Here is a 114,231-nt window from a genome sequence, read left to right as displayed (position 1 = left end):
TCTATGAACAGTGCAACGAGTTCGTTAAAGTCGCGTGAAACGGAGTAATCAGCCTCCGGGAAAACCGGGGCGGTTCAAAGTGAGCAGTAATGTAAATGAAAACAGTCGCATGGATGCGACATTGGTCGGAGTGAGAGGATTCGAACCTCCGACCCCTGCCTCCCGAAGACAGTGCTCTACCAGGCTGAGCTACACTCCGACCGTGACGCGCGGGATAATTCACTCGGTGGGCTTTGGCAAGCCCAATCGGTGCGAATTTATGGGTCGGCTTGCCGGTGCATCGCTTGTGAAACGCGCAGGCCACCCGGCGAAAGACCGCGCGAGCGTGTGCGCAGAACAGGGGTTTGCCGCGACGTTCCGCCGACGGCCTCGCGGGCGATGATGAACAGGCCGCTGGCCATAATGATCACCGCCCCCAGCAACGTCGCGCCGTCTGGGATTTCGCCGAACAGGACATAGCCCAATCCCAGAGCCCAAAGGATCTGGGAATACTGCATGGGCGCCACCATCGCGGCCTCGCCAATGGTGTAGGCGCGCACCAGCAGGAAGGTGGCGGTAAAGCCGAACAGCGCGACAAAGGCGAGCGCGCCAAGGTCCGGCAAGCTGACCGGCACATAGACAAACACCTGTACGAGCCCCATCACGCCAACGCTGACCAGAAGCGGGTACAGCATCAGCACCACGCGGCGTTCCTTGCGCCCGATCTTGCGCACGATCACCGATTGCAGTGCGCCAGCACAGGCAGTCAGGAACGCGGCGCCATGGCCCAGACCAAAATCGCTGGCGCCGGGGCGCACCACCACCAGAACACCGATCAGCCCGAACACCACGGCCAGCAATCGCCAGATCCCCACCTTTTCGCCCAGGATCGGGATCGACAAAAGCGTGATCAGCAGCGGCGTGGCAAAGATGATCGCGTATACCTGTGCCAGCGGTAGCAGCGTAAAGGCGAAAAAGGCCGAGGTCGGGGCTACCACCACGCAGACCGAGCGCAGCGCAACCCACCACGGGTGCACCGGGCGCAGATTGCCCGGTGTTGGGTCGCGCACCAGAAGGATCGTGATCAGAGGAAAGCTGAGCAGGCTGGCAAAGAACATGATCTGAAGTGGCGAATAGATCGTGCCCAGATACTTGATCGCCACGTCATGGGTGGAAAACAGCGCAAAGGCCAGCAGGGCCAGAAAAGTTGCCTGAAGGTTCATGAAATCATCTCCGCCGCAGGAATCGCGCCCGGGGCACTGCCCCTATATACCGGTCCCGCGAAAATGAAAAAGGCCCCGGCAAGAACCGGGGCCGGAAATGGCTACGAAACAGACGTTACAGGCTGGCGTCAAGCGCCGCCAGAATCGCATCGCCCATTTCGCCGGTCGACACCGGGGTGCCGCCATCGGCCTGCATCAGGTCCGCGGTGCGCACGCCATCCGCCAGCACCTTTTGCACCGCGCCTTCAAGGCGATCGGCCTCGGCGCCGGCGTCAAAGGAATAGCGCAGCGCCATGGCAAAGCTCAGCACGCAGGCGCTTGGGTTGGCGATGCCCTTGCCGGCGATGTCAGGGGCCGAGCCGTGCACCGGTTCATAAAGCGCCTTGGGGCGGCCATTCTCCATCGGGGCACCCAGCGAGGCCGAGGGCAACATGCCCAGGCTGCCGGTCAGCATGGCGGCGCAATCCGACAGGATGTCGCCAAACAGGTTGTCGGTATAGATCACATCAAACTGTTTGGGCGCGCGCACCAGCTGCATCGCGCCATTGTCGGCATACATGTGGCTGAGTTCCACCTCGGGATAGTCCCTGGACACTTCGGTCACAACTTCGCGCCACAGGATGCCCGATTCCATCACGTTGGCCTTTTCCATCGAGCACAGCTTCTTGTTGCGGCGCGTGGCCAGTTCGAACGAGGCCCGTGCGCCGCGTTCGATCTCGCTTTCGGTGTATCGCTGGGTGTTGATGCCGACGCGTTCGTTACCTTCCTCGAAGATGCCGCGCGGCTCGCCGAAATAGACGCCGCCGGTCAGTTCGCGCACGATCATGATGTCCAGGCCCGACACGATTTCGGTTTTCAGCGAGGAGAATTCCGCCAGCGCGTCAAAACACTGGGCCGGGCGCAGGTTGGCGTAAAGGTCCATCTCCTTGCGCAGGCGCAGCAATCCGCGTTCGGGTTTGACGCTGAAATCCAGATCGTCGTATTTCGGGCCGCCCACGGCGCCCAGCAGGACCGCGTCAACCTCTTGCGCCCGGGCCATGGTTTCGTCGGTCAGCGGCACGCCGTGCGCGTCATAGGCACAACCCCCCACAAGGTCCTCGCTGACATCGAATTTCAGGCCGCGCTTGTCGCCGAACCAGTCGATGATCCGGCGCACCTGGGCCATGACTTCGGGGCCAATGCCGTCACCGGCAAGAATGAGAAGCGAGGGGTTGCTCATGGGGCTGTCCGTCCTTGAAAAAATTCGTCGAACCTGCCCTAGCGGGACGCGGGGGAAAGATCAAGAAACGAAGGGGCGCAGGCCCGCTTCCAGCAGGTGCCAGACGCGGGAAATGCGAGGCGTTTGGCGCAGGCTTTCATGCGCGGTAAGCCAGACCGGCAGGACAGGAAGGGGGAACTCCAGCACAACCTCTTCCAGACCGGGCGTGGCGCGGGCGATGTTGCTCTGGCAAAATCCAAGCCCACAGCCCGCCCGGATCAGTTCCCAGTAGGCGCTCTGGTTGTCACAGCGCACCGCGAACCAATCGCGCCGGGCCGGAATGCCCATGGCGCGCATCTCGCGCAGGATGTCGTCATTGGCGTCATATCCGACCATATCATGGTGGCGCAGATCGTCGGCGCTGCGCGGCCGACCCTTGCGGTTGAGGTACCCGGTGGTGGCAAACATCCCGAGCGTGATATCGCCCAGATGTTTCGTGACCATGTCGAGCTGCTGGGGGCGGTACATGCGCACCGCGATATCCGCCTCGCGGAACAACAGGTTTTCCGACGCATCCGAGGGCACAAGATCGATATGAATATCCGGTTCCCGGCGGCGAATATCGGCGATGATGGCGGGCATGGCGTGGTGGGCCATGAACACACTTGTGGCAATGCGCACATCTCCGGCCAGCCGGGTTTCACCGCCCGCCGCCGTCAGTGCCAGTGCAGCCATGGCATGTTCCATGCGGCGGGCGTGCGCCTGTATTTCCGCGCCCAGCCGGGTCAGATCGAACCCGCGCGCATGGCGGTGGAACAGTTCGACCCCAAGCCTGTCTTCCAGCGTTCGGATGTGGCGGCCCAGGGTGGGTTGCGATGTGTTCAGTTTGCGCGCCGCGCCGGAGAGCGAGCCGGTCTCTGCGACGGCCAGAAAGGACTGGATCAGCGACCAGTCAAGATCTGTCAGGCGAATATCCATTCAATTTTGAATAACACAGTTTCGATTTTTGCCAATTCATATTTGCATCTGAATAGGTGATCTTTGCGGTATCACAGCAAAACAGGAGCCGCTCTTTATGGTCCAGACCGTTCTTATCCTTGGCGCGACAGGGCGTTTTGGCCGCAACGCCGCCGCCGCGTTCGCTGCTGCGGGCTGGCAGGTGCGCCGCTTTGAGCGCAAGGCCGATACATTGTCATCCGCCGTGCAAGGCGTGGACGTGATCGTCAATGCCTGGAACCCGGCCTATCCCGATTGGGCCGCCCAGGTGCCGGGCCTGCACACCGGGGTGATCGCCGCCGCCAGATCGGTGGACGCGACGGTGATCGTGCCCGGGAACGTCTATGTCTTTGGCGCTGGCACGCCTGCGCCATGGTCGGTCGCGTCGCCCCACGCCGCCGCAAACCCGCTGGGGCGTATCCGGCGGGACATGGAGCGCGCCTATCGCGACAGCGGCGTACGCACGATCCTGTTGCGCGCCGGGGATTTCATCGACACGGCCGCCTCGGGCAACTGGTTTGACCAGATCATGATCGCGCGTTTGGCCAGGGGCGTGTTCACCTATCCCGGCCAGCCCGATATCGCCCACGCCTGGGCTTATCTGCCCGATCTGGCCCGCGCTGCCGTGGCGCTGGCCGAACGGCGCGACACGCTCGACCGGTTCGAGGATATCGCCTTTCCCGGTTACACCCTGACCGGGCAGGAGATCGCGGCGCATCTGGCGCAGATCACCGGCCGGTCCGTGCGTCTGAAAAAGATGAACTGGCTGCCGATCCGGTTGGCGCAACCGGTGTGGAAACTGGCCCGGTCGCTGTGCGAGATGCGCTATCTGTGGAACACGCCGCACAGCCTTGACGGCGAGCGGTTCGAGGCCCTGCTGCCCGGTTTCGAGGCTACGGCCGTCGCCCGCGCGTTGGCCACGGCCTTAGGGTCAGGACCCATTAATCCTGCACCACTGGCGCCAAATCCACGAAATATTGGGGGTTTGGTGCGCGCCGGACATAGTGGCTCTATTTCCAAGCGTGCCAAGCCGCCGGGATGAAGTGGATTTGGCGTCCTGCGGATTTGACGGATTTGCCGCCTGACGTCCTTTCAATGCCTTGAAATAGAACCACTATTCCTGCGGCATTGTACGTAGTCAGACAGCAAATCTGTCAAACCAGTGGCGCAGGATTAATGGGTCCTGACCCTAGCGTGCGAAACCCTGCGCCCCGTTCTGAACCCTCAGAAGTCCAGATCGGCCCAAACCATCCGGTGACGGCTGGCGGCGGCGACCATCTTCCCCGGCACCGAACCGGTGCCAGGCGACATCACACCGGCATCCCGCACCGTCAGATCCGCCGACGGCAGGACGTAATCCACCCGCAAATCCCCCGGAACCGGCTCGGGCCAGTCAACGGTTGGCCCCATGCCGCGATGGGGGTCTTGCAGGCGGCTGTCGGCCAGCAGGTCTCGGATCGCCTCGCGCCGCCCATCACCCTTGTCGGGATCCAGATTGGCGTTGCCCATGATCACGAAAGGCCCCAGCGGCGGCCTGCCCAAAGCACCGTCCAGCACCACCTGCCACAGCCGAATCTCGTCGGCGTTGCGCAGGCCGTTGCGGTCCTCCGGCCCGTCAAACACCGGCGGTCCGGCGGCAAACAGCATCAGCGTGACCCGCTGCCCGCCGGGGCCGACAACCGGCACCATCCAGTGCCCCGCAGAGGACAGCCGCTGCGCGGCTTGCGCCTCTTGGGAGGGAAAGGGGCGCCCGTTCACCTTCGGCAATCGCGCCTCCGGCAAATCGCGCCAAAACAGTCCGGTAAAATCCTGAACACCTTGGGCATCCACCGGCCAGCGCGAGAACAGAACCATGCCGCCTTCGCCGCGAAATCGCCCGAACCCCTGTGCATCGGCAGGGCCATGCGCCCTGCCATCACCGTCCAGGTCCAGCCCGGACGGAACCCCGGCGTTCTGGGGCAGGGCAAAGATATGCGGATACCGTATCCCCGCATCCGCCAGAACATCCCGCAAGGCCCGCGCGCCCAGCTGCCGATAATCGTAATCCACCCCTTGCAGGAAAAGCACGTCCGGCGCGGTATCGGCCACGACCTGCGCAATCGCGCGCACCTGTGCATCGCCTTTCAGGATATCGCGCAGCATCAGCCCCGGCCCCTTGCGCGACAGTTCCACGTCATAGGTTGCCACGCGCAACGTGCCGGCCCCCGAGGCGACCGGGAACAACAAGGCAAGACAAAGGATCAGGCGGTTTGCAAGGCCCGCGCGGCGGCATAGGCGCGGCGGCGGTTGTCGCGGATCATCTCGGCCACGCGGGTCATCGCCATGCCACGCATGATCAGGCTTGCCGGAATGAAGGCCCATGCACTTATCGTCCAGATCATTGTCATCGGATCGTCCAGATAGATCGGGTCAATCAGATCCGACATCATCTGTACAATCGCCGGGATCAGGAATGGCATGAGAAACCCTAACGCAATGTTAAGACGCCCGTCCCTTTGCAGCCGGGGCAGCACGTCGCCCCCCGCCGTGGGATCGAACAGCGGCAGGTTGACCCAGACGTTGAAGGCCCCGTTGCGGGCGGGCCAGCCCAGGATGCGCACATAGAAATAGAACACCGCCAGCGCCATCATCGAGATCAGGTAGCTTAGCCCGGACGAGGTGCGCACTGCCTCGACCAGTTCGGGCGAGGCGTTCTGCGGCAACATGATCACCATCAGGCGCACGGGCGAATAGGGGAAATCGATCGCATCGCCCACCACAATACCCAGCGTGTGCAGGAAGGACGTGAGCGCATTGGGCGCATATTCGCCGCGCGCGATCACCGACAGGCAGAAGACGGCAAGGAAGATCGCGAGAAACCGCAGCCTGTTGAAGGGAGGAGCGTAGCGGAATTCCACGATCGACGGGTATGTGGAAAAATACTCGATGAAAACAAGGCAGGCCGAGAACAGCGCGAAAAGCAGTACGATTTCAACGGCATCCGCGCTGACATTCGGCAGGATCAATGCCGGGGTGGCAAACAGCAATGCCACCAATATTGCACGCGTGAGTGCGCTAACGATTCGTCCCAACACTGCCCTTGCCCTTTCAAACTGGATGCCGCGATACATTGCCGCGATCTTGTTCCAACTTGATCCCGCCAATTGCGGCGGGGCGCCTCATTTATGCCTCATTTTTGCCGAATTTGTCCGTTGCGCTCAAGGCTTAGTTTGCGCCAGGGTTAAGAACCGGCCCGCGGCGGCGGCAACTGGTGCGCGAATGCATCAATGTGTGGCCAGAAAAAACGCTTCAAACCCAAGGGTCTACCAGATGTTGTGGGTCATGTCGTCCGGCTCGCTACACTGCAAAGCGCCCGAGCGCCCCCAATCGAACAGGCCGCCCCATGCGGGGCGGCCTGCCACAATCCAGCCATAATTGTCGTGCAAGCGGTTCAGGCCCAGGGGCGTTCTGCCGCGGCGCGTGCCTCGTAGGCGTCGATGGCGTCGGCTTTTTCCATGGTCAGGCCGATATCGTCCAGACCGTTCAGCAGGCAGTGCTTCTTGAACGCGTCCACCTCGAATGGGATGACTTGCCCGTCCGACGTGGTGATTTCCTGGGCTTCAAGATCCACCGTCATGCGGGCATTCGCGCCTTTCTCGGCATCCGCCATCAACACATCCACCTGTTCCTGCGGGAGCACCACGGGCAGGATGCCGTTCTTGAAGCAGTTGTTGAAGAAGATGTCGGCAAAGGCGGTTGACACGACGCACCTGATGCCGAAGTCGGCAATCGCCCAGGGCGCATGTTCGCGCGACGAGCCGCAGCCGAAATTGTCGCCGGCGATCAGGATCTGGGCATCGCGATATTGCGGCTTGTTCAGCACGAAATCCGGGATCTCGCTGCCATCGCGGTTATAGCGCATCTCGTCAAACAGGTGCTTGCCAAAGCCGGTGCGCTTGATCGATTTCAGAAACACCTTTGGGATGATCATGTCGGTGTCGATGTTCACCAGCGGCATGGGCGCCGCGATACCGTGCAGTTTTTCAAACTTTTCCATGTCCAGTTCCTCGTGTTGAGCCCGCCCGACGGCGGGGGACGTTGTATCAGTGCAGTTTCGGGACAGCCTTGGTGGGTGGCAGTCCGTGTTCTTCGAAGTCAAAGCCAACCTCTTGGGCGGCCTGTGCGATAAAGCTGCCGGGGGCGGGTGCGACGCGTTTGTGAACCCGCCCGAGACGTGACGCATAGAGATGCACCGCCAGGGTATCGTCATTCATCCAGCCCTCAACCCCGCCACAGGGATTGAAGTAGATGTCGCCCAGCGACCACGGCACGGGATTGAGAACATGCTCGGGCAGCGCGCGGTCCGACTCGCCATGCTTGTTCAGCATGTAGGTCAGCGCGGGCGGCCCAAGCGCCGTGGCGGTCATCTTGCAGGCCCGCATCAGCCGTTCGTCTTCCGGGCCGTCGCGCAGCCGGTTCAGGATGCGTTTTGACAGCCACGGCGGCACAAAGGTAGGATCGGCGAACCGATTGATCATCCTCTTGAGCGTCGGACTTTGCACCGGCAAACACAGGACGGCGTTGTTGATCCAGCCGCTGCCTTCGTAGCCGAACAGGTAGTCGTCCGGGGCCGAAAGCGGGCGCTGGCACAACACGTCGGCATCGATCCAGATCAGACCCGCATTGCGGATCATGTGCAGACGAAAGATGTCTGCGAACTGGGCGGGGCCGAACTGGCGCAGCATCGCGTCGGGGTAATCGAACACCTCGCGCGCGTGGGCCAGTTCGATGCCGTCAATGCCCGGGTTGGCCATATCGTGGGTGTGGAACAGAAAGACCGGATGCCCATGATGGACAAATGTCATCAGGCACAGCTTGCTGATCCAGTCCAGGCTGTCGCCAACCCAGAGAGTTCCGACCGCCGGCAGGGCGGTCTCCACGATATGCGCGCCCGGCGCCGACATCACATCAGTTCGCGCACGTCGGTCAGCTTGCCGGTCAGCGCGGCGGCGGCGGCCATCGCGGGGGACACAAGATGTGTTCGTCCCTTGAAACCCTGCCGCCCCTCGAAGTTGCGGTTCGAGGTCGAGGCGCAACGCTCATGCTCGCTCAGCTGGTCGGGATTCATCGCCAGACACATCGAACACCCCGCAAGGCGCCATTCGAATCCGGCTTCCTGAAAGATTTCCGCCAGCCCCTCTTCTTCGGCCTGGGCGCGCACAAGGCCCGAGCCCGGGACGATCATGGCACGGATGCCCTCTTTGATCTTCTTGCCCTTGACCAGGCTGGCGACAGCGCGCATGTCTTCGATCCGGCCGTTGGTGCAGGATCCGATAAACACGGTGTCGATTTCGATATCGGTCAGTTTCTGGCCCGGAGTCAGCCCCATATAGGCGAGCGCGCGGCGTGCAGCTTCGACCTTGCCACCCTCGAAATCCTCGGGCGCGGGCACGACGCCGGTGATCGGCAGCACGTCTTCGGGGCTGGTGCCCCAGGTCACGACCGGCTCGATCTCTTCGCCTTTCAGCGTGATCACCTTGTCGAAATGCGCGCCGTCATCGGTAAAGAGCGTTTTCCAGTAGGCCACGGCCTGTTCCCAGGCGGCGCCCTTGGGCGCGTGCGGGCGGCCCATGCAATAGTCGAACGTGGTTTCATCCGGTGCCACGATGCCGGCGCGCGCGCCGCCTTCGATGGCCATGTTGCACACGGTCATGCGGCCTTCCATCGACATGTCGCGGATCACCTGGCCACAATATTCGATCACATAGCCGGTGCCGCCGGCGGTGCCGGTGGCGCCGATGATCGCCAGCGTCACGTCCTTTGGGGTCACACCGGGGCGCAGTTCGCCGGTGATCTCGACCTTCATGTTCTTCGATTTCTTCTGGATCAGCGTCTGTGTCGCCAGGACGTGTTCGACCTCGGAAGTGCCGATGCCATGCGCCAGCGAGCCGAACGCGCCATGGGTGGCGGTGTGGCTGTCACCGCAGACCACGGTCATGCCGGGCAGCGTCCAGCCCTGTTCGGGACCGACGATATGCACGATCCCCTGACGCACATCGGACATCGGATAATAGTGCACGCCAAAATCCCTGGCGTTCTTGTCCAGCGCCGCGACCTGGATTCGGCTGTCCTCGGTCATCTGTGCCGGGTTCTCGCGGCCCATTGTGGTGGGCACGTTGTGGTCGGGAACGGCGATGGTCTTGTCGGGCGCGCGCACCGTGCGCCCGGTCATGCGCAGCCCCTCAAAGGCCTGCGGGCTGGTCACTTCGTGCACCAGGTGGCGGTCGATATACAGAAGGCAGGTGCCGTCGTCGGCCTCGTGGGCCACATGGGCATCCCAGATCTTGTCATAGAGCGTCTTGGGGGACATTGGTCCTCTCCATCGTTGTGTATTGGCTGATATGGTTTCGCATTTTCAGGCGTGCGGAAACACGCCGCGCGCTCATAGAGCGGCGATGACGGATTTGGACTGACCAAAAAAGCGCCAGGGCAAAAAGGCACGGTCGTCGATGTCATAGATGCGTTTCATGGCTTCGCCATACACCCGCGCGCGGATTCCTTCAAGCGGGTGCGTGCCGATGCAAGATCATTGCCGCCACCCGCGCGGGCGTGCATCATGTTGGTGATGGAAGATGAAATCACCACAGACGCCCCGGCGGCAACAGTGGCGGACCAGGGCAGTGTGCTGGACCGCATTGCCGGAGCCGAGCGCGAAATCGTTGAAGCGGTGACAGAGGCCGGCACGACCGAAATCGTGCAGGGCATCTGGCAGCAGGTTCAGGACTTTCTTGAAGGGCTTTTGCGGCCCTGGAATGCCTATCAGGTGGCGATTGCCTTTGGCCTGCTTGCGGTGTCATTTGCCCTGGCCCGCTATATCCAGCCGCGATTTCATGGATGGCTTCGCGAGCGCGAGGGCTGGCCAAAATGGCGGTTTCGCTATGCGATGATGCTGCATCGGCGTATGCCGCTTGTGGTATTCGTGCCGCTGATCTGGATGACGGTCTGGATCATGCGCGATCTGACATGGCCCAGCCGCTCGTATCTGCTGGCGATTCTCGCCAACCTGGCGTCGGCCTGGCTGGTGGTCGTGCTGGTGATGCGGCTGGTGCAGAATTCCGCGCTGCGATCCTTTCTGCGGTATGGTGCCTGGGTCTGGATCACGCTGGTGATCCTGGGCCTGTCCGAGGAAACCATGCAGCTGATGGACAGTATCGCTGTCGAGATCGGCGATTCCCGTCTGACGTTGTGGATGGTGGTGCAGGCGGCGCTGATCCTTGGGCTGACATTCGCTCTGGTGCGGTTCCTGTCGCGGCAGACGGCGTCACGGATTCGCAGCAACGAGGATATTTCGCCCTCGATGCAGGTGTTGTTCGTCAAGTTCCTTCAGGTTCTGCTTTATGGCGCGGCTTTCTTCATCGGGCTGCGCGCCGTCGGTTTTGATTTGCGCGGGCTGGCCTTTCTGTCGGGCGCGATCGGTGTGGGCATCGGGTTTGGCCTGCAAAAAGTGGTGTCCAACCTTGTGTCCGGTGTCATCATTCTGCTGGACAAGTCGATCAAGCCGGGCGACGTGATTTCGCTGGGCGAAACCTTTGGCTGGATCAATTCGCTTTCGGCCCGGTATGTCAGCGTGGTCACGCGCGACGGGCGCGAATACCTGATCCCGAACGAAGACCTGATCACCGGTCAGGTGGTGAACTGGTCGCATTCCGACACCTATGTGCGTCTGGATATCTATTTCGGCACTGCCTATGGCGATGATCCTCACGAGGTGCGCAAGATCGCCATCGAGGCTGCCAGAAGTGTCGAGCGCGTGCTGAGCTTTCCAAAGGCGCCTGTTTGTCACATCGTCGGCTTTGGCGACAGCAGTGTGGATTATATCCTGCGCTTCTGGATCGACGATCCCACCGGCGGTCTGACCAACATTCGCGGCAATGTCTACCTTGCCCTGTGGGATGCGTTTCAGGCCGCGGGGATTTCGCTTCCCTTCCCGCAACGCGAGGTGCGGATGCTGAACGAGCCGTCACGCCCCCTAGATGCCGAGTAGCAACAAAGCGCCCGCGGCGGAGCGCCAAATATTGAGAAGTGGGGATGAGGATGCTATCGTAATGCCATGCCCGGCACCGGGGCTTTGTGGTGCGTCGCAAGGAGGGCAGACTTCTGTCTTTGAATACCGACGTGGCTGATGCTACTGATACCGGTCCGGTTGTGACCCCGGACCAGACCGATACGACAAGCGAGGACTTGCTTGCCCGTATCCTGACATCTCTCGAAGAAGACAAGGCCGAAGACATCGTGCAGGTCGACCTGCGCGGAAAGTCGTCGATCGGCGATTACATGGTGATCTGTTCGGGGCGCTCAAGCCGCCAGGTGGCGGCGATTTCCGAAAAGCTGGTGGAACGGCTGAAGGCCGAATTCGGCCGCGGCGCCAAGGTTGAAGGCAAGGATGCCGGCGACTGGGTGCTGATCGATACCGGCGATGTGATCGTGCATGTGTTCCGGCCCGAAGTGCGCGAGTTCTACCAGCTGGAAAAGATGTGGTTGCCGACCGGAACCGCCTGAGGTTTCGCTGACGGCGCGCGCGCCGAAAGGACGAGAGAATGGCACTGAAGGTGCATATCTGCGCCGTTGGTCGGCTGCGGCCCGGCCCCGAGCGCGACTTGCTGGACGATTATCTTGAGCGGTTCGACCGTACAGGGCGGGCGTTGGGGCTTGGCCCCGTCACGGTACATGAGGTGGAGGACCGCAAGGGCGGCGGCATGGCAGCCGAGGCGGGTTTGTTGCAGGGCGCCCTTCCGCGCGGGGCGGTGATCTGTGTGCTGGATGAGCGCGGCAAGCTGATGGGATCGCCCGGGTTCGCCGAACGGATCGCGGGCTGGCGCGATGACGGGCGCGGCGATCTGGCATTTGTCATTGGCGGCGCGGATGGGGTGGATCCCGGTTTGCGTGCGCAGGCGGATTTCCGGTTGAGTTTTGGTAAGATGGTTTGGCCACATATGCTTGTTCGCGTGATGCTGGCCGAGCAGTTGTACCGTGCCGCCTCGATCCTGTCGGGCGCGCCGTATCATCGGACGTGACAGGGGGCGCTGCCCCCGCCGCGCCAGGGCGCGACCCCCCCGGAGTATTTCTGGCAAAATGAAGAGGCGGTGGCGCAGGGGGGGTGGGATGTGCCATTGCGTGGATGGTGTGTAAGTCGCGTCCTTGACAGCGGATCAGCCTTCTTCGCGGTCGCGAAGAAGAGCGGCGCGGGAGTGCGAGGCAAATTCGCGGCGCCAGAGAACGTAGGTGGTGAGGATTGCACTTGTGATCAGCGCCAGCGGACCGAAAATCCATGCCGTCGCCGCCAGGCCGAAATAAACCGAGCGCATCGCCCGGTTGAAGCTGCGCGAGGCGGTTATGTTGATTTCGGCAGCGATTTCGGCGCGCGGCAACCCCTTGGGATCATTCGGGTTGTTGGGGACGGAGGACATCACGACCGAACAGTAGCCAAACAATCGGTGCGCCCAGACAAACTTCAGGAACGCATTGGCGACAAAGATCAGCATGACGAGGATCTTGATTTCCAGTTTGATCGGCGGTGTGTCCATCACGGCAAAATCCGCCGCCACACCCGCGAGTTTTTCCGCGCTTCCGATGACGGCCAGCCCGCCCCCGATGGTGATCATTGTGGCCGAGGCGAAAAAGGCTGTGCCCTGCCGCAGGTTGGAGAGAATCTGGGCGTCGAAAACGCGGGGATTCCGATCCAGGAAAACGCGCATCCATTCGCGCCGGTAGTGACCCATGAGATGCGAAACGGATGGGTGTTTTTTCGGAGGGTTTTCAATGAGATAGCCTATGCCGAGCCAGGTGGCGAACAGCAGGGCAAAGGCGCCGAAATCGGTGCCGGAAAACAGTTGCAATCGGTCGGTCCAGATCATGGGGCAACCCTATCGCGACAGTTTATCGCTTGCCACCCCGCAAAATTGGTTATAAAAAATTACCAATTATTGGGAGGTGTCTCATGGACATGCCAGTTCCGAACCCTGACGTGTTGTCTCGCAAGGCGCAGATCGTTGCGCGTTTGCGGCAGGTGCTGCCAACGGAAGCGGTGATCGACGACCCTGTGGAGACGCGGGCCTATGAGTGCGATGCGCTGACCGCCTATCGGTGTCCGCCTCTGGCGGTTGTGCTTCCGTCCAGCACCGCCGAGGTGGCGGCGGTGCTGAAGCTTTGTCTGGCCGAAGGGGTGCCGGTGGTGCCGCGCGGGGCCGGGACATCGCTGGCCGGTGGCGCGATGCCGACCGAGGATTCGGTGATCCTTGGCGTGGCGCGTATGGGGGAGGTGCTTGAAGTTGATTATGAAAACCGTTTCATCAGGGTTCAGACCGGGCGCACGAACCTGAGCGTGTCGGGCGCGGTGGAAGAGCGGGATTTCTTTTACGCGCCGGATCCGTCGAGCCAGCTGGCCTGTGCCATTGCAGGCAATATCGCGATGAATTCCGGAGGTGCGCATTGCCTGAAATACGGCGTGACGACGAACAACCTTTTGGGGGTGACGCTGGTGACGATGGAGGGCGAGATTGTCGAGATCGGCGGCGCCCATCTGGACGCTGGCGGTCTGGATATTCTGGGGCTGATCTGCGGTTCTGAGGGTCAGTTGGGGGTTGTCACCGAGGCGACGCTGCGCATTCTGCGCAAGCCGGAAGGTGCCCGGCCTGTCCTGGTGGGGTTTGATTCCAATGAAGTGGCCGGCCAGTGTGTGAGTGACATCATCAAGGCAGGTATCCTGCCGGTGGCCATCGAATTCATGGATCGTCCGTGTATCCGGGCGACCGAGGCATTTGCCGGGGCCGGATATCCGGATTGCGAGGCGCTGTTGATCATCGAGGTCGAGGGCAGCGACGAGGAGATCGAGGCGCAGTTGTCGCGTATCATCGCGATTGCGAAGCAGCATGATCCGGTTGAGTTACGTGAAAGTGGCAGCGCCGAGGAAAGTGCCCGCATCTGGCTGGGCCGGAAATCGGCCTTTGGCGCGATGGGGCAGATCAACGACTATATGTGTCTGGACGGAACCATCCCGGTCAGCCAGTTGCCGCTTGTGTTGCGTCGGATCGGAGAGATGTCGCGGGACTTCGGGCTGGACGTGGGCAATGTGTTTCATGCGGGGGACGGGAACATGCACCCGTTGATCCTGTTTGACGCCAACAAGCCGGGAGATCTGGAAAAATGCGAGGCGTTCGGGGCGGAGATCCTGAAGCTGTGTGTCGAGGTGGGCGGATGCCTGACAGGCGAGCATGGCGTGGGGATCGAGAAACGTGATCTGATGATCAGCCAGTACACAGAGCAGGATCTGGAAATCCAGATGGCGGTCAAGGATGTGTTCGATCCCTCCTGGCTGTTGAACCCGGCCAAGGTGTTTCCCCTGAAGGCCAGTGATGCGCGGCGTGCCGCGGCGCAATAAGGGGCGTTGCCCCCTCTGCCCCGGTCCAGCCGGGGCATTCACCCCCAGGATATTTAGGGCCAAAAGAAGATGATGAGACCGGAAAACGAGGCCGCGTTGGCCGAACTGGTGGCGGGGGCGGCGGTGCCCTTGCGGGTGATCGGGGGCGGTACCCGCGATATTGGCGTGCCGGTGGAAGGCGATCCGGTGCGTGTGGACGGATTGTCGGGTGTCTCGCTTTATGAGCCGGGCGCGCTGACCCTGGTTGCCGGGGCAGGAACGCCGGTGGCGGAGATTGACGCGGTGCTGGCGGCGGAGGGGCAGAGGCTTGCCTTTGAGCCGATGGATCATCGCGCGCTGTTGGGAACGCAGGGCACGCCCACGATCGGCGGGGTTGTGGCGGCGAATGTCTCTGGCCCGCGGCGGATACAGGTTGGCGCCTGCCGCGACTCGGCGCTGGGGGTGCGGTTTGTGGATGGGCGGGGGCAGGTGCTCAAGAATGGCGGACGGGTGATGAAAAACGTGACCGGCTATGATCTTGTGAAGCTGATGGCCGGTTCCTGGGGCACTTTGGGCATTTTGAGTGAAGTGGCGTTGAAGGTGCAGGCGATCCCGGAAACCGAGGCGACGTTGGTGGGGCGCGGGCTGGATGCGCGCGCGGGCATTGCCGCTTTGTCGGCGGCGTTGGGGTCGCCGTTTGATATCAGCGGAGCGGCATGGTTGAGCGAAGGCGGAGAGGCCCGGTTGCGCATCGAGGGGCTGGCGGATTCCGTGGCGTACCGTTTGCGGCGGCTGGGTGCGGAGATTTGCGCCGGTTGGGACATTCACGAGGCCGCAGCAAGTGCGGCATTGTGGGGTGAATTGCGCGATGTGGTCCCCTTGGTAGAGACGCCCGGAATTGTATGGAGGGTTTCGGTCAAGCCGTCCGATGCGCCTGTCCTTCTGGAGGCGCTGGACGGGCCGGTTGCGGTTTGCGATTGGGGCGGGGGTTTGATCTGGCTGGTGATGCCCGAAGAAAACGACGGCGGCGCCGTGGTTGTTCGCGAACAGGTCGCCCGCCTAGGCGGGCATGCGACATTGGTGCGCGCGCCCGGCGCGTTGCGCCGCCGGGTGGCGGTTTTCCAGCCTGAGGCGCCGGCGCTGGCTGCGCTGTCCAGGGGGCTGCGCGCCCGGTTCGATCCGCGCGGGATTCTCAATCCCGGCCTCATGGGGTAAGGCAAGATGCAAACGACATTCACGAAAGAACAGCTTCGCGATCCCGGTATCCAGCGGGCCAATGAAATTCTGCGGGCCTGTGTGCATTGCGGTTTCTGCACCGCGACCTGCCCGACATATCAGATTCTGGGGGACGAGCTGGACAGCCCGAGGGGCCGCATTTACCAGATCAAGGATATGCTGGAAAACGAACGCGACCCGGACCCCAGGACGGTTCTGCATATCGACCGGTGCCTGTCCTGTCTGGCCTGCATGACGACCTGCCCGTCCGGCGTGCATTACATGCATCTTGTGGACCATGCGCGCGAATATATCGAAAACCGCTATCGGCGGCCTTTGATGGACCGGCTGTTGCGATGGACGCTGGCGCGGATCCTGCCGTATCCCACGCGATTCCGGCTGGCGCTTTTGGGGGCCAGGATCGGGCGGCCATTCGCGTTTCTGATGCCCGATGCGCGGTTGAAGGCGATGTTGGACATGGCGCCCAGACACATTCCTCCGGTCAGCCGCAACGATGATCCGCAAAGTTTTGCGCCGTCCGGTGCCCGGAAGATGCGCGTAGCGCTGATGACGGGCTGTGCGCAAAAGGCGCTGAATACCGACATCAACGATGCCACGATCCGGTTGCTGACGCGGCTGGGCTGTGAGGTTGTTGTCGCCAAGGGGGCCGGGTGTTGCGGGGCTCTGACCCACCACATGGGCAAGACCGAAGAGAGCCATGCGACCGCAGCGAGGAATATCCGCGCCTGGGTGGGTGAGATGGATGGGGACGGGTTGGATGCCATCGTGATCAACACGTCCGGGTGCGGCACGACCGTGAAGGACTATGGGTTCATGTTCCGCAACGCACCATTGGCCGAAGACGCCAGACGGGTCAGCGAGATCGCCATGGATGTGTCCGAGCTTCTGATGAAGCTGGACCTGCCCCAGGGCGAAGACAAGGGAACGGTCGTGGCCTATCACGCGGCGTGTTCGCTTCAGCATGGGCAACAGATCAAGACATATCCCAAGGACTTGCTGAAACGGGCGGGGTTTGCCGTTGTCGAGCCGGCCGACAGCCATTTGTGCTGTGGATCTGCCGGCACCTACAACCTGATGCAGCCCGAGATTTCGCAACAGCTCAAGGCGCGCAAGGTGCGCAGCCTGGAGGCCAAACAGCCCGATATCATCGCCGCCGGGAATATCGGCTGCATGATGCAGATCGGCGGGGGAACAGACGTGCCAATTGTTCATACAGTTGAATTGCTGGACTGGGCAACGGGTGGCCCGCAACCGCCGGCGCTGACGGCCGAGGGCAAGCGGGCGCCCGATATTCCGATCCTGCGCTGATCCGGCGGCCCGAACCCGACATGGTGCTGCCGCAATTCCGCCCGGCGGCGTTGATATTTGGTGGGCAAAGACATGTGGAGGATCGCCCCGTGGGCCGGATTTTGACGCTTCTTCTGACTTTGGCCCTTGCCGGGGGCGCCTGGGCGCAGGACACTGGCTTGCGCCAGATGAATACCGGTGAAGACAGCAAGGGCTGGGGCGGTGTCGGTCGGTTGGAAATCGGCGGGCGCAGTTTTTGCACCGGCTCGCTGATTGCGCCTGACCTGGTGCTGACGGCGGCGCATTGCCTGTATGATCGCAAGTCAGGCCTGCCCATCGATGCCGCCAAGATCGAATTCCGGGCAGGGTGGCGCAATGGCCGGGCCGAGGCCTATCGATCCGTGCGCCGGGCGGTGGTGCATCCCGATTATCAATACACCGCACAGGGCGGCGCCAAACGCGTCTTGAATGATCTTGCGGTCCTGCGATTGTATCGGCCGATCCGCAACACCACGATCATCCCGTTTGAAACTGTCGGGCGCATTCGGAAGGGCGCACAGATCGGGGTGGTTTCCTATGCGGTTGGCCGCGAGGACGCGCCTTCGTTTCAGGAGATGTGCCGCGTTCTGGGCCGCCAGCAGGGAGTTTACGTGATGTCCTGCAGTGTTGATTTCGGAAGCAGTGGCGCGCCGGTGTTTGCGTTTGTGGATGGCGCGCCGCGTATTGCCTCGGTGGTGTCGGCCAAGGCCGAGATGCAGGGGTCCAAAGTGTCTTTGGGCATGGGGCTTGACGGTCCTTTGGAGGTTCTGCTGGCAGAGCTGGACGAGAACCGGCCGGTTGCCATCAAGCGACTGAGTGCCGAGGAAGACCGGCGCAGCACCGGGGCGAAATTCGTGCGCGCCGACGGGGGTTGAATCCGCCCGATCCTTTCCCAAATATGCTGTATCGGGGCGCCGGTTACCGGGCTCCGGGATGGTGGTCTGTCCCGCAGGGAAGGCCGCAAGAAGCAACAACTGCTATCGCTCATGATGGAGGATAAAACATGCGCAGTTTTGATTTTGCACCGCTGTATCGGTCGACGGTCGGGTTTGACCAGTTGGCCAACATGATGGATCGCGTCCTGTCCAACGAAGTTGGGCAGTCAAGCTATCCGCCCTACAATATTGAAAAAACCGCCGAAGATGCCTATCGGATATCGATCGCCGTAGCCGGTTTTTCGGCCGATGATCTGTCGATCGAAGTCAAGGAAAACGCGCTGGTTGTGACCGCGCGCAAGGCCGACGATGATGATGACAGCAAAACATATCTGCATCGCGGCATCGCCACCCGCGCGTTCGAACGCAGGTTCCATCTGGCGGATCATGTGCGCGTCACCGGGGCAAGCCACGCCGACGGGATGCTGCATATCGATCTGGAACGTGAGATCCCCGAGGCGCTGAAGCCGCGCCGCATTCAGATCGCCCGCGCGGACCAGCCGCAGATCGAGAAGGATGTGGTGGACGCTAAGGCGGTCAACTGACCCCTGTTCCCTATCACGTAGTCGCGCGCGCCGGGTTCCGGCGCGCGTTTTTGATGGTCTGAACGGTTGCGGATCCAGCGGGGATCGGACAGTGTTTTCCGGTAACTGCTGAACAAGGCAACGATCCCTGTGAATCTGGCCGCGCTGCGATCCGCGAATTTCCGAACCTATGTGACCGGCAGCATTTTTGCGCTGCTGGCGATCTGGATGCAGCGTGTGACCATTGGCTGGATCGCGTGGGACATGACCGGTTCATCCAGTTTTGTCGGGCTTGCCGCCCTTGTGCAATTTTCGCCGGCGATCGTCTTGTCACCCCTGTTCGGGGTCTGGGTAGATCGGCTGGACGTGCAGCGCGCGATCATTGTTGTGCAGGGTGTCAATTTCGGGGTGATGGCGGGCTTTTTCGGGTTTTACGTGATGGGATGGCTGACACCGGTCACGATGATTGTCCTGACCCTGATTTCCGGCATTGCACTGGCGGCCAACCATCCGATGCGCATGTCGCTGTCGCCCAGGTTGGTGCCGCGCGGCATGGTGGCCTCGGTGGTGACGATCGTGGCGATCAATTTCAACGTCGCCCGAACGCTGGGCCCGGCGCTGGGGGGCGTGTTGATTGCCTGGCTGGGTGTCGGTGCAACGCTGTTGGTTCAGGCGGTGCTGATTGTGCCGTTCATATTTGCCCTTGGTCGGCTGGAGGTGCGACCAAGCCGGAAAGAGGGGGTATCGCAGGAGCCGTTTGGCAAGGCGTTGGGGCTGGGGCTGTTGCAGGTCTGGAACAACGCCGTCATCTGGCGCGCCATGATGATCGGCGGGGCGCTGGCAACCGTGGCGCGCGGTGTGCTGGAAATCCTGCCGCCTTTGGCGGATGGTGTGTTTCAACGCGGCCCGGAGGGGCTGGGCGTTTTGCTGACGGCGACGGGGCTGGGCGCCGTTTGTGGCGGATTTTTCAAAGCCGTTCTGCCCCCGCAATCCCCCGGCAGCGTTCCGATCCTGACGCAGGTGGTGATCGTTCTGGGGCTTTTGATGGTGGCGGCTCTGGGCGCGGTATCGGCGTGGCCGGTGGCATTGGGCATCGCCGCGGGCATTGCCTTTGTCACCACGCTGTCCGCGATTTCCATGCAGACCGCGATCCAGATGGAACTGGAAGACGACATGCGGGGGCGTGTGATGAGCCTTTGGGCCGTGGTCGTTGCCGGGGGGGCGTCGATCGGGGCCGGCGCCCTGGGGATTGCCGCGGACATCATAGGGTTTCAGGAAACGCTGGTCTTTGCGGGGCTTGTCGCCTCTGCCGGGCTGGGGCTTTATCTGGTTGCAATTCGGCTGCGCGGGTAAGGCGCGGCCTGGCGCCAGAGTGCATGATCACGTACACAAGCAAATTGTTAACATCATTGGCCTAGCCTGCAAGCCTTCAGGGAGAGCATGGCGTTGATGACACCGGCCCAGATCGAAACCGTTCAAACCAGTTTTGAGGCGGTGTTTCTTCGGAAAGCTGAAATCGCCGGTGCGTTCTATGCGCATTTGTTCCGCGCCATGCCCGAGGCGCGCGAATTGTTCAGCCGGGACATGCATCATCAAAGGGAAATGTTTGCCAGCATGTTGGCGATCACCGTGCGCTTGCTCAACCGTCCGGGCGAATTAAACGAGGTCGTTGACCGGCTGGCTCAGGTGCATGGCAGGTTCACGATCGCGCCGGATCAGTTCGCCCTGGCCGGAACGGCGATTGTCGCGGCGTTTCGCGACGTTCTGCAAGACCGGTTCACGCCCGATGTGGAACAGGCGTGGAAGCAGGCAACGCAAAAGCTTGTGTCCCGCGTTGCCCTTCAGTTGAAGGATTAAACCGACATGCAGATGTATTTCATCTCCAGATAGTCATCGATGCCATGATGGCTGCCTTCGCGCCCCAAGCCGGATTGTTTGACACCGCCAAAGGGGGCGACTTCGGTCGAGATGATGCCGGTGTTTACGCCGACGATGCCGTATTCCAGCGCCTCGGCAACCTTGTAAACGCGGCTGAGATCCCTGGCATAGAAATACGAGGCAAGGCCGAAGATCGTGTCATTTGCCATGGCGATCACTTCGTCTTCGTCGTGAAATCTGAACAGCGGGGCAAGGGGGCCAAAGGTTTCATCTCTGGCAAAGGCCATGTCCGGGGTCGCGCCGGTCACGATGGTCGGCTGAAAGAAGGTGCCGCCCAGTTCAGACGGGTTGCCACCCAGGATGACCGTGCCGCCCTTTGCCGTGGCGTCGGCAATATGATTCTGTACCTTGTCCACGGCTTCGCTGTTGATCAGCGGGCCAAAAACAGTGTCCTCTTCCAGCCCGTCGCCGACCTTCATGGTCGCAACCCGCGCCTTCAGCTTGGCGGCAAAGGCATCATAGACACCGGCCTGCACATAGATGCGGTTGGCGCATACACAGGTTTGGCCGTTGTTGCGGAACTTGCACAGGATCGCGCCTTCGACGGCGGCATCCAGATCGGCGTCGTCAAACACGATGAAGGGCGCGTTGCCGCCCAGTTCCATCGAGCATTTCATCACGCTGTCCGCGGCCTGGCGAAGCAGGATGCGGCCCACCTCGGTGGAGCCGGTAAAGGTGAGCTTGCGCACGGAGTCGTTTTCGCAGAATTCCTTGCCGATGTCGCTGGCGCGCGAGCTTGGCAGGATGTTCAGAACCCCGGCCGGAATGCCCGCCCGGTCCGCCAGCACCCCCAGAACAATGGCCGACAGGGGCGTTTCCGCCGCCGGGCGGGCCACGAACGCACAGCCCGCCGCCAGCGCCGGCCCGGCCTTGCGGGTAATCATCGCGTTGGGGAAATTCCACGGTGTGATCGATGCCGCCACGCCGATGGGCTGTTTGAGAACCGTGATCCGCTTGTCGCGCTGGTGGCCCGGAATGGTCTCGCCATAGATGCGCTTGGCTTCTTCGGCAAAGAATTCGATAAATGACGCTCCGTAGCCGATTTCGCCCACGGCTTCGGACAGGGGTTTGCCCATTTCGGCGGTCAGGATGATGCCCAGGTCCCGCTGGTTTTCGATCATCAGGTCGAACCATTTGCGCAAGACGGCGGCGCGTTCCTTGCCGGTCCATTTCGCCCAGTCCTTCTGGGCGGTTTCGGCGGCGGCAATGGCCAGGGCCGCCTGCGCCCGGCTGATGTCGGCGACGCTGGCGATCACGTCGCCGCGCGCCGGATTTGTGACATCGAAGGTTGCGCCGTCTTCGCCGTCTACCCAACGACCGTTGATATAGGCGCGGGTTTCCAGCAGGGTCGGGTCGGCAAGGAGGGATTTCAGGTTTGTGGTGGTGTCGAGCATAACGGACTCCGGTGTTGGCGTGTCGGTGCGACCATTTTTGATCAAATTCAACTTGTCAAGCAAATCGGGAACAAGAGCGAAGAACGGGAGCGATTTATGGATCTGGATGATGCCTATGCAAATGCCGCCTACATCACAAATGCGGAGGCCTATCCGCCGCGCTGGACCCAGGCGGCTGCGGCGTTTCGTGCCCGCCACGGCGGCGAATTGGCTGTGCCCTATGGCGAAAGCACGCGTCAGGCGTTTGATTTGTTCCGGCCCGAGGGTATCGCCAGGGGGGTGTTCGTGTTTGTCCACGGTGGTTACTGGCTAAAATTCGACCGCAGCTATTGGTCTCATCTTGCCGGGGGGGCGTTAAGGCATGGCTGGGCGGTGGCGATGCCGTCCTATGATCTGGCGCCGACGGTGCGCATTTCCCGGATCACGCAGCAGGTGGCGCAGGCGGTGGCTCGGGCGGCGGCCATGGTGGACGGTCCGATCCTGCTGGCCGGGCATTCCGCAGGTGGGCATCTTGTGGCGCGGATGGCGTGCACCGGTGGTCTGCCTGAACAGGTTGCGCGGCGGTTGCGCCATGTCGTGCCAATTTCGCCCGTCGCGGATTTGCGCCCGCTGATGCGCACCTCCATGAATGCCGATCTCAGGCTGGACGATGAAGAGTGTTTTGCGGAAAGCCCTGTGTTGCTGTCGCCACAGGAGGGTGTGAAAACGACGGTCTGGGTGGGGGGCGATGAACGCCCGGCCTTTCTGGATCAGGCGCGTTGGCTGAGCACCGCCTGGGGGTGCGATCGTATGGTTGCGGGCGGCAGGCATCATTTTGACGTGATCGATCCGCTGGCCGATGCCGGCAGCGATTTGTCGCGATTGCTGTTCGCGGCTCAGCCCGGCTGAAAGCAGGGGCGAACGTCACCGGGGGCCGGGCGGGCGTGATAGACGCCGCGTGCAATCGCCCGCGCCAGGCAGGTTGCCGCCGCATGGCCGAGCCACAGCGTGTCCGCCTGGGGATCGCCCATCGCCCGGGCATCGGTGGACAGGGCAAAGACCAGATCGCCGTCATGCGGGGTATGTGACGGAACCAGCGCGCGGGCCATGCCGTCATGCGCTGCCGTTGCCATGCGCGTGCACTGGGCCTGGGTGAGCTGTGCGTCGGTGGCAACGATGGCGATAGTGGTGTTGCGCGCATCCAGCTTTGTGGCCGGCAATGTCCCGGGCGCGGTGCGCAGGCACCCGGCCGCGCCGAATTCGTCGCCGATTTCCCAGGGAGCCGCCCAGAAATGGGCGCCGTCGGGCGAGGCATCTCCAAGCGCATTCACCGCAACAAGCGCGCCCACGGTATGGCCCGAAGGCAGGACCATGGATGCCGAGCCAAGCCCGCCCTTGTGCGAGGCCAATGTCGCGCCGGTTCCCGCGCCCACCGAGCCGAGCGCAAATGTTTCACCGGCGGCCGCAAATGCCCTGGCACCCAGGGCGCGATAGGGATTCTGCGCCCAGGTCTTGGTCCCGCCATTCAGGAGATCGAACAGGATCGCCGCCGGCACGATGGGAACAACCTGATCCCCCACGCCATAGCCGCGCCCCTGTGCGCGCAGCTCATCGGCCACAGCCGACGCCGCGTCCAGGCCAAAGGCCGACCCGCCGGACAGAACAAGTGCATCCACCTGTTGAACGGTCTTGTCGGGTGCCAGCAGATCGGTTTCGCGCGTTCCCGGTGCCCCGCCCATGATGCTGACGCCACAGGTGAATGGCCCGTCCGACAGCAAGACGGTGCTGCCGGTCTTGATAGCGTCGTCCTGGGCGTTGCCCACCTTCAGGCCCGCGATATCGGTGATCAGGTTCCTGGGCCCGGTCTGCATCGATGTCTCCTGCATGTCTCGCGAAGTGACACTAGCGGGCCTGTCGTCGCTGGCAAGCGCCGGATGTCGCAAATCCGCTTGCGACGGTGGCGCGGAATCGGGCAAGGAGGTGCCAGAGCGTGTGGCGATGGCGTCGCCACGCGGCCCTGTGACTTTCAGTGCCGTATGCTTGTACCCAAACAGTCCTGAACGCCGGGACCTCTTTGATCGGAGGTCAAAATGACTGCACGTCCAGAATTCTACCGCTTCCACAATGGCGAAAAGGCACCATTGCAATTTGACGATGCCGAATATGCCAGCCGGCTTTCCGGGTTGCGCCGGATCATGTCCGAAACCGGGGCAGAGGCCGCGGTGCTGACATCCATGCACAATGTTTCGTATTATTCGGGCTTTACCTATTGTTCATTCGGTCGGCCCTATGCGCTGGTGGTGACGCAGGCCGACTGCGTCACGATCTCGGCCGGGATCGACGCGGGTCAGCCTTGGCGGCGCTGTTATGGTGACAATATCACCTATACGGATTGGCAGCGCGACAATTTCTGGCGCGCGATCCGGTCTGTAACGGGCGAAGGCGCGGCCATCGGATGTGAAAGCGATCACCTGACCCTGATGCAACGCGAAAAACTGGACAGCTTTCTGGCGCCATCGCGCCTTGTGGACCTGTATGACGCCACAATGAAGCAGAGGATGCACAAATCGGTGGCCGAAATCGAGCTGATCCGCGCGGGTGCGGCCGTGGCGGATGTGGGCGGTTACGCGATCCGCGACGCGATCCGCGAAGGCGTGCGCGAGATTGACGTGGCCATGGCCGGGCGCGATGCGATGGAGCTGGAAATCGCGCGGCGTTTCCCGGAAGCGGAATACCGCGATACCTGGGTCTGGTTTCAGTCCGGGATCAATACCGATGGCGCGCACAACCCGGTCACGGGGCGCAAGTTGCAGAGGGGCGATATCCTGTCACTGAATACGTTTCCCATGATCTCGGGCTATTATACCGCCCTGGAGCGCACGTTGTTCGTGGGCGAGGTGGATGCGGCGTCGCTGGAGTATTGGCAGGCCAATGTGGGCGCGCATGAGCTGGGCATTTCCTTGCTGAAACCGGGGGCATCCTGTGCCGAGGTGACACATGCCATCAACGCGTTTTTCGAGGAACGCGACATGCTGCAATACCGGACCTTCGGGTATGGGCATTCCTTTGGCGTGTTGTCGCACTACTATGGCCGCGAGGCCGGTCTGGAACTGCGCGAAGATATCGACACGGTGCTGGAGCCGGGCATGGTGATCTCGATGGAGCCGATGTTGACCATCGCCAACGGTCAGCCAGGCGCTGGCGGGTATCGCGAACATGATATCCTGGTGATCACCGAAGACGGGAATGAGAATATCACCGGATATCCCTATGGGCCCGGTTTCAACGTTGTGGGGTGAACCGGTTGGGAAGAGGGCGCGCTCCTCTTCCCGGACCCGGATTTCGCGCACTTCCCTTTGTCTTGCGCATTTGCAACACTCTGAGCGAATTGCAGACGGGTTGATGTAAATGGGCGTAACATTCCCCATATCTGACCCAACTGGTTGATAAAAGGGAGTGTTTGATGGCTGATTTTGATGCCCAGGTGCGCGAATCTCAGGAACAGGTGGCTGCGGCGCAGGCCAAGATCGCCGAATTGACCACCCGGATCGAAACCGCGCGGGCCAAGATAAAAACCGGCGACGATATTGCCATAGACATCGAAAACGCCTCGTTGGACGATGTGCATGCCCATACCGACGTAATGAACGCCAACATTGCCGAACTGATCATGGGGCTGGACGATGTGACATCGGCCTTTTCCAAGGATTTCGACGAAATGCGCGACAAGACCGGCTGGGAAAGCCTTGTCGGTGTCTTCAGCCGCGCGAAATCGGAATCGATGCGGCAGGACCGTATTCGCACCGCCAGCATCGACGACAAGCTGCAAGACCTGATTGCAAAGTCGGATGTGATCACCCGGTTGCTGGAAGATCAGCTGGCAGTCTTGAACGAGCAGAAAAGCCGGGTTGAAACCAATCTGACCGAGACTCTGGACGAACGCGAGGTCACGGTGGGCGCCCTGGAAACGGTTCGGGCCGAGATCCTGACGATGGATCCCCGGATCATCGCGCTGGAGAACAAGATTGCGGTGGAACAGGATGCCGCCGCGCGAACCAAGCTGGAAAGTGAACTGGCCGAGCTGAACGCCGGTTACAATGCGCTGGTGCAGGACGAACAGGTCAAGCTGGCCAAGTCGCAAACACTGGAACGCTATATCGAAAAGGGCAAAACCTGGATCGATTCTCTGCAAAACCAGGCGGCCACACAGATGGTGCTGATCAACAAGCTGCAAACCGATACCAGGCAACGGGTGGTTCTGTACGATGCGCTGACCAAATCGCTGAAGACGGCGCAACAACAGGATGTGGCGCACCGGATCAACGAAATCGGGGTCGAGACCGACAAGGAAGCCCAGGCCAGCATGGCGGCGATCGGCACGGCGACCAATCAGCGTATGGCCGACATGATGGAAGCCCACGAGGAACACATGGTCTATGCGCGCGATGTTCTGGAGGCCAAGGCCAAGGCGGATGAACGCTTTGCCCGCCGATTCCAGAAGATTGTCGAGAAACACGACAAGAACCTTTATGGCGCCTGATCGCCTGTGGCGGACACAGACATGAGCGACACAACCCGGGACCACAAGGCGCTCTTGGATACCTATGCATCGCGGCGGTATTTCCGGAAATTCGAGCGCATCACGGATCACCTGACCCGGGTTGCCGGAACGCGGGCGGCCGAAGGCGCGCTGAGTGATCTGGATGTATCCGTCATGACGCGCTATCTGCGGGCCATCAGCCACACATTCCGCGCGCTCAGCATGAAATACCTACTGGTTGGCCGTGAAACGGGGCGGTTTTTCGGATCTCTGTCCTTTGATGCGGTGGAAAGCGGGTTTCCGGTGTTCAACGAGCTTCTGGTCATGGCGAATGACGCGCAGCAGGCTCAGACCCATCTGCGCAACTTGCCCTCGGCCGAAGACCTGAAGGACCAGATGCTTCGGATCATCATCGGTGAACGCGATATCCCGGTAAAGTTGCAGTTCGCGCTGTCCCAAAGACTGTATTATGAGGAGTTGCTGCGCGGCGATCTGTTCTGGGCGCAGAACCATCCCCAGGTCGAGTGGATCGAGAACAAGGAGGATCGGCGGCGGTATCTGTTGCATTGGGCGGTGTATGACAGTCAGGTCAACCTGCCGACGATCTATCTTCTTGACCTGGAAGACAGCGGGCGTGTGGCGCTTCCCAAGGACGAACGGCGCTGGCCGGAAGTGCAGGCGCATCTCATAGCGCAAAGCCTGGGCGGGCTGAAGCTGGTGACGATTGCCCGCGGGTTTGACGAGAGCTTTGACGATCTGCACCCCAAGCGCCTGCGCCGGTATCACGTTGGCCCGATGTATTCGAGCGCGTTCACGCGTCAATCGGGGCCGTTGCGCGACGTTCTGGAACAGGCCCGCGCGCCCGAAGGCGAAGACTGGGCGCTGGCATGGACGGTGGAGGAGCTTTTGTCAGAACGGGTGAAGGAAGAGCGGGCCGGGTGGTTTTCCACCGTGGAGCGCGAGGTGTTCGCGCTGGATCCGTTTTCGGGCCGGGGGGTGGATACCGGGGCGACCCGCATGGAGCGCGCAATCATCGTGCCGCAACGTCCGTTTCAGGTGCTCGAAGAGCTGAACCCGCCCGGTTTCGCCAGCGTGCGAAAATATGTGGTGAGCCCTCGGGGACAGGTGCTGAGTTATTGAATGGCCCGCGCGCGGGCCATGCCTGCGGCGCGAGTATTTATTGGCAAAATGAAGAATGGGGTCTTGAGAAATGAGCCTGACTAGCGATCAGATGGAGCTGCGGGAAGAGGACATTCGCAAGCACTATGATGCCGCTGTGGCTTTGCTTGACGGTTTTGATCATACCCCGCGCATCGCCAAGGCAAAGACAGCGGACAGGACTCAGGAACGCTCGCCCGGAATTGCCGGGCGTCGGCGGTTTCGGTCCACCACGCCGGGGCTTGTCACCCGGTCCACGGCCCGGCCCGAAGGGGTGCATCTGGTTGCCCGGGTGGAGGGCGCGGACGGGGGCGATCCGCTGGTGTCTCCGGTGCAGGCCAACGTGTTGCACGGGTTGCGCCGTGCTCTGGCAATTGCGCTGGCGGTCGGCGAAACCTTTTCGGAGGCGTCGGGGCTGGGTGGTTTGAAGCGCGACAATCTTGCCGGGTCGCTTGGTGGTGATCGCAAGACCGAATTCAGCGAATTGCTGAGCGCCGAGGCGCTTGTGGTGGCGCATGTCTTTGCCAATGCAACCGCGTTTCTGCTGGCGCCGCATATCGGCGAAACCCCGGTCGAGGTGGGCGAGGTTGAGGAGGTGCTGACCGACAATGCGCAGGTGGCGTTGCATGGTGTGCTTTGGGAACTGGATCAGGATATTGCCGCACATGTCAGCGATGAAACGCGGCTGGTGGCATGTGTCTGTGCCTTTGCCGAGCAAGTGATGGAAAAGCTGGCCCTGCGTGCCCAGAGTGCCGGAAGGCTGGCGGGGTTTACCGGGGCGAGCTGGCGTATCGAGGCGGATGATCTGACGATCAATGGGTTCATGCCGGCGCGGGCTGTCCGGGGTACGGCCCTGACGATGACTTTCAAGAAGCCCAATGAGGTTGTCGGAAATCATATCGCAAAATACCAGGCGATGCGCCTGTCCAAGATGCTGATGGCGTATGATTTTGACCGCAAACTGAACCCGTTTGCTGACCTTGGCGGCTTTATCTTTACCTTCATGGGGGATGGCAAGCCGGGGACGGGCAAGACGACGTTGATCCAGATGATGGCGGGGCTGATCAACGACTATTGCCAGGCGGCGGGGTATCCGTTCCGCTATCAGAACCTCAGCACCGACAATATCGACAGCTATCAGGGAAAGTCGGGCCAGAACGCCAAGGCTTTCATCAATGCAATAATCGATCCGATGGTGATCGGGTTCGGTACGATTGACGATATCGATCAGTTGGCGGGCAAGCGCGGCGACCGGCAATCCTCGGCGGGGCAGCTGGAGATCACGGCGGTGCTGATGGAGAGCTTTGCCGGGGCCAACACCGTGGTGCGGGGGAACTGTACTTTTGGCATGTTCTCCAACTACCCCGAGAACGTGGACGATGCCCTGCGTCAGCGGGCCGGGGCGCGGTTTCTTGTGGATGGGCCGCAAACGCGCGAGGATTATATCGACATTCTGGCCCTGTTGATGGGCAAGAACCACGACATTCCGCTGGGCGATCATGACCTGTTCGCGGCGCAGGCGATCCAGAGGGCAGTGGCCGCGAGTTTCGAAAGCCATTCCCGCCCGCACGAGGCGGGGCTGATGAATGTCTTTGACAGGGTGCATGACCAGATCGGAGAACTGAACACGATTGCCAGGCTGGGCATCTATCTGAAGGCGATCCAGCAGGCGGATGAGCGGTTTACCGGGCGCGCGGTCAAGAACATCACCGACGCGGTCAAGGTGCGCGCGATGGATTTCGAACTGCCGGATGAATGGATGGAGGCGCCCGAGCTTTTCCTGTTCCAATCCTATGAACGCAAGAAGGACATGATTTCGGCGTTGCAGGTGCCGATCACGGTGGAGATGGTGATCCAGGAGATCAATCGCTATGCCGATAGCGAGTTCCGCTATGCCGACAAATCGGACGAGGCGGCGATTGCCGACGCCGTGCGTGACATGCGGCGGATGGAAGAGGCCAAGCGGCGGTATCTGAAGGGGGATGGGTGATGTTGGTCTGGCTAAGCTTCGGGTCTGACCGCGGGTCTTGCCCCTTGGCTAACAAGGTCCGGAAATCGGCCCGGGACAGGCGCACCGATGCAGGAGCGTCGTTGGTATCGTATGGCGGAGGCCGGTATGCACAGGCTGATTGAACGTGGCCTTATGTTCGGCAACCTTGTCGAGGTGGACTCGCCCGTGCTTGTCGAGCGCTACAACCGCGCGCTCAGGCATCTGACGGGCAAGTCCACGGCGCTGACGGATTTCCATATCGACATCTCCGGTTTCTCGCCCGAGATCGGGGACGAACTGAATGATCCGGCCTATCTGAACCAGGGCGGCTGCAACCGGCAGTTCATTTTGCTTACGACCGAACAGAAGACGGCGCCGTTGCTGAATGCCAAATTCTCGACCAGCCGCGATATCCTTCGGCAGTTCATTGCAGTCAATGAACCGCAGCTTTTCGCGCTGACGGCGCGGGATTGTGTGGCGGGGGAGCTGGTGAATTCTGTGTTCAGCGTGTCCGATCCGGTACGTTTGTTCGATATCCGCAAGGTCGAGATCGAGGCGGATACCACAGAGGGTACGTTGCGTGATGCGGATGAGCTGGCCGCGATGGTGGACCGGTTCAAGGGCGAGGAAGACGCCTGGTTTGACGATGTGCTGATCGCCGACATGATCACCCTGGCCAAACGCACCGGCGACGTGACGCGCAATCCGGTGCGGCTGAAAAACATGACGTTTCAGCAGGACAATTTCTGGACGGCCCATTTTGGCGGAGTGTACATTTTTCGAGGGGTTGAGCACCCGGCGGCGATTGCACGCACAGACAAGGCCCGGTTGGGCGCATTGCCGATCCGGCAGGTTCTCGAATTCGGAGATGTCAATCCGATTGCCAGGTTTCTTGCCGAAAATGATCTGGTGGAGCCCATCGTCAAGGCGCGGGGCATAGATGCAAGCGCCATCCTGCGCCAGAAGATGGATTTCATTGTTGTGGACGCCGCGCAGGACGCGGGCGTAGACCTGACGGGCGCCACGCGCCGGGACATTCGCGCCCTGGCGCGCGCCAATGCCGACCGGCTGCCGCCTGAATATCACGGGCTGCGCGCGCTGGTCAGCTGGGCCGAGAGCGATGGGCCCTGGCCCCGTATCAACAGCGATCATCCGGCCTATTTCTATTCGTTGCGCGCTGCGGACACGCCCGACAAGGCGTTAGTGAACATGCTGTTGGCCGAGCTTGCACCCAAGGATGTGCGCCAGTTGTTCATCTGTCACAAAGAGGCGTTTTATGCCGCCTATGCCGGATGGTCCCAGACCAAGAAATCCTATGTCGCCGATTTTCTTGACCGCGAGTATCAGGCCGACAAGACCGGTGCGCGGGCTGCGCTTTTCGGGCATGATGCGCCCATGCAGGAACCGCCCCCCGTGCCGCGCGATGGCCTGATCGCACGCGTCGGCCCCTGGGGCGCGGTGAGGAGATAGACGATGTTTGCTTTGGCCCGGTTGACAGTGATCGGACTTGTTGTCCTGACGGTGATCTATATCTGCCTGTCGCTGTATTCCCGCAGTGTCCGGCGCGGAAAACTGAAAGCGCAATGGGACCGCGAGGGCATGACCGGCGATCGGGACGCATGGATCGACAAGGGGCTGCGGGACTTTGATGGCTCTTTGCGCCGCAAGTTGATCCTGGGGGTCTATATCGTGCCGGTCACGTTGGTGATCGTGTTGATCTATTTCATGAATTTCTACTAAGGAGGGCCACAGGGATGGTCTATGTCAAATGGGGATTCTGGGGGCTGTTCTGGCTGCTGGTCGCGGCGTTCTTTCATTATACGCTGCCGCAGAACGATATTGCCCGGATCACGGATACCTATGAAAAGCGGATCGATTTCGGGGAGAATTCCATTTTCTGGGCGGCGCCTGACGCGGGCAACAACACCGCAACGATCAATCGCGATGTGTTCTTCATCCAGACCAAGCGCCCGAATGGCAAGGTGATGGTTTACCGCAACGAGGATACATCCGCAGGGTGGCCGCCCTATTTCAAGTTCGATACCTCCAATCTTCAGGCCGAGGCGGCCGATCTGAGGTCAACTGCCGAAAGCCCGCGCTGGGTGGCGATCAAGCACTATGGCTGGCGCAACGAGTTCCTGTCGATCTATCCCAACGCGGTTGGTGTCAAGCCGGTGGACGGCCCGGATGCAAGGATCATTCCCTGGTTGAACATCATCATCCTGGTCCTGTTTTTCGCGTTGGTTTGGGCGATCTGGGTACGTTGGCGCCGGTTCCGACGGGCCCGTATAGATCCTGTGCTGGAAGAAATGGGCGACAGTTTTGAAGCTGCCGGTGACAGCATTGCCGAAAAGCGCGGGCGGTTGTCGCGCTGGCTGGACAGTTGGCGCGGTAAGCCGCGCCGCTGAAGCGGGAGGGTCGCGTTTTCTGCAATGCGGCAATGCGGGATTGTCCGTGGTCCAGGGGGGTGGCGCGGCGTATGTGAGCGCCAACATCCCTGTTTGACGACGGAAATCGACATGCCCAAACTCTTGACCAAACCCCGCGCTTTCGGCCTTTTTGCCTTGCTGAGCCCGCTTCTGATCCGGGTGCGCAACTGGTCCGCACACGAACCAGTGCCGCACTGGACAGACTATCTGCATCAGGCGCAGCGCTGATCAGCGTAACCCGTAATAGAGGCCGACAACATGCTCGGCCTGGGCAAAGAACAGCCAGCGCGACACCGCGACCCCGGCGATATGGCTGAGAACCGCCAGCACGGCAAGCACGTGGCTGAACGGGGTCATCAGCAGCCCAATGGGCAGGATGACCATCAGGAAAACCGCGATCACGCGCAGCTTGAGCGCGTGTTTGCGGCCGATGACAAAGACAAACTCGCGCATCAGATAATTGGGGGCGGTATGGGGCGGCGCGAACGAGCGCACCTCGCCGCGATCCCCAAGGCCGGTTGCCGTGCCCAGCGTGCTGCCGCTTGCCGCAAAGGCCCGGTCGCCGCGCAGCCACCAGGCCAGTTGGACAAGACCGGCGACGCCCAGCAATCCCGATACAATGGCGACCCGCCCGGAAAGCAGGGCACCCCCCGAAAGGGACAGGCCAAGAAACAGGACCGGTGTCAGCGCGGTGTTCCAGCGAGGTATTGTTGCCAGTTGGGTATAGATCATCGCGGTGGTGTACACCGTCAGAAGCGACAGGAGCGCGCCAAGCCAGCCGAGCCAGCCGGGCGCCTGCCCGAGAAAGATCAGAGCGGCGCCGTAGGCGCCGGACACGACAAGCGCGCTGATCGCGCAAATACCTTCGCGGCTGAGCCAGCTGCTGCGCCATTGCGAGAGCGCGCGCCAAGCGCGTTCCGGGTGGCCCAGATGAAAGGTGGACGCAATCAGCCCCCCAACCGCCAATGCATGGGCGATGAAAAAGAATGCAAACGCCCCCCAGCCCGTGGGCGGCGTGGAATCGACCCCCAGCCAGAACAAGAGACCAAAGCCTAGCCCGGAAAGGGTTGTGAAAAGAATAACGGAAGGCGCGGGATGCATCAGGAAGCCCCTCCGGGCAATTTGTCGAGGGCCTTGTCGAGCCAATTGAGGAAGCCGGAGGGCTCTTGGGCGACAGGTTGCAGAAAAGCGGCCAGCGGGGCGGTGTCGTCCCAGTCGTCCTTGGGGCGTGGGGGGAGGTATTTGTTCACCGGTGCGGTGCCAAGTTCCGGCATCAGGTCCATTCCTCCCCTGTTTTCAACAAGTTGAGATACCATGCTGGTTGGGTCCGCGAAATCCCCGAAGTGGCGTGCGCCGGCGGGGCAGGTGCGCACGCAGGCGGGTTCGCGGTCTTCTTCGGGCAGGTTTTCGTTGTAGATCCGATCAACGCAGAGCGTGCATTTCTTCATCACGCCTTCGGCCTGGTCCATTTCGCGCGCGCCGTAGGGGCAGGCCCAGGCGCACAGGCCGCAGCCGATACAATGATCCTCGTTGACCAGCACGATGCCATCCTCGGCGCGCTTGTAGCTGGCGCCGGTCGGGCAGACCGTGACACAGGGGGCATTTTCGCAATGTAAACAGGACTTTGGAAAGTGAACGGTCTGTGCGGGGCCGTGTTCGGGCTGAACCTCGTAGCTGTGCACGCGGTTCAGGAACGTGCCCATCGGTTCGTCGCCATAGGGGCGTTGATCCGACAGCGGCGCGCCGTAGTTTTCGGTATTCCAGCCCTTGCAGGAGATCACGCAGGCGTGGCAGCCGACACATGTATCCAGGTCGATCACAAGGCCAAGTTTGCGGGCGGTTTTGGAGGGAAGATCGGTCATTTTTTTGGTTCGGTATTGCGTCGGTATAACGTCGGTATTGCGTGGGTGGCGTTTCGGTTGGGGGCGCTGCCCCCGTCGCCGCCGGCGACTCCCCCGGAGTATTTCAGGCAAAATGAAGGATGGGCGTGGTTCATTTTCCGACCTTCCATGCGAGATTGGCCGGGCCGGGCGGCACCGGTGACGCGATCGGCGGATAGGCCGGGAGGCTGCGGTTTGGCGTGGTGGTTTTTTCGATGCGTACGCGCAGGTCGAACCAGGCGGCTTGCCCGGTGATGGGATCCGAATTAGCCCAGCGCAGGCCGTCGCCGCGTGCCGGGAGCAGTTCGTGGATGAGGTGGTTGAGCAGGAAACCTTCGCGCGCTTCTGGCGCGTCGTTGGACAGCGCCCAGGTGCCCTGGCGTTTGCCGATCGCGTTCCATGTCCAGATCGTGTTTTCGTTGAGCGCCGCCTGATGGGCAACGGGGACGGTGATCTCGCCATGGGCGGAGGTGACGCGCGCCCAATCGCCGTTCTGGAAGCCGTGTTTGATCCAGAGTTTGGTGGGCAGGTAGAGCGGATTGGAGCCGTGCAGCTGGCGCAGCCAGGCGTTTTGTGTGCCCCAGCTGTGATACATGGCCATCGGGCGCTGGGTGAGCGCGTGGATCGGGTATGTATCCGTGTCGACCACTGATTGTTCGAACGGTTCGTACCAGATCGGGAGCGGTTCCATCACGTGTTTCAGGCGGGCGCGCAGATGTTCGGGGGGCTGGCGATCGCCGTGGCCTTCGGCGGCGCGCTGGAATCTGCGCATCGGTTCGACATAGAGCTGGAACAGGAAGGGCTGGGGGCTGTCGAACAGTCCCATGCCCACCGCCCAGTCCTGATAGGCCATGTTCCAGGGTTTCATGAATTGGGCGTTGTCCGGGATGTGTTCGACGAAGAAGCCGCCATTTTCGATGTAGCGGTTGAGCTGATCCGGATTCACGGCGCCGCGTCCGGTTTCGGTGCCATCGCCCCGGAACCCGGCCAGCGGGCCGATGCCGGGGCGGCGTTCGTGGCTGACGATATAGTCGGCGTAGTCCTTCCATTTCGGGCTGCCGTCTTCGGTGACGAAACCGGGCAGACCGATCCGCGCGCCCAGTTCGATCAGAACAGACTGAAACCCGCGCACGTCGCGATCGGGCTCTACGACGGGCCAGCGAATGGCATCGGCGGCGGCGTCGGCCTCGCAGATCGGGCGGTCCAGCAGGGAAATACAGTCGTGGCGTTCGAGATAGGTGGTGTCGGGCAGGATCAGATCGGCATAGGCGACCATTTCCGAACTATAGGCATCCGAATAGATGATGCGCGGGATGCGGTAGCCGCCATCATCATTGCGGTCGGTCAGCATCTCGATCACGCCGGGCGTGTTCATGGTGGAGTTCCAGGCCATGTTGGCCATGTACATGAACAGCGTGTCGATCGGATAGGGATCCCGGGCATGGGCGTTTGAGATCACCATGTGCATCAGCCCGTGCACCGACATCGGGTTTTCCCAGGAGAACGCCTTGTCGATGCGGGTGGGGTTGCCCTTGTCGTCCAGTTGCAGATCTTCCGGGCCGCGGGGAAAGCCCAGATGCGGGCCTTCGAGCGGGCGTCCCGGGCGGCCATGGCCATGCGGGGTTGGGTGGGCCTCGACCGGTTTGGGATAGGGGGGCTTGAAGCGGAAGCCGCCGGGCACCTCGACGCTGCCCAGCAGGATTTGCAGCACGTGCAGGGCGCGGCAGGTCTGGAACCCGTTGGAATGGGCCGAGATGCCGCGCATGGCGTGAAAGCTGACCGGGCGGCCCGTCATGGTCTTGTGGGTTTCGCCCCGGAAATCGGTCCATTCCTGTTCCAGCTCGAATGCCTCGTCAAAGGCGACGCGGGCCAGTTCCGCGGCAATGGCGCGAATGCGGCTGGCCGGGATGCCGCAGCGTTCGGCCACGGTGTCGGGGCTGTAATCCGGTGACAGGTAGCGGTCGGCCATATGTGCCATGACGGTGCGGTGGGTGACGCCGGCGCGCCGGTAAGTTGCGGAAAGATCGGGGCGCACGCCCGTCTGATCGAACGGCGCGGGTTTGCCGGTGGCGCGGTCGATGACCAGTTGCCTGCCATCCGCGTCACGCAGCAGGAGGCCGGTTTCCTCGTCCACGAGCACCGGGGCGTTGGTGTATTGGGCCAGATAGTGCAGATCGATCCTGCCTGCGCGCATCAGTTCGTGCACCAATGCGAGAATGAAAAGGCCGTCTGTGCCGGGGGTGATACCGATCCAGTCATCGGCGATGGCGTTGTATCCCGTTCGGATCGGATTCACGCCGATCACGCGCGCGCCGCGTGCCTTGAGCTTGCCCAGCCCCATCTTGATCGGGTTGCTGTCATGATCCTCGGCCACGCCGAACAGCATGAACAGTTTTGTGCGGTCCCAGTCTGGCTGACCAAATTCCCAGAAGGCGCCGCCCATGGTGTAGATGCCCGCCGCTGCCATGTTGACCGAGCAAAAGCCGCCATGGGCCGCATAGTTTGGGGTGCCGAAGTTTTGCGCCCAGAAGGAGGTAAAGGATTGCGACTGATCGCGCCCAGTGAAGAAGGCCAGCTTGTGGGGTGCGGTTTCGTGGATTTCGGTGAGCCAGCCAACGGCGGTGTTCATCGCCTCTTCCCACGAGATTTCGCGGTATTCGCCCGAGCCGCGCGGGCCGGTGCGCAACAGCGGCTTTTTCAGGCGTGAGGGGGCGTTGTGCTGCATGATTCCGGCGCTGCCCTTGGCACAGAGAACGCCCTTGTTGACCGGGTGATCGCGGTTGCCCTCGATATAGGCGACCTTGCCGTCCTTCATATGGACGTTGATCCCGCAGCGGCAGGCGCACATGTAACAGGTGGTCTGGCGGATTTCGTCAGAGACCTTGGGGGATGTATCGATGCGATGCTGTGGAGCGGACATGCGGGCCTCGGTGTGGTTTGGAACAGAGTGGCGCAAAGTGGCGCGAATGCCAGAGGTTTTTTCCGATTATCGGCCGGAAATCGGGACATAATCGCGCCTGTCGGGGCCGTTATAGAGCGTCAGCGGACGGATCAGGATATTGCCACGCCGCTGTTCGAGACATTGAATGATCCAGCCGGGCATCCGCCCGATGGCAAAGATCGGGACATAGAGATCCATTGGAATGCCGTGCAGCTGGTAGATAACGCCCGAGTAGAAATCGACATTCACGTTCAGCCCGTGGCGGGCATAAGGCTTCATTGCTGCGACCACGGCTTGCAGGATTTCATACCATTCGGGGGCGCCCATTTCCTGGCCCAGCTTGCGCACGCCGTCGCGCATATGGCGGGCGCGGGGATCCTCGGCGCGATAGACACGGTGGCCAAAGCCCGTAACGGCCTCGCGCGCCTTGCGCTTGGCCGCGACATAGGCGGCGGCGTTGTCGGGGCTGCCAATCTCGTGCACCATCTTCATCACGTCCTCGGCGGCGCCACCATGGGCGGGGCCTGCCAGCGCGGACAGCGCGGTGACGATGCCGCCATGCAGGTTGGCTTCGGTGCCGATGGTGACGCGGGCGGCAAAGGCAGAGGCATTGGCGCCGTGTTCGGCATGGAGAATGAAATCGACATCGGCCAGGCGCGCGGCCTGGTCGGAGGGTTTTTCACCCTTGAGCATCCAGAGCCAGTTGGCGGCGTGGCCAAGGGTGTGGTCGGCGGGAGCGGGCGCGCGCCCGTTGCGAATGTTTTCATGCGCGGCGACGATCATCGGGACCTGGGCGGTCAGGCGAATGCCGTTTTCCACAAATGCCTCCTCGCCGGTGGCCCGGCTCTTCGGATCGAGCGCCGCGAGGGCGGACACGGCTGTGCGCAGCACGTCCATCGGATGACCGTCGGCGGTGGCGCGGATGATGTCGAAGATCGGCTCGGGCAGGGTGCGCGCCGCCTTGAGCGCGGCGTCAAAGGCGGCCAATTGGCCGGCATCGGGCAGTTCGCCGTGGATCAGGAGATAGCAGACTTCCTCGAATGTCGAATGAACCGCGAGATCGTGGATCGAGTAACCGCGATACAGCAATTCGCCCTTGGCACCGTCGATGTGGCTGACACCTGAGCGTTCGAAATAGATGCCCTTGAGACCGCGGTTGATCTTGACGGGATCGGTCATCATTGTCTCCTTGGAAACACGGGGGGCTGGGGCATGTCGGCATTGGAACGGGCGAAAGAACGGGTGAAGTCACGCAATCTCAGGGTGGTGATGCCCGAGCGCGAAGACGCGCGGATCGCTGCGGCGGTGGATCGGTTGCACCACGAGAATCTGTGCGAAGTCGTGCCGCTGGCCGGCGACGGAGAGGGGTATGTGCAGGCCCTGGTGCAGGCGCGCGGTGTCAAGGCAGGCATTGCGCGGCGCATGTTGACGCGGCCCATGTATCGGGCGGCGGCGATGGTTGCGGCGGGTGAGGCCGATGCGATGGTGGCCGGGGCGGTGGCGCCGACCAGGGCGGTGATCGAGGCCGCCTCGATCGGGATCGGTCTGGCCGAAGGGGTCAGCCTGCCGTCGTCGTTTTTCCTGATGCGGTTCCCGGACGGGCGGGAAATGATCTTTGCGGATTGTGCGCTGAACGTCGCGCCCGATGCAGACGGGCTGGCGGCCATTGCGCAAGCCTCTGCGCGGACAGGCAAGGCTTTGCTGGGGGCGGCCGATGTGGCGCTGCTGTCGTTTTCGACGGATCGTTCCGGCGCGGGGGACAGCGTGGAACGGGTGCGGGCCGCTGCCGAAATGACAGGGTTCTGCGGACCCGTGCAAGGCGATGCGGCGTTGAACCCGTCTGTCGCGGCCAGGAAAGGGCTGGGTCGCGGAGAGGCCAATGTGCTGGTATTTCCCACGCTGGATGCGGGCAATATTGCGTACAAACTGGCGCAGGAACTGGCCGGCGCCCAGGCGTTGGGGCCGGTCCTGCAAGGGTTTCGGCGGCCCGTCTGTGATCTGAGCCGGGGAGCGACCGTGGAAGATATCGTGGATGCGACGGTTGTGACGCTCGCGCTGGGATAGCGGCGGGGGCCAAGAATTTCCGAAAATTCTTGCCAAAATTCTTCGAAGAATTTTGCTCCCCGCCGCCCCGGCACCTTAATCCACCTGTTGGGGGCGCATGTCGGAGGCGTCGATCCCGGCCACTTCGACAGGTTTCTTCATGGCATCCCGGCGGAACGGTTCGCCCAGTTCCTGGTTGATCATTGCCTCGATCAGCGTGGTGATGCCGTTTTTCTGGTCCTTGAGCGCTTGTGCCAGCGCGTCCGTCAGTTCGCTCATGGTACGGGCAACCACGCCCTTGAGGCCGCAGGCCTGGGCAATTCCGGCATAGGACACCCTTGTGTCCAGTTCCGTGCCGACGAAATTGTCGTCATACCAGAGTGTCGAGTTGCGCTTTTCCGCGCCCCATTGATAATTGCGGAACACCACCTGTGTGATGGCCGGCCATTCGTCGCGCCCGATGGCCGTCAATTCGGTTACGGCGATGCCAAAGGCGCCGTCGCCCGAAAAGCCGACCACCGGCGTATCCGGGCAGCCGATCTTGGCGCCGATCACCGAGGGCAGACCATAGCCGCATGGGCCAAACAGGCCTGGCGCCAGGTATTTGCGCCCCGCTTCAAAACTCGGATAAGCGTTGCCGATGGCGCAGTTGTTGCCGATATCGGACGAAATGATCGCCTCTTTGGGCAGGGCGGACTGGATCGCGCGCCACGCCATGCGGGGGCTCATCCAGTCGGGCTTGGCGGTGCGGGCGCGTTCGTTCCAGGTGGTGCCGGGGTCGTCGTCTTCGTGATCCATCGACGCCAGCTGTTGCGCCCAGGTGGATTTCATGTTGGCGATCAGCGCCTCACGGTCGGCACGGCCTTCGTCCCCCGCCGAGGGGCCGAGTTTTTCAAGAAGCGATTGTGCAACCTTGCGGGCGTCGCCGACAATGCCCACGCTGACCGTTTTGGTCAGGCCGATCCGGTCCGGGTTGATATCCACCTGGATGATCTTGGCGTCTTGCGGCCAGTAGTCGATGCCGTAACCGGGCAAAGTGGAAAACGGGTTAAGCCGTGTCCCCAGTGCCAGCACCACGTCAGCCCTGCGGATCAGTTCCATTGCCGCCTTGGAGCCATTGTAGCCCAGTGGCCCCACATGCAGAGGGTGTGAACCGGGGAAGGCGTCATTGTGCTGATAGCCACAGCAAACCGGGGCGGACAGGCGCTCGGCCAGCGCCATGGACGCCGGGATCGCCCCGCCGATCACCACGCCCGCGCCATTCAGCATCACCGGGAAACGCGCGTTCGACAGCAGCTCGGCGGCGCGGTCAAGCGCGTCGTCGCCCCCCGAGGGACGCTCGAATTCAACAATGGCGGGCAGATCGATATCCACCACCTGTGTAAAGAAATCGCGCGGCACATTGATTTGCGCGGGCGCGGAATTGCGCCTGGCCTGAAGGATCACACGGTTCAGAACCTCGGCCATGCGCGAGGGGTCGCGCACCTCTTCCTGATAACAGACGCAATCGGCAAAGGCGCGCATCTGTTCCATTTCCTGGAAACCGCCCTGGCCGATGGTCTTGTTGGCGGCTTGCGGCGTCACCAACAGCAATGGCGTGTGGTTCCAATAGGCGGTTTTCACGGCGGTCAGGAAATTGGTAATGCCGGGCCCGTTCTGCGCGATCATCATAGCCATCTTGCCGCTGGCGCGGGTATAGCCGTCGGCCATCATCCCGCCAGAGCCTTCATGCGCGCAATCCCAGAAGGTGATGCCGGCCTTCGGGAAGATATCGGAAATCGGCATGAAGGCCGACCCGATGATACCAAACGCATGTTCGATGCCATGCATCTGAAGCGTTTTCACGAACGCTTCTTCGGTTGTCATTTTCATTGGGGTCTCTCCAGAATGCGGAATTGGGGCTTGGCGTGAAACTACGAGGTGTCGGGGGTGGCAGATAGGGCCAGTTGGACAGCCGGAGTAGGGCCAGTCAGGCGGTTTCCAGAACGCGGGCTATATGGGCGATGCCCTCGGGGATACGTTCGGAGGAAATCGACGAATACCCAAGGCGATAGTGGTTTCCCGGGCGGTCGGCACCGTGAAAGAAATGCTCGCCGGGTTCGATCAGAACTCCCTTGGCGCGCAACCTGCTGGCGGCGTCGGTCGTATCGGTGCCGGGCGGGGCCTGCATCCAGAAGGACGATCCCCCGAATGCACCGGTGCCGGCAATGGTCAGCCCATGCGAGTCGATGGCGGCCTGCATTGCGGCGCGGCGTTTGCGCAGCGTTTCACGAATGCGACGGATCAGGGCGTCGTAATGGCCAAGAGACAGGAAATAGGCGGTGGTGCGCTGAATATGCCCCGGCGGGTGGCGCAGGACGCTGGCGCGCAGGGCGCGCGCCTCGCGGATAAAGCTTTCGGATCCGACAAGATAGCCAAGGCGCAATCCCGGAAACAGGGACTTCGAAAAGCTGCCCACGTAGATCACGCGCCCGTCGGTATCGAGTGATTTCAGCGCCGGGGACGGGGCGTCCAGAAAGGACATTTCAAACTCGTAATCGTCTTCGACGATCAGCGCGTCGATGTCGCGCGCGCGCTTTAGCAGATCATGGCGGCGGGCCATGGGCATGGTGGCGGTGGTTGGGCATTGATGGCTGGGCGTGGTGAAGATCACGTCGGATTCGGAGGGAATGGAGGCTGGCGGCAGGCCATGACGGTCCACCGCGACCGGGGCAACGTGGCAACGGGACAATTGCAGGATGTCGCGCAGCGCGTAATAGCAGGGGTCTTCGATGGCGGCAACGCGGCGCTGGGTGAGCAGCACCTGGGCGGCGATCCACAGCGCGTTTTGCGCGCCAAGCGTGATCAGGATCTCTTCGGGGCGGGCGATGATGCCGCGCCGGGGCAGGGTGTTGCGGGCGATGAATTCGACAAGGCGGGGATCGTCCTGATCGAAATAGTCGGCGGTCAGCGCAGAAAAATCCTTTTGCCCCAATGCCCTGAGCGCGCATAGCCGCCAATTGGAGTGATCGAACAGAGATGGGTCCGTCTGCCCATAGACAAACGGGTAACGGTAGGTGGCCCAATCCAGCGGCTTTTCCAACGTATTGCCGCCGGTAAAGCGCCGCCCGATGGCGCGCGACCAGTCCACGGTTTCCTCGCCTCGTGTGGGTGGGGTGAAGGTTGGGGGGACCGGGGCATTTTCCGAAATGAAATAGCCCGATCGCCCACGCGAGGTCAGATAATCGTTGGCAAGAAGTTCGGTATAGGCCAGCGTGACGGTGATGCGGCTGACGCCGAGATGCGCGGCAAGCCGGCGGCTGGAAGGCAGTTTCTCGCCCACGCGAAAGCGCCCCGAGAGGATGCCTTCGGCAATCATCTGCTGGATCCGGGCCTGCAAGGTGCCGTGGCTGTCAGGAGAAAGAAAGAAGGTTTCAACAGAGATCGCCATGAAACCATTTATGATCTGGTCTTATGGCGAAGGTAAAGTGGTCTTATGCGCTGTTGTTGGAATTGCGGCCAGTTGGGGAAAATGGGCGTGATCGACGAGCCGTGCGAGCATGGCCAGACGGACCGGGCGCAGGCCCCTGCCAACAGTCGTGACCATCACGGCCAGGGCAGGGGCCGGGCCGGATCAGCCGAACACCTTGGTCAGCGCCTTGTCGACGGCATCGGTAATCGCGTCGATATCGGCCGCCGTGGCGATCAGCGCCGGCGAGAAGCACAGCACGTTGTTGCGGTCGGGAACCGAGCGGTTCGCGGCACCGATGATCACGCCGAGCGCACCGCATTCGGCGACAACCGCCGCCACGTCTTTTTCGCCCACGGGTTCCTTGGTGGCGCGGTCCTTGACCAGTTCGGCGCCCAGGAACAGCCCCTTGCCGCGCACGTCGCCGATGACCGCGTGCTTGTCCATCAGCGCCTGAAGATTGCCCATCATCCGTTCGCCCATGACGGTACAGTTTTCCAGCAGCCCTTCTTCTTCGATGATGGCCATGTTCTCCATCGCCGCTGCCGGGCCGGCCGCGCAGCCGCCAAAGGTGGAGATGTCGCGGAAATGGTCAAGCTTGTCCGTAGGGTTCGATTTGAACATTTCGAACACGTCCTCGGTCGTGACCATGCAGGCAATCGCCGCATAGCCCGAGGCCACGCCCTTGGCCATGGTCACGAAATCGGGCTTGATGCCGTAATGCTGGTAGCCGAACCAATGGGTGCCGGTGCGCCCGACGCCGCAGACAACCTCGTCGATATGCAGCAGGATGTCATACTGTCTGCAAATCTCCTGTACCCGGTCCCAGTAGCCTTCGGGCGGGGTGATGACGCCGCCCCCCGCCGTGACCGGTTCAAGGCAGAGCGCGCCAATCGTTTCGGGGCCTTCGCGCAGGATCACGTCTTCGATCAGGTTGGCCGCCGCGATGCCGAAGTCGCGGCCCGACAGATGCTCCAGCCCCAGCTCTTCCTTGCGGTATTCCATGCAATGCGGCACGCGCACGAACCCCGGTGCAAGCGGGCCGTATTGCATGACGCGTTCATCCTGGCCACCCGCCGACATGGTGGCCAGCGTGCCGCCGTGATAGTCGCGGTCGCGGAACAGGATCTTGTGCTTCTTGCCGCCATATTTCTTGTGCGCGATCTGGCGCACCATCTTGAACACCTTCTCGTTCGCCTCGGACCCGGAATTGGTATAGTAGACGCGGCTGAGGCCGGGCATTTTTTCGATCAGCTTTTCGGCATACAAGGCGCCGGGAACCGATCCGGCGGCCTGTGCGAAATAGCACATCTTCATCAGTTGGTCGTGCATGGCATTGGCGATACGTTCGCGGCCATAGCCCACGTTGACCGTCCAGACCGCGCCGGACACCGCATCGATATATTCCTTGCCGTTCTGATCCCACACGCGCATGCCCTTGCCTTCGATGATGATGCGCGGATCGCTGGTTTCAAACGGTTTGTGCTGTACAAGATGGTGCCAGACATGAGCCTTGTCGGCATTCACGACGCGGCTGAGATCGTTTTCGTTCAGAGTGCCGTCCATGGCGGAACCTCCTTGGCGATGATGGAAGCAGAAAGCGGCACGAGAGTCGCGTGCCGGAACCTGATCATATTCAGACCGGATAAATCGCCATGGCGATAGGTCCAATCGTGTTTCGATATAGGTCCAGATGTGGCGGGCGCTGCAAATGAAAACGCCGGGGCGCTGGCCCCGGCGAAATTCGTATTGGCATGTTACAGCTTCAGCCGCCGGCTCACCCCATGGGCACGCCCGAAACCGCCTTGGTTTCGCAGAACTCCTCAAGCCCCCAAACGCCGCCTTCGCGCCCGTTGCCAGATTGTTTGTAGCCGCCAAACGGAGAGCCCTGCACGCGCGAGATACCGTTGGTTTCCACCATGCCCGACCGCACCTTGCGGGCCACGCGCAGCCGTTTGTCATCGTCTTGCGTCTGGACATAGTTGGTCAGGCCGTAGACCGTATCGTTGGCCATTTCGATAGCCTGATCCTCGGTGTCGAACGGAATGATCGACAGGACCGGGCCAAAGATCTCCTCGCGGTAAATGGTCATGTCGGGTGTCACGTCGGCAAAGACGGTGGGGCGCACGTAATACCCCTTGTTCATGCCTTCGGGACGGCCAAGCCCCCCTGCGAGCAGGGTCGCGCCCTCCTTGATGCCGGTTTCAATCAGGCCCTGAATCTTGTTGAACTGCAATTCCGACACGACCGGGCCGATATGGCGGCCGCTTTGCGTGGTCGGGCCGACCGACGTGGCCTCTGCCGTGGCGCGGGCCACTTCGAGCGCCTGCGGGTAGGCCGCGCGTTCCACCATCATCCGGGTCGGCGCGTTGCACGACTGGCCCGAGTTCTGCATACAGTGGATCACACCGCGCTTGACCGCCTTTTCGTCGGCATCGGCAAAGATGATGTTGGCGCCCTTGCCGCCCAGTTCCAGGCTGACGCGTTTAAGCGTGTCCGCCGCCGCCTTGGAGATCGCAATCCCGGCGCGGGTGGAGCCGGTAAAGGAGACCATGTCCACATCGGGATGGGCCGAAAGCTGTGATCCGACACCGACACCATCGCCATTCACCAGATTGAACACGCCCGGCGGGAAGCCGGCCTCGTCAACCATTTCCGCAAACAGAAGCGACGACAACGGCGCGATTTCGGAGGGCTTCAGCACCATGGTACAGCCCACGGCCATCGCCGGGATCGCCTTGAGCGCGACCTGGTTCATCGGCCAGTTCCAGGGCGTGATCAAGGCACATACCCCGATCGGTTCCTTGCGGATGCGGTCAGCGCCCATCTGTTTTTCAAAGTCGAAGTTTTCCAGCGCCTCCAGGAATCCGGCCAGGTGCCAGCTTCCGGCTCCCCATTGGCTGGTGCGCGCCAGGTCAATCGGCGCGCCCATCTCCATGCGCATGGCTTCGGCCATTTCCTCGCGCCGGGCATTGTAAACCTCGCCCAGTTTCCGGATCAGCGCGACCCGATCTTCCAGCGGGGTATCGGCCCAGCCGTTGAAAGCGGCGCGCGCGGCGGCCACGGCGGCATCCGTATCGGCCTGACTTCCCAGCGAAATAACGGCGCAGGCTTCCTCGGTGGCCGGGTCGATCACGTCGAAATCGTTGGCGGTTGCCGGGTCGACCCATTGGCCGTTGATATAGAATTGGCGTTTCTCGATCATGGTAATCTCCCTGAGAATCTGTGTTGCACTGTGTCAGCGCCCATGGCGCGCGGCAAGGGGATGCGCGCCACGTCACAAATAATTTGATCAAATTAATTTCGCGCCGTAAAGGGTGGATTTGGCGGGCCAGGTGGCTCCAAAGTGATTGCCACGTTGCGCAGAGGAAGTTTTTGCGGGAATTGGCAGGCAGGCTGTTCTGGTTACGGGGTTTCGTGCCTATGTGTTGTGACAGAACGTCATTTGGGACCACAAAAGGGAGAGACCGATGGGCCTTCGAATTAATGATACCGTTCCGGATTTCACCGCTGAAACCGATCAGGGCACAATCAATTTCCACGACTGGATCGGCAATAGCTGGGCGATCCTGTTCTCGCATCCCAAGGATTTCACGCCGGTCTGCACCACGGAATTCGGCGCCGTCGCGCAATTGGCCGATGAATGGGCCAGCCGCAACACCAAGGTGATCGGCGTGTCCGTGGACGGGGTAGAGGAGCACAAGGGCTGGAAAGGCGATATCGAAAGCTATGCGGGCACCGGTGCCGGCTTTCCGATCATTGCGGATGAGGGGCTGGAGGTATCCAAGGCGTTCGACATGTTGCCGGCCGAAGCCTATCTGCCCGACGGGCGCACCCCCGCCGACAGTGCCACGGTGCGTACCGTGTTCATCATCGGGCCGGACAAGCAGGTGAAGCTGTCGATGACCTACCCGATGAATGTGGGGCGCAATTTTGCCGAGGTGCTGCGTGCACTTGACGGGTTGCAGACAGCGGCGCGCGAAAACGTGGCGACCCCGGCGAACTGGACACCCGGCGGCGATGTGGTGATCCCCACGACGGTATCGGACGAGGACGCCAGGGCGAAATACGGTGATTTCACCACGCATTTCCCCTATCTGCGCACCACCAGGCTGCCCCAGTAATGCGGCGCCAGCCCTGAACGCAAAAGCCCCGGTGAATGGTTCACCGGGGCTTTCTATTTTTCGGAAAGGGAAGAGGATCAATCCTCGTTCCGGTCCTTTTTCTCGCGCGGCTGCGGGGGCAGTTCCTCGCCGGTTTCCTGATCGACGACTTTCATCGACAGGCGCACCTTGCCGCGATCGTCAAAGCCCAGAAGCTTGACCTTCACTTCCTGGCCTTCCTTGAGAACGTCCGAAGGATGGTTCAGGCGGCGGTTCTCGATCTGGGAGACATGCACAAGGCCGTCACGCTTGCCAAAGAAGTTCACGAAGGCGCCGAAATCGACGATTTTCACGACCTTGCCGGTATAGACAGCGCCTTCTTCGGGTTCTGCCACGATCGAGTGGATCATGTCATAGGCCTTCTGGATGGCTTCGCCGTTCGGCGAAGCGATCTTGATCACGCCGTCATCGTTGATGTCGACCTTGGCGCCCGACACTTCGACGATCTCACGGATGACCTTGCCGCCGGACCCGATCACTTCGCGGATCTTATCGGTCGGGATGTTCATGGTTTCGATGCGCGGTGCGTGAACCGAGAAGTCCGCCGCGCCCGAAAGCGCCTTGTTCATCTCGCCCAGGATGTGCATCCGGCCATCCTTGGCCTGTGCCAGGGCCTTCTCCATGATTGCCGGGGTGATGCCGGCCACCTTGATGTCCATCTGCAAGGAGGTGATACCGTTTTCGGTTCCTGCCACCTTGAAGTCCATGTCGCCCAGGTGGTCTTCGTCACCCAGGATGTCGGTCAGGATGGCATAATCACCGTCGTCTTCCAGGATCAGCCCCATGGCCACACCGGCAACCGCCGATTTCAGCGGAACGCCCGCGTCCATCATCGACAGCGAACCGCCGCAGACGGATGCCATGGACGAAGAGCCGTTGGATTCGGTGATTTCCGACACGATGCGCACGGTATAGGGGAAATCGGTTGCGGCGGGCAGCACGGCTTGCAGCGCGCGCCATGCCAGTTTGCCGTGGCCGATTTCGCGGCGGCCCGGAGGGCCCACGCGACCCGCTTCGCCCACCGAGTAGGGGGGGAAGTTGTAGTGCAGCAGGAAGTTGGATTTGAAGTTGCCATGCAGCGCGTCGATGAACTGTTCGTCATCGCCGGTGCCAAGGGTGGTCACAACCAGACCCTGGGTTTCGCCACGAGTGAACAGCGCCGAGCCGTGGGTCCGGGGCAGGAGGCCGGTTTCGCAAACGATGTCGCGCACTTCGTCAGTACGGCGGCCATCGATCCGCTTGCCGGTTTTCACCACGTCGCCACGCAGGATCGAGGCTTCGAGCTTTTTGAGGGCCGAGCCGAGGTTGGCATCTTCGGCCTGTTCTTCGGTCAGCGCGGCGATGATCGCTTCGCGGGCCGCTGCTACGGCCGAGGTGCGTTCCTGCTTGTCGGTGATGGCGAACGCGGCGCGCATCTGTTCTTCCCCGGCGGCTTTCACGGCGGCGTAAAGATCGGTGTAATCCGGCGGCTGGAAATCGAACGGCTCTTTCGCGGCAGCCTCGGCCAGATCGATGATCAGGTCGATGACCGGCTGGATCTGCTCGTGCGCAAAATTCACGGCGCCCAGCATTTCGGCTTCGGTCAGTTCATAGGCTTCGGATTCCACCATCATCACGGCGTCTTTGGTGCCGGCCACCACCAGATCAAGGCGCTGATCGGGATTGTTGCGCAGATCCTGCATGTCGTCCACGGTGGGATTCAGGATGTATTCACCATCTTCAAAGCCCACGCGGGCACCTGCGATCGGACCCATGAACGGCGCGCCGGAAATGGTGAGCGCGGCCGAAGCGGCGATCATGGCAACGATATCGGGGTCATTGACCAGATCGTGGCTCAGTACGGTGCACATGACCAGAACTTCGTTCTTGAAGCCGGGCACGAACAGCGGGCGGATCGGGCGGTCGATCAGGCGTGCGGTCAACGTTTCCTTTTCGGTCGGCCGCGCCTCGCGCTTGAAGAAGCCACCGGGCACCTTGCCCGCGGCGTAGTATTTTTCCTGGTAGTGGACCGTCAGGGGAAAGAAGTCCTGACCGGGCTTGGGCGACTTTGCAAAAGTCACCGCGGCCATGACCGAGGTTTCGCCCAGAGTGGCGATCACACAGCCGTCGGCCTGACGGGCAATCTTGCCCGTTTCCAGTGTGAGCGTTTCTTCGCCCCACTGCATTGTTTTCTTCGATACGTCAAACATCAGTTTTTCCTAGTTGGGAGCACTCCCGGGCGTATCCCGGGTCTCCCGTTTTCAAATAGCGGCCCCATTGCCGCCGACCCCTTCATCCATCCATGCGCCGGGGTCAGGGCGTCACGTCACAGATGCAGCGGCCATATAGGAAAATGGTTGCCTTGAAAACAAAGATTTTCAGGCAGCGATGCCGAGGGCCTGATCGGGCCGGCCCAACCAGTGAACACACTGTTTACGATGCGGCTGTGGATTTGTGGCAGGAATGCGGCAATACTGGGCCCACATGCCGGGCCTCAGGGGGCAGCAGGTTCGGTTTTCGTCAACGCGTCACACTACGACGCCCCCTTGAGTAATGTGAGCAGATCAATGAAAATTCCCGGTTTTCTTCTTTTCGCCGCCTTGTTGGTTCTGGGCGCTTGCGCCGAAACCGTCACCCGTGGCCAGACCGAGATCGTGGCGCGCAACGACAGCCCGCGCATTCTGGCGATGGGGGACAGTATGATGGCCTGGCATGGTATCACGCGGAATTCGATCTCGCATTCGGTTGCCAACGAACTGGGCGAACCGGTTCTGAATCGTTCCGTTGGCGGCGCGCGCATTATTTACAATTTGCCTGTTTCGGGCGCGATGGGCATGAAGATCGCAAAGCAGTACAAGCCGGGCGCGTGGGACTGGATCGTCCTGAACGGGGGTGGCAACGATCTGTTGATGGGCTGTGGTTGCATGGCTTGTGACAAGAAGATCAACCGCATGATTTCCCAGGACGGGCGCAAGGGTGAGATCCCGAAACTTGTCGACGGTCTGCGCAAGACCGGCGCTCAGATCGTGTATGTAGGCTATTTGCGCAGTCCAGGCACGTGGTCGCCCATTGAACAATGCCGCGATGATGGCGACAAGCTGGAAGCGCGGATCGAAAAGCTGGCGGAAATACTGCCCGACGTTTATTTCGTGTCGCTCAAGGACTTGGTGCCCAAGGGGGACAGATCCTATCACGCGGTCGACATGATCCACCCTTCGCTCAAGGCGAGCCGCGAGATCGGGCAGCGCGTGGCCGAGGTTATCAAGGCGGTCGAGGCGCCGCGGGTGAACTGAGGTTCCCCCGGCAGGAACGAAAAACGCCCGCTTGATCAAGCGGGCGTTTTCAATTCGATTGCGCAGGTTCGCTTTAGCGGCGGATGCCCAGACGCTTGATCAGATCCTGATAGCGCGCTTCTTCCTTGCCCTTGAGATAGTCCAGCAGCTTACGACGCTGGGCCACCATCTTCAGAAGACCACGGCGGCCGTGGTTGTCTTTCTTGTGGGTCTTGAAGTGCTCGGTCAGGGTGTTGATCCGCGAGGTCAGAATGGCAACCTGAACTTCGGGCGAACCGGTGTCGCCTTCTTTGGTTGCGAATTCCTGCATGACGCGGGCTTTTTCTTCGACAGTGATCGACATCGGGATCTCCTTTGGTTGAGGATTGAGGGCACAAGCCGGGATGTCGTCCAGCAGGGTCCTATGGAGAAAACCGCCGGGATTCGTCCGGCAGATGCGCGCATATAGGGGATACCGGCGGAAAAGAAAAGGGCCTCGTCGTCGGGCGCGCCGATCAGAGACGCAGCAATTCCACGGCACCCGGGCTTCCCTGCGGCAAAAGCGTAATGTCCGCCGCCGTCAGGCCCGCACCGTTGTGGATCACCGCCAGTTCGGATCCGTTCACCAGAACCCGCACGCTGCCAAGGGCATTGGCGTCCGGTTCCACAAGGATATCCGGGTCACCGCCCAAATCTTCGTACAGCAACAGCAGGTTGTCTTCGTCCGGATCAAAATCCATCACGGTCAGAACGTCGCCGGGCTGATCCCATTGGGCCAGCAGAAAGTCATCCACGCCCTCGCCGCCGGTCAGCACGTCGCCGCGCCCGCCAATCAGGGTGTCATTGCCCGCACCGCCGTTCAGATAATCCGAATCCCCGGCATCGGACTGGGCGCCAAGCCCCCGTACCAGATCATTGCCGAACCCGCCGAACAGTGTGTCCTGCCCGGCGCCGCCCTCGAGGCGGTCATCGTCATGGCCACCATGCAACGCGTCATCGCCGGCGTTGCCTTGCAGCACGTCGTCACCGGCGCCGCCAACCAGCGAATCCGCGCCTTCGCCCCCGCTCAGAAAATCGTCGTCAAGATGCCCGAACAGCGTGTCATCACCCGCGTCGCCCGCGAGCGTATCGGCGCCACCCTCGCCATGCAGAAGGTCGGCATCATCGCCGCCGGAAAGCGAATCGTCCCCGTCATCGCCATACAGCGCATCGCGCCCGGCAGCGCCGGAAAGCGTGTCGTCGCCGCCATAGCCGTTGATCTGATCGTTGCCCGCACCCCCGTGGATTTCGTCGGTGTCGTCACCGCCGGACAGGATGTCATTGCCCGCCCCGCCGTGGCGCGCGACCACGGATCCGGAGGGATCGTCGGGCGCCGCGTCCGGACCGGTGTCTATCAGGATCTGTGCGCCGGAGTTGCCATCTTCGTCCGCAGACGCGGTTTCCGGTTCCGCGTCCGTTTCATCGTCGATATCGCCCGGATCGGGGTCCAGTGCGACAAAGACTGTCGCACCGGCCATCAGCCCGAGAATTCCCGCAAGAAACAGCATTGCCTTACCACTCCACACACTTTCCCAACGCGATTACAGCAGGAACACGTGGCTGGGTAAATCTCTTTTGCGGTTAGTGGTTAACGCGCCGCCAGAGCCGAAGGTCATGTTCCGTCAATCCGCCAGGGGCCGGGGGATCGGGCGTAGGCAATGTAAAGCGGGTGGCGCGGGTGGCCCTGTTTGGTGAGCCCGAAATGGTGGACCGGACGGGTGGTGGCGATCAGCAGTTCGCGCATCTCCGCCCCGCGCCCGAGGTGATCGCCATGTGCGCCCCAGGCCGCGATGATCGTATCGGCCCAGTCACAGCCCCGGGCAACGATCGCGTCGTTATCCGGACCAACCGGTGCGGGGTGCCGGCGCAAGAGACGGGGGTGGGTTTCACGCAGGCCGAAGATATTCACCGCCCGAAACCCGCCAAAGCCCAGCGCGCGGGCACGGCGTTCACAGCGCTCTATTGTGGGGTCGTTCTGGCGTTCGGTCGCCCTGGAGGGGTTGAGCATGATGAACAGAACGCGTTTGCCGGATGTGTCCCAGACGCGGGTGAGCGCGTAGCGGTAGGTTTCGCAATCCGAGTAGATGGCCCAAGAGGCGGCATCGTCTTTCTGAAAGCCGCGGGTGATCATGCGGGTGGCAGGACAAAGACACGGCTGGGGTGCAGTTCACCGCCCTTGTAGGTGCCGACGGCGACGGCGCGCCCATCGAAAGAGGCCCAGCATTCATCGCCATAGTCCAGGTCGGTGGCGAGCACCATGCCGGCATTGCCGTTGCGCAGGCGCGCGGCGCCTTGCGCGGTGGCCTTGACTTCGGGCAGGTCGGTAAGGCCCTCTTCGAGCGGGCGCAGATGGCTATCGAGTTCGGACGACTTTGCCAAAGCGTCGACCTGGTCGATGGTGATGCCGTCCCCGGCATCGAACGGGCCGGACCAGATGCGGCGCAATTCGCGTACATGGCCATGACAGCCCAATGCCGCGCCGAGATCGCGGGCGATCGCGCGTACGTAACCGCCCTTGCCGCAGGTCATTTCCAGCGTGACATGATCGGCATCTTCGCGGTCGGTCAGAAGCAGTTCCTCGACCCAGAGCGGGCGGGCGGCAAGCTCGACATCCTCACCATCGCGGGCCAGTTTATAGGCGCGCTGGCCGTCGATCTTCACTGCGGAAAATTTGGGCGGAACCTGCATGATGTCGCCGACGAACCGGCCAAGCGCGGTCTTGATTTCGTCATCTGTCGGGCGTTTGTCGGAAGTGGCGATCACCTTGCCTTCGGCGTCGTCGGTATTGGTGGCCTGCCCGAGGCGTACGGTGAAACGATAGCATTTGAGTGCATCGGTAATGTAGGGCACGGTCTTGGTGGCCTCGCCCAGGGCAACGGCCAGTACGCCGGTGGCGTCCGGGTCCAGTGTGCCGGCATGCCCGGCCTTTTTCGCATCGAATGCCCAGCGGACCTTGTTGACCACGGCGGTTGACGTGATGCCTGCGGGTTTGTCGATGACAATCCAGCCGGAAATGTCGCGTCCCTTGCGTTTGCGTGCCATGTGCCTGTCCGTATGCGTGAATGAGGGCGGCGGGGTAGCCCAATCGCGATGTCGTGTCAATTTGATGGTCGCGCGAAGGGGGCCAGCCCCCTCTGGGCCGTTGGCCCATTCACCCCCGGGATATTTGGAGCCAAAAGAAGAGGCGGGGTCAGTTCCCGGAGACAACGCCGACGATCGGGCCCATCCAGAAGCCGCTGTCGGAGCGGTTCAGCTGGGGGGCGTGCAGGCGGCTGATCCTGCCGTCGAAATAGAGCGCGTTGGGGGTGTTGAGGCGGTCTCGGAACAGGCGGGCGAACTGGTAGAAAGTGACCGGGGTGTTGGAGATGGCAAAGAGCGCGCGTTTTCCGTCGGCGGAGGTGCCGACGCCATTGCGGGTGTGGCGCGAGGTGCTGTCGGGCAGAAAGCGGGGGTGCAGGGCGCCATCGATCACCAGCATCGGCCCGGATTGGGTGGCATAGGTGCAGCCCGGCGCGGTATCGGCAAAGCGCAGGGTTTCGATCACGTCGGCGCGCCCGTCACGGATGCAGAAAACGCCGTTGGGCAACAGGCCGAAATTGCCGCTGCTGGCGCTGGTCAGGAGGCGTGTTTCGCGTTGTCCGTTTTCGACATAGTACCCGACCGGGCGGCGATCCGGGTGATACATGCCAGCATTCATGGCGAAAGCGAGGGTTTGCCCGCTGTCCAGTGTGCGCGATATGTCGGTGAACTGTCCCAGGATTTCCCCGTCGTCGCCGCGCAGGAACAGGCGCAGGTCTTCGCTGGCGGGGGCGACTTCGCATACCGTGTAGGATGTGCCTTCGAAGGACAGGTCACGGCAGGTCACGGCAGATGCCGCTTGCGGCGTCAGGAGCGCGGCCGCCACGAGCAGGAGCGGCAGGAGAATCACTGTTCGTCAACGTCCCGGCGCACGCGGTCTTCGGACAGCATGCGGCGGGTTTCGTCCATTTGATCGAAGGTCTGGTCCAGCCGGAAGCGCAGGTCTGGCGTGTATTTCAGGCCGGTTTTCTTGCCGATGACGCGGCGCAGTTCACCCTTGTTGCGGGCAAGCAGGGCCACGGCATCTTCCTGGCCCTTGCCGCCCAGCGGCAGCACATAGGCCGTGGCGATCCTGAGGTCGGGAGAGGTGCGCACCTCGCCAACGGTGATGGAAAGGCGGTTGAGGTCGGGGTCATGGATGTCGCCGCGCGCCAGCACCTCGGACAGGGTGCGGCGGATCAGTTCGCCCACGCGCAGCTGACGCTGGGAGGGGCCGGGGCCATCGTGAAACGTGTTCTTTGCCATGGCCCCCGTTTAGGGCTTTCACAAGGCTTTGCCAAGCGGGCAGGCATGGGATAGTCAGGGCGCGAGCAAGTTTCGACCGACCGCCGAAGAATGGAGTGATTTCTATGGAAGACCTGCCGGGTATCGTGATCACCGGGGCCTCGGGGCGCATGGGGCAGATGCTGATCCGCACCGTTGTTGACAGCGACAGGGCGCGGTTGGTCGGGGCGATCGAGCGCAAGGGGCATGACTGGGTCGGGCGCGATGTTGGCGAAGCGATGGGCGGCGCGGCGCTGGGCGTTGTGGTGACGGACGAGCCGCTGGACGCCTTTGCCAGGGCGCAGGCGGTGATAGATTTCACGGCGCCGGCGGCGACGGTGGCGTTTGCCCGGCTGGCGGCGCAGGCGCGGGCGGTGCATGTGATCGGCACGACCGGCATGAGCGACGCGGATATTGCCAGGCTGGACCCGTGCGCACGCCATGCGGTGATCGTGCGGGCGGGCAACATGAGCCTGGGGGTGAACCTTTTGACGACCCTGACCCGCAAGGTGGCGGCGGCGCTGGACGAGGATTTCGACATCGAGATCATCGAGGCGCATCACCATCACAAGGTGGACGCGCCCTCGGGCACCGCCCTGATGCTGGGCGAGGCAGCGGCCGAAGGGCGCGGTGTGGCGCTGGCGGATGTGGCGGACAGGGGCCGGGACGGAATGACCGGTGCGCGCAAGCGGGGCGATATCGGGTTCACCGCCATTCGTGGCGGCGACATCGTGGGCGAACATGATGTGCTGTTCGCGGCGGCCGGAGAGCGGATCGTGCTGCGCCACGTTGCGACCGACCGGGCGATCTTTGCCCGCGGGGCGCTGAAGGCGGCGCTGTGGGGGCAGGACAAGAAGCCGGGTCAGTACGATATGATGGACGTTCTGGGCCTCTGACCGCCGGACGAGGCGTTTTGCGTGGGGCGATTCTTTTGTGCCCCCGCAGCGACGATCATGCGCTGCGAACCGGCAACCGCATGAAAAACAGCCCAGATTCAGCGCGCTCTTTGTCGGGCGGCGCAATCGGCGTAGGATCGGGTAAAAAACAGGTTGGCAGAATTGCGTGCGCGTGGTTTTATGCCGGAACAAAAAATTGAATGGCTGTTCAAGAAATCGGCCAAAACCCAGGGAGACCAAAATGAAAGCGACCCTTCGCATGGGCCTTTCGGCTGTAGCACTGATCACGGCAAGTGCCGTCGGTGCCGCCGAATTGGGGGCCACCGACGAACCGATCAAGCTGGCGCTCAACGAGTGGACCGGCCAGCATGTCACCACGCGCGTGGCGGGTGAGATGCTGATGGCTGCCGGCTATAAGGTGGAATATGTCACCGCCGGCATGATGAACCAGTTTCAGGCGATTGCCGATGGCGACATTCACGCGACGCTGGAAATCTGGTCTTCCAACGTGTCCGATCAATACGCCGTGCTGAAAGACGAGGGCAAGCTGGAAGAGCTGTCCGACCTTGGTCTGGAAGCGCGCGAGGGCATCGCCTATCCCGCGCATGTGGCCGATCTGTGCCCCGGTCTTCCGGCCTGGGAGGCGCTTCAGGATTGCGCGATGAATTTTGCCACCGCCGAAACCCTGCCGCAGGGCAGGCTGGTGGATTACCCCGCGGACTGGGGCACGCCGGGCGCCGATCGCATGGTCGGTCTGGACCTGCCGTTCAAGGCGGTGCCTGCCGGGTCCGAAGGTGCGCTGATCGCGGAATTGCGTGCATCGACCGAAAAGAAATCCCCCCTGTTGATCACGTTCTGGCAGCCGCATTGGGCAATGTCGGCCTATGACGTGAAATTCGTGGACCTGCCGCCGGGCGAACCGGCCTGTTTCGAAGACCCGGCCTGGGGTCCCAACCCGAACGCGGTGAACGATTGCGATTTTGCGCCCAGCCGTATTTTCAAGGCCGGTTGGCCCGGCCTGAAGGAAAAATGGCCTGCCGCGTATGAAATTCTGGTTAATTACACGCTCTCGGTGGAAGATCAGCAGCCGATGATGGGTGCGGTTGACGTTGAAGGCCGCCCGGTCGAAGAGGTGGTGTCTGAATGGATCGGCGCCAACCAGGCCAAGTGGAAACCCGTGGTCGACGCGGCGACCCAGTAAACCGACATGACCAAGAACAGTTCCGCCCCGGCGATTGCGGTCGAAGACCTGTGGCAGGTCTTTGGCCCCAACGCCACCGCCGCCCTGCGTGACGCACGCGGGGCGGGATCGCCCCAGGCCACGGCCGAGGCCCTGGAAAACAAGGGCCTGATCCCCGCGGTGCGGGATGCCCGGTTCGAGGTACGCTCGGGCGAACTGTTCGTGATCATGGGGCTGTCCGGATCGGGCAAGTCAACTTTGGTGCGCTGCATTTCGCTCCTTGTCACGCCCACGGCCGGGGCGGTGCGGATCGATGGCGAGGATATTCTGCAAGCCAGCGAAAAGCGGCTGATCGAACTGCGCCGCCACAAGCTGGGCATGGTGTTTCAGCATTTCGGGCTGTTCCCGCATATGAGCGTGGCCGACAATGTGGGTTTTCCCCTGAAAATGCAGGGCGCGGGCAAGGCCGAGCGGCGCAAGCGGGCGATGGAAGTTATCGAGCTTGTCGGGCTGGAAGGGCGCGAGGACGCCTATCCGCGCGAATTGTCCGGCGGGCAGCGGCAGCGTGTGGGGATCGCCCGTTCGCTGGCTGTGAACCCCGATATCTGGTTCCTGGACGAGCCGTTTTCGGCGCTGGACCCGCTGATCCGGCGGCAGTTGCAGGACGAGTTTCTGCACATTCAGGCAACGTTGAAAAAATCCATTGTTTTCATCACCCACGACATTACCGAGGCGCTGAAACTGGCCGACCGGATCGCGATCATGAAGGATGGCGAGATCGTGCAGATCGGCACGCCTGAAGAGATCGTTCTGCGCCCGGTGAACGATTACGTGGCCGAGTTTTCCAAGGACGTGGCCAAAGGCCGCCACGCGCGGGTTGAATCGGTGATGCTGCGCGATCTGCCCACCCATATGCCCGATGATCCGGGGCTGCGCATTGGCATGACGCTGGACACGGCGCTGGCCAAATGTATGTCGCTTTACGAACCGGTGCCGGTGCGCGACGGAACCGGCACTGTTGTAGGCGCGGTTCAGCCGGCGGACCTGGCCGCGGCGCTCCAGGTGGACGAAGGATGAGCCTTTCGCTGACCCGCGGGGCGCAGGCAGCCTTGCTTGTGCTTGCCGTGGCCGTGATCACCCGCCTTTTGGGCGGTCAGATGGCGTGGCTGGTGGGCTGGCCGGAGGCGCTGACCGTGCCGATGACCGAATGGGTTGGTGCGGCGGTCGGAAGTTTCCTGAGTGTTTTCAAGCCAATCGCCCGGTTCTTCTCGCTCCTGCTGAGTTACCCGATGACCTGGATCGGCGCGCTTTTGGGCTATGCGCCCTGGCCGCTGGTGCTGGGCGGCGTCACGGCGCTGGGCTGGATGATCGGCGGGCTGCGGCTTGCGGCGCTGGGGTTTTTCGGCCTGGGGTTCGTGGTGCTGTCGGGCTATTGGGCCGAAAGCATGAATACCCTGGCGCTGGTTGTGGTTTCGGTGCCGCTGGCGTTGGTGACGGGGGCCGCGATCGGGATTCTGGCCTATGAATACCCGCGCCTGAAAGGGCCGGTACAGGCACTTCTGGATATCATGCAGACGGTGCCAACCTTTGCCTATCTGACCCCGCTTCTGGTGCTGTTCGGCTTTGGTCCTGTCGTGGGGCTCATTGCCTCGGCGATCTATGCCGCCCCGCCCATGGCGCGCAACGTGCTGCTGGGGCTGGAGCGGGTAGAGCATGAAATCCGCGAGGCGGCGGTCATGTCCGGGGGGACGCGGCGACAGCAATTGTTCCTGGTGGAACTGCCGGCGGCAACCACGCAGATCATGGTGGGCATCAATCAAAGCCTGATGGCGGCGCTGAGCATGGTGATTATCGCCGCGGTGATCGGCGGGTTCGACGATATCGGCTGGGAAGTGCTGTTGACCATGCGCAAAGCCTTGTTCGGACAGTCTTTTCTGGCCGGGCTGGTGATCGTCGTCTTTGCTGTCGTGATCGACAGGATGTCCGGTGCGCTGGCGCTGCAACGCCCGGCGCAGGATCGGCGCGTGGCCTGGGCGATGCTGGCGGCCGGGCTGGCGGTATCGGGCTGGGCGTTGGCGGCGGGCTGGAACCCGGACGGGGTGGCCGCGTTTGACGGCGTGGCCGATCGGGTGGATGACGCCGTGGGCCGCTTTACCGCAACCAATGGCGCGGCGCTGGACGCGGTCAAGAACAACGCCATGTTCTATGGGCTGCTGCCGCTTCGGATCGGGCTGGCGGATGCGGTTCTGCCGTTTACCTGGGGCTTCTCGTGGACGGCCAAGCACGGCGCGATTTTTTACGGTGCAACCGCCGCGATTGCCGGCTTTCTGGTGTGGCGGGGTCATCTGACGGCGGGTCTGGTCATCGGGGTTCTGGCGATCATGCTGGAGACCGGCATTTCGCAACTGCCCTGGCCGGTGGTGATCGTCGGCGCAGGCGCGCTGGGCTGGGTGTCGGGCGGATGGAAGCTGACCCGGCTGGTGGTGATCCTGCTGGGCCTGATACTGATTTCCGGCCTGTGGGAACGCGCCCTGCTTTCGCTATATCTTTCAGGGGCTTCCGTGGTGGCCTGCGCCATTCTTGGCGGTGCATTGGGCCTGTGGGGCGCGGTCAGCGAAACCGCGTGGCGCGTGCTGCGCCCGGTGTGCGACCTGTTGCAGACAATCCCGCTTTTCGTGTTTCTGATCCCGGTTCTGATGTTCTTTCAGATCGGCGAATTCTCGGCCTTCCTGGCGATCTGCCTTTACGCCATCGTGCCCATGATCCGCTACACGCGCCACGGGCTGATCAACACCCCCGAAGAACTGATCGAGGCGGCCCAGGCCACGGGGGCAGGGCGCTGGCAAACCCTGTTCGAGGTGCGCGCGCCCTATGCCGCGCCAACCATCCTGTTGGGCCTTAATCAGACCATCCTCTATGCCTTTGCCATGCTGGTGATCGCCGCGCTGATCGGCACGACGGGCCTGGGCCAGTCGATCTATCTGGCGCTGGGACAGGCCGATGTGGGCCTGGGCGTGACGGCAGGGGCCGCCATGGCGATCCTGGCGCTGGTGGCGGATCGTCTGGTGCAGGGCTTTGCCGAGGAACGCCGCCGGGCGCTGGGCCTGTGACACGGCGCGGCGCTCCACGGTTAACGCCCTTGTTTCATGGCCAAGGCCGCGTCGGCGGCACATCGGTACCAGGTCGGTATAGCGTCAGCGCCGGGACCGGCAAACCCGGCCCTAAATGCCCCGAACGCCGCATTCTTCTTTTGGCCACAAATATCCTGGGGTGAATTGGCCCCTCGGGCCAAGAGGGGCAAGGCCCCTCCAGCCACCCGTCAAAAATCGATGGCGATGCCCTTTTTCTCCCAGTCGCCAAAACGCACCGGTTCGGGCCCGTCGCGCCCGCCCAGCTCGGTCGGCAGGTCCGGTGCCCCGGCCTTGCGCCGGCGTTCCTCTGCCTCGGCCAGCGCGCGCTGCGCGGCGGGTGGCAGGTCGGGGTTTTCCCCGGATGGGGTCTGATCGCTCATATCGCTCATGGCGGGTTCCTTTCGGGCTCACGCCTTGATATACGCGCCCGTCGCCGATGGGCAAGAGAGCAGGGAGTCGCAAGCAGATGTCGAAATCCGGGATGCAGACCCGCCGCAGTGCCGTCTACCTGCTTGATCAGGTGCTGGGAGAAGGGCGGCTGTTGTCCGAGCTGATCGGGGCGGGTGCTCTGGATCGGCTGGACCCGCCCGAGCGCGCGCGCGCCCAGCGGCTGGCAACCGATACACTGCGCAGTCTGGAACGGGCGGACCGGGTCTTGCACAAGCACCTGAAGAAAACGCCCGCGCTGACCGTGCATAATGTTCTGCGGCTGGCCGCCGTCGAACTGTGCCGGGGTGGCGCGGCGCATGGGGTGGTGAATGACGCGGTCGAGATTGTCGCGCGCAACAAGCGCACACAAGGCATGAAGGGTATGGTCAACGCGGTGCTGCGCAAAGTGGCGGCGCAAGGCCCGGACGACTGGGCCAAACTGCGCGTGCCGCGCCTGCCCAAATGGCTGCGCGCGCCGCTGGCAGAGGCCTATGGCGCCCCCGCCGTGGCGGCAATGGAAGCGGCGCATTTCCAAGGTGCACCGCTGGACCTGACAGCCAGGGGCAATCCGGCGGCTCTGGCACAGACGCTCGGCGCCGTGCTGCTGCCAACCGGCACCGTGCGCCTGCATGATGCCGGGCAGGTGTCAACGCTGCCGGGCTATGACAGGGGTGACTGGTGGGTGCAGGACGTGGCGGCCGCGCTCCCGGCCCGGGTGCTGAACGCGCAACCCGGCGAAAACGTACTCGATCTGTGCGCCGCACCGGGCGGCAAGACGATGCAACTGGCCGCCACGGGCGCCCGGGTGACGGCGGTTGATGACAATCCGGCCCGGATGGCGCGCCTGCGCGACAACCTGAAACGCACCGGCCTGACCGCCGAACTGGTGGTGGGCGATGCGCTGGCGCAGACCGGCACATGGGACGCGATCCTGCTGGACGCGCCCTGTTCGGCGACCGGCACGATCCGGCGCCACCCCGACCTGCCCTTTGCCAAGGACGGCAGCGGCTTTGGCGACCTGATCGAACTGCAAGGCGCGATGCTGACTCATGCATTGACCCTGCTCAAACCCGGCGGGCGGCTGGTCTATTGCACCTGCTCGCTGCTGCCTGACGAGGGCGAATGCCAGGTGGACGAGGTGCTGGCGCGCGATGACGGCACAAAGGTGGATCGCGCGGCCCTTGCCCTGCCCGGGATCGCGCCCGAATGGATCACCCCGGAGGGCGGTCTGCGGCTGCGCCCGGATTACCTTGGCGATCAGGGCGGCATGGACGGATTCTACATTGCCTGCCTGACAAAACCCGCCTGACACTTTCATTGTTCCATCCAATACTCCGGGGGTGAATTGAGCCGACAGGCTCAAGAGGGGGCTGGCCCCCTTGCGCCCGCGCCTGCTTCGCCCGGCACGGCACCGATTCAATGTGTGACTTGGGGCGCGAAGGCGGCTACACTCCGGCCAAACGCCAAAGAGCGTAAAGGCAGAGCACATGTCCGACCCCAACAGCCTTTCGGCGCGCGGAACACGCGCGATGCATCGCGTTCACGCGCGCATTTCCACCATGGCGCGGCCCGCGACCGGGTTCACCTCGATGCCCGAGCCGCGCACCATTGGCCTTTTTGCGCGTGGCAAACAACTGGCGGCGGGCAATTTTCTGTTTGCGGGGCATCTGGTTACGGCGCCGGATATGTCGATCTGGGACATTGACGTGCCCGACGAAGTGTTCGGGCAGGATCTGCATGGCTTTGCCTGGCTGGACGATCTGGCGGCGGTGGGCGATACGGCGGCGCGCGAACGGGCGCAGATCTGGTTGTGGCGCTGGATCGACCGGTTCGGGCGCGGGCGCGGGCCGGGCTGGACCCCGGACCTGACCGGGCGGCGGCTGATTCGCTGGATCAGCCATGCGCTTTTCCTGCTACGTGCCCGCGATGCCGAACAATCCGAAGCCTTCTACCGGTCGCTGGCGCAGCAGACGATTTTCCTGAGCCGCCGCTGGCACAAGACGCTGCCGGGATTGCCGCGTTTCGAGGCGTTGACCGGGCTGATCTATGCCGGACTGGCGCTGGAGGGGATGGGCCGGCATGTCGATCCGGCGCGCCGGGCGCTGGACAAGGAATGCAAACGCCAGGTGGATGCACAGGGCGGAATCCCGACGCGCAACCCCGAGGAACTTCTGGAAGTGTTCACGCTGTTGACCTGGGCGGCAACGGCGCTGGGCGAGGCGGGGCAGACTGTTTCAGACGCGCATATGCAGGCGATCGAGCGGATCGCGCCGACGCTGCGCACCCTGCGCCACGCCGATGGCGGGCTGGCGCGGTTCCATGGCGGCGGGCGCGGCCTGGAAGGGCGGCTGGACAGCGCGCTGGCGGAAAGCACGGTCAAGACGCGGCAGGCGGACGGGCTGGCGATGGGCTATGCCCGGCTGAGCGCGGGGCGCACCAGCGTGATCGTGGATGCAAGCCCACCGCCCAGGGGCGAAAGCTCGGTCAATGCGCACGCGTCCACGCTGGCTTTCGAGCTGACCAGCGGACGGCGTTCGGTGGTCGTGAGCTGCGGATCCGGGGCCAGTTTCGGCGAGGAATGGCGCCGCGCGGGGCGGGCCACTCCGTCGCATTCGACGCTGAGTCTGGACGGGTTGTCCAGCGCGCGGCTGGGCGAGCTGGGGCGCGGGTGGCGCGAGGAACAGCTGGTGGACGCGCCGCGTGACGTACCGATCCAGATGAGCCAGGCGCCGGATGGGCTTAGATTCGAGGGCGGGCACGACGGGTATCTGCGCACCCACGGGCTGACCCATGCGCGCACGCTGGAGCTGACATTTGACGGGCGCGGCATGGCGGGCGAGGATCTTCTGGTGGCGCTGGAGGACAGTGCAAGGCGCCGGTTCGACAGGCTCATGGATGCCCATGCGTTGCAGGGCGTGCCCTTTGACATCCGATTCCATCTTCATCCCGATGCCGATGCCGAGCTGGATATGGGCGGCGCGGCGGTGTCGATTGCCCTGAAAAGCGGCGAATTATGGGTGTTCCGGCATGATGCGGTGGCGCAAGTGGCGCTGGAACCCAGTGTTTTTCTGGAAAAAGGCCGATTAAAGCCGCGCGCGACAAAACAGGTCGTTCTATCTGGCGTGGCGATGGAGTATGCGACGCGCATCCGGTGGTCGCTGAGCAAGGCCCACGAAACATCCGTGGCGATCAGAGACCTGAACCGGGACGAACTGGACCTGACAACCTGACCCTGGGATTCCGCACACCATGACCGATACCACCCCCATCCGCCGCGCATTGATTTCCGTTTCCGACAAGACCGGGCTGATCGACCTGGGCAAGGCCCTGGCCGCGCGCGGGGTCGAGCTGTTGTCGACCGGCGGCAGCGCCAGGGCGCTGCGCGAGGCGGGGCTGGCGGTCAGGGATGTGTCCGAGGTAACGGGCTTTCCCGAGATGATGGACGGGCGGGTCAAGACCCTGCACCCCAAGGTGCATGGCGGGCTGCTGGCGCTGCGCGACAATGACGATCACGTGGCGGCGATGCACGAGCACGGGATCGGCGGGATCGACCTGTTGGTGGTGAACCTGTACCCGTTCGAGGCTACGGTGGCGGCGGGCGCCGATTATGACACCTGTATCGAGAATATCGATATCGGTGGCCCGGCAATGATCCGGGCGGCGGCCAAGAACGCCGCCTTCGTGAACGTGGTGGTGGATGTCGAGGATTACGACAGGTTGCTGGGCGACATGGATCAGCATGGTGGCGCGACCTGCGCCAGGTTCCGGCGCAAACTGGCGCAGAAAGCCTATGCGCGCACCGCGGCCTATGACGCGGCGGTAAGCAACTGGATGGCGGACCAGCTTGAGCTGGAGGCCCCCAAACGCCGCGCTTTCGCCGGAGAGCTGAAACAGACGCTGCGTTATGGCGAAAACAGTCATCAGAAGGCGGCGTTCTACACCGACGGCAGCAACCGCCCCGGCGTGGCGACGGCGGTGCAGCTTCAGGGCAAGGAACTGAGCTATAACAACATCAACGACACGGATGCGGCGTTTGAGCTGGTGGCCGAATTCGCCCCCGAAAATGGCCCGGCGGTGGCGATCATCAAACATGCCAACCCCTGCGGTGTCGCCGTGGGCGGGACGTTGGAAGAGGCCTATCAGAAGGCGTTTGACTGTGACCGCACCAGCGCCTTTGGCGGGATCGTGGCGATGAATCAGCCGCTGGATGCGGCGACCGCGGCGAAGATCACGCAGATATTCACCGAGGTGGTGATTGCGCCCGGTGCTTCGGACGAAGCCAGGGAAATCTTTGCCGCCAAGAAGAACCTGCGGCTGTTGCTGACCGATGGCCTGCCCGACCCGCGCAAACCCATCGTGGCCTACAAGCAGGTTGCGGGCGGGATGCTGGTGCAGGACAAGGACGTGGGCCATGTCGGGCTGGACGATCTGAAAGTCGTGACAAGGAAAGCCCCGGATGCGCAGGAAATGGCCGATCTTCTGTTTGCCTGGAAAGTGGCGAAACACGTCAAGTCGAACGCCATTGTCTATGTCAGGGACGGCGCCACCGTGGGCGTGGGCGCCGGGCAGATGAGCCGTTTGGACAGCGCCAATGTGGCCGCGGCCAAGGCCGGGCGCATGGCTGCGGAACTGGGGCTGGACGAGGTGCCCACCAAGGGCTGTGCCGTGGCGTCGGATGCGTTCTTTCCGTTCCCGGACGGGTTGCTGGAAGCGGCGGCAGCGGGCGGAAAATGTGTGATCCAGCCGGGTGGGTCCATGCGGGATGACGACGTGATCAAGGCCGCCGACGACGCCGGGCTGGCGATGGTCTTTACCGGAATGCGCCACTTCCGCCACTAGGGCGGGCTTGTGACGCATCGGGCAGTCCGGGCTGTGCCGGGCGGCCCGTTTCACGATACGCGCTAGCCCCTGAAAACAAGGGGGCGCGCAGGGCACAGCGAGGCAGAAAGGGGGCGCGGATGCGTCTGGTGTTTTGGGGAGGGTTCTGGGCGTTTCTGACGGATCAGGCCAGCAAGTACATTGTCGTGCACATGATGAATCTGCGCGAGCTGTTGTATATCGAGGTCTTGCCGCCACTGTTGCAGTTTCGGATGGGGTGGAATGACGGCATCAATTTCGGTCTGTTCGCCAACGGATCAGAGGCGGCGCGCTGGGTGCTGATCGCGATCGCGCTGGCGATCTGCGCCTTTGTGCTGATCTGGGTGCGGCGCGAGCCGCCGGGGCGCTGGGGCATGATCAGTGCCGGGCTGATGATCGGCGGGGCGCTGGGCAATGTGGCGGACCGGCTGTTATACGGTGCCGTTGCCGACTTTCTGAACATGTCCTGTTGCGGAATCGACAACCCTTTTGCGTTCAACCTGTCGGATGTCTGGGTGTTTGCGGGGGCGTTCGGGCTGATCATCTTTGGCGGCAGCAAAAGAGAGGCGTGACCTTGTCCGGAGTTTGCGATAAAGCTGGGCCTGTGAATGCAGGAGGGTTGCCATGCGCGTGTTGCGTGTGCTCATTTTGGGGTTGATTCCGTTGCTTGCCGCGTGCAGCACCGACAAGGGTTTGCACAACCTGACCAGCCAGGGAGAGGGGCCGGACGAGTTCATGATCCTTCCCGGCAAGCCTTTGACGCAGCCCAAGGATTACACCGCGTTGCCGACCCCGACTCCGGGGCAGGGCAATATCACGGATCAGAATCCCAAGGCCGACGCTGTGGTGGCGCTGGGCGGATCGCGCAAGGCGGTGGAAGACACTAGCGGCATCGGGCGTTCGGATGGGGCGCTGGTCAATTACGCATCGCGCAACGGGCGCCCGGCGGATATCCGCCAGCAGCTTGCGAACGAGGATGCCGAGTTTCGCCGCAAGAAATCGCGCCTGACCAATATCCGCATTGCCCGCACAGACCTGTACAACAAGGTCTACAAGCGCGAGGCGCTTGAGGAATATGCCGAATGGTGGCGCTGGCGTCAGGCCGGGGCGCGTACCCCTGCGGTTCCGCCGCCCAACTATTGAACATGCGTGGGCGCGCCCGCGTGATCTCACAAAACCGTAAGCCATCTTGCAGCGCCCGATGACGGGCGTATCTATCGTTGTGACATGGGATTTCAGGGAGGCACGGGGAATGGTGCGAATATTGGCCACCGCTTTGGCGCTGGGGCTGGCGGCGGCGCCGGCACTGGCCCGCGAGCAGGGTGCGGAGCAGGCGACAGAGCAGGTGACGGGGTTCACCCTGGATAACGGGTTGCAGGTGGTCGTGATCGAGGATCACCGCGCGCCGGTTGTCACCAACATGCTGTGGTACCGGGCAGGTTCGGCCGACGAGCGGCCCGGCGTATCCGGCGTGGCGCATTTCCTGGAGCATTTGCTTTTCAAGGGCACGGATACGCTTGAGCCGGGCGAGTTTTCGGCGACGGTGGCGGCCAATGGCGGTCGCGACAACGCATTCACCAGCTATGATTACACCGGCTATTATCAGCGTGTCGCGGCCGACCGGCTGGATCTGATGATGCAGATGGAAAGCGACCGGATGGTCAATCTGCGTCTGGATGCGGAAGACATCCTGACCGAGCGGGACGTGGTGATCGAGGAACGCAACCAGCGGGTGGAAAACAGCCCCGGCGCGCTGTTTCGCGAACAGATGGACGCGGTGCAGTATTTCAACCATCGCTACGGCGTGCCGGTGATCGGCTGGCGCCACGAGATGGAGGCGCTGACGCTGGATGATGCGCTGGCGTATTACAAAACCTATTACGCGCCCAACAACGCGACGCTGGTGGTGGCCGGCGATGTGGAGCCGGAGGCGGTGAAGGCGCTGGCGGAGAAGTATTATGGTGTGATCCCTGCCAATCCCGATCTGCCGGAACGGGTGCGGCCAAGCGAACCACCCCAGACCACGGAACGGCGCATGACCTATTCCGATCCGCGGGTGGCCCAACCCTATGTCACGCGCAGCTACCTGGCCCCCGAGCGCAACCCCGGCGATCAGCGACCGGCGGCGGCATTGACGCTGTTGGCCGAGGTTCTGGGCGGGTCGCAGACCTCGGTCCTGAACCAGGAGTTGCAGTTCCGGCGCAAGCAGGTGGTTTATGCCGGGGCCTGGTATAGTGGCGTTTCGCTGGACACGACCACGTTCAACCTGACCGTCGTGCCGGTGCCCGGCGTTGCGTTGGAAGAGGCCGAGGCGGCGCTGGACGAGACGCTTGCGGCGTTTATCGAAACCGGCGTGGATAGCGACCAGCTGGACCGGATCAAGATGCAGCTGCGTGCGTCGCAGATCTATGCCCGCGACGATGTGGAGCGCCTGGCGAACCGGTACGGGCGGGCGCTGAGTTCGGGGCTGACGGTGGCTGATATACAGGAGTGGCCGGAGATCCTGCAATCGGTGAGCGAAGAGGAAATCGTCGAGGCCGCGCGGACGGTATTCGACAAGCGCCGGTCCGTGACCGGCTGGCTTATGACCGAAGAGGAGGTGACGCAATGATCCGTTTTGCTTTGGTGATCGCGGGCTTTCTTGCCGCGCTGCCGGCCTGGGCCCAGACCGACATCAGGGAAGTGACCTCGCCCGGTGGCATCACCGCCTGGCTGGTCGAGGAGCCGTCGATCCCGTTCGTGGCGCTGGAACTGCGGTTCAGGGGCGGCACGTCGCTGGACGCGCCGGGCAAGCGCGGGGCGACCAGCCTGATGGTTGGGCTTCTGGAGGAAGGCGCGGGGGATCTGGATGCCCAGGGCTTTGCCCGCGCGACCGAGGCGCTGGCGGCGCAGTTCGGATTTGACGGGTCTGACGATGGCGTTTCGGTTTCGGCGCGTTTCCTGACGGAAAACCGGGACGAGGCGGTAGAGCTGTTGCGCCTGTCGCTTGTGGAGCCGCGATTTTCGCAGGTGGCGCTGGATCGGGTGAGGGCGCAGGTGCTGAGCGGAATCCGGTCGCGCGCGACCGACCCGGACAAGATTGCAGGCGCGCGGATGGACGCGTTGCTGTTTGGCGATCATCCCTATGGGTCGGACCCGGCGGGAACGATCGAGAGCGTGAGCGCGTTGACGCGTGAGGACATGATCGCCGCCCATCGCGGCGCGCTGGCGCGTGACCGGCTGTATGTGTCGGCGGTGGGGGATATTACCGCCGAAGACCTGGGGCCGTTGCTGGACCGGTTGTTGGGGGATCTGCCCGAGACGGGGGCGCCGATGCCCGCACCGGTGGCCCCGGGTTTCACCGGCGGGGTTGAGGTGGTGCAGTTTGACACGCCGCAATCGGTGGCGGTGTTCGCCCAGCCGGGGATGGATCAGGATGACCCGGATTTCTTTGCGGCCTATCTGTTGAACACGGTGCTGGGTGGTGGCGGGTTCAAGAGCAGGTTGATGAGCGAGGTGCGCGAGAAGCGGGGGCTGACTTATGGCGTCTATTCCTACCTGGTGCCCAAGGATCTGGCGAATCTGTACATGGGCAGCGTGTCATCGGCCAATGACCGGATCGGCGAGGCGATCGGGGTGATCCGTGCCGAATGGGCGCGGATGGCCGAAGCGGGCGTGACCGAGAAGGAGCTGGGGGATGCCAAGGCGTTGTTGACCGGGGCCTATCCGCTGCGATTTGACGGCAATGGTGCGATTGCGAGGATCCTTGTGGGGATGCAAGTGGACGGCATGCCCATCGATTACGCCGTGACCCGCAATGACCGGATGAATGCGGTGACGCTGGAGGACGTGAACCGTGTGGCGCGCGAGCTTCTGGATCCGGAGGCCATGATGTTCGTGGTCGTGGGCAAGCCCGAGGGGGTGTGAGGGGGCTTTGCCCCCGTCCCTGCGGGACTCCCCCAGGATATTTCAGGCCAAAAGAAGGCAGGGCGGTGCGATTGCGCCGCCCGGTTGTTATTCGCCGTAGGGGATCCAGATATTCTTGATCTCGGTGGCGGCTTGCAGGAAGGCGCGCCCCTCGCCCGCGGCAGCGAACCAGTCACGCGCGGCGCCATTGTTGACCCAGCTGCGTTTGAGGTTGAGCGCGCTTTCGCGTTCGATGGGTCTTGCGAGGTTGGTCGAGGAGAAGGACCAGACCGCATCGACATCCATGTGGCCGGCCAGAGGTTTGGCAAGGTCGGCATGGGCGCCGGTGAGGATGTTCACGACGCCGGCAGGAACGTCCGAGGTTTCCAGCACCTGGTAGAAATCGGTGGCGGCAAGCGGGAAGGGTTCGGAAGCGACAAGGACCGCGCGGTTGCCCATGGCGATGGCCGGGGCCATGAGGGACACCAGCCCGAGAAGTGGCGCGTCATCCGGGCAGAAGGCACCGATCACGCCCACAGGTTCCTTCATCGCCAGCGCGACACCGCGAATGGGCACGCCATGCGCCTGCCCGTCATATTTGTCGGCCCAGGCGGCATAGGTGAAGAGGCGCCGGATGGCGGTGTCCACTTCCTTGGCGCCGGAGCGGCCGCCGGTGAGGGCGTTGATGCGATGGGCGAATTCATCGCTGCGCGCCGACAGGTTCTCGGCGATGTAATAGAGGATCTGGGCGCGCAGGTGGCCGGTGGTGGCGGACCAGCCTTTGGCGGCCCCGGCGGCCTCGACGGCGTTGCGGATATCCTTGCGGTTGGCGATCGGGGCCTGCCCGAGGAGCGTGCCGTTGCGCCCATGGATGTTCTGGGAATAGCCACCATCGGGGCGGGTCTGTTTGCCGCCGATATAGAGCTTGGCGGTGCGGTCGAGCGGATCTGTGGGGCCCTTGTCACCCGGGAAAGCCGCGATGGGTTTGAGCGGTTTGGCGGTGCCCCTGGGTTTGGTGTAGGCCGACAGACCTTCCCAGCCGCCTTCGCGGCCATAACCGCTTTCGCGCAGGCCGCCAAAGCCGGCGGCGGCATCGAAGAGATTGGTGGCGTTGACCCAGACCACGCCCGCGGCCAGTTTCGGGGCCACATCCAGGGCGAGGTTGACGTTCTCGCTCCAGAGCGAGGCGGCCAGCCCGTAGCGGGTGTTGTTGGCCAGTGCGACGGCCTCGCCCGGGGTGCGGAACGTGGTGGCAACCAGAACCGGACCGAAGATTTCCTCTTGCATGAGGCGGGCCGAGGGGGCGAGGCCGGTGATCAGGGTGGGTGGATAGAAACAGCCCTCTGCCGGGATATCGACATTGGCGTGATAGGTTTGCCCTTCGGTGTTGGAGGCCACCATGTCGGTGATGGTTTGCAACTGTACGGGATCGACCACGGCGCCCACGTCGATACATTTGTCAAGCGGGTTGCCCAGGCGCAGCCCGTCCATGCGGGCCCTGAGCTTGTCATAGAAGCGGTTGGCGATGCCTTCCTGCACCAGAAGACGCGACCCGGCGCAGCAGACCTGGCCCTGGTTGAACCAGATGGCATCGACCAGCCCTTCGATGGCGCTGTCGATATCGGCATCGTCAAAGACGATATAGGGGGACTTGCCGCCCAGTTCGAGGGTCAGCGATTTGCCCGAGCCGGCAGTCGCGGTGCGGATGGCACGGCCCACATCGGTGGAGCCGGTAAAGGCGATCTTGTCGATGTCGTCATGCGCGGTGATCATCTCGCCCACGGCGCCGTCGCCGGTGACGATGTTGACCACCCCGGCGGGCAAGCCGGCCTGGGTGCAGATATCGGCAAACAGGAGCGCGGTGAGTGACGTGTATTCGGCGGGTTTCAACACCACCGTATTGCCCATGGCCAGCGCAGGGGCGATTTTCCATGCCAGCATCAGGAGCGGGAAGTTCCACGGGATGATCTGGCCGCAGACGCCGATGGCCTGTTGATCGGGCAGTTCGGCCTCTGCCAGTTGCGCCATGCCTGCGTGAAAATAGAAGTGGCGCTGGGCAAGGGGAATGTCGATGTCGCGGCTTTCGCGGATCGGCTTGCCATTGTCGAGCGTTTCCAGAACGGCGAACAGGCGGGCGTGTTTTTGCAGGAGGCGGGCAATGGCGTAAAGGTGCTTGGCGCGGCCATGACCGCCGAGCCTTTGCCATTTCGGCTGGGCCTTGCGGGCGGCGGCGACGGCGGCGTTGACCTCGTCCTGCGAGGCTTGGCTGAGGTCGGCGAGAGTTTCGCCATTGGCGGGGTTGCGCGACTGGAAGTCCTTGCGCGGCGCGGTCCATTGGCCGTCGATATACTGGCCAAAGGCGGCGCCCTGGTCGACGATCCAGGCAAGCGCGTCGGCGGCGGATTCAGGGGCGGGGCCATACTCCATGGTCTCGAAGATTTCCTTGATGGTCATAGGAGTCTCCAACTGCGGCTTAATTTCCTGAGTTTTCCAACCTTCTGTAGGTTCTGTGCAGCCCAGCGCATGTCATACTGCCAAGTGAAGAAGAGATCTCCTGACTTTCGAAGATCATCCTCGTGATGGTTCCAAATGTGTTCGGCAATTCGAGCAAGATGTGCCTCGCCGCCCAAGTCACGAAGTGCCTGCGACACCCATTCCTGCAAATCTGCTTTTGTACTCATATTAGTTCCTTCAGGCCATGGCGTGACGGTAAGAGGCCGAATAATGGCCGGTGACATGGTGTTCCAGCTGGCGTTCGATATCGCCCAGAAGGGACGAGGCGCCAAAGCGGAACATGTCGGGTTGCAACCAGCGGTCCCCCAGTTCGTCCTTCATCAGGGACAGATAGACCAGCGCGTCCTTCGCTTTGGAAATGCCGCCCGCGGGTTTGTATCCGACGCGATAGCCGGTGCGCTGATAATAGTCGCGGATGGCGCGGATCATCACCAGGCTGACGGGCAGGGTGGCGTTGACGCTTTCCTTGCCGGTGGATGTCTTGATGAAATCGGCCCCGGCCATCATGCACACCAGCGACGCGCGCGCGACATTGCGCAGGGTGCCAAGCTCGCCCGTGGCCAGGATGGCTTTGACATGCGCGTCGCCACAGGCCTCGCGAAACGCCTGCATCTCTTCAAACAGCGCCTGCCAGTTTCCCTGGAGCACATGGCGACGGGTGATCACGATGTCGATCTCCTCCGCCCCGGCTTTCACGCTCTCTCCGATCTCGGCCAGTCGCAGGTGAAACGGGGACAGGCCCGCCGGAAATCCGGTGGACACGGCGGCCACGGGAATGCCCGAGCCGTGCAGCGCGTCCACCGCGGTGGGCACCATGTCGTGATAAACGCAAACGGCCCCGGTGGTCAGCCCGGTCATGCCCAGCCTGTCAAGCAGACCCGCGCGCACCGGCTGGCGCGCCTTGGCGCATAGCCTGCGCACGCGTTCCTCGGTATCATCGCCCGCCAGCGTGGTCAGGTCGATACAAGCGATGGCGCGGCACAGCCAGGCGGCCTGATAGTCCTTCTTGACGGACCGGCGGCCCGGCAAGGTCATGGCGCGCCGTTCGATGGCCGAAGTATTGGCCTGCGCGCTGCGCACCCAATCCAGATCAAGCGCCATGCCGGGATTGCGTGGTTCCAATGCCGTGGGCAACTGGTGGCCCGTTTCGGTCATGCTGGGCGTCTGCATATGTCCATCCTGTGCGAAAAACAGGAGTCACCGTGTCACGCCACTTCGCGCTTTTCAAGCTGGCGCGTAAGGGAAACGCCACTTTTTTGACCATATGGTCAAGTCAAAGCGCGACATGCCGCACAACACGCCGGGTCCATTCTTCATTTTGCCAAAAATACTCACAGCCGCAGGCGACGGGCCATCGGCCCGTTACCCGGCTTCGGCTTTCGGCGCCGTAGCCTGCGTCAGCGCACGCCATGCGTCATATTGCGACAGATACACCCGGCCCGAAAGATCGGTCAGGAAATGACTGCGTTGCAGACGGTCCATCACCGGCCCCTTCACCTCGGAAAGATGCAGCGAAATGTCCATGTCGCGCAGGCGGCGGTTGATCTCTTCCAGGCTTTCCAGCGCGCTCATGTCCACCTCGTTCACGGCCGAACACATCAGCACCACATGCCGGATCGACGTGTCGCGGACCACGCGGTCATTGACGTAATCCTCAAGAAACCGGGCATTGGCGAAATACAGGCTTTCATCGATGCGCAGGGTGACGATGGCGGGATTGGTCTGCACTTTGTGGCGGATGATGTTGCGGAAATGCTGGCTGCCGGGAACCAGCCCGACCTCGGCAACATGCGGGCGCGAGGTCTTGTACAGGAACAGGCCGATGGACAGGATGACCCCGGCAGACACGCCCAGCTCAACGCCAAATCCCAGCGTCAGAAGGATGGTGGCGGCAACGGCGCAGAAGTCCACACGAGAGTAGCTCCAGGTGCGCGACAGGATCGAGAAGTCCACCAGCGACAACACGGCGACAATGATCGTGGCGGCCAGTGTCGCCTTTGGCAGGAAGAACAGGAGCGGGGTCAGCAGCAGGGCGGCCAGCGCGATGCCGATGGCGGTAAAGGCCCCGGCAGCCGGTGTTTCGGCCCCGGCGTCAAAATTCACAACCGACCGCGCAAAACCGCCCGTAACCGGATAACCCCCTGAAATTGCTGCGGCAATATTCGAGGCGCCAAGGCCGACAAGCTCCTGGTCGGGGACGATGCGCTGGCGTTTTCGGGAGGCGAGCGTTTGCGCGACAGAGACCGATTCGACAAAGCCGATGACCGAGATCAGCAGGGCGGACACAAACAGCGAAGACCAGACCTCGCCCGAGAAACCGGGCAGGGTCAGGGGCGGCAGCCCGGTGGGCACTTCGCCCACGATGCGCACGCCGCGATCCTGAAGGCCGAACAGCCAGACCGCCAGCGTTGTCAGGGCCACGGCCGCGACGGGGCCGGCCTTGGCCAGGATATCGGCAAGGCGCGGTGCGATGCCCATGTCCTGCAACAGCGGCTTCAGCCCCTTGCGCACCCAGAACAGAAAAGCCGTGGTGGCCACGCCGATCGCCAGTGTGATGAGGTTGGTTTCCGGGGCATGGGCGAACAGCGACATCACCATTTGGGTCAGGTTGTGGCCCTGCGCGTCGATGCCGAAAATATGCTTGAGCTGGCTTGTGGCGATCAGGATGCCCGAGGCGGTGATGAAGCCCGCAATCACCGGGTGTGACAGGAAATTGGCAAGGAATCCAAGACGAAAGATCCCCATCACCGTCAGGATCACACCCGAGATGAAGGCAAGCGTAATGGCGGCGGCGGCATATTCGGCGCTGCCTTGCAGCGCCAGGTTGCCGACGGCGGCGGCGGTCATCAGCGAGACCACCGCGACCGGCCCGACCGCCAGCGCGCGGGATGTGCCAAAGATCGCATAGGCGACCAGCGGCAGGATCGAGGCGTAAAGCCCCATCTCGGGTGGCAGACCGGCAAGCAGCGCGTAGGCCAAAGACTGCGGGATCAGCATGATCGTCACGATCACCGCCGCCACCATGTCGGAGGTCAGCGTATCGCGGTCATAGCTGCGCGACCATTTCAGGATCGGCAGGTGACGTTCCAGGCGGGCGCGGTCGGGTCGGGGAAGGGGCATGGGTGATTCCGGGGATGGCGCGGTTTTCCGGGCCTATATATTCAGAATTTAGAATAAGTAAAAGGGGGGACCGGCATGGACGGCACATAAAATGGCGAATCGGGTGAAAATTCGGGGTTAACGGTGCAATTCATGGCGCAAACACCGATCGGCTTTGCGTCGGCATCACGTCGGTATCGCGTCGGTATGGATTTGCCGTCGAGCCGGTTTAATGCAGCGTGCGGGCCGTTATGAGGATGGCAGGGGCCGGGGCCGTGGTTGACCTGTCGCCGGGGGCGGGTCAGAACGGCAGGGCAAAGGGAGGCGGGACGATGAAGCAGGACAATGGTGCATTGCGCCACGAGGCGGAAGCGATGTTTGGCGCGGCGGTACAACGGGCCGATCCGGCCAGCGCGGTGCGCGCGGAACTGGCGCGGGCGCCGCTGGATGCGCCACCCGAGGGCGGGCGGCTGATCGTGATCGCGCTGGGCAAGGCGGCGGTGCCGATGCTGGAGGCGGCGCTGGAGCGCGCGCAGGGGCCGGTAAAGGCGCTGGCGGTCACCAATCCGGAAAACATGCGGACGCTGGCCGGGGCCCAGGTGATTTGCGGTGCGCATCCCGAACCGGATGACAGCAGCGCGGCGGCGGGGCGGGCGATTGTCGAACTGCTGGACGGGGCCGGGGCGCGGGACCGGGTGCTGGCGCTGATTTCGGGCGGTGGCTCGGCGCTGGCGGTGGCCCCTGCACCGGGGCTGACGCTGGCGGACAAGCGGGCGGTGAACGCCCTGTTGCTGGCCAGCGGGCTTGAAATCAACGACATGAACCTGATCCGCCAGCAGCTTTCGAATCTGAAGGGCGGCGGCTGGCTGCGCCATGCGGCCCCGGCCCCGGTGCGGGCGCTGATCCTGTCGGATGTGATCGGGGACGATCTGCGCGCCATAGCCAGCGGGCCGACGGTGGCCCCGATCGGAACGCGGGCCGCGGCGCGGACGATGATGCAGGCGGCAGGGATCTGGGATGCGGCCCCCGAGGCGGTGCGGGCGCGTTTGTCGCAAGCGGCACCGGAACTGACCGGGGCACCGCAGGCACAGAACCGGTTGATCGGGTCGAACCGGCACTCGCTGGAGGCGATGCGGGCGGCGGCGCTGGCGCGTGGCTGGGCGGCGGAGGTGGTGTCGGATTGTCTGACAGGCGACGTGGCGGACGCGGCCAGTCAGGTGCTTGCGGCGGCGGCGGATGCGCCCAGGGACCGGGATGTGGCACTGTTGTGGGGCGGGGAAACCACGGTGCGGTTGCGCGGCGACGGGCTGGGCGGGCGCAATCAGGAACTGGCCCTGCGGGTGGCGCTGGGGGCCGGAGCGGCGCTGGGCGGGGGCTGGGTATTCCTGTCGGGGGGGACCGATGGGCGCGACGGGCCAACGGATGCGGCGGGCGGTGTCGTGGACGACGCGAGCGCGGCGCGGATCGCGGCGGCGGGCGGCGACGGAGCCGCGTTGCTGGAGAATAATGACAGTTACAAGGCGCTGGCGCTGGCGGGTGATCTGCTGATGACCGGCGGGACGGGCACCAATGTGGCCGACATGCAGGTTTTCCTGCGCCGTGCGTCCGGGTGAGACCCGTTTTCATAAAATGAAAACGGTCCGGAATTTTTGCAAAATTCCGTGCACTGGCCGGAGGATTCTGGGGCGTTGACCTGCGCGCGGATTGGCCTTTCAATCGGGGATTGGAGGTGGGCCATGGCGACGTTGGAAAGCATTCGGAGCAGGAGCGGCTGGCGGGATCTGGCCGAGGGTCAGGGGCAGCACCTGATCCTTGGGGTGTTCCTGATGGCCGGGGCGGCGTGGTTTCTTCAGGGGGAGGCCGGGGCGCGGCGGTTTTTGGGGATGGACAGCGTGACCTGGGCCTGGATTTCGATCGGGCTGGCGGTGGCCCATCAGGCCATGGTTGCCGTGGTGTTCCGGTTGCAGTTGCACACCGGGTTTATGACGCGCCTGTTTGGCGCGCGCGATTTGCGGGTGTGGGGCCGGATGTTCTTTCCGTTGCTGATCGCGCGCCCGGTGACGGTGCTGATCGTTGGCGTTCTGGACCGGGGCAGCCTGGGCGGGCCGGGATGGGCAAGCCTGGGGCTGGGGCTGGTTCTGTTGGTGCCGGCGGCCTATACGATGTATTGCGTGAAGCGGTATTTCAGTTTCGAACGGGCCTTGGGCGGGGATCATTTCCACGAGCGGTACCGGCGGATGCCGATCGTGCGGCAGGGCGCGTTCGGTTGGTCGCAGAACGCGATGTACACGTTCGGTTTCATGGGGTTATGGGCCATCGCGCTGATCTGTGGATCGTGGCAGGCGCTGATCGTGGCGGCGTTTCAGCACGCGTATATCTGGGTGCATATGTACACGGTCGAGGGGCCGGACATGCGGTGGCTGTATGGCGACGAGGCCCGCCCGGACTAGGCGCGCGCCTGGCGCGCCGCGCGGTTTCAGCCCGCGCTGATCTTCTCTGGCTTGGCCAGCCATTCCTTGCCGCGCAGCATCGCCTTCCAATAGACCGGCGGCAGGATCTGTTCCTTGAGGATCCAGGCGGCGCGGGTTGGCCGGGTGCCGTCGATCAGCCATGTCGGCAAGGACGGCAGCAGCGTGCCGCCATAGCCGAATTCGGCCAGCACGATCTTGCCGCGTTCCACGGTGAGCGGGCAGGAGCCGTAGCCGTTATAGATCGCGGTGGGCGATTTGCCCTGGATATCGTCGATCAGGTTTTCGGCCACCACGGGGGCCTGTACGCGGGCGGCGGCGGCGGTCTTGGCGTTGGGGGCGTTCATCACGTCCCCGAGTGACCAGATATTGTCATATGCCTTGTGGCGCAGCGTCGACTGGTCCACATCGATCCAGCCGCCTGCGTCGGCCAGCGGCGAGACCCGGATGAAATCCGGCGCGGTCTGGGGTGGGGTGACATGCATCATGTCGAACGGGACGGTGACGGTTTCGGGATTGGTTTCGGGCGCGGTGACGGTGAAGGTGGCGGTTTTGGCCGGGCCGTCCACGGCGACAAGGTTGTGATGGAAGTTCAGCGTCGCATCGTAGCGTTCGACATACTCCATCAGGGCGGGCACGTAATCCTTGACGCCAAAGAGCACGCCGCCGGCATTCATGAACTGCACATCGATATCGCCCAGCGTGCCCATACGCTCCCAGTTGCTGGCGGAGAGATACATCGCCTTTTGCGGCGCGCCGGCGCATTTGATCGGCATCGGCGGCTGGGTAAAGAGCGCGCGGCCCTGTGTGAGGCCCTTGACCAGTTCCCAGGTATAGGGCGCCAGATCGTAGCGGTAATTGGAGGTCACGCCGTTCTTGCCCAGCGTCTCGACCAGCCCGGAGATCGCGTTCCAGTCGAGCTTGAGGCCCGGGCACACGACGAGGCGGTTGTATTTCACCACCCGGCAGCCATCCAGGATCACCGCATTGTCGCCCGGCTCAAAAGCGGCGACGGCGGATTTGAGCCAGTGCACCCCTTTGGGGATCAGCGACCCCATGGTCTTGGCCGTGGTTTCGGCATCGAATATGCCGCCGCCGACCATGGTCCAGCCGGGTTGATAATAGTGGATATCGGCCGGGTCGATCAGGGCCACGTCCAGCCCCGGCTTGCGCGCCAGCAACGACGAGGCCACCGCGATACCCGCCGCGCCGCCCCCTACGATCACCACGTCAAACGCGGCATCCGCCGTGTCGGTGGGGGTCTTGCCGCCATTCACGATGCGGCGCACAACCCCGGCCATGTCATAGCCCGCCGATCTGGTGGCGGCGAGAATGTCGGCGGCGGACATGGTTCGGGCCTGCGACAGCGACCAGAGCGTGGCCGACCGGGTGCCGGTGCGACAATAGGCAAAGACCGGACCGGGCAATTCCAGCAGGGCGGTGCCGAATTCCTCGGCGTCTTCGTCACGCACCTTGCCCGCGACGACGGGCAGGTAGCGCGCTTCAAGCCCGGCGGCGCTGGCGGCGGTCTCGATCTCTTCGTAGGTGGGCTGATCGGCGGCTTCACCATCGGGACGGTTGCAGATGATCGAGCGGAACCCGGCGGCGGCGATGGCGGGCAGATCGTCGGCCACGATCTGGGGCGAAACCGAGATTTGCGCGGTAATGGTCTTGATCTGCATGGGCGGGATCCTTGGTTGGGCGATTGGCCGGGGCGGGCCGGGGCGGGGCATGTGGCAGAGGACATAGCCGCAAGCGCGCGCCGCGCCCATGTGAGAAAGGGTCGCGTATCGCGTATGATGTATTCGTAAACCTGAATAACTCAACGGCCGAATTGCCGCAGGCCGCGTTGACATTGGCGCGCGGGGGGGTGAAGCCTGTGGCGGACAACACGAGGCGGAGGCAGGCCATGAGCGGGCGTTGGGAATTCTGGATCGACCGGGGCGGGACGTTTACGGATATCGTGGCGCGCCGCCCGGATGGCGGGATCGAGACGCACAAGCTTTTGTCCGAGAACCCCGAACGTTATCGGGACGCTGCGGTGCAGGGCATTCGCGAGGTGATGGGGGTCGGCGACCGGTTTCCCCAAGGCGCGATCCGCGCGGTGAAGATGGGCACGACGGTGGCCACCAACGCGCTTTTGGAACGCAAGGGCGAGCGGGTTCTGCTGGTGATCACCAGTGGGTTTCGTGACCTGTTGCAGATCGGCTATCAGACCCGGCCCCGGCTGTTCGATCTGGAGATCAGGCGGCCCGATCTGCTTTATGAAGACGTGATCGAGATGGACGAGCGGCTGGATGCCGAAGGCGGCGTGGTGCGGGCGCTGGACGAGGCCCCGTTGCGCGGTGCGATGCAGGCCGGGTTTGACAGGGGCATCCGGGCAATTGCGATTGCCGGGCTGCACGCCTATCTGAACCCGGTGCACGAGGCACGCGCGGCGCGGATGGCGCGCGAGATCGGGTTCACGCAGATCAGCACCAGCCACGAGGTGAGCCAGCTGGCCAAGCTGGTGGGGCGCGGGGATACGACGGTGGTGGATGCCTATCTGTCGCCGATCCTGCGCCGCTATGTGGATCAGGTGGCCGGGGCGCTGGATCTGGGAACGGCGTGCGACCGGCTGATGTTCATGCAGTCCAATGGCGGGCTGACCGAGGCGCACCGCTTCCAGGGGCGCGACGCGATCCTGTCGGGGCCTGCGGGGGGCATCGTGGGTATGGTGGAGACCGGCGAAAAGGCCGGGTTTGACCGGCTGATCGGGTTTGACATGGGCGGAACATCCACGGATGTGAGCCATTATGCCGGGGAGTATGAACGCTCGTTCGAGACCGAGGTGGCGGGTGTGCGGATGCGCGCGCCGATGATGGATATTCACACGGTTGCCGCCGGGGGCGGATCGATCTGTACCTTCCGCGATGGCCGTTTTCAGGTGGGGCCGGAAAGCGCGGGCGCCGATCCGGGACCGGCCTGTTACCGGCGTGGCGGGCCGCTGGCGGTAACGGATTGCAACGTGATGCTGGGCAAGCTGAACCCGGATCATTTCCCGCATGTGTTCGGCCCCGAAGGGGATCAGCCGCTGGATGTGGCGGTGGTGCGCGCGCGGTTCGCCGCCATGGCCGAAGAGGTCTCGAAAGAGACCGAGGAGGCGCCGCGCAGCCCCGAGGAGATGGCCGAAGGGTTCCTGCGGATTGCCGTGGACAACATGGCCAATGCGATCAAGAAGATCAGCGTGCAGCGCGGGCATGACGTGACCGGATACACGCTGCAATGTTTTGGCGGCGCGGGCGGGCAACATGCCTGTCTGGTGGCCGATGCGCTGGGCATGAAGCGGGTGTTCGTGCACCCCTATGCGGGGGTTTTGTCGGCCTTTGGCATGGGGCTGGCGCAGATCACGGTGATGAAAGAGGCGCAGGTGGACGTGCCGCTGGCCGAGGCGGACAAGGCGCGTGCCATGGCCGATGAGCTGGCCGAGGCGGCCATGGGAGACGTGGCTGCGCAGGGGGCTGAAGAGGTGAGCGCGGTGCACCGGGTGCATCTGCGCTATGACGGGGCGCATGAGGCGATCCCGGTGGCTTTTGATACGGTTCATCAGGCACAGGCGGATTTTGAGGCGCGTCACAAGGAGCGGTACGGCTTTGTCTCGCCCGACCGCGAGATCATCATCGACATGGTGTCCGTCGAGGCGACGGGGGGCGGATCGGGCACGGTGGCCCCGATGGTGCCGGAGGGCGACGGCGCGCCCTTGGCCGAGATCGAGATGTATGCGGAAGGATCATGGCGCGACGTGGCGATGTATGACCGGGACCGGCTCGACACCGGGACGGTGGTCTCGGGGCCTGCGGTGATCAAGGAAAAGACAGGCACCAACGTGGTGGAACCGGGCTGGCAGGCGCGGGTCGATGGGCTTGGCAACCTGATCCTTGAGCGGGTCGAGGAAAAGGCGCGCGAGCGGGCGGCGGGCACGGATGTGGACCCGGTGTTGCTGGAGGTTTTCAACAATCTGTTCATGAGTGTCGCCGACCAGATGGGGGCGACGCTGGCGAACACGTCATGGAGTGTCAACATCAAGGAAAGGCTGGATTTTTCCTGTGCGATCTTTGACGGGAAAGGTGATCTTGTGGCCAACGCGCCGCATGTGCCGGTGCATCTGGGCAGCATGGCCGAGAGCATTCGTACGGTGATGCGTGAAAACGCGGGCGACATTCACGAGGGCGATGCGTTCATGTTGAACTCGCCCTATAATGGCGGCACGCATTTGCCGGATGTAACGGTGGTGACGCCGGTGTTTCACGGCGGCGCGGTGGTGTTCTGGCTGGGCTCGCGCGGGCATCACGCCGATATTGGCGGGCGCACACCGGGATCGGGGCCGCCGGACAGCACGCATATCGACCATGAGGGTGTGTTGATCGACAATGTGCGGCTGGTGAAGGCGGGCGTGTTGCAGGAAGCCGGGGCGCGGCGCGTGCTGGCCAGTGGCCTGTATCCGGCGCGCAATGCGGATCAGAACATGGCCGATCTCAAGGCGCAGGTGGCCGCGAACGAGACCGGGCGGCGGGCGTTGTTGAAGGTCGTGGATCAATACGGGCTGGAGGTGGTGCTGGCCTATATGGGGCATGTGCAGGACAATGCCGAGGAAAGCGTGCGCCGGGTGATTGATCGGCTGAAGGACGGGCAGTTTACCTATCCGATGGACCATGGCGCGCGGATCGAGGTGAAGGTTTCGGTGGATCGCGCGGCGCGCGAGGCGGTGATCGATTTCACCGGCACCAGCGCGCAGCACAGTGGCAATTACAACGCGCCGCTGGCCGTGTGCCGGGCGGTGGTGCTGTATGTGTTCCGCACCATGGTGGGGGCGGAGATACCGCTGAACGAAGGCTGTCTGAAGCCGCTGCGGATCGTGGTGCCGGACGGATCGATGCTGAACCCGACATACCCGGCGGCGGTGATCGCGGGAAATACCGAAGTGTCACAGGCCACCTGCAACGCAGTGTATGGCGCGCTGGGGGTGATGGCCTGTAGCCAGGCGACGATGAACAATTTCATCTGGGGCAACGACGATTTCCAGAATTACGAGACCATCGCCGGCGGCACGGGGGCCGGGCCGGGGTTTCATGGCTGTGACGCGGTGCAAAGCCACATGACCAACACCCGGATGACCGATCCGGAGATACTGGAGAAACGCTTTCCTGTGCGGCTGGAGGCGTTTGGTATCCGGGACGGCTCCGGCGGGGAGGGGCGCTGGCGCGGCGGCAACGGCGCGTTGCGCGCGATGCGGTTCCTGGCGCCGGTGACGGTGACGACGCTGTGTTCGCACCGGAAGGTTGCGCCGTTCGGCGTGGACGGCGGGGCGCCGGGCGCGGTGGGGGTGAACTGGGCCGAGATGCCGGACGGGACGCGGATTGACCTCAAGGGGTTTGACGAGATCGACCTGCCCGCGGGCGCGGTGTTTGGCATGGGCACGCCGGGGGGCGGGGGCTGGGGCGTGGCGGAATAGATTTGCAACAGTAGGTTCGCGCCCGCCCTGGGGGGGCGGGGCCCCTCTCGGCAGAATGGCGATGGCATTGGCCTGCCGGGGCGATGCGGGCGCGAGCCGGATCGCAAGCGATCCCGGGGGCATATCCTCTACCAGCGGCAGGTCAGGCCCGGGCCGTCGGGCAATTCCTGGCGCGGGAACATCAGCGTGAGACCCCCGAACTCTGCGCCGAAGCCGCCATTGGCCCACCCCCAGCGGCCATTTCCAAAGACCTCGTGCGCCGCGTCACAGGCCTTGCCGAAATAGAAGGTTTCGATGCCGCGCACGACGCGGCTGTTGGCGCCGGCCTCGACAAAGCGGGCCTTGGGGTACCGGCAGGTCAGGAGATAGCCGTTGGCATTGGCGGAGATGCGATAGTCGTCGCCCGCGCCGGAGACATAGAACACGTCTTCCTGTGCAAGCGCGGGGGAGGCGGTCAGAATCGCCGCAAGGGCGGTTCGGGCAATTGATGACATGGCACTCTCCCATGCGGAAGAGTGTACCATATCGTGACCTTTCACCCTAATGCGCCTCGGCCCAGTTGGCGCCCTGACCGGCATCGACGATCAGCGGCACGTCGAGATGCACCGCCGGGTGGGCGGCGGATTGCATGACGTTGCGGGCGGCGGCGATGGTGTCGTCTACGGCGGCATCCTCGACCTCGAACACCAGTTCGTCATGCACCTGCAAGAGCATCCTGGCGGGCAGGTGGGCGATGGCATCGGGCATGCGGATCATGGCGCGGCGGATGACATCGGCGGCGGTGCCCTGAATGGGCGCGTTGATCGCGGCGCGATAGGCAAAGCTGGCCTTGGGGCCGCTGGCGTTGATTTCCGGCGTATGGATACGGCGCCCGAACAGGGTTTGCACAAACCCGTGTTCCTTGGCGAAGGCCTTGGTGTGGTCCATATAGGCGCGAATGCCGGGGAAGCGTTCGAAATAGCGGTTGATGAAATCCTGCGCCTCGCCGCGCGGGATGCGCAGGTTGCGCGCGAGGCCAAAGCCCGAGATGCCGTAGATCACGCCGAAATTGATCGCCTTGGCGCGGCGGCGGATCTCGGGCGTCATCTGATCCATGGGCACGCCGAACACCTCGGACGCGGTCATGGCGTGGATGTCCTGCCCGTCGCGGAACGCCTCTTTGAGGGCGGTGATATCGGCGATATGGGCAAGGATGCGCAGCTCGATCTGGGAATAATCGAGCGATACCAGCGTCTTGCCCGGCTCGGCGATGAACGCTTCGCGGATGCGGCGGCCCTCTTCGGTGCGCACCGGGATGTTTTGCAGGTTGGGATCGGTCGAGGCGAGGCGGCCGGTATTGGCGCCGGTCTGCACATAAGACGTGTGCACGCGGCCGGTTTCGGCGTTGATGTGATCCTGCAAGGCATCCGTGTAGGTGGATTTCAGCTTGGACAACTGGCGCCAGTCCAGCACGCGGGCGGGCAGGTCATGTTCGGTGGCGAGGTCTTCGAGGATGTCGGCACCGGTGGAGTATTTGCCGGTCTTGCCGCGTTTACCGCCCTCCAGCCCCATCTTGTCGAACAGGATCTCGCCCAGCTGGGCGGGGCTGCCGACGTTGAAGTTTTCACCGGCAAGTGCGTGGATCTCGGCTTCGAGACCGGCCATTTTCTGGGCAAAGGCGTTGGACATGCGCGAAAGCGTGTCGCGATCCACCTTGATGCCGTGCATTTCCATCTGCGCCAGCACCGGTACCAGCGGGCGTTCGAGCGTTTCGTAGACGGTTGTCACCTGCCGGCGGTGCAGTTGCGGCTTGAATTTCTGCCAGAGCCGCAGGGTGATGTCGGCATCCTCGGCGGCGTATTTCACGGCGTCTTCGATGGGCACCTTGTCAAAGGTGATGGCGGATTTGCCGGTGCCAAGGAGCGATTTGATCGGGATCGGATTGTGATCGAGATAGCGTTCGGCGAGCGCGTCCATGCCGTGACCGTGTTCACCGGCAAAAAGCGCGTAAGAGAGCAGCATCGTATCGTCGATGGGGGCAACGGCGATGCCGTGGCGGGCGAGGATCTTGCAGTCGTACTTGGCGTTCTGGAAGATTTTCAGAATGGCGGGGTTTTCCAGAACCGGCCGCAGCATGTCGAGCACGTCGTTCAGCGGCATCTGGCCGTCCTGCATCTCGTCCCCGCCGAACAGATCGCCGCTGGCGCCTTTCTTGTGGCCGACGGGAATGTAGCAGGCCGCGCCCGGTTCGACGCTGAGACAGATGCCGGCCAGTTCGGCCACCATTTCATCAAGCGACGTTGTTTCGGTATCCACCGCGACATAGCCGCGATGGGTGATCCGGTTGATCCAGGCCTGAAGCGCGCCCGTATCGCGCACGCATTCATAGGCGTCGGGATCGATCGGGGGGGCCTCATCGGCCGTGCCGGCCTCTTCGGCGGCGATCGCGGGTTCGGGGATGGCGGGCGCCGCGACACCGAGGCGATCGGCCATGCGTTTGGACAGGGTGCGGAATTCCATTTCGGCAAGGAACCCCAGAAGCGTTTCATTGTCAGGCTCGCGCACTTCGAGATCGTCGAGCGTGAAATCGAGCGTCATGCCGCAATCCAGCTGCACCAGCCGTTTGGACATCTCGATCTGGTCGCGTTTTTCCAGAAGGGTCTGGCGGCGTTTGGGTTGCCTGATCTCTTCGGCGCGGTCCAGAAGCGTGTCCAGGTCGCCGTATTCGTTGATCAGCAGCGCGGCTGTCTTGATGCCGATACCGGGCGCGCCGGGCACGTTGTCGACGCTGTCTCCGGCCAGGGCCTGGACATCCACCACGCGTTCGGGCGGGACGCCGAATTTCTCGATCACGCCATCGCGGTCGATGCGTTTGTTCTTCATCGCGTCCAGCATTTCGACACCGTCGCCAACCAGTTGCATCAGATCCTTGTCCGAGGAAATGATCGTGACCCGGCCGCCGGCGTCGCGCGCCTGGCAAGCCAGGGTGGCAATGATGTCGTCGGCCTCGAACCCTTCGATTTCCTTGCAGGCGATGTTGAAGGCCTGGGTGGCCTGGCGGGTGAGCGGGAATTGCGGCACCAGGTCTTCGGGCGCGGGGGGGCGGTTGGCCTTGTACTGATCATAAAGATCGTTGCGGAAGGATTTGCCGGAATAGTCGAAGATCACCGCCACATGGGTGGGTGCGTCGGGGCCCTTGTTGTCCTCGACCTGTTTGAACAGCATGTTGCAGAACCCGGCGACGGCGCCGATGGGCAGGCCGTCGGATTTGCGGGTGAGCGGGGGCAGCGCGTGATAGGCGCGAAAGATGAAGGCCGATCCGTCGATCAGATGCAGGTGACACCCTTTGCCGAAACTCATATGCGCGCTCCCTGGTTTTTGGTCACAGCCGTTGTGCCACGGCGGGCGCGGCGGTGCCAGTGGAGAAAGCGGGGTGTCAGAGGTGGCGGCGGGACAGGGCGCGGAACCAGTCGGCCACCGCCAGCACCAGCGCGGTGGCGGTGAGGATGGCCAGCAGCGTGGCGCCCGGAGTGGACCATGACGCGCTGCCGGACAGCATGTCGCGCAGCAGCATGAGCAGGGACAGGGAGATGGCCAGCGCCAGCAGGCGGTTGCGCAGGGTGGTGAAATCCGGGCTGCCCTGGCCTTCGGCCGGTTCGGTTTCGGGGCGCAGGCCGGGGATGAAGACCTGATAGCCGGTATGCAGGATCATCAGTACACCATGCGCCGCGAGCAGCACGATCGCGAGGCCCAGTATGGCCGGGATCAGTTCGGGGGCCGTCATTTGGAACCAGCCTGGCAGGCCGCGCAGGAAATCGCGCACGAACTGGATCAGCAGGATGACCAGCATAAGCCCCAGACCCAGATACATCGGCGCCAGAAGCCAGCGCGTGGCCGAGATGCCGTGCTGTGCCGATTTTTCGAACTCGCCGCTCATGCTTGCCCTCCCATGGCCTTGCCGCGCCCATGATTGCGCGCGCGGCGGCGCGTGAGAAGATGCGGCCGTACCCGAAAGTTGCTTTCTTTCCCGCCCCTAGATCAGGGCGCGCGCGGCAAGGTTGCGCATCAGATGGCTGATGCCGAAGGTCCATGGCGGACATTGGGTGGACAGGGCCACGGTGTTGGTCAGCGCGCCAAGGCCGGGCGCGGAGATCGTGACCACGTCGCCCAGTTTGTGGGTAAAGCCTTCGCCGGGCACGTCGCGGTCCTGGGTGGGGGCAAAGAGCGTGCCAAGGAACAGCATCAGACCGTCGGGATATTGGTGATGGCGGCCGATGGTCTGCGATACGAGATCGGCGGGATCGCGGCTGATCTGGTTCATCGAGGATTTGCCTGTGAGGGTGAACCCGTCGGTGCCGGTGACGGTGAGGTCGATCTCGGCCTGGCGCACGTCATCCAGCGAGAAGCTGTCATCGAACAGGCGCAGCATCGGGCCGATGGCGCAGGACGCGTTGTTGTCCTTGGCCTTGGAGAGCAGCAATGCGGACCGGCCTTCGACATCGCGCAGGTTCACGTCATTGCCCAGCGTGGCGCCGACGATACGCGCGTCGGAGGTGACGGCGAGCACGATTTCCGGTTCGGGGTTGTTCCAGGTGGACATGGGATGCAGGCCGATCAGGGCCTGCGGGCCGACCGAGGAGAGCGGCTGGGCCTTGGAGAACACCTCGGCATCGGGGCCGATCCCGACCTCGAGATATTGCGACCACAGACCTTCCTTGATCAGGGCCTGCTTGACGGCTTCGGCCTCGGGAGAGCCGGCACGGATGTTTTTCAGGCTGTCGCCGATCAGCGCGCCGATACGGGCGCGGATCGCTTCGGCGGCTTGGGGATCACCGGCGGCGCGCTCTTCGATCACGCGTTCGACCATGGATCGGGCAAAGGTGACGCCGCAGGCCTTGACGGCCTGAAGATCGCAGGGGGCGAGGAAATGGCAGGTGCCGGCATCGCCCACGGGCGCGGCGCACAGAGCGCTCAGCGCGCCGAGATCGCTGCCCGGCGCGGCGCGGGTATAGGCCACGGGATCGTCCATTTCGAGAATGTCGCGCAGGGTGGGGGCTGTGCGTGCGGTGATGTCGATCACCTGGCCGTTGCGCAGCGTGACCACAGCGGGGCCTCCGGCCTGCGGGTTCCAGACGCGCCCCAGAAAGGTGCCGGCCTGGTCGGTGTTGTTGAGAAAATTGGTCATGAAACCTGTCCGATTTGAGTTTGTCGGATCATGCGCGGCGAGACCGGCGATTGCAAAGAGCAAAACACCTCATATTGCCTCAAAAAAGAGAGTTTCGGATAAGTTCCCCGGATTTGGGTGCCCTAGGGTGAGGGAGCAGCGCCGATCCGGCGCGGTTGTGACAATCCGGGAAGGAGAAGGCGGTGACGTTTTTGGGAACATGTGCCGTGGTAACGGGTGGCGCTCAGGGCATTGGTCTGGCCGTTGTGGATGCGTTTCTGGCCAAGGGTGCGCGGGTGGCGATCTGGGATCACAATGCGCGGGTGGCGCAGAGGGCCGTGGACGAGGAACCCGCACGGGCCGGGGTCGTGGTGGTGGAATGTGACATCACCGACTGGGATGCGGTGCTGGCGGCGGCGCGCCGGACGCGGGAGGCGTTCGGGCATATCGACAGCGTGGTGAACAGCGCGGGCATCGCCGGGCCGAATGCGCCGGTGGAAGACTATGACAATGACGCCTGGCGGCAGATCGTCGATATCAACCTGACCGGCACCTATCACGTGAACAAGGCGGTGATTGCGGGCATGAAGGAGCGCAACTATGGCCGGATCGTCAACATCGCCAGCATTGCGGGCAAGGAAGGCAATCCCAATGCCTGTGCCTATTCGGCATCGAAGGCGGGGGTGATCGGGTTCACCAAGTCACTGGGCAAGGAACTGGCCGACTATGACATTTCGGTCAATTGTGTGACGCCGGCGGCGGCGCGAACGCCGATATTCGACCAGATGAGCCAGGAGCATATTGACTATATGCTGTCCAAGATCCCGCGGGGCCGGTTCCTGGAAACCGCCGAGGCGGCGGCGATGATCGTGTGGCTGGCGGGGCCGGAGAATTCCTTTGCCACCGGCGCGGTGTTCGATCTGTCGGGCGGGCGGGCGACCTATTGAGGCGGGAGGGGGCCAGCCCCCTCTTGGCCTGCGGCCAATTCACCCCCGGGATATTTGGGGCCAAAAGAAGCCGGAGGGGACGCGTCCGGGGAGGCCCCGTTTATCCGATGGCGGCGATCACGGCATCGACATTGGTGACATCGGCAACGTTCTGCATGGCGTAGTTGATCGAGGCGTTGTGCCAGTCGGCGTTCATGGTGGCGCAGGCGTCTTCGGGCAGGATGACGCGAAAGCCCTTGTCGGCGGCGGTGCGCGCGGTGTGTTCGACGCTCATGTTGGTCCAGGCGCCGGTATTGATGATCGTGTCCACGCCATGGGTGGCGAGCACGGTTTCCAGTTTGGACGAGGCCCAGGCGGACATGGTCATTTTTTCAATGACGATGTCGCCGGTTTGCGGCTCCAGCCCGGATACGGGTGCGGCGCCCCAGGTGCCGCGCACCAGGGCGTTGGCCTGGACCGCGCCGCGGAACAGCCCGCAATTGTCGGGCATCCCGGGATGGCCCGGTTCGCAGACGAACCAGACATGCAGCACCGGAATGCCGGCGGCGCGGCAGGCCTCGGCGAGGCGGCGGGAATTGGCCACAACGTTCTGATCCCGGGCGTGATCGGGCGCGCCGCTGTCGGCAAAGGCGCCGCCGTCGATGATCACGTCATTCTGCATGTCCTGAATGATCAGGGCGGTGCGGCGCGGATCGATCCGGCCTTCGGGAAGGGGCGCGGCTGCGCCGCCGGACCGCATGAAGGGTTCTTCGCGCCCCTGCGTGCGGGTCTTGACGGAATAGAGCCCGGTGGTGGCGCACATGAAGAGCGTGTCCCAGCGATCGCCGCCCCAATGCAGGTTGGCGACCATTTGCGGTACTTCGATTTCGCCCAGCTTGAGCCCCTCGAAGGAATAGACCCAGACGCCCCCGGGGGCGGTGACATAGACATTGCCGTTCCTGTCGGCCTTCATGCCGTCGGGCACGCCGGGGCGGAAGGCGTCCTTGATGCCGCTGGCAAAGATGCGTGGATTGGTCAGGCGGCCATCCCCGGCGATGTCGAACATGCGGATATTGGCCTGTTCGGTATCGTTGACCCACATCCAGCGTTCGCAGGGAGAAAAGCACAGGCCGTTGGGCTGGGTGAACATGTAGCGGTCGCAGACCAGTATGGCCTCGTCGCCGGGACGGTGCCCCGGGGGGAGCATGTAGACGCCCTGGAACCCCTGCTGAAGCGGGCGTTCGACGCCAAAGCCCGGCATACGGCCATAGGTGGGATCGGTGAAGTAGATCGCGCCGTTGCGCCCGACGCAGATGTCGTTGGGCGAGTTCAGTTCCTTGCCGTCGAAATGGCTGGCCAGCACGTCGCGCGTGCCATCGGGGCGGAACCGGGCGACCGAGCTGGTGGCGTGTTCGCAGACCAGCAGGTTGAGATCGGCATCATAGGTCATGCCGTTGCCCTTGTTGGAGGGGCGCATCACCTCTGTCACCTGGCCGTCCGGTGTCCAGCGGCGGCGCACATCGGCGGGCATGTCGGAGAACAGGAGATGGTTTTCGGTCGGATGCCAGAGCGGGCCTTCGGTGAAGGTGAAGCCGGAGCCAAGCTGGGCCACGGGCGCGTTGATATCGATCAGGGAGGCGAAACGGGAATCTGTCGCTTTGTGGGGCATCGTCCTGTCCTTGTTGGAGGGCGCTTGGGTCAGACCGGGAACCACTGCCGCGCGGGCAGGGTTTCGCTCATCGGGCCGGGCACGGACATGCCGAGGCGGCCCACCACCTGCTGGTTCTCGATCCGGGCGGGTTTGTCATGCACCGGCAGCAGGAAGGTATAGTTGTTCAGCAGGCGTTTGATGGCGGCCTTTTCCGCGCGTTTGGAGCCGGAGTGATTGCCGGTGACCTGCGGTTCCATGAAGTTGTTCACGCGCACCTGATTCACGATCTGGTCGTTGAAATCATAGATCACGTCGCCACAGATGCAGGCCAGCCCTTCGGCGGTTTCCACGATCACGTTCATGGAGCCTTCGGTATGGGCGCCGGCGGCCTCGCACCAGACGCCGGGGATGATTTCCTCGGCCTGGGTGATTTCCAGATCCAGAAACCGCATGGCGCCGTCTTCGTAGATGCGATCCACAAGGTGCTTGATGTCGGGCTTGGGATATTGCGGGTACATGATGCCCGAGACCGAGAATTCCATCTCGCGCCGGTTCAGCACGACGGTGGTGTTCATCGGAAAGAGATCGTCCTTGCCGGCGTGGTCGATATGCAGGTGGGTGTGCAGGATATAGCGGATATCGCCCGGTTTCAGCCCGTGCCTGGCCAGTTGGTTCTCGATCATGTTGTCGTGGAATTGCAGGCCGCGCATCCCCAGCGTTTCCATGATCGCGTTGTCGCGATAGCCGGTATCGACCACCACCGGGTATTCGCCGCCCAGAATGAGGAAGCCATAGACCGGCACGCGGCGCACGCGGCCGCATTCATGGCCCAGAACGAGGAACGAGGTTTCCAGCTCGATATCGCCGTAATCAAGCACGTGGATTGTCAAAGCCATCTTGTTATCTCCCTGAAGTCGTTTCTTGAAGGTGGTAGACGCGGGCGGCGGTGTCGTGAAAGATCGCCTGTTGCGCCTTCTTGCCGAGTTTGGATGCGCCTTGCCGGAAGGCGTTGAACAGGTCCGGGTAGCTGGTCCAGAGTTTCTCGATCGGAAAGTTGGAGCCGAACATGCAGCGGTCGGCGCCAAAGATGTTTTCGGTTTCGGTGATCATCTGCCGGATGAACGTGGAGTCGTTGCGGTGGATGAAGGTGCCGAAGGCCGAGAGTTTGGTGGTGACGTTGCCGCATTCCGCCAGGCGCCGCATTCCGTCGCGCCATTGTGTCCAGCCGGTTTCGGATGTGTCTTCGAGCATCCCGGCATGTTGCAGGATGAAGGTGACATCGGGGCAGGCGCGCGCAAGGGCGGCGGCGTCCCGCATCTGGGACGGGAAGACCTGAAGGTCAAAGCACCAGCCGTAATCGGCAAGGCGCGCGATGTTTTTGCGAACCAAAGGATCGGCGGGCAGGTCGGGGCGGGCGGCGAAACGATAAAGCGGATTTTCGTGCCAGTGGAATTGCTGGCGGATACCGCGCATCAGGGCGTGGGGTTTCAGTTTCTCAAGCTGGGGGCGCACGTCATCGGCGGTGAAATCGGCATAGCCGACAATGGCGTGGGGCCAGCCGTGCCGGTCGGCGACGGATTGCACCCAGGCAACCTCGTCGGCGGCCCAGTTGGGCGCCCAGTTGGCCTGGACATAGACGGATCCGGTGATGCCGGTGCCCTTGATGTCGGACAGGTATTCGCCGATCTCGTAGTCGCGCTTGATCGCGGCATAGGGGCCGAAGATGCGGGGCTGTTCGGGGCCAAGCAGCCAGGGCAGATCCTTTTGCCGCCAGATATGGTGATGGGCGTCGATCATGCGGCCCTCGCGAGGTTCAGGACATGGGCTGTGATGGATGACAGGCGGCTGCCGTCGGACAGGCTGTCGAGCCATGGCAGGACGGCGTTCAGCGCCTCGGTGCGCGGCGTGTAGGCGGCATCCGCAGCCAGCGGCGTGAGCCAGTCGAGCCGCCAGGCCAGGCGCGAGAGGCGCTGGACGGCGTGGATCATCGCGTCGGGAGTGCCGCGTTCCAACCCGTCCGACAGCACCACCACAGCCGCGCCGCGGGCGAATCCGGCAAAGCGCGGCACGCTCAGGAAGGCATCGAGCGCGTCGCCGATCCGGGTGCCGCCGTCGAAATCGGCCACCAGTGCGCCGACGCGGGCCAGGGCCTCGTCGGGTTGGGATATGCGCAGGGCCGGGGTGATGCGGGTGAGGCGGGTGCCAAGGGTGAAAGCCTCGATCCGGTCGGCGGACTGTGCCAGCGCGTGGGCAAAGCGCATGGTGGTATCGGTGCGTTCCTGCATGGAGCCGGAAACATCGACAAGCAGCACGATCCGGCGCTGGCGGGTCTTGCGGCGGGTTCGGGGCAGGGTGAAGACCTCGCCGTCGCGGCGCACGGCCTCGCGCAATGTCTGGCGCATGTTCAGCCGGTCGCCATGGCGCGCGGGCGCGCGGCGGTAAGAGCGGCGGCGGGGCAGGCGGGCGGGGGCGTCGCGGCGCAGCGCGCGCAGGGTGGCGTCTTCATCGGCTTCGGCGAACTGGCGATGCGAAAGGCGTTCGGCGGTGACGGCCTCGCCGCCCGCCTCGGTTTCATCCTCGTCGGCCTCGATCAGCTGCTGGCCGCCGTCGGGTTCGTGCACTTCGACCGCGTCGTCGTCTTCGCCCCCGGCGGGGGCGGTGACGGTGCGGCCAAGGAAATAGGCGTTGAACAGTGCGTCGAATTCCGCCCGGCGGTCGTGAGGGATGGCGAGCATGGCGAGACCGGCGGCATGGATATCGGCCATGTCGCGGGGACCAAGCAGGCCGATCGCCTCGATAAAGCCCATGGTCTGGTCCGGCGCGATGGCAAAGCCGTGGCCGCGCAGGATCGCCGGGAATTCGACAAAGGGATATGCCGCCCGCGGAAGGGTCATGCCGCCATGCCCGGAATGACATGTCCCAGATTGGGGTGCATGTAGGTCAGATCGTCGTGATCCTTGAGCGCTACGCCGATAGAGCGCAGGAAAGCATCGGGCCACGGGTTGCCCTGATCGTGCAAAAGGGTTGCGGCCTCGGCCCATTCGATGGATTCGGCCACGCCGGGGGGCTTGGCCAGCGGTTCGGCGCGCAGGCGGCCCACGGCGGCGACCACGGCATCGGCAGTGCCTTGCGCCACCGAGGAGGCGCGGGCCATGACGATCTGGGACTCAAGCGAGGGATCGGGGTAGTCGATCCAGTGATAGACGCAGCGGCGGCGCAGCGCCTCGTGCAGGTCGCGGGTGCGGTTGGAGGTGAGCACCACGACCGGGGGCTGCGCGGCGCGCACGGTGCCGGTTTCGGGAATTGAGATGGTGAAATCCGAGAGGAATTCGAGGAGGAACGCTTCGAACTCGTGGTCGGAGCGGTCGATTTCGTCGATCAGCAGGAGCGTATCGGAGGGGTTGCGCAGGGCACCCAGAAGGGGGCGTTCGAGCAGGAACTGGTCGCCGTAGATATTGATGTAGCTGTCGCCCGCCTGCCGGATCGCGAGCATCTGGCGGGGGTAGTTCCATTCATAGATGGCTGCCGCGGCGTCGATGCCCTCGAAACATTGCAGGCGGCTGATCTGGCGGGAAAGGACCGCGCCTATGGCCTTGGCGGCTTCGGTCTTGCCCACGCCCGGCGCGCCTTCGAGCAGGAGGGGTTTGCCCAAGGCCAGCGCGAGATAGGCGGCGGTGGCCAGCCCGTCATCGGCGAGATACTGCGCGCCTTGCAGGGCCTTTTGCAGGTCGGAGGGGCTGGAGATGCCGGATATGGTGGAGCGGACGGGCATGTCAGGTTACGCAGTGGATTGACGGCAGGTTCGCGCCCGGCCCCGAGGGTGGGCGCTTTGCAGCTTGCCACGACATCGGAAAAATCGCCTGACGGTGCGGGATGTGAAGACGGTGGCACAATTCGCGCCCGCCCTGGGGGGCGGGGCCGGGCGCGAACCGGATCGCGCGCGATCCGGGGGCCATTATTCGAGAGCGGTGTATCGGGAGAAGAGGTATCATTATCAAAACTTCCCCTGAGGCCGCGCGCCGCCATTGGCCTTGATCCCGCGCAGGATTTTTTCCGGGGTGATCGGCAGGCTGTCGCAGCGCACGCCCACGGCGTTGTAGACCGCGTTGGCAACGGCAGGGATGACCGGGTTGGCGCACATTTCGCCCGGGCCTTTGCCGCCATAGGGGCCGTCTTCGGCGGGACGTTCCAGGATGGCGATGTGATGATCGGCCACCTGTCCGGGGCCCGGTTGCAGGTATTCGACAAAATCGCCGGGCATGTGATCGCGCGCCGGATAATAGGGTTCGGTGGTTTCATACAGCGCGTGGCTGACCCCCATCCACGCGCCGCCGATCAGTTGCTGTTCCACCAGCCTGGCGTTGAGCGCGCGGCCCACTTCGTAAGCGGAGTTGATCTGCTGGACGGAGACCTCGCCGGTTTCGTCGTCGACGGTCAGGTCCACCACAAGCGCGGCGTGGGCGAAGGTGGTGACGGGGGACATTTCGCCGGTGTCGGCATTGGCCTCGGAGGGCGGGATCAGGAAAATACCGCGGCCGGCAAGCGTGCGGCCCTGGTTGAACTGGGCGGCGACGGCGGTGTCCTCGACCGTGATGGACCGCGAGGGCGCGCCCTTGACGTGGATATTGCCCTTGCCGTCGGTTTCCAGATCGGCGGCGTTGACCTCCAGTTCTTCGGCGGCGGCCTCCAGCATGGCGCGGCGCGCCTCGGTGGCGGCGCGGATCACGGCGTTGCCCATGCGGTGGGTGCCGCGGCTGGCAAAGCTGCCCATGTCATGCGGGCCGGTGTCGCTGTCGGCGGTGTCGACATAGACATCCGCGATGGGCACGCCCAGTGCCTCGGCGGCGATCTGGCGGGTGACGGATTTCATGCCCTGGCCAAGGTCGATGGCGCTGAGCGTGACCTTGAACTTGCCGTCGGGGGTGGAATGCACCAGCGCCTGCGAGGGGTCGCCACCCAGGTTCATGCCGATGGGGTAATTGATACAGGCGAAGCCGCGCCCGGTGTGAAGGGCCATGTCACCGCCTCCTTGTGCCGGAAATGAAGCGCGAGACGCCGGGGCGTTTCACGCCGCGCTGGAAGGGTTTTTCGGGTTTGTAAGGCTGCTGCGGCTGGGCCGGGGCGCCGGGTTCGGCAAAGGCCGAGGGCGCGGGTTGTTGCGGGGGTGGCGCCGCAGAGGGAGCCGGGATGGGCGGCGGGGCGCTTGCCGTCGGCGCGGGTGCCGGAGCCGGGACCGGAGCCGGGATCGGGGCGCCGGATTGCGGCGCGGGTGTGGGCGGGGCAGGTTGGCCGACTGCCTGCGACACGGCGTGGCCGACGCGGGTGGGGTCGATCTGCATGTCGGGGTCCTGTACCTCGGCGGCGACGACGGCCTCGCCTCTGGTGCCTGCGGGAACGCTGCCGCGCTGGGTGGCACCGCCGTAGGGTTCTGGCGGGATCTCGCGATTGCGGCGGTCGCCGATGCGGCCCATGTCGTCAATCGCGGTTTCCGGCACCTCGGCGCGCCAGCCGATGCCGCCGCCCTCCTTGGAGGAGGCCGCCATCGCTTCGGGCGAGAGGGTGATCCCGGCCTTTTGCGCGGCCACCTGGCAGCATTCGATCAGGGCACAGTTCTTGGCCACCCGGCGATGCGCCTTCATGTCGCCGTCGCGATAGGCGTTCAGGATGCGCAGTTCGATCGGGTTCATGCCGACGGTCTCGGCGACCTTGTCCATATGGCATTCGATGGCGAAATCGACGCCGGTGATGCCAAAGCCGCGCATGGCGGTGGCGGGCGTTCGGTTGGTGTAGACGCAGTAGACGTTGGAGGATACGTTGGGAATCGTGTAGGGACCCGGCAGGTGGCCGGTGCCCTTGATGATCGCGTAAGAGGAGAGGCGTGTGTAGGCGCCCGAGTCAAAGAAGCCGGTAAATTCACGCGCCACGATGCGCCCGTCGTTCATCACGCCGTCGCGGATGCGCCAGCGTTCGGCTCCGCGCGGGGCGCCGACGCGGAATTCCTCGGTCCGGTCCCACATGTATTTCACAGGGCGCCCGGTGAGCATGGCGCCCAGAACGGCGAGCGGCTCGTGGTGGCTGTCGACCTTGCCGCCAAAGCCGCCGCCGACGGTGCCGCCGATGAAATGCAGCTGCGACGAGGGCATGTCGAGCAGTTTCGCGGTGACACCGATGGAAAAGAAAAGCGCCTGCGTGGAGGTGTGGCACACATAGCGCCCGTTCTGTTCGGGCGCGGCGATGGCGCCGCAGGTTTCGACCGGGGCCTGTTCGATGGGCGACATCTGGTATGTGCCCTCGACAATGTGATCGGCCTGCGCCAGCGCGGCTTGGGTGTCCCCAAAGCGCAGTTTCTGGTGATCGTAGAGATCGTGATAATCGAAGGAGTTGTTGGGGTATTCGGCATTCACGGTCGGCGCGCCGGGTTTCAGCGCCTCTTCGACATCCAGCACATGTGGCAGTTCCTCATACTCCACCCGCACGGCGGCGACGGCATCTCGGGCCTGGCGTTCCGTATCGGCGACGACCGCGAGGATCGGCTCGCCCTTGTAGGTGACACGGCCCGCGCTCAGGAGCTGTTCGTCGTCGCGCCCGAAATTGATCAGCGCCAGCAGCGTGTTGATATTGTGGGGCACGTCCGAGGGCCGGATGATGCGGCGAATGCCGGGCATCCGTTCGGCTGCGGATGTATCGACATGGCGGATATTGGCGTGGTGATGGGGCGAGCGCACGCAGCGCATGTGCAACAGCCCGTCAAACAGGTGGTCATCATAGAATTTCGACCGGCCCGTGACATGCCCGATTATGTCCTGGCGGATGGTCGGCTTGCCGATCTCGTTGAGATTGTCGTCACGTTCGTCGGCAAACAGATCCTTGCGGAATTCGACGCTGCTCATGCGGCCCCCCTGCCGCGCAGTTCGGCGGCGGCTGTCAGTATGGCGTTGATGATCGGTTCGTACCCCGTGCAGCGGCACAGATTGCCGGAGATGGCCTCGGCCACCTGTTCGCGGGTCGGGTTCGGTGTGGTGTCCAGCAGCGCCTTGGCGGCCATGATCATGCCGGGGCTGCAAAAGCCGCATTGCGCGGCAAAGCCTTCGGCAAAGGCCTTTTGCAGCGGGTGTAACCGCGCGCCGGTTTCAAGGCTGGCCACGGTGTCGATGCGCCGACCCTCGGCGGTTTCGGCCAGGGTCAGGCAGGCGAGGTGCAACTCGCCGTCGATCATGACCGAGCAGGCGCCGCAGCCGCCCTGGGCGCAGCCCTGTTTCGGGGTCAGGTCGCCCGCCTCGCGGCGCAGCACGTCCAGCAGGTTGGCGCCGCTGTTGGCAAACACGCCGGTTTCGGCGCCATTGAGGGTGAAGCGGATCGGGGTCTTGGGCATATCAGGTCTCCTCGCCCAGAAGCAGGCGGCGCAGGTGGACCGGGGCAACCGCGCGGCGGTACCAGGCCGAGGCCAGCGCGTCATCCTGCGGATCAAGGCCATTCAGGCAGGTATCGAGCGCGCGCTGGATGCCGGCGGGGTCGAGCGCGGCGCCGTCCAGCGCGGCCTCGGCCTCTTTGGCGCGCAGAGGTGTCGGGCCCATGGCGCCAAAGGCAAGACGAGCGCCGCTGATGCGGGTGCCGCCTGGCAGATGCGCGGCAATGCACAGAAGCGACGCGCCCTTGGGCCGGGTGCGGGTGATCTTGGCAAAGCGGAACGCGCCCGATGCCGGACGGGGCACGGTGACGGCGGCGACCAGCCCGCGCGAACCGGCGCGATGGGCATAGAAGGTTTCGATCGCGAGCGACTGGCCATCGGCCATCTGTACCGTGGCATCCAGCGCCAGCAGCGCCGTGCCGAAATCGCCATAGGGCGCGCGCGCGAACAGATTGCCGCCCACGGTTGCCATGTTGCGCACCGCCGGGCCGCCCACGGCGCGCGCCACGGGGGCCAGGAAATCGGTGCTGGCGGTCTGCATGATCTGCGCCATGGTCACGCCCGCGCCGATATGCAGGCCCGTGCCGTCGGAGCGGATGTCGCGCAGGGCGGCATCGGTGCTGCGCACCACGCGGTCATAGGTCTGGGCGCCGAAATTCAGGCCGCGCACCACCATGGTGCCGCCGCCCAGAAACCGGGTGCCGTCGCGCATGGCCGAGGCGGCCTCGCGCAGGGTGGGGTAGGTTTCGACGGTGATGCTCATGCGGCCTCCAGTCCCATATGGGTGCGGATCGCGTCGAATCCGGCGGAATAGATGTTGTCGCCGACCATGGTGGCGAGTTCCTCTTGCCGTCCGGCGGGGGTGTCAAAGCGGCTGTGCCATTCCCAGACGGTCAGGTCGCCGTCGGTGACGGGAAACAGGCGGCAATGGGCGACGTAGTTGAAAAGCGGAATGGGGGTATCCAGCAGGCAGTAGGTAAAGCTTTGCTCGATATCCGACAGGGTGAGCAGCTGTTCGCGCAGCTCCGAGCCGTCTTCGAGTTTGAAGCGGCGGATGCAGCCGACCATATCAGAAGGGTTGCCCCGTTCGATCAGGCTGGTGGCCACGGCAGGGTGCCATTGATCGTGCCCGTTGAAATCGCGGATGACCTCCCAGACGGCCTCGACCGGGGCATTCATCACGGTGGAGCGGATCACCTTGACCATTCTCAGCCCCCGAAATGCCGTTTGAGGGCATCAAAGCCGACCTGGAAGACATCCGCGCCGATGCCGCTGACAAGATCGTCCTCGGCGGCGGGGTCGCATTCGAACTCGGCGGACCATTCGGCAAAGCACCGGTCGCCATCGGTGATCGGGGTCAGCCGCAACGTGGCGATGTAATCCGTCAGCGGCATCGGGCTTTCGAGGATCGAGTAGGTGCAGAACATGTCATAATCGGACAGGCCCAGAAGCTGTTCGCGGATCGTGTCGCCGTTTTGCAGGTTGAAGTTGCGGATGCAGCCGACCTTGTCAGAGGGAAGGGCGTCTTCGATCCGGCTGTCGCGGATCTTGGGATGCCAGCGGGGCAGGGCGTTGAAATCGCGCACCCTTTCCCAGACACGACCGGCGCCGGCGCCGATCACGGTGGACGTATAGACACGGGCCATCTACTTTTTCTCCCCGTCCTTGGGGGCGTCTTCGCCCTTGAGGCGCTTGGCCTCGTTACCGGCACGGGCCAGATCCTGGGCATCACGCAGCACCGAGGATTTGGCAAGGTTGGCGCCATCGATGCCGATATCGGCCAGCAGGCTGTCGATCATCGGCGCCTGAACGCGGTAGCGCAGCGCCGAGTTGATCACCTCGTCCGTGGGGCTGCCGCCGTCGCCGGAACCCCCGCCGCCGCCCGGGCCACCGCGGCCATTGCCCATGCCAAGCCCGGCGGCGCCGTTGCCGCCCAGCTGCATGATCTTGATCTCGTCGATCTTTTCCAGCGGCTTGACCGACGCGGCGACGATGCCTTCGACATGTTCCAGCATCTTGCGCTTGAACAGGCTGTGGCGGGCCTCGTCCGTAAGCACGTTCTCGGCCTCGTTGATGAGCTTTTGGGCCTCGGCCTCGACAGCGGCACGGACCTTTTCGGCCTCGGCGGCGATGCGTTTCTCCTCGGCCAGTTTTTCGGCCAGGACCACGTCCACCGACTTGCGGCGGGCCGCTTCTTCGGTCTCGCGGGTGGTGGCAACCTTTTCGGCGGCCTCCACGGCGCGGGCGCGGGCAATGTCGGCCTCGGCGGCGGCGGCGCTTTCCTCAAGCGATTTCTGATACAGCGCGATCGCCTTTTCCATGGTCGCCTCCTCGACCAGTTTCTCGCGCTGGATCTCCAGCTTGCGACGTTCGGTCTGGTGGCCGATACGGGCGTCGTCCAGCCCGCGTTCGGAAGCGATCCTTGCGCGTTCGACATCCTCCTGGCTGGCGATCTCGGCCTCGCGCAGCGCCTGGACGCGGGCGATTTCGAGCTGTTCGAGCACCTTCTTGCGCTCCAGTTTCCTGGCGTCGAGTTCCTGTTCGGCAAGGATCTTTTCGGCATCGACCGTTTTTGCCTTGCTCACGCGGGCGGCCTCGATCGCCTCGTCCGCGGCGATCTGGGCGGCATCAAGGGCGCGGTTGCGGGCGATCTCGCGTTCGCGCATGTCCTGTTCATAGGCGATGCGGTCGGCGGCGAGCTTCTTCTCCTTGGCGATGCGCGCGGCCTCTGTGGCCTCGGCGCGGGCGATTTCGGCCGCTTCGAGCGCCGTGGCCTTGGCCACGTCGCGTTCGCGCGTGCGCTCCTCGCTTTCGATGCGTTTGACGGTGAGTTTGGCCTCTTTGGCGATGCGCGCGGCGTCAACCGCCTCGGCAGAGGCGACCTCGGCCTCTTGCACGGCCTGATTGCGGGCAATCTCCAGTTCGCGGGTTTCCTTTTCGTAGGTGATACGGTCCGCGGTGGTGGCCTTTTCCTGTGCGATGCGCCGGGCCTCGGTCGCTTCCTTGGCGGCGATCTGCGCGGCATCCAGCGCGGCGACCTTGGCGACCTCGCGCTCCTGGGTGGCCTCGGCGGCGGAGATGCGATCAAACGCAAGCTGCCGGTCCTGTGCGATGCGGGCCTTTTCGACGGCTTCGCGGGCGGCGATCTCGGCCTCGTCCACGGCCTGGTTGCGGGCGATTTCCAGCGCCCGGATGCGTTCTTCCTGGGCGATACGGGTCCGCGAGGTTTCCTCGGCGGCGGCGATCTGGGCCTCGTCGAGAATCCGCTGGCGTTCGATCTCGCGCGAGCGGGTGTCCTGATCGGCGGCGATGCGTTCGGCGCTCAGCGCCTTTTCGCGGGCGATGCGCGCGGCCTCGGTGGCCTGCTGGCTGGCGATTTCGGCCTCTTCCAGAACTTTCTGGCGCTCGATTTCCAGCGACCGGGTTTCGCGATCCGAGGCAATGCGTTCGGCATTCACCGTCTTTTCCTGCGCGATACGCAGTTTTTCTGCGGCTTCGCGGCTGGCGATCTCGGCCTCCTGCACGGCGAGGTTGCGGGCAATCTCGCGTTCCTTGGTGGATTGTTCGAGCGCGATCCGGTCCTGGGTGATCACCTTTTCCTGCGCGATACGGGCGCGTTCGACGACCTCGCGGGCGGAGATGTCGGCCTCGTCCACGATGCGCTGGCGTTCGATGTCCTGGCTTTGGGTTTCACGGTCCTTGGCGATGCGGGCTTCGGTAATGGCCCTTTCCTGTGCGATGCGCGCCTTTTCGATGGCTTCCTTGGCGGCGATCTCGGCGGCGTCGGTTTCCTTTCGGGTCTTGATGCGCTCGGATGTAAGGGTCTTTTCCTGGCTGATGCGCGCCTTTTCGATCGCTTCATGGGTGGCGATCTCGGCCTCGTCCACCACCTTCTGGCGCTCGATTTCCTGCTGGCGGATGTCGCGTTCCGAGGCGATGCGGGCCTCGGCGATCTGGTGTTCGTTGGCGATACGCGCGGTTTCGATGGCCTCGCGCGACGAGAGCGTGGCCTGTTCGGCCTCCTTCTCGCGCTCCGAACGTTCGCGGGCAAGTTCGGCGCGCTGCTGGGCGCGGCGGAATTCGACATCGCGTTCCTGTTCCAGCCGGGCCTCTTCGCTTTCGCGTTCGATGTTGAGCGCCTGTTTCTCGGCTTCGAGATTGCGGGCGCGGATGCGGATCATCGTGTCCTGCTCGATGTCATTGCGCAGCTTGCGGCGCTCTTCGATCGATTCGATGACACGGGTCAGGCCGACGGCGTCAAACGTGTTGGACGGGTTGAAATATTCGATATCGGTCTGGTCGATATCGGTGACGGCAACGCTTTCCAGTTCCAGCCCGTTCTTGTTCAGCCCTTCCTGCGCGGCCTCCAGAACGCGGGCAACATAGGCGTTCCGGTTTTCGTGCAGTTCCTCCATCGTCATTTCGCTGGCCACGGTGCGCAGGGCGCTGACGAATTTGCCTTCGAGCAGGGTGTGCAGGCGTTCCGGTTCCAGCGCGCGCCGGCCCAGGGTGGCGGCGGCGAGGCTGACGGACGCTTTGGTCTGGGCAACACGCACGTAGAATTCGGCGTCCACGTCAACGCGCATGCGATCCTTGGTGATCAGCGCTTCGTCGCGTTCGCGGGTTACGCCCAGCTGCATCGAGTTCATGTTGACCGGGGTGATGTCGTGGATGATCGGCCACACGAAGGCGCCGCCGTCGATCACCACCTTTTCCCCAAGGAACCCGGTGCGCACGAAGGCGACCTCCTTGGTGGAGCGGCGATAGAGCCAGTGCATCACCCAGTAGAGGATGAAGATTACGATCACGGCGGCGATCAGCCACAGGATCAGTTGTCCGATGAGTTGCCCTGTCATCTGTCTTTCCTCCCTTCGGGGGCCTTAGCGCCCGATCTTCTTGAATTTCGCCGTCTGTTCTGTCAGCGCGATCTCGGTCGGCAGACGTTCCATGGACGACGCGCCATAGAAGCCATGGCAGTTGGTGGTGTTCTTCAGCACGAATTCGGCGTCTTCCGGCATGGCGACGGGGCCGCCATGGACCAGGATGATGGCGTCCGGGTTGACCTCGAGCGCGGCGGCCGCCCAGGCATCGGTCAGGGCCGGGGCCTGTTCCAGCGTGACGCCGGTTTCGGCGCCGATGGAGCCGCCGGTTGTCAGGCCCAGATGCACGACGATGATGTCGGCGCCGGCCTTGGCCATGGCGGCGGCGTTGTCTTCGGAGAATACGTAAGGGGTTGTCAGCATGTCTTTTTCGGCGGCCATGGCGATCATGTCGATCTCGTGGTCATAGCCCATTCCGGTTTCTTCGAGATTGGCCCGGAAGGTGCCGTCGATCAGGCCCACGGTGGGAAAGTTCTGAACGCCCGAGAACCCGGCGGCCTTTACGCTGTCAAGGAACTTGTCCATCAGGCGGAAGGGGTCGGTGGCGCAGACCCCGGCCAGAACGGGGGTGTTCCTGACCACGGGCAGCACTTCGCCGGCCATTTCCATCACCACGCCGTTGGCATCGCCATAGGGCATCAGCCCGGCCAGCGAGCCGCGCCCGGCCATACGGTACCGTCCGGAATTGTAGATCACGATCAGGTCAATTCCGCCGGCCTCTTCGCATTTGGCGGACAGGCCGGTGCCCGCGCCGCCGCCGATGATCGGCGTGCCGGCATCGCGCATGGCGCGGAACCTCGTCATCAATTCGGAACGGTCGAACATGGCTTATTCTCCTGCGGTCTTGCGCCGGGGCGCGGTATGGAAGGTGCGGAAAGTCTGTACGATCAGGGCAGCAAATTCGGGGTCGTTGATATTGTGGGGCACGCGGATCAGCTGGCGCGTGGCGTTCTGGTTCACGGTTTCCTCAAGCGCGGCAAACAGCGCGGCGTCGGCCTGGGGATCCCAGAAGGGCTGATCCGGGGCGTCCAGCAACGACACGCCGCCGGTGGGCAGGAAGAAGCGTACAGGGCCGGTCATCAGGTTCAGGCGTTCGCCGATCCAGTGGCCCATGGCGGTGTTTTCCCCGGGCGTGGTGCGCATCAGCGTGACTTGCGGGTTATGTTCGTAAAACAGCCGGTCACGGTATTTGGCGGGCACGGTTTCGGGGGCGCCGAAATTCACCATGTCAAGCGCGCCGCACGCCCCGATATAAGGGCGGCCCGCGCGGATCGCGGCCCCGAAGCGATCCTGATCGGCGGCAAAGACGCCACCCGCGATCATGTCGCACACCTCGGTGGTGGTGAGGTCGATGATGGCCGACAACATGCCGCTGTCCATGAGCTTTTCCATCGACCTGCCGCCGGTGCCGGTGGCGTGGAACACAAGGCAGTCATAGTCCGGCTCCAGCGCCTGAGTAACCTGTTGCACGGCGGGCGTGGTGACGCCGAACATGGTAAGGCCCACGGCGGGTTTGTCATCGGGTGCCGCCTGACCGGCCTGTTGGCGCGCGCGCACCATGCCGGCCAGCGCGTGGGCGCCGTTGCCCAGCACTTCGCGGGTGATCGAGTTGATGCCCTGCACATCGGCGACCGAATACATCATGGTGATGTCGGAGGGGCCGACATACGGTTCGGTATTGCCCGAGGCGACGGTGGAGATGATCATCTTGGGCAGGCCCACCGGCAGGGCGCGGAAGGCTGGCGCGACCAGCGCGGTGCCGCCCGAGCCGCCGGCGGCGATGACGCCCGAGATATCGGGTTGTGCCCCCATCCAGCGTTCAAAGGCGCGCGTCATGCCGGTGACGGCGCTGCCCCGGTCGCCGGTAAAGACCCCGGCGGCGCCGCGCGGGTGAAACCCGGCAACGGTATGGGGCGGCACCTCGGCCCCCGAGGGTTTGCCGGAGGTGGACAGATCCACAAGCCGCACCGGCAGGCCCTGACCCTTGAGAATGTCGCGGATAAAGCGCAACTCTGCGCCCTTGGTATCCAGCGTGCCGCAGACCAGAACCGGGCCGGTGCGGCGCGCGGCGCGGGCGGGTGGGGCGGAGGTGCCGGTGCCGGTGCCTGTGCGGCGCGGTTCGGGGGTGATGGTGCGGGCCGCGCCCTCGATCACGCGCACCGGGACGGGGCGGGACCAGCGGGTGGGCGTGGCGGGGTTGGACAAGTACACGCGGGTGATGCCGCTGGCGGCCTGCTCCGACGCGCGGCCTTCGGCGGTGGCGGCGGCCACGGGGGTTTCATCATGGGCGTGGCGCCCGACCCCCAGCATGGCCTGTTGCAGATCGCGGTCGGCGGCCAGCACGCCGCTTTCCATGACCCGGTTGATGCGCCCGTTGACCATGATCGCGGTGCTTTCGGCCACGGCGCAGGCCACACCGATATTCTGTTCGATCACCAGAACCTCGATCTCGCCCTCGCGGCCAAGGCGCACCAGCATGTCTTCGACCTGTTGCACGATCACCGGGGCCAGGCCCTCGGTGGGTTCGTCCATTACCAGCAGGCGCGGATTGAGCAGGAGGGCGCGGGCAATGGCGAGCATCTGCTGTTCACCGCCCGACAGCTGAGCGCCGCCGTTGGATTTGCGCTCGGCCAGGCGCGGGAAGGTGGAATAGATCCGTTCGACCGACCATGCTCCGCTGCGCCGGGCAACAAGTTTGAGGTGTTCGTCCACCGTGAGCGAGGGCCAGAGGCGGCGGCCCTGGGGCACATAGCCGATGCCCAGCCGGGCAATCTCGGCCGGGGTCTTGCCCAAGAGTGATTGCCCGCCAAAGGAGATGTCTCCCGAGGCGACCGGAACCAGCCCCATGATCGCCTTGCAGAGCGTCGTCTTGCCCATGCCGTTGCGGCCCACGACCGACAAAACGCCGTGATCCAGTGTGAGATCGACACCCTGAAGCGCGTGGGAGCGTCCGTAATAGACATTGAGGTCGCGGACCTCGAGGGCGGGGGTGGCAGAGCGCTCAGCCATCGTCGCCCCCCAGGTACAGGGCCTGGACCTCGGGGTCTTCTTCGATCTCGGCGGGTTTGCCCTCTTTGAAGATGCGCCCGTTATGCATCATGGTGACGCTTTCGGCGACGCGCAGGGCCACGTCCATGTCGTGTTCGATGATGATATAGCCCATATGGCCGGGCAGACCGTTGAGGATGTCCACCAGTTCGCGGCGCTCGGTGGGCGACAGCCCCGCGGCGGGTTCGTCAAACAGGATGAAGCGCGGCGCCCCGGCCAGTGCCATGGCGATTTCCAGCTGGCGCTGTTGGCCATAGCTGAGATTGGAGACAAGCGTGTCGCGGTCGTCGGTCAGGTGGACCACATCGACAAGGTTGTCGGCGGCCGCCATCAGCGCGTCGTCGCGGCGCGGGCGCAGGAACGAGAACCGGCGGCGCGAGACCCCGACACAGGACAGGTAAATGTTGTCGCGGACGCTGAGCCCGGTGAACAGGAGCGAAATCTGGTACGTGCGGCGCAGGCCCCGGCGGATACGTTCATGCGGGGGAAATTCGGAGATGTCCTCGCCAAAGAAGCGGATATTGCCGGTTGTGGCAAGGAAATCGCCGGTGACACAGTTGAACAGGGTGGTCTTGCCCGCCCCGTTCGAGCCCAGCACGGCGCGGCGTTCGCCCGGCCGCACGGTGATGTTGATGTCTTCAAGCGCGGCGAGGGCGCCGAAATATTTGGACACGTTGCGCAATTCGAGCGCGTTGGCGGTGCCGGTGGCGCTCAGTCGGTCGGACACTTTGGCAGGCGCGTTCATGGCGTGTCCCCCCCGCGGTCGCGCAGCGGATCCTTGCCGCGGCTGTCACGCCATTTGGCCCAGAGACCCAGGATGCCGTCGGGCGACCAGAACACGATCACCAGGAAACCGAGGCCGATCAGCAGCTGAAAGCGTTCGCCCGACAGGCCGACGGCGACCAGCGCATCCAGTGCAAAGGTTTTCAGGATCACGTAGATGAACGCACCGATGAAGGCGCCGACCGGGTGGCGCAGCCCGCCGATGACGGCAATCACCAGAATGTCGATGGCCGGACCGATGCCCGCCGTGCCGGGCGATATCTGGGCCGATTGCCAGGTAAGAAGAATGCCCCCGATCCCGGCCAGCAGCGCGGCAAAGGCATAGGCCGCAACCCGGTGAGCGTTGGCGTTGTAGCCAAGTGCCGACATGCGGCGCTGATTGTCGCGCACACCCTGAAGCGCCAGCCCGAACGGCGAGCGCGACAGGTAGAGCACCGCGAAATAGCACAGGGTGGCCCAGAACAGGGTGAGATAATAGAACGCCGTCGACCCGCGCCAGTCGACTCCGAAAAGCTTTGGCGGCAGGACGCCGTTGAAGCCGGAGAAACCGTTGAAAATCGTATAATTCTGGCGGGTGAAATAGAAAAAGGCCGCCGCGATGGCGAGGGTGATCATGATGGTATAGATGCCCGCCGTGCGCACCGCCAGCCAGCCGGTGAGCGTGCCGAACAGCACCGCCAGCGCAAGCGCGAGCGGAATGGCGATATACCAGGGCCAGTTCATCGAAATGTCGGTGATTGCGCTGGGACCGAAGATCGCCAGCATGTACCCGGCGCTGCCCGCGAACGTCATCTGGGCAAGGCTGACCATGCCGCCGTAGCCGCCCAGGAACATCAGCGACAGGGCGATGATGCCCAGGATGAAGGTCCAGCCGAAGATCTGGAACAGAACAAAGGGAGAGGCGAATGTCGGCATGACCAGCAGCACGAAGCCCACAAGCCAATAAGCCGCCGGGATGCGCTCGAACAGCGAACGGCGTTCGACAGCGTCGATGGCGGCGGGGGTGTTCTCGATCAGGGCCATGCGTCAGTTCCTTCCCATCAGCCCTTGCGGGCGGAAGGCGAGCACGACCACCATGATCAGGAAGGTCAGCACCACGGCATAGGTGGGGAAGTAGACCGAGCCGAACTGTTCGGCCAGCCCGATCAGCAGCGCGCCCAGCGCGGCGCCGGGGATCGAGCCCATGCCGCCCACGATCACCACCACGAGAGAGGCCAGCAGAAAGCGCACATCCTCGCCCGGCGCGACGGACTGGAAGGTGCCGCCAACCACGCCGGCCACCCCGGCCAGCCCGGCGCCAAAGGCAAAGACGGCCACGAAGACAAGCTGGATACGCGCTCCGGTGGCCGAAAGCATGTCGCGGTCGTCCACCCCGGCGCGGATCAGCATCCCGATACGGGTGCGATTGAGCAGCAGCCACATGCCCACGCCCACGACGATCGACGCCGCAAAGATCACCAGCCGCACCATCGGGTATTTCATGTAGACCAGTTCGCCCGAGCGTTTGACGGACGTGACAAAGAAGGTTTGCATCGGGCCAGACAGCCATTCGGGGGGCGAGATGTTGTAGAAATCGCCGCCCCAGGCCCAGAGCATCAGATCGGCCATGACAATGGAGATGCCGATCGTCACAAGAGTTTGTCGCAGGTCTTCGCCTTCCATCCGGCGGAAGACGAAGATTTGCAGCAACACGCCAAAGGCGCCAACCACGATGAAGGCCGCCGGAAAGGCCAGGAGCCACATCCCGGTTGCGTCGGCGGTGAGATAGCCGACATAGCCGCCCAGCAGGTACAGCGAGCCATGCGCCAGATTGACGTTGCGCATCAGCCCGAAGATCAGGGTGAAACCGCTGGCGACAAGGAAATACAGCCCGCCCAGGGTGATGCCGTTGAACAGGGCGTTCAGAAACACCTTCTTGCGCCCGATCGCGTCCGTGAGCCAGTCGGGCCAGACCGCGAAGATCATCCATAACAGCACGGCCACGACCGCAAAGATGATCACGGACCAGAGCGGATGACGGTCGACAAACCGTCTCATGAAGCCGACACCTGTTGTGCGGCGCGACCGTTTCGGCAACGGCATCGAGCCATGATCGCGGTCCTCCCTGATGGCGTCCGGCCTGTTTTCGGCCGGTTGTGCACAAGGGAAAGGCTAGAAGAGGGCCGCACGAATCGGCATACCTCTCAGTCTTCTCCCTTGACCGGGCATCGGGAAAACGCGGTCAGGTCTCGTGCGCGACCCGGCGGTATTCGCTGGGGGGAATGCCGACATTGGAGGCAAAGAAGCGGGTAAAGCTGGCCTGAGAGGAAAAGCCGAGATCATGGCCGATATCGGTGATGGTTTTCTCGGTCGTCATCAGTTCGGTGATGGCGTGTTCGGCGCGCAGCGTGTTGAGATAGAGGTTGGGGGTAATGCCCATCTGTTTCTTGAACAGTTTGAAGAAATGCGGGCGCGACAGCCCGACCTGGCGGGCAAGTTCGTCCATCTGGAGTTCTTCGGCGTATTTTTCCTGCATCAGGCGCAGGCTGCGGCGCACCCGGAAATCGCTGAACCGGGATTTCATGCGCCCCAGTGGCGAACGCTCCTTGGTGCGCGCCCAGCTTTGATCATAGCAAATCCGTGTCATTTCAAACATGTAGCCATCCATGGCTGCATCGTCCTGCGGATCGAGCAGGACCGATGTCAACCGCAAAATCCAGTGGCGGATTTCGTCGGTCACGCGGATGCGAGGGCGGCCGAAATCAAGCACGCTGTTGGCGGACTGGCTGTTTTCGAGAAACCAGATCGGCTTGATATACATGACAAGGCAAAGGGTGGCATCGCCTTCGGACTTGGCGAAATTATGCGGCTCCCACGGGCTGACCGCGGCGGCGCGGGTTTCGCCAAGGGCGACATTGGTGCCGCCCACGTCCACGGCGGACGGGCCGCCATTCACATAAAAGATCAGATGCCCCTCACGGTGCGCATGGGTCACAAAGGGCCTATCGAGCTCATATAGCGCGGTTCGGCCAAACGCACCATGGTGGACCGCGACGGCCTCACTCATGGTTATTCCTCCCTAGACCACGGTGCGTGACTCTCCCGGTTCACGCTTCCGCGAGGTCAAGTATCGGCAGGCGCGCGCGCAAAAAGCAAGACTGTGGCGTCAAGAAAGAGACTGTCGGTAATGTGTACATTAATTTCGGCACTGCCAGGGGGCGGTCATGGCAGGGTGTAGGCGGTCTTGACCGTGGTAAAGAATTCGGCGGCATGGCGGCCCTGTTCGCGCGCGCCATAGCTGGACCCCTTGGTGCCGCCGAAGGGCACGTGATAATCCACGCCGGCGGTGGGCAGGTTGACCATGACCATGCCGGCGCGGGCGTTGCGTTTGAAGTGGGAGGCGTGTTTGAGCGATGTGGTGCAGATGCCGGCCGAGAGACCGAATTCGGTGTCGTTGGCGACCTGCAATGCCTCGTCATAGTCGCGCACGCGAATGACGGCGGCGACCGGGCCGAACACCTCTTCACGGTTGATGCGCATGTCGTTGGTGGTGTCGGTGAACAGCGCGGGTTGCAGGAAATGTCCGGGCGTGTCGCGCCGGACCAGATCGCCGCCGGCGCGCAGATTGCCGCCCTGCGACCGGCCGATCCGGATATAGTCGAGATCCTGCCGCAGCTGGGTGGCGTCCACCACGGGCCCGATCTGGGTATCGTTGTGCAGGGCATGGCCTACGCGCAGGGCGCGGGTGCGGCTGGCCAGTTCCTCGACGAACCGGTTATGGATGGCTTCGGTCACGATCAGACGGGACGAGGCGGTGCAGCGCTGGCCGGTGGAATAAAACGCGCCGTTGATGGCGCAGTCCAGCGCGGTGTCAAGATCGGCGTCGTCCAGCACGACGAGGGGGTTCTTGCCACCCATTTCCAGCTGGAACTTGCGCATCCGCGCCACGCTGGCGGCGGCCACCTTGCGCCCGGTGTCCACCGAGCCGGTAAAGCTTATGGCGTCGACCTCGGGGGCATCGAGCATGGCCTGGCCAACGACGCCGCCCGGTCCGGTAACCAGGTTGATCACCCCGGCGGGTGCTCCGGCGCGCTGGATGATGTCGATCAGCGCCCAGGCGCAGCCGGGCACCAGTTCGGCCGGTTTGAACACGACGGTATTGCCGTAGCACAGGGCCGGCGCGATTTTCCATGCCGGGATGGCGATGGGGAAATTCCAGGGCGAGATCACACCCACAACGCCCACCGGCTCGCGGGTGATCTCCACGCCGACACCGGGGCGCACCGAGGGCACGATATCGCCAGTAAGGCGGAGCGCCTCGCCGGCGAAAAAGTCGAATATCCGGGCCGCCCGGACGGTTTCGCCGATGGCCTCGGGCAGGGTCTTGCCCTCTTCGCGGGCCAGCAATTCGCCCAGTTCCGCGCGCCGGGCGAGGATCTCGTCGGACACGGCCCTGAGCAGATCGTGCCGGGCCTGCGGGCCGGAGCGGGACCAGGCCGGAAAGGCGGCGCGGGCGGCGGCGATGGCCGTTTGGGTTTCGGCAATGCCGGCCTGGGCATGGGTATCGATCACGTCGTTTTCGTCCGAGGGGTTTCGGTTTTCCAGCGCGTTGGACGTGGTGATGTGTTCACCGTTGATCAGGAGCGGTTTCATCGGGATTGGTCCTAAAGGATGGCGGTCAGCAGGGTCTGGATATCGGCAAGCACGGGGCGGCAGGGACTGTTGGACAGCACACGGTGCCGGGCTGCGCGCGCGCTGGCGCGGGCAACCAGGTCAGCGGTAATCCCCAGGTCCGAGAGCGTGGCGGGCAAGGGCAGGTCGCGCAGCGTGCGGCTGATTGCCTTGACCGTGTCGCAGGGATTGGTGAACCCCATCGCATCCATCAATGGCGAGCGCGCAAGGGCACCGTTCAATGCGTAAAAGTCGAGGAGCCGGGGCAGCAGCAGACGCTTGATCGCGGGTTTGTTCAGCGGCATCTCGCTTTCGGCGCACAGACTGCTGGTGATCGCATGGGCCAGGCCCAGCCCCTTTTGCTGAACCAGCGCGGCATTCATGCAGGCGGCCATCAATTCGCGGCGTGCCGCGGGATCGGGACGGTTGGACAGGGACGAAAGCGCCTGTAACCCGCGATTCAGCCCGTCCAGTGCGATGCCGTTGGCGGGCGGGTTGTAATTGGGCGACAGCAATGCCTCGATACAGAGTGTGACCGCCTCGACCCCGGACCCGGCCTGGACCGAGACCGGTTCGCTCAACGCGACAATGGGGTCGCCGATGGTGACGGTGGGGGCCAGAACGGGGCTGGCCAGATCGATCATTGTGCCGTCATCAAGCCGGATCGCGGCAAGCCCGTTGAATCCGGCGACAAAGCCCTGAAGGGTGGGCACGGCAATCAGGTCGGGCAGGGGGCGGGTGATCCGGGCCGCGCCGCCTTCGGATTCCGCGAACCGGGCGAGGCGGGTGTCGTGGCTGGCGAGAAGCCGGGCCGCCTTGGCCAGGTTGATGACATAGCCCCGGCCAAAGGCGACAAGAACGCCGCCTCCCTGACCCGCGAACCTGCTGGCGACCTGTCTGGCCTCGGCTTCGCTGGGGATGTCGCCGCTGACATTGCAGGTGACGATGCGCATCTTCTTGGGCAGCCCGGCCTTGAGCCGTTCGCCCAGATCGGAATCGAACCCGTTGGTGGTGGACAGAAGAAAGGCGGTTTGACCGGTGCGACGGTCGAGTTCGGCCCAGAGGGCCTCTTCCAGCACGTTTTCGGCGAAATGCACCCGGTTGAGATAGTTGATCAGAGTCACACTGGTCCCTCCCTCTCCGGGTTTGGAAAAGGTTTCAGACGCTCAATGAAAGAGGTTCGGGCCGATGGCCCGAACCGTGGATCCCAAGGGATCAGTAGGAGGATTTACACTCGGGCACGTCGCGGCTTGGCAATCCGATGGCACGGAAGGCCGCTTCGTCGATGCCCATTGTCTGGTTCACGTTCTCGATCACCTTGATGAGCTTGTTGGACAGGGTGCCGTCCGCGTTCTCGACCACTTCGGTCAGGAAGTTGGTGCCGATGGCCTGACGGTTGCCGTCCAGCTTGATCGAGCCGTTGGGCGCATCTTCCAGAACGATGGAGGACAGACAGTCGCGGAACGCCGCCTGTCCGTCGGACAGGTCGCCGCCGACCTGCTCCATGCAGCTGGCCATGGCCATGGTGCCGTTATAGTAGCCGGTCGCCATGAGCGACGGGGACGGGAAACGCTGATCCGGTTCGAACAGGTCCTGGTAGGCCTTGACGAATTTCTGCCAGTTCGGGTTGTCCCAGTCATCCGCCTGCGGTCCGGAGGAAGGCACGCCGATCAGCGCCTCCTTGGCGGACCCTTTGGAGTTCAGCACGGTGCCGTCGACCATGATGGTGCCGCCGATCAGGTTGGCGTCACCGCCGGCCTGCTGGTACTGGTTCAGGAAGTTGACGGCGTCGCCGCCCCCGAGGCCCAGATAGATCGCGTCCACGTCATCGGGCAGGGCCGCGATGATCGAGCCGAAGTCCTTGGTGCCCAGCGGCACCCAGAAACGATCGGTGATCTCGCCCCCGGCCTGACAGTATTCCAGCGCAAAGCCGAAGACCTGCGTATAGATGAAGGAGTAGTCCTCGCCGATGGTGGCGACGGTCTCATAGCCTTTCTCATTGAACACGTAGTCGCCCAGACCGGCCGACCATTGCGCGCCGTCCATGTTGAAGCGGAAGAAGTTTTCCGACGGATCGACCCAGGTGGTTTCCTGTGCGCCCGAGATGCCGTTGATGAACGTCACCTGGGGCTGGGTCTTGGAATAGTCGCGCAGCGCGATGCCCTCGGAGCCGGACAGGGGGCCGATCAGGATGTCGACCTTGTCTTGTTCGACCACCTTGCGGGCGGCGCGTACGGCGCTGTCGGGGCTGGCGTCGGTCGCGGCGATGATCACCTCGATCTCGCGCCCTCCTGCCATGTTGCCAAGTTCGTCGAGCGCCACCTTGAAGCCGCGCAGACCGTCTTCGCCCAGCACGGTGTAGGTGCCTTCGAGTGTGGCCAGGAAGCCGATCTTGAGCGGTTCGGCCTGCGCCACGCCGGCGGCCATCAAGGCTGCTGCGGAAATGGTAGTCAGGTATGTCAATCGCATGTTTTCCTCCCTGCGACGTTTGAATTGGCCCTTGGCGCGAAACCCGCGCGGCAGACCCTGAAAGCCTGCGCCATGCGGGCGGGTATGCCCTTCTCAGAGAGTGACCCCATGTAACTTGTGGTCTGTTTTTTTGCTGTTGCGGGCGTGCGGGGCGCGGGGTTCGGGGGATGTGGATTGACAGGAGGGCAGGGCGTGGCGCAGGCTGACTGAGCGATCAGTCAAGTAGAGCGAGGAGAAGTTTTGGACGCCGCAGCGCAGCAGGAAAAGCCGGGCGAGAGCCGTTTCGACGCCATTCTGGACGCCGCCGAAGGGGTGTTTGCCGCGCGCGGTTATGACGGCGCGTCGTTGCGGGTGATCGCCGAGCGGGCGCAGGTGGCGCAGGCGCTGATCCACTATCACTTCAAGAACAAGGCGCAGTTGTTCGAGGCGATGGTTGCGCGGCGCAGCGCCGCGATCAACGACAATCGGGCCGCGCGGCTGGAGGCGCTGATGGCGGGCGAGGCGGCACCGGCGCTGGAGGCGATCGTGGACTCGCTGTTTCGTCCCACCATCGAGGTGGGGCGCGGCGATGGGGACGATGCGGGGGCGTATGCGCGGATCCTGGCGTCGGTCGCAAGTTCGGCGGATGCGCGGGATCAGGCGCTGGCCGAGCGCTATTACGATCCGATTGCCCGCGCCTATATCGACGCCTTGCAGCGGGTATTGCCGGGGCTGAGCCGGGCCGATGCCGTCTGGGCCTATCTGTTCGCGATCGGTGTGGGCGTGACGATGATGGCCAAGACCGGGCGGCCCAGGCGGTTGTCGGACGGGATTTGTGACGACGGGAACGCCGAGGAGATGCTGGCGCGGATCGTGCCGTTTGTCTGTGCGGGAATTCGGGCGCTGGCGTGAGGCGGCGGCGCGACGTGGACGCAGGATATCATTTTTGGGATGTCATTTTGGGAGGAAAGACATGAAACATATCGTGAGAACCGGCC

At 63.5% G+C, this 114,231-nt stretch carries 96 protein-coding genes and 1 tRNA gene (1 of these 97 running past the window's edge); 40 read left to right on the top strand and 57 right to left on the bottom strand.

Going from position 1 to position 114,231, the window contains the following annotated elements; genetic code table 11:
- Positions 1 to 122: 122 nt before the first annotated feature.
- The 4 genes from I3253_RS13555 to I3253_RS13540 form a co-directional block, all read right to left on the bottom strand.
- Positions 123 to 199, bottom strand: a tRNA-Pro gene (locus I3253_RS13555).
- Between the two features lie 58 nt (positions 200 to 257).
- Positions 258 to 1,202 (bottom strand): DMT family transporter, encoded by a 945-nt coding sequence (locus tag I3253_RS13550; RefSeq protein ID WP_197918390.1) that lies wholly within the window; start codon positions 1,200 to 1,202, stop codon positions 258 to 260.
- A gap of 115 nt (positions 1,203 to 1,317) precedes the next feature.
- Positions 1,318 to 2,421 (bottom strand): 3-isopropylmalate dehydrogenase, encoded by a 1,104-nt coding sequence (gene leuB, locus I3253_RS13545; protein ID WP_197918387.1) that lies wholly within the window; start codon positions 2,419 to 2,421, stop codon positions 1,318 to 1,320.
- Between the two features lie 60 nt (positions 2,422 to 2,481).
- On the bottom strand, positions 2,482 to 3,378 hold the full coding sequence (locus tag I3253_RS13540; protein WP_197918383.1) for a LysR family transcriptional regulator: 897 nt from the start codon (positions 3,376 to 3,378) through the stop codon (positions 2,482 to 2,484).
- A gap of 97 nt (positions 3,379 to 3,475) precedes the next feature.
- Between I3253_RS13540 and I3253_RS13535 the strand changes: the two genes are divergently transcribed.
- Positions 3,476 to 4,438, top strand: coding sequence for a Rossmann-fold NAD(P)-binding domain-containing protein (locus tag I3253_RS13535; RefSeq protein ID WP_197918380.1), 963 nt, complete (start codon positions 3,476 to 3,478; stop codon positions 4,436 to 4,438).
- A 182-nt stretch (positions 4,439 to 4,620) separates the two neighbouring features.
- Here the strand turns inward: I3253_RS13535 and I3253_RS13530 are convergent, their stop codons facing one another.
- From I3253_RS13530 to leuC, 5 genes are all read right to left on the bottom strand, one after another.
- Positions 4,621 to 5,583: an endonuclease/exonuclease/phosphatase family protein gene (locus I3253_RS13530; RefSeq protein WP_332262135.1), complete on the bottom strand. Its 963-nt coding sequence runs from the start codon at positions 5,581 to 5,583 to the stop codon at positions 4,621 to 4,623.
- 53 nt (positions 5,584 to 5,636) lie between these two features.
- The gene (locus I3253_RS13525) at positions 5,637 to 6,428 is read right to left on the bottom strand and encodes a hypothetical protein (protein WP_332262134.1); all 792 of its coding nucleotides are present in this window, start codon (positions 6,426 to 6,428) and stop codon (positions 5,637 to 5,639) included.
- A gap of 398 nt (positions 6,429 to 6,826) precedes the next feature.
- Positions 6,827 to 7,432: a 3-isopropylmalate dehydratase small subunit gene (gene leuD / locus I3253_RS13520; protein WP_197918375.1), complete on the bottom strand. Its 606-nt coding sequence runs from the start codon at positions 7,430 to 7,432 to the stop codon at positions 6,827 to 6,829.
- Between the two features lie 46 nt (positions 7,433 to 7,478).
- Positions 7,479 to 8,339, bottom strand: coding sequence for a glycosyltransferase family 32 protein (locus tag I3253_RS13515; protein ID WP_197918373.1), 861 nt, complete (start codon positions 8,337 to 8,339; stop codon positions 7,479 to 7,481).
- Positions 8,339 to 9,745: a 3-isopropylmalate dehydratase large subunit gene (gene leuC / locus I3253_RS13510; RefSeq protein ID WP_197918370.1), complete on the bottom strand. Its 1,407-nt coding sequence runs from the start codon at positions 9,743 to 9,745 to the stop codon at positions 8,339 to 8,341. The genes I3253_RS13515 and leuC overlap by 1 nt, the downstream gene beginning before the upstream one ends.
- A gap of 255 nt (positions 9,746 to 10,000) precedes the next feature.
- Between leuC and I3253_RS13505 the strand changes: the two genes are divergently transcribed.
- The 3 genes from I3253_RS13505 (at position 10,001) to rlmH (ending at position 12,449) form a co-directional block, all read left to right on the top strand.
- The gene (locus I3253_RS13505) at positions 10,001 to 11,419 is read left to right on the top strand and encodes a mechanosensitive ion channel family protein (RefSeq protein ID WP_197918434.1); all 1,419 of its coding nucleotides are present in this window, start codon (positions 10,001 to 10,003) and stop codon (positions 11,417 to 11,419) included.
- A 131-nt stretch (positions 11,420 to 11,550) separates the two neighbouring features.
- Positions 11,551 to 11,934, top strand: a complete 384-nt coding sequence (gene rsfS / locus I3253_RS13500) for a ribosome silencing factor (protein WP_332255703.1) — start codon at positions 11,551 to 11,553, stop codon at positions 11,932 to 11,934.
- Between the two features lie 44 nt (positions 11,935 to 11,978).
- Complete coding sequence (gene rlmH / locus I3253_RS13495; protein ID WP_197918405.1) at positions 11,979 to 12,449, top strand: 23S rRNA (pseudouridine(1915)-N(3))-methyltransferase RlmH; 471 nt, start codon at positions 11,979 to 11,981, stop codon at positions 12,447 to 12,449.
- Between the two features lie 135 nt (positions 12,450 to 12,584).
- On the opposite strand, the gene I3253_RS13490 is transcribed toward rlmH, so the two are convergent.
- A complete protein-coding gene (locus I3253_RS13490) occupies positions 12,585 to 13,289 on the bottom strand; it encodes a DUF599 domain-containing protein (protein WP_197918367.1) in 705 nt (234 codons plus the stop codon).
- Between the two features lie 83 nt (positions 13,290 to 13,372).
- Between I3253_RS13490 and I3253_RS13485 the strand changes: the two genes are divergently transcribed.
- From I3253_RS13485 to I3253_RS13455, 7 genes are all read left to right on the top strand, one after another.
- Positions 13,373 to 14,812, top strand: a complete 1,440-nt coding sequence (locus I3253_RS13485; protein ID WP_197918365.1) for an FAD-linked oxidase C-terminal domain-containing protein — start codon at positions 13,373 to 13,375, stop codon at positions 14,810 to 14,812.
- A gap of 72 nt (positions 14,813 to 14,884) precedes the next feature.
- Positions 14,885 to 16,006, top strand: a complete 1,122-nt coding sequence (locus I3253_RS13480; protein WP_197918363.1) for an FAD-binding protein — start codon at positions 14,885 to 14,887, stop codon at positions 16,004 to 16,006.
- 6 nt (positions 16,007 to 16,012) lie between these two features.
- On the top strand, positions 16,013 to 17,335 hold the full coding sequence (gene glcF, locus I3253_RS13475) for a glycolate oxidase subunit GlcF (protein WP_197918361.1): 1,323 nt from the start codon (positions 16,013 to 16,015) through the stop codon (positions 17,333 to 17,335).
- A gap of 89 nt (positions 17,336 to 17,424) precedes the next feature.
- Positions 17,425 to 18,228 carry a trypsin-like serine peptidase gene (locus I3253_RS13470; protein WP_332255702.1) on the top strand — a complete coding sequence of 268 codons (804 nt, stop codon included), beginning with the start codon at positions 17,425 to 17,427 and terminating at the stop codon, positions 18,226 to 18,228.
- Positions 18,229 to 18,356: 128 nt separating this feature from the next.
- Positions 18,357 to 18,833, top strand: coding sequence for an Hsp20 family protein (locus I3253_RS13465; RefSeq protein ID WP_197918356.1), 477 nt, complete (start codon positions 18,357 to 18,359; stop codon positions 18,831 to 18,833).
- 129 nt (positions 18,834 to 18,962) lie between these two features.
- Positions 18,963 to 20,165: an MFS transporter gene (locus I3253_RS13460; protein WP_197918354.1), complete on the top strand. Its 1,203-nt coding sequence runs from the start codon at positions 18,963 to 18,965 to the stop codon at positions 20,163 to 20,165.
- Between the two features lie 96 nt (positions 20,166 to 20,261).
- Positions 20,262 to 20,669 carry a globin domain-containing protein gene (locus I3253_RS13455; protein ID WP_232272154.1) on the top strand — a complete coding sequence of 136 codons (408 nt, stop codon included), beginning with the start codon at positions 20,262 to 20,264 and terminating at the stop codon, positions 20,667 to 20,669.
- Here the strand turns inward: I3253_RS13455 and I3253_RS13450 are convergent.
- Positions 20,666 to 22,144 (bottom strand): NAD-dependent succinate-semialdehyde dehydrogenase, encoded by a 1,479-nt coding sequence (locus tag I3253_RS13450; RefSeq protein WP_197918351.1) that lies wholly within the window; start codon positions 22,142 to 22,144, stop codon positions 20,666 to 20,668. The genes I3253_RS13455 and I3253_RS13450 overlap by 4 nt on opposite strands.
- A 96-nt stretch (positions 22,145 to 22,240) precedes the next feature.
- Here I3253_RS13450 and I3253_RS13445 point away from each other — a divergent pair, with 96 nt between their 5' ends.
- On the top strand, positions 22,241 to 23,032 hold the full coding sequence (locus I3253_RS13445) for an alpha/beta hydrolase (RefSeq protein ID WP_197918349.1): 792 nt from the start codon (positions 22,241 to 22,243) through the stop codon (positions 23,030 to 23,032).
- Here I3253_RS13445 and I3253_RS13440 read toward each other — a convergent pair.
- Entirely contained in the window at positions 23,020 to 23,994 is a 975-nt protein-coding gene (locus I3253_RS13440) for a P1 family peptidase (RefSeq protein WP_197918348.1), read from the bottom strand. The two genes, I3253_RS13445 and I3253_RS13440, sit on opposite strands and share 13 nt — an antisense overlap.
- A 219-nt stretch (positions 23,995 to 24,213) precedes the next feature.
- On the opposite strand from I3253_RS13440, the gene I3253_RS13435 reads away from it, so the two are divergent.
- The 8 genes from I3253_RS13435 to I3253_RS13400 all read left to right on the top strand — a co-directional run bounded on the left by I3253_RS13435 (position 24,214) and on the right by I3253_RS13400 (position 32,468).
- Positions 24,214 to 25,422 carry an aminopeptidase P family protein gene (locus tag I3253_RS13435; RefSeq protein ID WP_197918346.1) on the top strand — a complete coding sequence of 403 codons (1,209 nt, stop codon included), beginning with the start codon at positions 24,214 to 24,216 and terminating at the stop codon, positions 25,420 to 25,422.
- Positions 25,423 to 25,586: 164 nt separating this feature from the next.
- On the top strand, positions 25,587 to 26,663 hold the full coding sequence (locus tag I3253_RS13430) for a hypothetical protein (RefSeq protein WP_197918344.1): 1,077 nt from the start codon (positions 25,587 to 25,589) through the stop codon (positions 26,661 to 26,663).
- A gap of 21 nt (positions 26,664 to 26,684) precedes the next feature.
- A complete protein-coding gene (locus tag I3253_RS13425) occupies positions 26,685 to 27,803 on the top strand; it encodes a hypothetical protein (protein WP_197918342.1) in 1,119 nt (372 codons plus the stop codon).
- Positions 27,804 to 27,873: 70 nt separating this feature from the next.
- Entirely contained in the window at positions 27,874 to 29,811 is a 1,938-nt protein-coding gene (locus tag I3253_RS13420; protein WP_197918341.1) for an AAA family ATPase, read from the top strand.
- Positions 29,812 to 29,937: 126 nt separating this feature from the next.
- Complete coding sequence (locus tag I3253_RS13415; RefSeq protein WP_197918339.1) at positions 29,938 to 31,281, top strand: DUF6638 family protein; 1,344 nt, start codon at positions 29,938 to 29,940, stop codon at positions 31,279 to 31,281.
- A 3-nt stretch (positions 31,282 to 31,284) separates the two neighbouring features.
- Positions 31,285 to 31,551 (top strand): hypothetical protein, encoded by a 267-nt coding sequence (locus I3253_RS13410; RefSeq protein WP_197918337.1) that lies wholly within the window; start codon positions 31,285 to 31,287, stop codon positions 31,549 to 31,551.
- 14 nt (positions 31,552 to 31,565) lie between these two features.
- Positions 31,566 to 32,219 carry a DUF1523 family protein gene (locus I3253_RS13405; RefSeq protein WP_197918336.1) on the top strand — a complete coding sequence of 218 codons (654 nt, stop codon included), beginning with the start codon at positions 31,566 to 31,568 and terminating at the stop codon, positions 32,217 to 32,219.
- 111 nt (positions 32,220 to 32,330) lie between these two features.
- A complete protein-coding gene (locus I3253_RS13400; RefSeq protein ID WP_197918334.1) occupies positions 32,331 to 32,468 on the top strand; it encodes a hypothetical protein in 138 nt (45 codons plus the stop codon).
- Here I3253_RS13400 and I3253_RS13395 read toward each other — a convergent pair whose 3' ends face one another.
- The 4 genes from I3253_RS13395 to I3253_RS13380 all read right to left on the bottom strand — a co-directional run bounded on the left by I3253_RS13395 (position 32,469) and on the right by I3253_RS13380 (position 38,240).
- The gene (locus tag I3253_RS13395; RefSeq protein ID WP_197918332.1) at positions 32,469 to 33,341 is read right to left on the bottom strand and encodes a dimethyl sulfoxide reductase anchor subunit family protein; all 873 of its coding nucleotides are present in this window, start codon (positions 33,339 to 33,341) and stop codon (positions 32,469 to 32,471) included.
- Positions 33,341 to 34,102, bottom strand: a complete 762-nt coding sequence (locus I3253_RS13390) for a 4Fe-4S dicluster domain-containing protein (RefSeq protein ID WP_197918318.1) — start codon at positions 34,100 to 34,102, stop codon at positions 33,341 to 33,343. The genes I3253_RS13395 and I3253_RS13390 overlap by 1 nt, the downstream gene beginning before the upstream one ends.
- Positions 34,103 to 34,232: 130 nt before the next feature.
- Positions 34,233 to 37,040 carry a molybdopterin oxidoreductase family protein gene (locus tag I3253_RS13385; RefSeq protein WP_197918315.1) on the bottom strand — a complete coding sequence of 936 codons (2,808 nt, stop codon included), beginning with the start codon at positions 37,038 to 37,040 and terminating at the stop codon, positions 34,233 to 34,235.
- 66 nt (positions 37,041 to 37,106) lie between these two features.
- Entirely contained in the window at positions 37,107 to 38,240 is a 1,134-nt protein-coding gene (locus I3253_RS13380) for a citrate/2-methylcitrate synthase (RefSeq protein ID WP_197918312.1), read from the bottom strand.
- Between the two features lie 33 nt (positions 38,241 to 38,273).
- Here I3253_RS13380 and I3253_RS13375 point away from each other — a divergent pair, with 33 nt between their 5' ends.
- Complete coding sequence (locus I3253_RS13375) at positions 38,274 to 39,125, top strand: phosphate acyltransferase (protein WP_197918310.1); 852 nt, start codon at positions 38,274 to 38,276, stop codon at positions 39,123 to 39,125.
- Positions 39,126 to 39,200: 75 nt separating this feature from the next.
- On the opposite strand, the gene xsc is transcribed toward I3253_RS13375, so the two are convergent.
- The 4 genes from xsc to I3253_RS13355 all read right to left on the bottom strand — a co-directional run bounded on the left by xsc (position 39,201) and on the right by I3253_RS13355 (position 45,757).
- Positions 39,201 to 40,976: a sulfoacetaldehyde acetyltransferase gene (gene xsc / locus I3253_RS13370; protein WP_197918307.1), complete on the bottom strand. Its 1,776-nt coding sequence runs from the start codon at positions 40,974 to 40,976 to the stop codon at positions 39,201 to 39,203.
- A gap of 97 nt (positions 40,977 to 41,073) precedes the next feature.
- On the bottom strand, positions 41,074 to 42,534 hold the full coding sequence (gene pdxR, locus I3253_RS13365) for a MocR-like pyridoxine biosynthesis transcription factor PdxR (protein ID WP_197918305.1): 1,461 nt from the start codon (positions 42,532 to 42,534) through the stop codon (positions 41,074 to 41,076).
- Positions 42,535 to 42,717: 183 nt separating this feature from the next.
- On the bottom strand, positions 42,718 to 44,118 hold the full coding sequence (locus I3253_RS13360; protein ID WP_197918302.1) for an aminotransferase family protein: 1,401 nt from the start codon (positions 44,116 to 44,118) through the stop codon (positions 42,718 to 42,720).
- Between the two features lie 211 nt (positions 44,119 to 44,329).
- Positions 44,330 to 45,757, bottom strand: coding sequence for an aldehyde dehydrogenase family protein (locus I3253_RS13355; RefSeq protein ID WP_197918299.1), 1,428 nt, complete (start codon positions 45,755 to 45,757; stop codon positions 44,330 to 44,332).
- A gap of 265 nt (positions 45,758 to 46,022) precedes the next feature.
- Between I3253_RS13355 and I3253_RS13350 the strand changes: the two genes are divergently transcribed.
- On the top strand, positions 46,023 to 46,676 hold the full coding sequence (locus I3253_RS13350) for a peroxiredoxin (protein WP_197918297.1): 654 nt from the start codon (positions 46,023 to 46,025) through the stop codon (positions 46,674 to 46,676).
- Between the two features lie 77 nt (positions 46,677 to 46,753).
- On the opposite strand, the gene pnp is transcribed toward I3253_RS13350, so the two are convergent.
- A complete protein-coding gene (gene pnp / locus I3253_RS13345) occupies positions 46,754 to 48,904 on the bottom strand; it encodes a polyribonucleotide nucleotidyltransferase (RefSeq protein WP_197918295.1) in 2,151 nt (716 codons plus the stop codon).
- Positions 48,905 to 49,261: 357 nt separating this feature from the next.
- On the opposite strand from pnp, the gene I3253_RS13340 reads away from it, so the two are divergent.
- Positions 49,262 to 49,987: an SGNH/GDSL hydrolase family protein gene (locus tag I3253_RS13340; protein ID WP_197918293.1), complete on the top strand. Its 726-nt coding sequence runs from the start codon at positions 49,262 to 49,264 to the stop codon at positions 49,985 to 49,987.
- 73 nt (positions 49,988 to 50,060) lie between these two features.
- On the opposite strand, the gene rpsO is transcribed toward I3253_RS13340, so the two are convergent.
- The 6 genes from rpsO to rbfA form a co-directional block, all read right to left on the bottom strand.
- On the bottom strand, positions 50,061 to 50,330 hold the full coding sequence (gene rpsO / locus I3253_RS13335; RefSeq protein WP_197918291.1) for a 30S ribosomal protein S15: 270 nt from the start codon (positions 50,328 to 50,330) through the stop codon (positions 50,061 to 50,063).
- A gap of 151 nt (positions 50,331 to 50,481) precedes the next feature.
- Entirely contained in the window at positions 50,482 to 51,513 is a 1,032-nt protein-coding gene (locus I3253_RS13330) for a calcium-binding protein (RefSeq protein ID WP_197918285.1), read from the bottom strand.
- A 104-nt stretch (positions 51,514 to 51,617) separates the two neighbouring features.
- Positions 51,618 to 52,136 (bottom strand): DUF1643 domain-containing protein, encoded by a 519-nt coding sequence (locus I3253_RS13325; RefSeq protein WP_197918284.1) that lies wholly within the window; start codon positions 52,134 to 52,136, stop codon positions 51,618 to 51,620.
- A complete protein-coding gene (gene truB / locus I3253_RS13320; RefSeq protein ID WP_197918283.1) occupies positions 52,133 to 53,047 on the bottom strand; it encodes a tRNA pseudouridine(55) synthase TruB in 915 nt (304 codons plus the stop codon). Before truB ends, I3253_RS13325 begins: the two co-directional genes overlap by 4 nt.
- Positions 53,048 to 53,195: 148 nt before the next feature.
- Positions 53,196 to 53,933 carry a phosphodiester glycosidase family protein gene (locus tag I3253_RS13315; RefSeq protein ID WP_197918282.1) on the bottom strand — a complete coding sequence of 246 codons (738 nt, stop codon included), beginning with the start codon at positions 53,931 to 53,933 and terminating at the stop codon, positions 53,196 to 53,198.
- Positions 53,930 to 54,328 carry a 30S ribosome-binding factor RbfA gene (gene rbfA / locus I3253_RS13310; protein ID WP_197918279.1) on the bottom strand — a complete coding sequence of 133 codons (399 nt, stop codon included), beginning with the start codon at positions 54,326 to 54,328 and terminating at the stop codon, positions 53,930 to 53,932. The genes I3253_RS13315 and rbfA overlap by 4 nt, the downstream gene beginning before the upstream one ends.
- A gap of 104 nt (positions 54,329 to 54,432) precedes the next feature.
- Here rbfA and dapB point away from each other — a divergent pair, with 104 nt between their 5' ends.
- The 4 genes from dapB to I3253_RS13290 all read left to right on the top strand — a co-directional run bounded on the left by dapB (position 54,433) and on the right by I3253_RS13290 (position 59,532).
- Positions 54,433 to 55,242 carry a 4-hydroxy-tetrahydrodipicolinate reductase gene (dapB, locus tag I3253_RS13305; protein WP_197918277.1) on the top strand — a complete coding sequence of 270 codons (810 nt, stop codon included), beginning with the start codon at positions 54,433 to 54,435 and terminating at the stop codon, positions 55,240 to 55,242.
- A gap of 241 nt (positions 55,243 to 55,483) precedes the next feature.
- Positions 55,484 to 56,443 (top strand): ABC transporter substrate-binding protein, encoded by a 960-nt coding sequence (locus I3253_RS13300; protein WP_197918275.1) that lies wholly within the window; start codon positions 55,484 to 55,486, stop codon positions 56,441 to 56,443.
- 6 nt (positions 56,444 to 56,449) lie between these two features.
- Complete coding sequence (locus I3253_RS13295; protein ID WP_197918273.1) at positions 56,450 to 57,499, top strand: quaternary amine ABC transporter ATP-binding protein; 1,050 nt, start codon at positions 56,450 to 56,452, stop codon at positions 57,497 to 57,499.
- Positions 57,496 to 59,532: an ABC transporter permease gene (locus tag I3253_RS13290; RefSeq protein ID WP_197918271.1), complete on the top strand. Its 2,037-nt coding sequence runs from the start codon at positions 57,496 to 57,498 to the stop codon at positions 59,530 to 59,532. Before I3253_RS13295 ends, I3253_RS13290 begins: the two co-directional genes overlap by 4 nt.
- Before the next feature lie 209 nt (positions 59,533 to 59,741).
- On the opposite strand, the gene I3253_RS13285 is transcribed toward I3253_RS13290, so the two are convergent.
- Positions 59,742 to 59,933, bottom strand: a complete 192-nt coding sequence (locus tag I3253_RS13285; protein WP_408647819.1) for a DUF1674 domain-containing protein — start codon at positions 59,931 to 59,933, stop codon at positions 59,742 to 59,744.
- A gap of 86 nt (positions 59,934 to 60,019) precedes the next feature.
- On the opposite strand from I3253_RS13285, the gene I3253_RS13280 reads away from it, so the two are divergent.
- From I3253_RS13280 to I3253_RS13250, 7 genes are all read left to right on the top strand, one after another.
- Positions 60,020 to 61,291, top strand: coding sequence for an RsmB/NOP family class I SAM-dependent RNA methyltransferase (locus I3253_RS13280; RefSeq protein ID WP_197918268.1), 1,272 nt, complete (start codon positions 60,020 to 60,022; stop codon positions 61,289 to 61,291).
- Positions 61,292 to 61,469: 178 nt separating this feature from the next.
- The gene (locus I3253_RS13275; protein ID WP_197918265.1) at positions 61,470 to 63,212 is read left to right on the top strand and encodes a heparinase II/III family protein; all 1,743 of its coding nucleotides are present in this window, start codon (positions 61,470 to 61,472) and stop codon (positions 63,210 to 63,212) included.
- Between the two features lie 19 nt (positions 63,213 to 63,231).
- Complete coding sequence (gene purH / locus I3253_RS13270; protein ID WP_197918264.1) at positions 63,232 to 64,821, top strand: bifunctional phosphoribosylaminoimidazolecarboxamide formyltransferase/IMP cyclohydrolase; 1,590 nt, start codon at positions 63,232 to 63,234, stop codon at positions 64,819 to 64,821.
- 119 nt (positions 64,822 to 64,940) lie between these two features.
- A complete protein-coding gene (gene lspA / locus I3253_RS13265; protein WP_197918263.1) occupies positions 64,941 to 65,411 on the top strand; it encodes a signal peptidase II in 471 nt (156 codons plus the stop codon).
- Positions 65,412 to 65,463: 52 nt separating this feature from the next.
- Entirely contained in the window at positions 65,464 to 65,982 is a 519-nt protein-coding gene (locus I3253_RS13260) for a DUF3035 domain-containing protein (RefSeq protein ID WP_197918262.1), read from the top strand.
- Positions 65,983 to 66,091: 109 nt separating this feature from the next.
- On the top strand, positions 66,092 to 67,450 hold the full coding sequence (locus tag I3253_RS13255; protein WP_197918261.1) for a M16 family metallopeptidase: 1,359 nt from the start codon (positions 66,092 to 66,094) through the stop codon (positions 67,448 to 67,450).
- Entirely contained in the window at positions 67,447 to 68,745 is a 1,299-nt protein-coding gene (locus I3253_RS13250) for a M16 family metallopeptidase (protein WP_197918260.1), read from the top strand. Before I3253_RS13255 ends, I3253_RS13250 begins: the two co-directional genes overlap by 4 nt.
- Before the next feature lie 87 nt (positions 68,746 to 68,832).
- On the opposite strand, the gene I3253_RS13245 is transcribed toward I3253_RS13250, so the two are convergent.
- From I3253_RS13245 to I3253_RS13230, 3 genes are all read right to left on the bottom strand, one after another.
- Positions 68,833 to 71,178 carry an aldehyde dehydrogenase family protein gene (locus I3253_RS13245; RefSeq protein WP_197918259.1) on the bottom strand — a complete coding sequence of 782 codons (2,346 nt, stop codon included), beginning with the start codon at positions 71,176 to 71,178 and terminating at the stop codon, positions 68,833 to 68,835.
- A 237-nt stretch (positions 71,179 to 71,415) separates the two neighbouring features.
- Positions 71,416 to 72,408 (bottom strand): deoxyribose-phosphate aldolase, encoded by a 993-nt coding sequence (gene deoC, locus I3253_RS13235; protein ID WP_197918256.1) that lies wholly within the window; start codon positions 72,406 to 72,408, stop codon positions 71,416 to 71,418.
- A gap of 192 nt (positions 72,409 to 72,600) precedes the next feature.
- On the bottom strand, positions 72,601 to 74,358 hold the full coding sequence (locus tag I3253_RS13230) for a SulP family inorganic anion transporter (protein WP_197918254.1): 1,758 nt from the start codon (positions 74,356 to 74,358) through the stop codon (positions 72,601 to 72,603).
- 311 nt (positions 74,359 to 74,669) lie between these two features.
- Between I3253_RS13230 and I3253_RS13225 the strand changes: the two genes are divergently transcribed.
- Both I3253_RS13225 and I3253_RS13220 read left to right on the top strand, forming a co-directional pair.
- Positions 74,670 to 75,950 carry a glycerate kinase type-2 family protein gene (locus I3253_RS13225; RefSeq protein ID WP_197918251.1) on the top strand — a complete coding sequence of 427 codons (1,281 nt, stop codon included), beginning with the start codon at positions 74,670 to 74,672 and terminating at the stop codon, positions 75,948 to 75,950.
- 123 nt (positions 75,951 to 76,073) lie between these two features.
- Entirely contained in the window at positions 76,074 to 76,787 is a 714-nt protein-coding gene (locus tag I3253_RS13220) for a methyltransferase (protein ID WP_197918249.1), read from the top strand.
- 26 nt (positions 76,788 to 76,813) lie between these two features.
- On the opposite strand, the gene I3253_RS13215 is transcribed toward I3253_RS13220, so the two are convergent.
- On the bottom strand, positions 76,814 to 78,487 hold the full coding sequence (locus I3253_RS13215; RefSeq protein ID WP_197918247.1) for a bifunctional protein tyrosine phosphatase family protein/NAD(P)/FAD-dependent oxidoreductase: 1,674 nt from the start codon (positions 78,485 to 78,487) through the stop codon (positions 76,814 to 76,816).
- 227 nt (positions 78,488 to 78,714) lie between these two features.
- Between I3253_RS13215 and I3253_RS13210 the strand changes: the two genes are divergently transcribed.
- Positions 78,715 to 82,296: a hydantoinase B/oxoprolinase family protein gene (locus tag I3253_RS13210; RefSeq protein WP_197918239.1), complete on the top strand. Its 3,582-nt coding sequence runs from the start codon at positions 78,715 to 78,717 to the stop codon at positions 82,294 to 82,296.
- A 128-nt stretch (positions 82,297 to 82,424) separates the two neighbouring features.
- On the opposite strand, the gene I3253_RS13205 is transcribed toward I3253_RS13210, so the two are convergent.
- The 4 genes from I3253_RS13205 to I3253_RS13190 form a co-directional block, all read right to left on the bottom strand.
- Entirely contained in the window at positions 82,425 to 82,790 is a 366-nt protein-coding gene (locus tag I3253_RS13205; RefSeq protein WP_197918237.1) for a hypothetical protein, read from the bottom strand.
- A gap of 46 nt (positions 82,791 to 82,836) precedes the next feature.
- Positions 82,837 to 85,635, bottom strand: a complete 2,799-nt coding sequence (gene polA, locus I3253_RS13200) for a DNA polymerase I (RefSeq protein WP_197918235.1) — start codon at positions 85,633 to 85,635, stop codon at positions 82,837 to 82,839.
- A gap of 76 nt (positions 85,636 to 85,711) precedes the next feature.
- Positions 85,712 to 86,212, bottom strand: a complete 501-nt coding sequence (locus I3253_RS13195) for a YqhA family protein (RefSeq protein WP_197918233.1) — start codon at positions 86,210 to 86,212, stop codon at positions 85,712 to 85,714.
- 96 nt (positions 86,213 to 86,308) lie between these two features.
- A complete protein-coding gene (locus tag I3253_RS13190; RefSeq protein ID WP_197918231.1) occupies positions 86,309 to 87,460 on the bottom strand; it encodes a fumarylacetoacetate hydrolase family protein in 1,152 nt (383 codons plus the stop codon).
- A gap of 182 nt (positions 87,461 to 87,642) precedes the next feature.
- Between I3253_RS13190 and I3253_RS13185 the strand changes: the two genes are divergently transcribed.
- Positions 87,643 to 88,386: an SDR family NAD(P)-dependent oxidoreductase gene (locus tag I3253_RS13185; RefSeq protein ID WP_197918229.1), complete on the top strand. Its 744-nt coding sequence runs from the start codon at positions 87,643 to 87,645 to the stop codon at positions 88,384 to 88,386.
- A 100-nt stretch (positions 88,387 to 88,486) separates the two neighbouring features.
- Here I3253_RS13185 and I3253_RS13180 read toward each other — a convergent pair whose 3' ends face one another.
- The 21 genes from I3253_RS13180 to I3253_RS13080 form a co-directional block, all read right to left on the bottom strand.
- The gene (locus I3253_RS13180) at positions 88,487 to 90,034 is read right to left on the bottom strand and encodes an isochorismatase family protein (protein ID WP_197918227.1); all 1,548 of its coding nucleotides are present in this window, start codon (positions 90,032 to 90,034) and stop codon (positions 88,487 to 88,489) included.
- Positions 90,035 to 90,063: 29 nt separating this feature from the next.
- Complete coding sequence (locus tag I3253_RS13175; RefSeq protein WP_197918224.1) at positions 90,064 to 90,912, bottom strand: N-acyl homoserine lactonase family protein; 849 nt, start codon at positions 90,910 to 90,912, stop codon at positions 90,064 to 90,066.
- A 4-nt stretch (positions 90,913 to 90,916) separates the two neighbouring features.
- Positions 90,917 to 91,813 carry an amidohydrolase family protein gene (locus I3253_RS13170; RefSeq protein ID WP_197918222.1) on the bottom strand — a complete coding sequence of 299 codons (897 nt, stop codon included), beginning with the start codon at positions 91,811 to 91,813 and terminating at the stop codon, positions 90,917 to 90,919.
- Positions 91,810 to 92,910 (bottom strand): vWA domain-containing protein, encoded by a 1,101-nt coding sequence (locus I3253_RS13165; protein WP_197918220.1) that lies wholly within the window; start codon positions 92,908 to 92,910, stop codon positions 91,810 to 91,812. Before I3253_RS13165 ends, I3253_RS13170 begins: the two co-directional genes overlap by 4 nt.
- Positions 92,907 to 93,788: an AAA family ATPase gene (locus I3253_RS13160; protein WP_197918218.1), complete on the bottom strand. Its 882-nt coding sequence runs from the start codon at positions 93,786 to 93,788 to the stop codon at positions 92,907 to 92,909. The genes I3253_RS13165 and I3253_RS13160 overlap by 4 nt, the downstream gene beginning before the upstream one ends.
- A gap of 222 nt (positions 93,789 to 94,010) precedes the next feature.
- Entirely contained in the window at positions 94,011 to 95,033 is a 1,023-nt protein-coding gene (locus tag I3253_RS13155) for a xanthine dehydrogenase family protein molybdopterin-binding subunit (RefSeq protein ID WP_197918216.1), read from the bottom strand.
- A 1-nt stretch (position 95,034) separates the two neighbouring features.
- Positions 95,035 to 96,906, bottom strand: coding sequence for a xanthine dehydrogenase family protein molybdopterin-binding subunit (locus I3253_RS13150; RefSeq protein WP_197918215.1), 1,872 nt, complete (start codon positions 96,904 to 96,906; stop codon positions 95,035 to 95,037).
- Positions 96,903 to 97,388 (bottom strand): (2Fe-2S)-binding protein, encoded by a 486-nt coding sequence (locus I3253_RS13145; RefSeq protein ID WP_197918214.1) that lies wholly within the window; start codon positions 97,386 to 97,388, stop codon positions 96,903 to 96,905. The genes I3253_RS13150 and I3253_RS13145 overlap by 4 nt, the downstream gene beginning before the upstream one ends.
- A 1-nt stretch (position 97,389) precedes the next feature.
- Positions 97,390 to 98,187, bottom strand: a complete 798-nt coding sequence (locus I3253_RS13140) for an FAD binding domain-containing protein (protein ID WP_197918213.1) — start codon at positions 98,185 to 98,187, stop codon at positions 97,390 to 97,392.
- Positions 98,184 to 98,630 (bottom strand): SRPBCC family protein, encoded by a 447-nt coding sequence (locus tag I3253_RS13135; protein ID WP_197918212.1) that lies wholly within the window; start codon positions 98,628 to 98,630, stop codon positions 98,184 to 98,186. The genes I3253_RS13140 and I3253_RS13135 overlap by 4 nt, the downstream gene beginning before the upstream one ends.
- 2 nt (positions 98,631 to 98,632) lie before the next feature.
- Positions 98,633 to 99,070 (bottom strand): SRPBCC family protein, encoded by a 438-nt coding sequence (locus I3253_RS13130; RefSeq protein ID WP_197918211.1) that lies wholly within the window; start codon positions 99,068 to 99,070, stop codon positions 98,633 to 98,635.
- Positions 99,071 to 102,280 carry a flotillin family protein gene (locus tag I3253_RS13125; RefSeq protein WP_197918210.1) on the bottom strand — a complete coding sequence of 1,070 codons (3,210 nt, stop codon included), beginning with the start codon at positions 102,278 to 102,280 and terminating at the stop codon, positions 99,071 to 99,073.
- A 24-nt stretch (positions 102,281 to 102,304) separates the two neighbouring features.
- Positions 102,305 to 103,129, bottom strand: coding sequence for a phosphoenolpyruvate hydrolase family protein (locus I3253_RS13120; RefSeq protein ID WP_197918208.1), 825 nt, complete (start codon positions 103,127 to 103,129; stop codon positions 102,305 to 102,307).
- A gap of 3 nt (positions 103,130 to 103,132) precedes the next feature.
- The gene (locus tag I3253_RS13115; protein WP_197918205.1) at positions 103,133 to 105,313 is read right to left on the bottom strand and encodes an ABC transporter permease; all 2,181 of its coding nucleotides are present in this window, start codon (positions 105,311 to 105,313) and stop codon (positions 103,133 to 103,135) included.
- Positions 105,306 to 106,097, bottom strand: a complete 792-nt coding sequence (locus tag I3253_RS13110; RefSeq protein ID WP_197918203.1) for an ABC transporter ATP-binding protein — start codon at positions 106,095 to 106,097, stop codon at positions 105,306 to 105,308. The genes I3253_RS13115 and I3253_RS13110 overlap by 8 nt, the downstream gene beginning before the upstream one ends.
- Positions 106,094 to 107,158: a branched-chain amino acid ABC transporter permease gene (locus I3253_RS13105; RefSeq protein WP_197918201.1), complete on the bottom strand. Its 1,065-nt coding sequence runs from the start codon at positions 107,156 to 107,158 to the stop codon at positions 106,094 to 106,096. Before I3253_RS13105 ends, I3253_RS13110 begins: the two co-directional genes overlap by 4 nt.
- A gap of 3 nt (positions 107,159 to 107,161) precedes the next feature.
- On the bottom strand, positions 107,162 to 108,172 hold the full coding sequence (locus I3253_RS13100) for a branched-chain amino acid ABC transporter permease (RefSeq protein ID WP_197918199.1): 1,011 nt from the start codon (positions 108,170 to 108,172) through the stop codon (positions 107,162 to 107,164).
- A 184-nt stretch (positions 108,173 to 108,356) separates the two neighbouring features.
- Positions 108,357 to 109,181, bottom strand: a complete 825-nt coding sequence (locus I3253_RS13095; protein WP_197918198.1) for a helix-turn-helix transcriptional regulator — start codon at positions 109,179 to 109,181, stop codon at positions 108,357 to 108,359.
- A 155-nt stretch (positions 109,182 to 109,336) separates the two neighbouring features.
- Positions 109,337 to 110,767 carry an aldehyde dehydrogenase family protein gene (locus tag I3253_RS13090; RefSeq protein ID WP_197918197.1) on the bottom strand — a complete coding sequence of 477 codons (1,431 nt, stop codon included), beginning with the start codon at positions 110,765 to 110,767 and terminating at the stop codon, positions 109,337 to 109,339.
- Positions 110,768 to 110,778: 11 nt separating this feature from the next.
- Entirely contained in the window at positions 110,779 to 111,909 is a 1,131-nt protein-coding gene (locus tag I3253_RS13085; protein ID WP_197918196.1) for an iron-containing alcohol dehydrogenase, read from the bottom strand.
- Between the two features lie 91 nt (positions 111,910 to 112,000).
- Entirely contained in the window at positions 112,001 to 113,254 is a 1,254-nt protein-coding gene (locus I3253_RS13080; protein WP_197918195.1) for an ABC transporter substrate-binding protein, read from the bottom strand.
- 240 nt (positions 113,255 to 113,494) lie between these two features.
- Here I3253_RS13080 and I3253_RS13075 point away from each other — a divergent pair, with 240 nt between their 5' ends.
- Complete coding sequence (locus I3253_RS13075; protein ID WP_197918194.1) at positions 113,495 to 114,145, top strand: TetR/AcrR family transcriptional regulator; 651 nt, start codon at positions 113,495 to 113,497, stop codon at positions 114,143 to 114,145.
- Positions 114,146 to 114,206: 61 nt separating this feature from the next.
- Positions 114,207 to 114,231 carry the 5' end (the start) of a C4-dicarboxylate TRAP transporter substrate-binding protein gene (locus I3253_RS13070; RefSeq protein WP_197918193.1) on the top strand. The gene runs 1,049 nt beyond the window's last position, so only the first 25 of its 1,074 coding nucleotides appear in the window; the start codon lies at positions 114,207 to 114,209; its stop codon lies off the right edge, out of view.

Origin of the sequence: Thiosulfatihalobacter marinus, assembly GCF_016019955.1 — a bacterium.
In the GTDB taxonomy this organism is placed as follows: domain Bacteria; phylum Pseudomonadota; class Alphaproteobacteria; order Rhodobacterales; family Rhodobacteraceae; genus Shimia; species Shimia marinus_A.
The sequence above is the reverse complement of the archived record's forward strand: the minus strand, read 5'-3'. Positions and strand labels throughout refer to the sequence as shown.

Coding starts and splice junctions, on each gene's coding strand:
- I3253_RS13550 (WP_197918390.1), bottom strand. CDS start 1,202: ATGAACCTTCAGGCAACTTTTCTGGCCCTGCTGGCCTTTGCGCTGTTT.
- leuB (WP_197918387.1), bottom strand. CDS start 2,421: ATGAGCAACCCCTCGCTTCTCATTCTTGCCGGTGACGGCATTGGCCCC.
- I3253_RS13540 (WP_197918383.1), bottom strand. CDS start 3,378: ATGGATATTCGCCTGACAGATCTTGACTGGTCGCTGATCCAGTCCTTT.
- I3253_RS13535 (WP_197918380.1), top strand. CDS start 3,476: ATGGTCCAGACCGTTCTTATCCTTGGCGCGACAGGGCGTTTTGGCCGC.
- leuD (WP_197918375.1), bottom strand. CDS start 7,432: ATGGAAAAGTTTGAAAAACTGCACGGTATCGCGGCGCCCATGCCGCTG.
- I3253_RS13515 (WP_197918373.1), bottom strand. CDS start 8,339: ATGTCGGCGCCGGGCGCGCATATCGTGGAGACCGCCCTGCCGGCGGTC.
- leuC (WP_197918370.1), bottom strand. CDS start 9,745: ATGTCCCCCAAGACGCTCTATGACAAGATCTGGGATGCCCATGTGGCC.
- I3253_RS13505 (WP_197918434.1), top strand. CDS start 10,001: ATGGAAGATGAAATCACCACAGACGCCCCGGCGGCAACAGTGGCGGAC.
- I3253_RS13490 (WP_197918367.1), bottom strand. CDS start 13,289: ATGATCTGGACCGACCGATTGCAACTGTTTTCCGGCACCGATTTCGGC.
- I3253_RS13485 (WP_197918365.1), top strand. CDS start 13,373: ATGGACATGCCAGTTCCGAACCCTGACGTGTTGTCTCGCAAGGCGCAG.
- I3253_RS13480 (WP_197918363.1), top strand. CDS start 14,885: ATGAGACCGGAAAACGAGGCCGCGTTGGCCGAACTGGTGGCGGGGGCG.
- glcF (WP_197918361.1), top strand. CDS start 16,013: ATGCAAACGACATTCACGAAAGAACAGCTTCGCGATCCCGGTATCCAG.
- I3253_RS13465 (WP_197918356.1), top strand. CDS start 18,357: ATGCGCAGTTTTGATTTTGCACCGCTGTATCGGTCGACGGTCGGGTTT.
- I3253_RS13455 (WP_232272154.1), top strand. CDS start 20,262: ATGACACCGGCCCAGATCGAAACCGTTCAAACCAGTTTTGAGGCGGTG.
- I3253_RS13450 (WP_197918351.1), bottom strand. CDS start 22,144: ATGCTCGACACCACCACAAACCTGAAATCCCTCCTTGCCGACCCGACC.
- I3253_RS13445 (WP_197918349.1), top strand. CDS start 22,241: ATGGATCTGGATGATGCCTATGCAAATGCCGCCTACATCACAAATGCG.
- I3253_RS13440 (WP_197918348.1), bottom strand. CDS start 23,994: ATGCAGACCGGGCCCAGGAACCTGATCACCGATATCGCGGGCCTGAAG.
- I3253_RS13435 (WP_197918346.1), top strand. CDS start 24,214: ATGACTGCACGTCCAGAATTCTACCGCTTCCACAATGGCGAAAAGGCA.
- I3253_RS13430 (WP_197918344.1), top strand. CDS start 25,587: ATGGCTGATTTTGATGCCCAGGTGCGCGAATCTCAGGAACAGGTGGCT.
- I3253_RS13425 (WP_197918342.1), top strand. CDS start 26,685: ATGAGCGACACAACCCGGGACCACAAGGCGCTCTTGGATACCTATGCA.
- I3253_RS13420 (WP_197918341.1), top strand. CDS start 27,874: ATGAGCCTGACTAGCGATCAGATGGAGCTGCGGGAAGAGGACATTCGC.
- I3253_RS13415 (WP_197918339.1), top strand. CDS start 29,938: ATGCACAGGCTGATTGAACGTGGCCTTATGTTCGGCAACCTTGTCGAG.
- I3253_RS13410 (WP_197918337.1), top strand. CDS start 31,285: ATGTTTGCTTTGGCCCGGTTGACAGTGATCGGACTTGTTGTCCTGACG.
- I3253_RS13405 (WP_197918336.1), top strand. CDS start 31,566: ATGGTCTATGTCAAATGGGGATTCTGGGGGCTGTTCTGGCTGCTGGTC.
- I3253_RS13400 (WP_197918334.1), top strand. CDS start 32,331: ATGCCCAAACTCTTGACCAAACCCCGCGCTTTCGGCCTTTTTGCCTTG.
- I3253_RS13395 (WP_197918332.1), bottom strand. CDS start 33,341: ATGCATCCCGCGCCTTCCGTTATTCTTTTCACAACCCTTTCCGGGCTA.
- I3253_RS13390 (WP_197918318.1), bottom strand. CDS start 34,102: ATGACCGATCTTCCCTCCAAAACCGCCCGCAAACTTGGCCTTGTGATC.
- I3253_RS13385 (WP_197918315.1), bottom strand. CDS start 37,040: ATGTCCGCTCCACAGCATCGCATCGATACATCCCCCAAGGTCTCTGAC.
- I3253_RS13380 (WP_197918312.1), bottom strand. CDS start 38,240: ATGACCGATCCCGTCAAGATCAACCGCGGTCTCAAGGGCATCTATTTC.
- I3253_RS13375 (WP_197918310.1), top strand. CDS start 38,274: ATGTCGGCATTGGAACGGGCGAAAGAACGGGTGAAGTCACGCAATCTC.
- xsc (WP_197918307.1), bottom strand. CDS start 40,976: ATGAAAATGACAACCGAAGAAGCGTTCGTGAAAACGCTTCAGATGCAT.
- pdxR (WP_197918305.1), bottom strand. CDS start 42,534: ATGGCGATCTCTGTTGAAACCTTCTTTCTTTCTCCTGACAGCCACGGC.
- I3253_RS13360 (WP_197918302.1), bottom strand. CDS start 44,118: ATGGACGGCACTCTGAACGAAAACGATCTCAGCCGCGTCGTGAATGCC.
- I3253_RS13355 (WP_197918299.1), bottom strand. CDS start 45,757: ATGATCGAGAAACGCCAATTCTATATCAACGGCCAATGGGTCGACCCG.
- I3253_RS13350 (WP_197918297.1), top strand. CDS start 46,023: ATGGGCCTTCGAATTAATGATACCGTTCCGGATTTCACCGCTGAAACC.
- pnp (WP_197918295.1), bottom strand. CDS start 48,904: ATGTTTGACGTATCGAAGAAAACAATGCAGTGGGGCGAAGAAACGCTC.
- I3253_RS13340 (WP_197918293.1), top strand. CDS start 49,262: ATGAAAATTCCCGGTTTTCTTCTTTTCGCCGCCTTGTTGGTTCTGGGC.
- rpsO (WP_197918291.1), bottom strand. CDS start 50,330: ATGTCGATCACTGTCGAAGAAAAAGCCCGCGTCATGCAGGAATTCGCA.
- I3253_RS13330 (WP_197918285.1), bottom strand. CDS start 51,513: ATGCTGTTTCTTGCGGGAATTCTCGGGCTGATGGCCGGTGCGACAGTC.
- I3253_RS13325 (WP_197918284.1), bottom strand. CDS start 52,136: ATGATCACCCGCGGCTTTCAGAAAGACGATGCCGCCTCTTGGGCCATC.
- truB (WP_197918283.1), bottom strand. CDS start 53,047: ATGGCACGCAAACGCAAGGGACGCGACATTTCCGGCTGGATTGTCATC.
- rbfA (WP_197918279.1), bottom strand. CDS start 54,328: ATGGCAAAGAACACGTTTCACGATGGCCCCGGCCCCTCCCAGCGTCAG.
- dapB (WP_197918277.1), top strand. CDS start 54,433: ATGGAAGACCTGCCGGGTATCGTGATCACCGGGGCCTCGGGGCGCATG.
- I3253_RS13300 (WP_197918275.1), top strand. CDS start 55,484: ATGAAAGCGACCCTTCGCATGGGCCTTTCGGCTGTAGCACTGATCACG.
- I3253_RS13295 (WP_197918273.1), top strand. CDS start 56,450: ATGACCAAGAACAGTTCCGCCCCGGCGATTGCGGTCGAAGACCTGTGG.
- I3253_RS13290 (WP_197918271.1), top strand. CDS start 57,496: ATGAGCCTTTCGCTGACCCGCGGGGCGCAGGCAGCCTTGCTTGTGCTT.
- I3253_RS13285 (WP_408647819.1), bottom strand. CDS start 59,933: ATGAGCGATCAGACCCCATCCGGGGAAAACCCCGACCTGCCACCCGCC.
- I3253_RS13280 (WP_197918268.1), top strand. CDS start 60,020: ATGTCGAAATCCGGGATGCAGACCCGCCGCAGTGCCGTCTACCTGCTT.
- I3253_RS13275 (WP_197918265.1), top strand. CDS start 61,470: ATGTCCGACCCCAACAGCCTTTCGGCGCGCGGAACACGCGCGATGCAT.
- purH (WP_197918264.1), top strand. CDS start 63,232: ATGACCGATACCACCCCCATCCGCCGCGCATTGATTTCCGTTTCCGAC.
- lspA (WP_197918263.1), top strand. CDS start 64,941: ATGCGTCTGGTGTTTTGGGGAGGGTTCTGGGCGTTTCTGACGGATCAG.
- I3253_RS13260 (WP_197918262.1), top strand. CDS start 65,464: ATGCGCGTGTTGCGTGTGCTCATTTTGGGGTTGATTCCGTTGCTTGCC.
- I3253_RS13255 (WP_197918261.1), top strand. CDS start 66,092: ATGGTGCGAATATTGGCCACCGCTTTGGCGCTGGGGCTGGCGGCGGCG.
- I3253_RS13250 (WP_197918260.1), top strand. CDS start 67,447: ATGATCCGTTTTGCTTTGGTGATCGCGGGCTTTCTTGCCGCGCTGCCG.
- I3253_RS13245 (WP_197918259.1), bottom strand. CDS start 71,178: ATGACCATCAAGGAAATCTTCGAGACCATGGAGTATGGCCCCGCCCCT.
- deoC (WP_197918256.1), bottom strand. CDS start 72,408: ATGCAGACGCCCAGCATGACCGAAACGGGCCACCAGTTGCCCACGGCA.
- I3253_RS13230 (WP_197918254.1), bottom strand. CDS start 74,358: ATGCCCCTTCCCCGACCCGACCGCGCCCGCCTGGAACGTCACCTGCCG.
- I3253_RS13225 (WP_197918251.1), top strand. CDS start 74,670: ATGAAGCAGGACAATGGTGCATTGCGCCACGAGGCGGAAGCGATGTTT.
- I3253_RS13220 (WP_197918249.1), top strand. CDS start 76,074: ATGGCGACGTTGGAAAGCATTCGGAGCAGGAGCGGCTGGCGGGATCTG.
- I3253_RS13215 (WP_197918247.1), bottom strand. CDS start 78,487: ATGCAGATCAAGACCATTACCGCGCAAATCTCGGTTTCGCCCCAGATC.
- I3253_RS13210 (WP_197918239.1), top strand. CDS start 78,715: ATGAGCGGGCGTTGGGAATTCTGGATCGACCGGGGCGGGACGTTTACG.
- I3253_RS13205 (WP_197918237.1), bottom strand. CDS start 82,790: ATGTCATCAATTGCCCGAACCGCCCTTGCGGCGATTCTGACCGCCTCC.
- polA (WP_197918235.1), bottom strand. CDS start 85,635: ATGAGTTTCGGCAAAGGGTGTCACCTGCATCTGATCGACGGATCGGCC.
- I3253_RS13195 (WP_197918233.1), bottom strand. CDS start 86,212: ATGAGCGGCGAGTTCGAAAAATCGGCACAGCACGGCATCTCGGCCACG.
- I3253_RS13190 (WP_197918231.1), bottom strand. CDS start 87,460: ATGACCAATTTTCTCAACAACACCGACCAGGCCGGCACCTTTCTGGGG.
- I3253_RS13180 (WP_197918227.1), bottom strand. CDS start 90,034: ATGCCCCACAAAGCGACAGATTCCCGTTTCGCCTCCCTGATCGATATC.
- I3253_RS13175 (WP_197918224.1), bottom strand. CDS start 90,912: ATGGCTTTGACAATCCACGTGCTTGATTACGGCGATATCGAGCTGGAA.
- I3253_RS13170 (WP_197918222.1), bottom strand. CDS start 91,813: ATGATCGACGCCCATCACCATATCTGGCGGCAAAAGGATCTGCCCTGG.
- I3253_RS13165 (WP_197918220.1), bottom strand. CDS start 92,910: ATGACCCTTCCGCGGGCGGCATATCCCTTTGTCGAATTCCCGGCGATC.
- I3253_RS13160 (WP_197918218.1), bottom strand. CDS start 93,788: ATGCCCGTCCGCTCCACCATATCCGGCATCTCCAGCCCCTCCGACCTG.
- I3253_RS13155 (WP_197918216.1), bottom strand. CDS start 95,033: ATGGCCCTTCACACCGGGCGCGGCTTCGCCTGTATCAATTACCCCATC.
- I3253_RS13150 (WP_197918215.1), bottom strand. CDS start 96,906: ATGAGCAGCGTCGAATTCCGCAAGGATCTGTTTGCCGACGAACGTGAC.
- I3253_RS13145 (WP_197918214.1), bottom strand. CDS start 97,388: ATGCCCAAGACCCCGATCCGCTTCACCCTCAATGGCGCCGAAACCGGC.
- I3253_RS13140 (WP_197918213.1), bottom strand. CDS start 98,187: ATGAGCATCACCGTCGAAACCTACCCCACCCTGCGCGAGGCCGCCTCG.
- I3253_RS13135 (WP_197918212.1), bottom strand. CDS start 98,630: ATGGTCAAGGTGATCCGCTCCACCGTGATGAATGCCCCGGTCGAGGCC.
- I3253_RS13130 (WP_197918211.1), bottom strand. CDS start 99,070: ATGGCCCGTGTCTATACGTCCACCGTGATCGGCGCCGGCGCCGGTCGT.
- I3253_RS13125 (WP_197918210.1), bottom strand. CDS start 102,280: ATGACAGGGCAACTCATCGGACAACTGATCCTGTGGCTGATCGCCGCC.
- I3253_RS13120 (WP_197918208.1), bottom strand. CDS start 103,129: ATGTTCGACCGTTCCGAATTGATGACGAGGTTCCGCGCCATGCGCGAT.
- I3253_RS13115 (WP_197918205.1), bottom strand. CDS start 105,313: ATGGCTGAGCGCTCTGCCACCCCCGCCCTCGAGGTCCGCGACCTCAAT.
- I3253_RS13110 (WP_197918203.1), bottom strand. CDS start 106,097: ATGAACGCGCCTGCCAAAGTGTCCGACCGACTGAGCGCCACCGGCACC.
- I3253_RS13105 (WP_197918201.1), bottom strand. CDS start 107,158: ATGGCCCTGATCGAGAACACCCCCGCCGCCATCGACGCTGTCGAACGC.
- I3253_RS13100 (WP_197918199.1), bottom strand. CDS start 108,172: ATGAGACGGTTTGTCGACCGTCATCCGCTCTGGTCCGTGATCATCTTT.
- I3253_RS13095 (WP_197918198.1), bottom strand. CDS start 109,181: ATGAGTGAGGCCGTCGCGGTCCACCATGGTGCGTTTGGCCGAACCGCG.
- I3253_RS13090 (WP_197918197.1), bottom strand. CDS start 110,767: ATGAAACCGCTCCTGATCAACGGTGAACACATCACCACGTCCAACGCG.
- I3253_RS13080 (WP_197918195.1), bottom strand. CDS start 113,254: ATGCGATTGACATACCTGACTACCATTTCCGCAGCAGCCTTGATGGCC.